General features: G+C 70.9%; 106 protein-coding genes (1 of these 106 only partly in view). 51 read left to right on the top strand and 55 right to left on the bottom strand.

Translation table 11 applies throughout. The features are described from left to right. Together ABKW26_RS08365 and ABKW26_RS08360 are read right to left on the bottom strand one after the other, a co-directional pair. On the bottom strand, positions 1–984 hold part of the coding region annotated (locus tag ABKW26_RS08365) for an HSP90 family protein (protein ID WP_348592622.1) (this coding region is incomplete at its 3' end). The annotated region extends 560 nt beyond the left edge of the window; 984 of 1544 annotated nt are visible. 408 nt (positions 985–1392) lie between these two features. Next, complete coding sequence (locus ABKW26_RS08360; RefSeq protein WP_348592620.1) at positions 1393–1605, bottom strand: MerR family DNA-binding transcriptional regulator; 213 nt, start codon at positions 1603–1605, stop codon at positions 1393–1395. A 51-nt stretch (positions 1606–1656) separates the two neighbouring features. Here ABKW26_RS08360 and ABKW26_RS08355 point away from each other — a divergent pair, with 51 nt between their 5' ends. Continuing rightward, positions 1657–2103, top strand: coding sequence for a VOC family protein (locus tag ABKW26_RS08355; protein WP_348592618.1), 447 nt, complete (start codon positions 1657–1659; stop codon positions 2101–2103). Here ABKW26_RS08355 and ABKW26_RS08350 read toward each other — a convergent pair. After that, positions 2100–2603, bottom strand: coding sequence for a GNAT family N-acetyltransferase (locus tag ABKW26_RS08350; protein ID WP_348592616.1), 504 nt, complete (start codon positions 2601–2603; stop codon positions 2100–2102). The genes ABKW26_RS08355 and ABKW26_RS08350 overlap by 4 nt on opposite strands. A gap of 132 nt (positions 2604–2735) precedes the next feature. Between ABKW26_RS08350 and ABKW26_RS08345 the strand changes: the two genes are divergently transcribed. Beyond that, positions 2736–3335, top strand: coding sequence for a hypothetical protein (locus ABKW26_RS08345; protein WP_348592614.1), 600 nt, complete (start codon positions 2736–2738; stop codon positions 3333–3335). Here the strand turns inward: ABKW26_RS08345 and ABKW26_RS08340 are convergent. Beyond that, positions 3316–4539 (bottom strand): MFS transporter, encoded by a 1224-nt coding sequence (locus ABKW26_RS08340; protein ID WP_348592613.1) that lies wholly within the window; start codon positions 4537–4539, stop codon positions 3316–3318. The genes ABKW26_RS08345 and ABKW26_RS08340 overlap by 20 nt on opposite strands. Before the next feature lie 31 nt (positions 4540–4570). Between ABKW26_RS08340 and ABKW26_RS08335 the strand changes: the two genes are divergently transcribed. Next, a complete protein-coding gene (locus ABKW26_RS08335) occupies positions 4571–5650 on the top strand; it encodes a LacI family DNA-binding transcriptional regulator (protein WP_348592611.1) in 1080 nt (359 codons plus the stop codon). Positions 5651–5657: 7 nt separating this feature from the next. On the opposite strand, the gene ABKW26_RS08330 is transcribed toward ABKW26_RS08335, so the two are convergent. The 6 genes from ABKW26_RS08330 to ABKW26_RS08305 all read right to left on the bottom strand — a co-directional run bounded on the left by ABKW26_RS08330 (position 5658) and on the right by ABKW26_RS08305 (position 11024). Further along, on the bottom strand, positions 5658–7259 hold the full coding sequence (locus ABKW26_RS08330; RefSeq protein ID WP_348592609.1) for a CotH kinase family protein: 1602 nt from the start codon (positions 7257–7259) through the stop codon (positions 5658–5660). 200 nt (positions 7260–7459) lie between these two features. Further along, positions 7460–7918: a MaoC family dehydratase gene (locus ABKW26_RS08325; RefSeq protein ID WP_348592607.1), complete on the bottom strand. Its 459-nt coding sequence runs from the start codon at positions 7916–7918 to the stop codon at positions 7460–7462. Positions 7919–7927: 9 nt separating this feature from the next. Further along, entirely contained in the window at positions 7928–8734 is an 807-nt protein-coding gene (gene fabG / locus ABKW26_RS08320; protein WP_348592605.1) for a 3-oxoacyl-ACP reductase FabG, read from the bottom strand. Continuing rightward, positions 8731–9879 carry an alcohol dehydrogenase catalytic domain-containing protein gene (locus tag ABKW26_RS08315; protein ID WP_348592603.1) on the bottom strand — a complete coding sequence of 383 codons (1149 nt, stop codon included), beginning with the start codon at positions 9877–9879 and terminating at the stop codon, positions 8731–8733. Before ABKW26_RS08315 ends, fabG begins: the two co-directional genes overlap by 4 nt. Before the next feature lie 238 nt (positions 9880–10117). After that, a complete protein-coding gene (locus ABKW26_RS08310; RefSeq protein WP_348592602.1) occupies positions 10118–10315 on the bottom strand; it encodes a hypothetical protein in 198 nt (65 codons plus the stop codon). Positions 10316–10499: 184 nt separating this feature from the next. After that, positions 10500–11024: a M15 family metallopeptidase gene (locus ABKW26_RS08305; RefSeq protein WP_348592601.1), complete on the bottom strand. Its 525-nt coding sequence runs from the start codon at positions 11022–11024 to the stop codon at positions 10500–10502. Between ABKW26_RS08305 and ABKW26_RS08300 the strand changes: the two genes are divergently transcribed. Together ABKW26_RS08300 and ABKW26_RS08295 are read left to right on the top strand one after the other, a co-directional pair. Continuing rightward, positions 10993–11220, top strand: a complete 228-nt coding sequence (locus tag ABKW26_RS08300; protein WP_348592599.1) for a hypothetical protein — start codon at positions 10993–10995, stop codon at positions 11218–11220. The genes ABKW26_RS08305 and ABKW26_RS08300 overlap by 32 nt on opposite strands. Before the next feature lie 141 nt (positions 11221–11361). Further along, positions 11362–12210 carry an SDR family NAD(P)-dependent oxidoreductase gene (locus ABKW26_RS08295; RefSeq protein WP_348592597.1) on the top strand — a complete coding sequence of 283 codons (849 nt, stop codon included), beginning with the start codon at positions 11362–11364 and terminating at the stop codon, positions 12208–12210. Between the two features lie 110 nt (positions 12211–12320). On the opposite strand, the gene ABKW26_RS08290 is transcribed toward ABKW26_RS08295, so the two are convergent. From ABKW26_RS08290 to ABKW26_RS08260, 7 genes are all read right to left on the bottom strand, one after another. Next, positions 12321–12524 carry a cold-shock protein gene (locus tag ABKW26_RS08290; protein WP_066460786.1) on the bottom strand — a complete coding sequence of 68 codons (204 nt, stop codon included), beginning with the start codon at positions 12522–12524 and terminating at the stop codon, positions 12321–12323. Positions 12525–12742: 218 nt separating this feature from the next. Next, on the bottom strand, positions 12743–14287 hold the full coding sequence (locus tag ABKW26_RS08285; RefSeq protein ID WP_348592595.1) for a carboxylesterase/lipase family protein: 1545 nt from the start codon (positions 14285–14287) through the stop codon (positions 12743–12745). A 144-nt stretch (positions 14288–14431) separates the two neighbouring features. Further along, positions 14432–15517 carry an acyl-CoA desaturase gene (locus ABKW26_RS08280; protein ID WP_348592593.1) on the bottom strand — a complete coding sequence of 362 codons (1086 nt, stop codon included), beginning with the start codon at positions 15515–15517 and terminating at the stop codon, positions 14432–14434. A gap of 214 nt (positions 15518–15731) precedes the next feature. Beyond that, entirely contained in the window at positions 15732–15935 is a 204-nt protein-coding gene (locus ABKW26_RS08275) for a cold-shock protein (RefSeq protein WP_098455544.1), read from the bottom strand. A gap of 216 nt (positions 15936–16151) precedes the next feature. Continuing rightward, on the bottom strand, positions 16152–16865 hold the full coding sequence (locus tag ABKW26_RS08270) for a DUF6308 family protein (RefSeq protein WP_348592591.1): 714 nt from the start codon (positions 16863–16865) through the stop codon (positions 16152–16154). A gap of 138 nt (positions 16866–17003) precedes the next feature. Beyond that, entirely contained in the window at positions 17004–20729 is a 3726-nt protein-coding gene (locus ABKW26_RS08265) for a TM0106 family RecB-like putative nuclease (RefSeq protein WP_348592589.1), read from the bottom strand. Positions 20730–20815: 86 nt separating this feature from the next. Next, positions 20816–21481 (bottom strand): GNAT family N-acetyltransferase, encoded by a 666-nt coding sequence (locus tag ABKW26_RS08260; RefSeq protein ID WP_348592587.1) that lies wholly within the window; start codon positions 21479–21481, stop codon positions 20816–20818. A gap of 59 nt (positions 21482–21540) precedes the next feature. Between ABKW26_RS08260 and ABKW26_RS08255 the strand changes: the two genes are divergently transcribed. After that, positions 21541–22383 carry an aldo/keto reductase gene (locus ABKW26_RS08255; protein ID WP_348592585.1) on the top strand — a complete coding sequence of 281 codons (843 nt, stop codon included), beginning with the start codon at positions 21541–21543 and terminating at the stop codon, positions 22381–22383. A gap of 96 nt (positions 22384–22479) precedes the next feature. Beyond that, positions 22480–23040 carry a type 1 glutamine amidotransferase domain-containing protein gene (locus ABKW26_RS08250; RefSeq protein WP_348592583.1) on the top strand — a complete coding sequence of 187 codons (561 nt, stop codon included), beginning with the start codon at positions 22480–22482 and terminating at the stop codon, positions 23038–23040. 63 nt (positions 23041–23103) lie between these two features. Here the strand turns inward: ABKW26_RS08250 and ABKW26_RS08245 are convergent, their stop codons facing one another. After that, positions 23104–23646 carry a hypothetical protein gene (locus ABKW26_RS08245; protein WP_348592581.1) on the bottom strand — a complete coding sequence of 181 codons (543 nt, stop codon included), beginning with the start codon at positions 23644–23646 and terminating at the stop codon, positions 23104–23106. 133 nt (positions 23647–23779) lie between these two features. On the opposite strand from ABKW26_RS08245, the gene ABKW26_RS08240 reads away from it, so the two are divergent. Beyond that, positions 23780–24820 (top strand): ATP-binding cassette domain-containing protein, encoded by a 1041-nt coding sequence (locus tag ABKW26_RS08240; protein ID WP_348592579.1) that lies wholly within the window; start codon positions 23780–23782, stop codon positions 24818–24820. Next, entirely contained in the window at positions 24820–25803 is a 984-nt protein-coding gene (locus ABKW26_RS08235) for an ABC transporter permease subunit (RefSeq protein ID WP_348592577.1), read from the top strand. Before ABKW26_RS08240 ends, ABKW26_RS08235 begins: the two co-directional genes overlap by 1 nt. A gap of 50 nt (positions 25804–25853) precedes the next feature. Here ABKW26_RS08235 and ABKW26_RS08230 read toward each other — a convergent pair whose 3' ends face one another. Together ABKW26_RS08230 and ABKW26_RS08225 are read right to left on the bottom strand one after the other, a co-directional pair. Further along, positions 25854–26609, bottom strand: coding sequence for an alpha/beta hydrolase (locus ABKW26_RS08230; protein ID WP_348592576.1), 756 nt, complete (start codon positions 26607–26609; stop codon positions 25854–25856). Then, positions 26606–27454, bottom strand: coding sequence for an alpha/beta fold hydrolase (locus tag ABKW26_RS08225; protein ID WP_348592574.1), 849 nt, complete (start codon positions 27452–27454; stop codon positions 26606–26608). The genes ABKW26_RS08230 and ABKW26_RS08225 overlap by 4 nt, the downstream gene beginning before the upstream one ends. 262 nt (positions 27455–27716) lie before the next feature. Between ABKW26_RS08225 and ABKW26_RS08220 the strand changes: the two genes are divergently transcribed. The 4 genes from ABKW26_RS08220 (at position 27717) to ABKW26_RS08205 (ending at position 31639) form a co-directional block, all read left to right on the top strand. After that, on the top strand, positions 27717–28247 hold the full coding sequence (locus ABKW26_RS08220; protein ID WP_348592572.1) for a DUF2231 domain-containing protein: 531 nt from the start codon (positions 27717–27719) through the stop codon (positions 28245–28247). 104 nt (positions 28248–28351) lie between these two features. Next, positions 28352–29386 carry an LLM class flavin-dependent oxidoreductase gene (locus tag ABKW26_RS08215; protein ID WP_348592570.1) on the top strand — a complete coding sequence of 345 codons (1035 nt, stop codon included), beginning with the start codon at positions 28352–28354 and terminating at the stop codon, positions 29384–29386. Positions 29387–29404: 18 nt separating this feature from the next. Next, positions 29405–29797 carry a hypothetical protein gene (locus ABKW26_RS08210; protein WP_348592568.1) on the top strand — a complete coding sequence of 131 codons (393 nt, stop codon included), beginning with the start codon at positions 29405–29407 and terminating at the stop codon, positions 29795–29797. 381 nt (positions 29798–30178) lie between these two features. Beyond that, positions 30179–31639, top strand: a complete 1461-nt coding sequence (locus ABKW26_RS08205) for a PH domain-containing protein (protein WP_348592566.1) — start codon at positions 30179–30181, stop codon at positions 31637–31639. Between the two features lie 47 nt (positions 31640–31686). Here ABKW26_RS08205 and ABKW26_RS08200 read toward each other — a convergent pair whose 3' ends face one another. Continuing rightward, a complete protein-coding gene (locus tag ABKW26_RS08200; protein ID WP_348592565.1) occupies positions 31687–32454 on the bottom strand; it encodes a lytic transglycosylase domain-containing protein in 768 nt (255 codons plus the stop codon). Positions 32455–32768: 314 nt separating this feature from the next. On the opposite strand from ABKW26_RS08200, the gene ABKW26_RS08195 reads away from it, so the two are divergent. Both ABKW26_RS08195 and ABKW26_RS08190 read left to right on the top strand, forming a co-directional pair. After that, positions 32769–33638 carry a hypothetical protein gene (locus tag ABKW26_RS08195; protein WP_348592564.1) on the top strand — a complete coding sequence of 290 codons (870 nt, stop codon included), beginning with the start codon at positions 32769–32771 and terminating at the stop codon, positions 33636–33638. After that, positions 33635–34411, top strand: coding sequence for a hypothetical protein (locus ABKW26_RS08190; protein ID WP_348592562.1), 777 nt, complete (start codon positions 33635–33637; stop codon positions 34409–34411). The genes ABKW26_RS08195 and ABKW26_RS08190 overlap by 4 nt, the downstream gene beginning before the upstream one ends. Before the next feature lie 10 nt (positions 34412–34421). Here ABKW26_RS08190 and ABKW26_RS08185 read toward each other — a convergent pair whose 3' ends face one another. Next, positions 34422–35735 (bottom strand): glycoside hydrolase family 27 protein, encoded by a 1314-nt coding sequence (locus ABKW26_RS08185; RefSeq protein ID WP_348592560.1) that lies wholly within the window; start codon positions 35733–35735, stop codon positions 34422–34424. A gap of 142 nt (positions 35736–35877) precedes the next feature. On the opposite strand from ABKW26_RS08185, the gene ABKW26_RS08180 reads away from it, so the two are divergent. The 11 genes from ABKW26_RS08180 to ABKW26_RS08130 all read left to right on the top strand — a co-directional run bounded on the left by ABKW26_RS08180 (position 35878) and on the right by ABKW26_RS08130 (position 48174). Continuing rightward, positions 35878–36864, top strand: coding sequence for a LacI family DNA-binding transcriptional regulator (locus ABKW26_RS08180; protein WP_348592558.1), 987 nt, complete (start codon positions 35878–35880; stop codon positions 36862–36864). Continuing rightward, positions 36861–37886, top strand: coding sequence for a LacI family DNA-binding transcriptional regulator (locus ABKW26_RS08175; RefSeq protein WP_348592556.1), 1026 nt, complete (start codon positions 36861–36863; stop codon positions 37884–37886). The genes ABKW26_RS08180 and ABKW26_RS08175 overlap by 4 nt, the downstream gene beginning before the upstream one ends. Before the next feature lie 103 nt (positions 37887–37989). Continuing rightward, positions 37990–39885, top strand: a complete 1896-nt coding sequence (locus ABKW26_RS08170; RefSeq protein WP_348592554.1) for a beta-L-arabinofuranosidase domain-containing protein — start codon at positions 37990–37992, stop codon at positions 39883–39885. Positions 39886–40039: 154 nt separating this feature from the next. Beyond that, complete coding sequence (locus ABKW26_RS08165; protein ID WP_348592552.1) at positions 40040–41653, top strand: extracellular solute-binding protein; 1614 nt, start codon at positions 40040–40042, stop codon at positions 41651–41653. Positions 41654–41661: 8 nt separating this feature from the next. Then, positions 41662–42639 (top strand): ABC transporter permease subunit, encoded by a 978-nt coding sequence (locus ABKW26_RS08160; RefSeq protein WP_348592550.1) that lies wholly within the window; start codon positions 41662–41664, stop codon positions 42637–42639. An 11-nt stretch (positions 42640–42650) separates the two neighbouring features. Next, the gene (locus ABKW26_RS08155; RefSeq protein ID WP_348592548.1) at positions 42651–43559 is read left to right on the top strand and encodes a carbohydrate ABC transporter permease; all 909 of its coding nucleotides are present in this window, start codon (positions 42651–42653) and stop codon (positions 43557–43559) included. Next, positions 43556–44275, top strand: a complete 720-nt coding sequence (locus ABKW26_RS08150; RefSeq protein WP_348592546.1) for a DUF624 domain-containing protein — start codon at positions 43556–43558, stop codon at positions 44273–44275. The genes ABKW26_RS08155 and ABKW26_RS08150 overlap by 4 nt, the downstream gene beginning before the upstream one ends. Beyond that, positions 44268–46328 carry a TIM-barrel domain-containing protein gene (locus ABKW26_RS08145; RefSeq protein ID WP_348592544.1) on the top strand — a complete coding sequence of 687 codons (2061 nt, stop codon included), beginning with the start codon at positions 44268–44270 and terminating at the stop codon, positions 46326–46328. Before ABKW26_RS08150 ends, ABKW26_RS08145 begins: the two co-directional genes overlap by 8 nt. Positions 46329–46441: 113 nt before the next feature. Continuing rightward, positions 46442–47059: a hypothetical protein gene (locus ABKW26_RS08140; protein WP_348592543.1), complete on the top strand. Its 618-nt coding sequence runs from the start codon at positions 46442–46444 to the stop codon at positions 47057–47059. Further along, complete coding sequence (locus tag ABKW26_RS08135; RefSeq protein WP_348592541.1) at positions 47056–47871, top strand: hypothetical protein; 816 nt, start codon at positions 47056–47058, stop codon at positions 47869–47871. Before ABKW26_RS08140 ends, ABKW26_RS08135 begins: the two co-directional genes overlap by 4 nt. A gap of 96 nt (positions 47872–47967) precedes the next feature. After that, positions 47968–48174, top strand: a complete 207-nt coding sequence (locus ABKW26_RS08130; RefSeq protein ID WP_348592539.1) for a hypothetical protein — start codon at positions 47968–47970, stop codon at positions 48172–48174. An 11-nt stretch (positions 48175–48185) separates the two neighbouring features. Here ABKW26_RS08130 and thpR read toward each other — a convergent pair whose 3' ends face one another. The 3 genes from thpR to ABKW26_RS08115 all read right to left on the bottom strand — a co-directional run bounded on the left by thpR (position 48186) and on the right by ABKW26_RS08115 (position 51832). Then, the gene (gene thpR, locus ABKW26_RS08125; protein WP_348592537.1) at positions 48186–48812 is read right to left on the bottom strand and encodes an RNA 2',3'-cyclic phosphodiesterase; all 627 of its coding nucleotides are present in this window, start codon (positions 48810–48812) and stop codon (positions 48186–48188) included. 10 nt (positions 48813–48822) lie between these two features. Next, positions 48823–51294, bottom strand: a complete 2472-nt coding sequence (uvrA, locus tag ABKW26_RS08120) for an excinuclease ABC subunit UvrA (protein WP_348592535.1) — start codon at positions 51292–51294, stop codon at positions 48823–48825. Between the two features lie 73 nt (positions 51295–51367). Then, positions 51368–51832 carry an Lrp/AsnC family transcriptional regulator gene (locus ABKW26_RS08115; RefSeq protein WP_348592533.1) on the bottom strand — a complete coding sequence of 155 codons (465 nt, stop codon included), beginning with the start codon at positions 51830–51832 and terminating at the stop codon, positions 51368–51370. Between the two features lie 100 nt (positions 51833–51932). Between ABKW26_RS08115 and ABKW26_RS08110 the strand changes: the two genes are divergently transcribed. Beyond that, on the top strand, positions 51933–52571 hold the full coding sequence (locus tag ABKW26_RS08110; protein ID WP_348592531.1) for a YitT family protein: 639 nt from the start codon (positions 51933–51935) through the stop codon (positions 52569–52571). Between the two features lie 3 nt (positions 52572–52574). On the opposite strand, the gene ABKW26_RS08105 is transcribed toward ABKW26_RS08110, so the two are convergent. Both ABKW26_RS08105 and ABKW26_RS08100 read right to left on the bottom strand, forming a co-directional pair. Beyond that, on the bottom strand, positions 52575–53060 hold the full coding sequence (locus ABKW26_RS08105) for an anthrone oxygenase family protein (protein ID WP_348592529.1): 486 nt from the start codon (positions 53058–53060) through the stop codon (positions 52575–52577). Between the two features lie 28 nt (positions 53061–53088). Continuing rightward, entirely contained in the window at positions 53089–54237 is a 1149-nt protein-coding gene (locus ABKW26_RS08100) for a hypothetical protein (protein WP_348592528.1), read from the bottom strand. A gap of 447 nt (positions 54238–54684) precedes the next feature. Here ABKW26_RS08100 and ABKW26_RS08095 point away from each other — a divergent pair, with 447 nt between their 5' ends. After that, on the top strand, positions 54685–55056 hold the full coding sequence (locus ABKW26_RS08095; protein ID WP_348592526.1) for a hypothetical protein: 372 nt from the start codon (positions 54685–54687) through the stop codon (positions 55054–55056). A 14-nt stretch (positions 55057–55070) separates the two neighbouring features. Here the strand turns inward: ABKW26_RS08095 and ABKW26_RS08090 are convergent, their stop codons facing one another. From ABKW26_RS08090 to ABKW26_RS08080, 3 genes are read right to left on the bottom strand one after another with little or no spacing between them, the layout of a single operon-like run. Continuing rightward, positions 55071–55985 carry a WXG100 family type VII secretion target gene (locus tag ABKW26_RS08090; protein WP_348592524.1) on the bottom strand — a complete coding sequence of 305 codons (915 nt, stop codon included), beginning with the start codon at positions 55983–55985 and terminating at the stop codon, positions 55071–55073. Further along, the gene (locus ABKW26_RS08085; RefSeq protein WP_348592522.1) at positions 55982–56341 is read right to left on the bottom strand and encodes a type VII secretion target; all 360 of its coding nucleotides are present in this window, start codon (positions 56339–56341) and stop codon (positions 55982–55984) included. The genes ABKW26_RS08090 and ABKW26_RS08085 overlap by 4 nt, the downstream gene beginning before the upstream one ends. Beyond that, positions 56334–56735, bottom strand: coding sequence for a YbaB/EbfC family nucleoid-associated protein (locus ABKW26_RS08080; protein WP_348592520.1), 402 nt, complete (start codon positions 56733–56735; stop codon positions 56334–56336). Before ABKW26_RS08080 ends, ABKW26_RS08085 begins: the two co-directional genes overlap by 8 nt. A gap of 164 nt (positions 56736–56899) precedes the next feature. Here ABKW26_RS08080 and ABKW26_RS08075 point away from each other — a divergent pair, with 164 nt between their 5' ends. Continuing rightward, positions 56900–57787, top strand: a complete 888-nt coding sequence (locus tag ABKW26_RS08075; RefSeq protein ID WP_348592518.1) for an HNH endonuclease — start codon at positions 56900–56902, stop codon at positions 57785–57787. A gap of 19 nt (positions 57788–57806) precedes the next feature. Here ABKW26_RS08075 and ABKW26_RS08070 read toward each other — a convergent pair whose 3' ends face one another. Further along, a complete protein-coding gene (locus ABKW26_RS08070) occupies positions 57807–58400 on the bottom strand; it encodes a TetR family transcriptional regulator C-terminal domain-containing protein (RefSeq protein WP_348592516.1) in 594 nt (197 codons plus the stop codon). Positions 58401–58486: 86 nt separating this feature from the next. Here ABKW26_RS08070 and ABKW26_RS08065 point away from each other — a divergent pair, with 86 nt between their 5' ends. Further along, on the top strand, positions 58487–59041 hold the full coding sequence (locus ABKW26_RS08065; protein WP_348592514.1) for a hypothetical protein: 555 nt from the start codon (positions 58487–58489) through the stop codon (positions 59039–59041). A gap of 19 nt (positions 59042–59060) precedes the next feature. Here ABKW26_RS08065 and ABKW26_RS08060 read toward each other — a convergent pair whose 3' ends face one another. Further along, the gene (locus ABKW26_RS08060) at positions 59061–59243 is read right to left on the bottom strand and encodes a hypothetical protein (protein WP_348592512.1); all 183 of its coding nucleotides are present in this window, start codon (positions 59241–59243) and stop codon (positions 59061–59063) included. A 79-nt stretch (positions 59244–59322) separates the two neighbouring features. After that, positions 59323–59823 (bottom strand): MarR family transcriptional regulator, encoded by a 501-nt coding sequence (locus tag ABKW26_RS08055; protein ID WP_348592511.1) that lies wholly within the window; start codon positions 59821–59823, stop codon positions 59323–59325. Between the two features lie 127 nt (positions 59824–59950). On the opposite strand from ABKW26_RS08055, the gene ABKW26_RS08050 reads away from it, so the two are divergent. Then, positions 59951–63082: an efflux RND transporter permease subunit gene (locus ABKW26_RS08050; RefSeq protein WP_348592509.1), complete on the top strand. Its 3132-nt coding sequence runs from the start codon at positions 59951–59953 to the stop codon at positions 63080–63082. A gap of 6 nt (positions 63083–63088) precedes the next feature. Here the strand turns inward: ABKW26_RS08050 and ABKW26_RS08045 are convergent, their stop codons facing one another. Further along, entirely contained in the window at positions 63089–64075 is a 987-nt protein-coding gene (locus tag ABKW26_RS08045; protein ID WP_348592628.1) for an aldo/keto reductase, read from the bottom strand. A 198-nt stretch (positions 64076–64273) separates the two neighbouring features. Next, positions 64274–65263 (bottom strand): TIGR03557 family F420-dependent LLM class oxidoreductase, encoded by a 990-nt coding sequence (locus tag ABKW26_RS08040; RefSeq protein WP_348592507.1) that lies wholly within the window; start codon positions 65261–65263, stop codon positions 64274–64276. A 194-nt stretch (positions 65264–65457) separates the two neighbouring features. On the opposite strand from ABKW26_RS08040, the gene ABKW26_RS08035 reads away from it, so the two are divergent. The 3 genes from ABKW26_RS08035 to ABKW26_RS08025 are packed head-to-tail and all read left to right on the top strand — an operon-like array spanning position 65458 to position 68845. Further along, a complete protein-coding gene (locus ABKW26_RS08035) occupies positions 65458–66633 on the top strand; it encodes an acyl-CoA dehydrogenase family protein (protein WP_348592505.1) in 1176 nt (391 codons plus the stop codon). Beyond that, on the top strand, positions 66630–68132 hold the full coding sequence (locus tag ABKW26_RS08030; RefSeq protein WP_348592504.1) for a bifunctional PIG-L family deacetylase/class I SAM-dependent methyltransferase: 1503 nt from the start codon (positions 66630–66632) through the stop codon (positions 68130–68132). The genes ABKW26_RS08035 and ABKW26_RS08030 overlap by 4 nt, the downstream gene beginning before the upstream one ends. Further along, positions 68129–68845: a glycosyltransferase gene (locus tag ABKW26_RS08025; RefSeq protein WP_348592501.1), complete on the top strand. Its 717-nt coding sequence runs from the start codon at positions 68129–68131 to the stop codon at positions 68843–68845. The genes ABKW26_RS08030 and ABKW26_RS08025 overlap by 4 nt, the downstream gene beginning before the upstream one ends. Before the next feature lie 49 nt (positions 68846–68894). Here ABKW26_RS08025 and ABKW26_RS08020 read toward each other — a convergent pair whose 3' ends face one another. From ABKW26_RS08020 to ABKW26_RS08005, 4 genes are all read right to left on the bottom strand, one after another. Next, on the bottom strand, positions 68895–69974 hold the full coding sequence (locus tag ABKW26_RS08020) for an NAD-dependent epimerase/dehydratase family protein (protein ID WP_348592499.1): 1080 nt from the start codon (positions 69972–69974) through the stop codon (positions 68895–68897). Beyond that, positions 69971–71212 (bottom strand): zinc-dependent alcohol dehydrogenase, encoded by a 1242-nt coding sequence (locus ABKW26_RS08015; RefSeq protein WP_348592497.1) that lies wholly within the window; start codon positions 71210–71212, stop codon positions 69971–69973. The genes ABKW26_RS08020 and ABKW26_RS08015 overlap by 4 nt, the downstream gene beginning before the upstream one ends. Positions 71213–71327: 115 nt before the next feature. Continuing rightward, complete coding sequence (locus ABKW26_RS08010; protein ID WP_348592495.1) at positions 71328–71792, bottom strand: DUF6098 family protein; 465 nt, start codon at positions 71790–71792, stop codon at positions 71328–71330. Between the two features lie 105 nt (positions 71793–71897). Next, on the bottom strand, positions 71898–73196 hold the full coding sequence (locus tag ABKW26_RS08005) for an ADP-ribosylglycohydrolase family protein (protein WP_348592493.1): 1299 nt from the start codon (positions 73194–73196) through the stop codon (positions 71898–71900). A gap of 113 nt (positions 73197–73309) precedes the next feature. Between ABKW26_RS08005 and ABKW26_RS08000 the strand changes: the two genes are divergently transcribed. Next, positions 73310–73456 (top strand): hypothetical protein, encoded by a 147-nt coding sequence (locus ABKW26_RS08000; protein WP_348592491.1) that lies wholly within the window; start codon positions 73310–73312, stop codon positions 73454–73456. Between the two features lie 114 nt (positions 73457–73570). Here ABKW26_RS08000 and ppdK read toward each other — a convergent pair whose 3' ends face one another. The 3 genes from ppdK to ABKW26_RS07985 form a co-directional block, all read right to left on the bottom strand. Further along, entirely contained in the window at positions 73571–76279 is a 2709-nt protein-coding gene (gene ppdK / locus ABKW26_RS07995; RefSeq protein WP_348592489.1) for a pyruvate, phosphate dikinase, read from the bottom strand. A 511-nt stretch (positions 76280–76790) separates the two neighbouring features. After that, the gene (locus ABKW26_RS07990) at positions 76791–77339 is read right to left on the bottom strand and encodes a DUF1629 domain-containing protein (protein ID WP_348592487.1); all 549 of its coding nucleotides are present in this window, start codon (positions 77337–77339) and stop codon (positions 76791–76793) included. Between the two features lie 15 nt (positions 77340–77354). Next, positions 77355–77888: a hypothetical protein gene (locus ABKW26_RS07985; RefSeq protein WP_348592485.1), complete on the bottom strand. Its 534-nt coding sequence runs from the start codon at positions 77886–77888 to the stop codon at positions 77355–77357. A 558-nt stretch (positions 77889–78446) separates the two neighbouring features. On the opposite strand from ABKW26_RS07985, the gene ABKW26_RS07980 reads away from it, so the two are divergent. The 4 genes from ABKW26_RS07980 to ABKW26_RS07965 all read left to right on the top strand — a co-directional run bounded on the left by ABKW26_RS07980 (position 78447) and on the right by ABKW26_RS07965 (position 86081). Further along, the gene (locus ABKW26_RS07980; protein ID WP_348592483.1) at positions 78447–80027 is read left to right on the top strand and encodes a DUF3375 domain-containing protein; all 1581 of its coding nucleotides are present in this window, start codon (positions 78447–78449) and stop codon (positions 80025–80027) included. Beyond that, on the top strand, positions 80024–80665 hold the full coding sequence (locus ABKW26_RS07975) for a DUF4194 domain-containing protein (RefSeq protein ID WP_348592481.1): 642 nt from the start codon (positions 80024–80026) through the stop codon (positions 80663–80665). Before ABKW26_RS07980 ends, ABKW26_RS07975 begins: the two co-directional genes overlap by 4 nt. Continuing rightward, positions 80665–84117 carry an ATP-binding protein gene (locus tag ABKW26_RS07970; RefSeq protein WP_348592479.1) on the top strand — a complete coding sequence of 1151 codons (3453 nt, stop codon included), beginning with the start codon at positions 80665–80667 and terminating at the stop codon, positions 84115–84117. Before ABKW26_RS07975 ends, ABKW26_RS07970 begins: the two co-directional genes overlap by 1 nt. 140 nt (positions 84118–84257) lie before the next feature. After that, positions 84258–86081, top strand: coding sequence for an Ig-like domain-containing protein (locus ABKW26_RS07965; RefSeq protein WP_348592477.1), 1824 nt, complete (start codon positions 84258–84260; stop codon positions 86079–86081). Here the strand turns inward: ABKW26_RS07965 and ABKW26_RS07960 are convergent. After that, positions 86069–87526: an MFS transporter gene (locus ABKW26_RS07960; RefSeq protein WP_348592476.1), complete on the bottom strand. Its 1458-nt coding sequence runs from the start codon at positions 87524–87526 to the stop codon at positions 86069–86071. The two genes, ABKW26_RS07965 and ABKW26_RS07960, sit on opposite strands and share 13 nt — an antisense overlap. Before the next feature lie 58 nt (positions 87527–87584). Here ABKW26_RS07960 and ABKW26_RS07955 point away from each other — a divergent pair, with 58 nt between their 5' ends. After that, positions 87585–88163, top strand: coding sequence for a TetR family transcriptional regulator (locus ABKW26_RS07955; protein ID WP_348592474.1), 579 nt, complete (start codon positions 87585–87587; stop codon positions 88161–88163). Here ABKW26_RS07955 and ABKW26_RS07950 read toward each other — a convergent pair. The 6 genes from ABKW26_RS07950 to ABKW26_RS07925 all read right to left on the bottom strand — a co-directional run bounded on the left by ABKW26_RS07950 (position 88045) and on the right by ABKW26_RS07925 (position 94124). Then, complete coding sequence (locus tag ABKW26_RS07950) at positions 88045–89217, bottom strand: bifunctional glycosyltransferase family 2/GtrA family protein (protein ID WP_348592472.1); 1173 nt, start codon at positions 89215–89217, stop codon at positions 88045–88047. The genes ABKW26_RS07955 and ABKW26_RS07950 overlap by 119 nt on opposite strands. A gap of 10 nt (positions 89218–89227) precedes the next feature. Continuing rightward, a complete protein-coding gene (locus tag ABKW26_RS07945) occupies positions 89228–90133 on the bottom strand; it encodes a phosphodiester glycosidase family protein (protein WP_348592627.1) in 906 nt (301 codons plus the stop codon). A gap of 162 nt (positions 90134–90295) precedes the next feature. Then, a complete protein-coding gene (locus ABKW26_RS07940; protein ID WP_348592471.1) occupies positions 90296–90964 on the bottom strand; it encodes a biliverdin-producing heme oxygenase in 669 nt (222 codons plus the stop codon). A gap of 105 nt (positions 90965–91069) precedes the next feature. Then, the gene (locus tag ABKW26_RS07935) at positions 91070–91876 is read right to left on the bottom strand and encodes a heme ABC transporter ATP-binding protein (RefSeq protein ID WP_348592469.1); all 807 of its coding nucleotides are present in this window, start codon (positions 91874–91876) and stop codon (positions 91070–91072) included. Then, the gene (locus ABKW26_RS07930) at positions 91873–93027 is read right to left on the bottom strand and encodes an iron ABC transporter permease (RefSeq protein ID WP_348592467.1); all 1155 of its coding nucleotides are present in this window, start codon (positions 93025–93027) and stop codon (positions 91873–91875) included. The genes ABKW26_RS07935 and ABKW26_RS07930 overlap by 4 nt, the downstream gene beginning before the upstream one ends. Beyond that, a complete protein-coding gene (locus ABKW26_RS07925) occupies positions 93024–94124 on the bottom strand; it encodes an ABC transporter substrate-binding protein (protein ID WP_348592465.1) in 1101 nt (366 codons plus the stop codon). Before ABKW26_RS07925 ends, ABKW26_RS07930 begins: the two co-directional genes overlap by 4 nt. Before the next feature lie 194 nt (positions 94125–94318). Between ABKW26_RS07925 and ABKW26_RS07920 the strand changes: the two genes are divergently transcribed. From ABKW26_RS07920 to ABKW26_RS07900, 5 genes are all read left to right on the top strand, one after another. Continuing rightward, positions 94319–95161, top strand: a complete 843-nt coding sequence (locus ABKW26_RS07920) for a hypothetical protein (RefSeq protein WP_348592463.1) — start codon at positions 94319–94321, stop codon at positions 95159–95161. 150 nt (positions 95162–95311) lie between these two features. Continuing rightward, on the top strand, positions 95312–97846 hold the full coding sequence (locus tag ABKW26_RS07915) for an HtaA domain-containing protein (protein WP_348592462.1): 2535 nt from the start codon (positions 95312–95314) through the stop codon (positions 97844–97846). 378 nt (positions 97847–98224) lie between these two features. Next, complete coding sequence (locus tag ABKW26_RS07910) at positions 98225–100735, top strand: sodium-translocating pyrophosphatase (RefSeq protein WP_348592626.1); 2511 nt, start codon at positions 98225–98227, stop codon at positions 100733–100735. Next, positions 100732–101781: a glycosyltransferase family 1 protein gene (locus tag ABKW26_RS07905; protein ID WP_348592460.1), complete on the top strand. Its 1050-nt coding sequence runs from the start codon at positions 100732–100734 to the stop codon at positions 101779–101781. The genes ABKW26_RS07910 and ABKW26_RS07905 overlap by 4 nt, the downstream gene beginning before the upstream one ends. A 173-nt stretch (positions 101782–101954) precedes the next feature. Beyond that, positions 101955–104162: a transglutaminase-like domain-containing protein gene (locus ABKW26_RS07900; protein WP_348592458.1), complete on the top strand. Its 2208-nt coding sequence runs from the start codon at positions 101955–101957 to the stop codon at positions 104160–104162. A 42-nt stretch (positions 104163–104204) separates the two neighbouring features. Here the strand turns inward: ABKW26_RS07900 and ABKW26_RS07895 are convergent, their stop codons facing one another. From ABKW26_RS07895 to ABKW26_RS07875, 5 genes are read right to left on the bottom strand one after another with little or no spacing between them, the layout of a single operon-like run. Continuing rightward, positions 104205–104699 carry a protease inhibitor I42 family protein gene (locus tag ABKW26_RS07895; RefSeq protein WP_348592456.1) on the bottom strand — a complete coding sequence of 165 codons (495 nt, stop codon included), beginning with the start codon at positions 104697–104699 and terminating at the stop codon, positions 104205–104207. A gap of 9 nt (positions 104700–104708) precedes the next feature. Next, positions 104709–105395, bottom strand: coding sequence for an SIMPL domain-containing protein (locus ABKW26_RS07890; RefSeq protein WP_348592455.1), 687 nt, complete (start codon positions 105393–105395; stop codon positions 104709–104711). A gap of 3 nt (positions 105396–105398) precedes the next feature. Continuing rightward, positions 105399–106148, bottom strand: coding sequence for an AIM24 family protein (locus ABKW26_RS07885; RefSeq protein ID WP_348592453.1), 750 nt, complete (start codon positions 106146–106148; stop codon positions 105399–105401). A gap of 14 nt (positions 106149–106162) precedes the next feature. Then, on the bottom strand, positions 106163–106837 hold the full coding sequence (locus ABKW26_RS07880; RefSeq protein ID WP_348592451.1) for an AIM24 family protein: 675 nt from the start codon (positions 106835–106837) through the stop codon (positions 106163–106165). A 2-nt stretch (positions 106838–106839) separates the two neighbouring features. Continuing rightward, complete coding sequence (locus ABKW26_RS07875; protein ID WP_348592449.1) at positions 106840–107466, bottom strand: AIM24 family protein; 627 nt, start codon at positions 107464–107466, stop codon at positions 106840–106842. Between the two features lie 233 nt (positions 107467–107699). On the opposite strand from ABKW26_RS07875, the gene ABKW26_RS07870 reads away from it, so the two are divergent. From ABKW26_RS07870 to ABKW26_RS07850, 5 genes are all read left to right on the top strand, one after another. Further along, on the top strand, positions 107700–108524 hold the full coding sequence (locus tag ABKW26_RS07870; RefSeq protein WP_348592447.1) for a DUF2510 domain-containing protein: 825 nt from the start codon (positions 107700–107702) through the stop codon (positions 108522–108524). 43 nt (positions 108525–108567) lie between these two features. After that, positions 108568–109251: a DsbA family oxidoreductase gene (locus ABKW26_RS07865; protein ID WP_348592445.1), complete on the top strand. Its 684-nt coding sequence runs from the start codon at positions 108568–108570 to the stop codon at positions 109249–109251. Further along, a complete protein-coding gene (locus tag ABKW26_RS07860; RefSeq protein ID WP_348592443.1) occupies positions 109241–109420 on the top strand; it encodes a hypothetical protein in 180 nt (59 codons plus the stop codon). The genes ABKW26_RS07865 and ABKW26_RS07860 overlap by 11 nt, the downstream gene beginning before the upstream one ends. Before the next feature lie 111 nt (positions 109421–109531). Next, complete coding sequence (locus ABKW26_RS07855) at positions 109532–111289, top strand: alpha/beta-hydrolase family protein (RefSeq protein WP_348592441.1); 1758 nt, start codon at positions 109532–109534, stop codon at positions 111287–111289. Positions 111290–111453: 164 nt separating this feature from the next. After that, positions 111454–112770: an MFS transporter gene (locus ABKW26_RS07850; protein WP_348592439.1), complete on the top strand. Its 1317-nt coding sequence runs from the start codon at positions 111454–111456 to the stop codon at positions 112768–112770. Here the strand turns inward: ABKW26_RS07850 and ABKW26_RS07845 are convergent. Further along, a complete protein-coding gene (locus tag ABKW26_RS07845; protein WP_348592437.1) occupies positions 112712–114001 on the bottom strand; it encodes an APC family permease in 1290 nt (429 codons plus the stop codon). The two genes, ABKW26_RS07850 and ABKW26_RS07845, sit on opposite strands and share 59 nt — an antisense overlap. 144 nt (positions 114002–114145) lie before the next feature. On the opposite strand from ABKW26_RS07845, the gene ABKW26_RS07840 reads away from it, so the two are divergent. Beyond that, on the top strand, positions 114146–114228 hold an 83-nt coding region (locus ABKW26_RS07840), incomplete at its 3' end, for an FAD-binding protein (RefSeq protein WP_348592624.1).

Here is a 114228-nt window from a genome sequence, read left to right as displayed (position 1 = left end):
CGCTCCGAGGGCCGCGCGCGTCTCCTCCAGCGCGTCGTCGTCGACGAGGTCTTCACGGCTCGCGGTGGGGTGCAGCCCGTCGGTGTTGATGACGGCACGGACGAAGAACGCCCAGGACGGCAGCACCTCGGCCCGCTCGCTGAGCAGCATGCGGCCCAGGTACACGCGGTTCGCCTGGGCTGCGCCCGGCGGCGGGGAGTGCGGGAGGACGAAGGCGACGCCACGAGTGCCTGTCGCGGAGCAGGCGATGGGGAACGACGCGAACGGCTGGACGCCGAGGAGCTCGCGGCCGTAGCGGGTGAGCTCGCTCGACTCCGGGTCGAGGAACACAGGCTCCTCGGTGACCAGGAGCGGAGGTCCCACCGTGGTGGCGACCTCGACCCGCAGAGGCAGGAACTGCCCGTACTCGCGCGCCAGCTGCTCGACGGCGCGTGCGCCGACGAACGCCTCGCTGCCGGGGCGGGGATCGAGGGTCACCGACGTGCCGAAGGGCAGGTCCTCGTGGAGCTCCGTGACGGTGAACGTGCCGTCGGAGCGACCGCACCACTCGACGGCCGGCGCGCCGGTCACGCTGCGTGAGCGCACCACGATCGTGTCGGCCACCATGAAGCAGCTGAGGAGACCGATGCCGAACTGACCGAGGTAGTCGTGACGTGGAAGGTCGAGGATGTCGCGCTTGGAGCTGCGGCCCACCGTGGAGAGCAGGTCCGCCACCTCGGTCGCGGTGAGCCCGATCCCGTCGTCCTCGAACACCAGCGATGTGCCGTCGACGCCGGCGGGGGAGATGCGCACTCCCCAGGAGGAGTCGTGGCCGTCCCGGAGGGAGCGAGCCGTGATGGCGTCTCGGCCGTTCTGGAGCAGCTCGCGCAGATAGACGCGCGGGCTCGAGTAGATGTGACGACTGAGGAGGTCGACGACCCCGCGCAGATCGACCTGGAAAGGCTGCGACTCGGCGTGCTCGGCACGGCCACCGGGATCTGACACGCGCAGAGCATAGCGCACGGTCACGGCCCGAGACCTCGGTGATTCGGGTGGCGTTCTCGGGGTGGGACCGGATCGTCATGAGCTCGTCCTGTGACGCGCGGAAGGTGCAAGGGGCGGTCGTGCCGGTGCTCTGGACCCCGCGGCGATCGGACGCAGGATCGTGCCCACGGTGGGGTCGGGGATGATGACACCCGTCATCCCGAGGTCGGCTCCGGAGGAGTCGCGGCCTGGCGTGGCGACGGCTCGACCTGGACGTCAGTCCGTCAGTGAGCCGATGATCTCGTCGAGCACGTCTCTGGCCCGACGGATGTCTCGCTCCGCAGCGTCCAGGCGGTCTCGCTGATCCACCAGGTCGGCGAGGAGCGCGGGGGTCCGGCTGGTCGGAGGCCCCTGGAGGCACGGCAGGAGCTATGCGATCTTCGTGCTGCACAGACCGGCGGCGTAGAGCTCCTGCACGCGGACGACGGTGTCGACCGTGCCCGCGTCGTAGCGGCGGTGGCCCGCCGGGGTGCGGGTGCTGACGATGAGTCCCTGCTGCTCGTAGTAGCGCAACGACCGCGCACTGACCCCGGTCGCGACTGCCAGCTCCCCGATCCGCAGAGCGGGCCTGCCTCTCGTCATCACTCGCCCATCGTTGCACCTGACACCAGTGTCACCACCTACGGTTCTGCGATGACGAACACCGACGAGAACCCCGGGACCGCGACGACTCCGGCTGTGCGGCAGCTCCGACTGGTCGTCGAGGCGACCGACTTCGAGGAGGCCGTGGCCTTCTACCGCGACGTCCTCGGGCTGCCCGAGCAGGCCGCGTTCCAGGGCGAGGGTGACGCCCGGGTCGTGATCCTCGACGCCGGCCGTGCCACCCTGGAGCTCGCCAACCCTGCCCAGGCGCGCATGATCGACGAGGTCGAGGTCGGCCGACGGATCGCCCCGCACCTGAGGGTCGCCTTCGAGGTGGACGACGCCGCGTCGACCAGCCGAGCGCTCGTCGACGCCGGTGCCGAGGAGCTCGCCCCACCCACCACGACGCCGTGGCGCTCGCTCAACGCGCGGCTCAGCGCGCCCGCCGGGCTGCAGATCACCGTGTTCGAGGAGCTGGAGCCTCAGCCGCGGGACTAGAGCTCCTTGACCATCTCCAGCTCGTCCCTCGTGGGGTCGAGGCTGTAGGGGACCGTGTGCCCGGTGAGCACGTACCCGCGTCGCTCGTACGCTCTGCGCGCGCGGGCGTTGTCCTCGTGGACGTGGAGCGTCAGCCGGTCGCCCTCGGTGCGGGCCCAGTCCTCGATCGTCGCCAGCAGGGCATCAGTCACGCCGCGCTCGCTCCCGCGGAAGTCCGGGGCGACGTAGACGCCGATGAGGAGGGGGCCGGTGTCGGGGACGAACCCGCCCATCATCCCGACCCAGCGCCCGGACGCGGTGATCGCGGCGATCATCGTCCTGTGCTCGGCGGTGCCACGCTGTCCGCGCATCCTCCACTCGGTCTCGTCGTGGGCCAGTGCCGCGTCGAGCGTCTCGCCGTAGCCGATCGGCATGTCGCGGATCATCTCGATCCGGAGGTCGCGGATCTCCTGCCAGTCCGCCTCGGTGGTCGAGCGTATCGAGACCTCATGAGTGCTCATCGTCTGGAGGCTATCGCGTCCCGGAACGTCAGCGAAGGGTGGCGTCCGCTCCGTGCCGGTCCCGGCCGTCGTCCGCACCGACCGGTCCGTCCTCACGTTGCTGCTGTTCACCGACGGTGATCTACTCGAACGATGAACACGACACCTCGTACTGTCCTGTCCATCGGTCTTCTCGGCTCCGCGCTGGCCCTCACCGGCTGCTCGTCGGACGCCGACGAGGCCACCCCGTCGCCGACAACCTCCACCGTCGCTGAACCGACCGAGACGCCGTCCGAGACCGCCGACCCGACCGCCACCGAAGAGCCCGACGACGGGTCGCTGCTCGACGGGGAGCAGGAGGTCGAGATCGGCACCTACGCGGGCACCTTCATCGCCCCGTCCGTCGAGGGCGGAGTCATCACGGTCGAGGACCCGGCCGCGTCCGAGGTCCCCGCCCAGTGGGTGATCACCCCGATCGAGGGCAGCGGCGAGACCTACCAGCTGATGACCGTGGCGCTCACGGACGGGGTGGCGTCCTGCCTCTCCCTCCCCCTGGAGGGGGACGTGTCGCTGGCGACGTGCGACGCCGCGGACACGGCCCAGACGTTCCGGGTGACCGCACTCGACAGCCCCGAGATGGTCTCGCTCAGCTCGAGCGCCGGCTTCCTCGGCGTGAACCCGGACGACGGCATGCTCGAGGTGTTCCCCTCCGGCGACCAGCTGAGCAGCACGTTCACGCTCGTCGCGAAGTAGCTGCCGCGTCGTGTCCCCGGGCGACCGGTCGCCCGGTGTAGCCGGACGCCTTGAGCAGCGGTGCGGAGAGCGCGGCCAGCGCTACGCCCAGGGCTGCGACGGCGACCATCGCTCCCCGCATGCCCGTCGCCTGGGACCAGAGACCGACGTACACCGGACCGAGGAGGAAGCCGACGTAGGACACGGTGGTCACGATCGCTGTGGCCCGCCCCCTGTGCGCTTCGTCGATCGTGCGCGAGACGATGCTCAGCATCATCGGATACAGGGCCGCGGTCCCGGCGGCGGCGAGCACGAGACCCAGGACGGCGACCGCGATGCTGGGGGAGGCGGCGATGACGAGTGCGCCTGATGCTGCGGTCATCGACCCCAGGACGATGACGGTCGGCTCGTGCCCGCTTCGGACCGTTCCCAGCGAGAACCGCGTGACGGCCACGACTGCCGCGAAGACCGCCGGTCCGACGGCGCTGAGTCCCGGGCCTGCACCGAGCTCGTCCTCGAGGAAGACGGCCCCCCAGCTCTGGTGGGCGTTCTCGCTCGCGAAGGCCAGCGCTCCCAGCACCCCGATGACGAGGAGCGGCGTGTACCGCAGGAGCGGCTGACGGTCGGCGGCTCTCCGCTCCGCGACGGGTGGCCTGACAGGACCCCCGCGGAGGGATCGGAGCGTGCCGGCGGACGCGACGACGGACAGGGCTGCCACGACGAGGAACGGCGCGAAGACCGGTGCGTCGAGCCGGGAGGAGAGCCCGGTGGTGAGGCTGGACAGCACGACGAAGGTCGAGAACACGCCACCCGCACGGATGATGACCGACGCGCCCGAGAGCTGCTCGGCGCGCCCGGCGACGGAGTTCATGGCGATGTCGCACGCACCGCTCGTGGCGCCCACGACGGTCAGCCCGATGCAGAGCGCGACGAAGCTGTGCGCGGTCAGGGCGACGCCGAGCCCGGCTGCGCCGAGCGTGACGACGGCGGCGACGGCGAAGCGGAAGCCCCACCGGTCGAGGGCGCGACCGGCCAGGAGCATGGCGGGGAGCGCTCCGGCTCCGATGAAGAGCAGGGCGACGCCGAGCTGGCCGTCGTCGACGCCGGCCTGCTCCCGGATGCGGGGGATGCTGGCGCCCCACCCACCCCAGAAGGAGCCGAAGGCCGCGGCCGCGAGATAGGCGGCGGTGACGAGGCTTCGTGCGTCTGAGTGTCCTTCGACCATGTGTGTGACGTTACACAGGTAGGGTCGTGTCATGCAATCGGGATCTCGGCGCACCACGATGACCCAGGTCGCGGCGCGCGCCGGCGTGTCCGTCATGACGGTCTCCTACACGTACAGCCGACCAGCGCGCGTCTCTGCGGACACCCGGGACCGAGTCCTGCAGGCAGCGGCCGAGCTGGGATACGCCGGGCCCGACCCCGCCGCACGCTCCCTCCGCTACGGCAGCACACAGACGGTGGGCGTGATCCTGGGCGAGCACCTCACGTACGCGTTCGACGACCCGCAGGCCAGCGCCTTCCTCGCGGGGATCGCGGACGTCTGCGCGGAGCGTGTCCACGGGATGCTCATCGTCCCCGTCACGGGTGCTCAGGACGATGCCCGACGCGTTGCCGCGTCCGCTGTCGACGCCTTCGTCGTCTGGACCACGTCGGACGACGACCCGGTGCTCGACGCCGTCGCCGGCTCCGGTCGGCCCGCAGTGGTCCACGGTGGGCCGGCTCGTGAGGGCTTCACCCTGGTGAGCATTGACAACCGCGCGGCGGCCTTCGCCATCGGCATGGAGACGTTCGCCGGCGCGCAGCGCCCTGCCGTCCTCAGCTTCCCCCTGGACCGCGAGCGCACGACGGCCCTGGCACCCGGCGTCGATCCTGCGACCGCCCGGTTCCCCGTGACCCGTGAACGCCTGCTCGGGTACCGGGACGCGATCGAGGCGCTCGGGCTCGACTGGGCGGACGTGCTCGTGGGGGTCGCCGCCACCAACGACGACGACGAGGCGTTCTCGCTGGCCGAGCAGATGCTCGCACAGGATCGACCCGTCGACGCGATCGCTGCGATGAGCGACGAGCAGGCGCTCGGTGTCCTCCGGGCTGCAGCGTCGACGCAGGTTCCCGTCCCGGAGCGGCTCACGGTGAGCGGGTGGGACGACTCGAAGGAGGCCGCCGCGCACGGGCTCAGCTCGGTGGCCCAAGACCTGCGCGCGCAAGGCGCGGCGGCTGCGCGGCTCGCGCTCGGCGGCGACGCTCCCTCCCACGGCGACCAGTGGTCTGTCGTCGTCCGGGCGTCGACGACCCGCAGGCTGCGTCCTGGGGCGACGACGATGCCCGGGGCGTGACCCTCGCCTAAGACGCCGACGGCTCCGCAGGCTCCGAGGACTCCGAGGACTCCGAGGACGAGAACCCCGCCCGCACGGCGTCTGCCTCGGTCTCGATCGTCGTCGCGTCGACGAGGTCCCCTGCCTGCTCCGTGAGCACGGTGACCCAGGTGGACAGGATCTCCTGGGCGTCCCCGCTCGTGTAGAGGGACGCGGTGAGGTCGGTGGTGGCCTTCTCGTAGAGGGCGGTGAAGTCCGCGTTCTCGAGGAAGCGGGTCGAGAGGACGTTGCTGCCGCCCATCGGACCTCCTGCGCCGCCCGGGCCTCCCGCGCCGCTCGGGCCTCCCGCGCCGCTCGGGAGCTCGCCGGTCGGGGGCTCCATGCCCTCGGGCATCTCGCCGTCGGGGAACCCTTCGCCGGGCACGAACCCCTCGGGCAGCTCGACGCCTTCGGGCAGCTCCACGCCCTCTGGCAGCTCGGCTCCGTCGGGCGGGACGAAGCCCTCGCCGCCCGCGCCATCGGGTCGGCCTCCGCCCATGCCTCCGCCCATGCCGCCCATGGGTGACTGGCCGAAGGCGAGGTTGAGGTCCCAGCTGACGACCGTGAACGCGCCGGTCTCGGTGTCGTACCGCAGGTAGGAGTTGTTGCCGGGGCCGTCGATGTCGTCGAAGTTCCCGACGAGGTCCTGCATCGCGAGGTAGGTCGCGAACGCGTCGACGTCGAGGTGGTCGGAGAGCTCGGCGGCGAAGGTCTCGTCGTCGGAGGAGTCGAGGAACTCCAGGAGCTCGATCAGTGGTTCGAGGGTGTCGTCGTCGCCGGTCTCCTGGTCGAAGATGTCGGTATAGGACTCGGGGTCGTCGCCGCGATAGCTGTAGTCGCCCTCGGCCTTCGCCTTGTAGAGGATCCCTTCGGTGTCGAACTCTGCGGCGTCCCACGCGTCGTCCGGGTTCTCGATCGTCAGGCGGAGCGTCTCGGTGCTGCCGTTGACCGAGAACCGCGTCGCGATCGCCTCCTGCGTGGCGAGTCCGGCCTGGTCGAAGAGCTCGAGGGCGACGGCCTCGTTGAGCGAGGTCTGCATGCTGGACGAGCGCACGACGAAGCCGGTCGAGCCGTCGAGCTCCTGGCCGTCGACGAACTTGTCGAGCCGGATGAGCCAGGGCAGGTCCTGCGGCTCCGTGTCTGTCGTGCTCACGGACCGCAGCGACGAGTTGCCCTTGAGGCGCATGCCCACGTCCGTGAACGTCTGCCCGTCGATGACGACGGTCGCGCTGATCCACTCCTTCTCGTCGTTGTCGACGAAGGCCCCGAGCATGGCCGCGTACTCGTCCTCGTCGAGCTCGACGGAGATGCTGTGCACCGACGAGGAGTCCCAGACGGTGCCCTCCGAGTCGCTCGCCGAGCGGACGGAGGAGTCGCCCCACGTCCCGGTGGAGGTCGTCCCCGATCCTGAGCCGCCCGCCGTCTCGAGCGAGCACGCCGCGAGCGATCCGAGGGTCAGCGTCACACCCAGCACGACGGCCGTGACGCGTGACCGGCGCGGGCGGTGGCCAGGTCCGCTCACGGATCGGCCGGTGACGGGTGGACCTGGGGTGCTCACGCCGGGCGCTGCGGGGAGCTGCTGGGGAGTCATGGAGATCCTTCGTGGGTCGACGACGGGCAGTCTCCAGGACACCCTCTGCGCCTTGAGGGACGGTGTTACCCCGCTGTGGATGTGCTGTGCCTGCTCGGTCTCGCGGCTCAGGCGCCGTCGCGTGCCGGGGCCGGCCACCATCGCGCGGGACCACGGCGATCGTCGCCTCGTCGACCACCCCGAATCCCGAGCGGCTCGGGTCAGACCGCGGGCACGAACACCGCGATCGTCTCTGCGACGAGCGCCGGCTTGCCCGTTCCCTCGATCTCGACGGTGACGGCCATCCCGACGCGGATGCCCATGGTGACGGTCTCGGCGCTCGTGATCTGCCCGTGGGCCCGCACCCGCGACCCCACGCGCACGGGCTGGAGGAACCGCACCCGGTCGAGCCCGTAGTTCACGGCCATGGCGATGCCGTCGACCGTGAAGAGCTTCCCGGTGAGCGCGGGCAGCAACGAGAGCGTGAGGTATCCGTGGGCGATCGTCCCGCCGAAGGGTCCGGCCGCTGCACGCTCGGGGTCGACGTGGATCCACTGCTCGTCGTCGGTCGCGGCAGCGAAGGCGTCGACCCGGTCCTGCTCGATCGCGAGCCAGTCGCTCGGCCCGTGCTCGCTGCCGACCGCGTCGAGCAGCTCGGTGGGGTGCGCGTAGTGCGTCATGGTGTTCCCCTATGCCTTCGGTCCGCCGGCGGCGTAGATGACCTGGCCGGACACGAACCCGGCCTCGTCCGAGCAGAGGAAGGACGCCAGCGCCGCGATGTCCTCCGGCTGCCCCACACGACCGACGGGGATCTCCTTGGCAGCACCCTCGAGGAGCTGGTCGAACGTGATCTTCATGCGCTCGGCCGTCGTCCGGAGCATGTCCGTGGCGATGAAGCCGGGAGCGATCGCGTTGGCCGTCACACCGAACGGACCGAGCTCGATGGCGAGCGTCTTCGTGAACCCCTGCATCCCGGCCTTCGCGGCCGCGTAGTTCGCCTGACCCCGGTTGCCGAGGGCGGAGGTGCTCGAGAGGTTGACCACGCGACCGTAGCGAGCCTCGACCTGGTGCTTCTGCACTGCACGCGCCATGAGGAAGGCACCACGCAGGTGGACGCCGATGACCGTGTCCCAGTCGTCGTCGGACATCTTGAACAGGAGGTTGTCCCGCAGCACGCCTGCGTTGTTCACGAGGACGGTTGGTGCGCCGAGCTCGTTCGCGGTCCGGTCGACGGCGCGCTGGACGTCGTCGGCCGAGGCGACGTCGGCCCCGATACCGAGCGCCCTGCCGCCCGCGGCGGTGATCGCGGCGACCGTCTCGGCGGTGCCGTCCTCGGTGAGGTCGACCACCGCGACGGCGAACCCGTCCGAGGCGAGGCGTCTCGCGACCGCGGCGCCGATGCCGCGGGCCGCGCCGGTGACGATCGCCGTCCGCTGCGGTGAGTCGTCGGAAGCAGGCGCATCTTGGGGTGCGGGCTGTGCGGGTTGTGTGGTCATGGGATGGGTTCTCCTTCGGTCGGGTGCCCGACGGCATCGTCGCCGTCGAAGATGATGAGCTGTCGCAGTGCCCGGCCCTCGGCGAGCGCGTCCATGGCGTCGTTGATCTCCGGGAGCGCGATGCGGTCCGAGATGAGCCGCTCGACCGGGAGCCGGCCCTCGCGCCAGAGGTCGGCGTACCGCGGGATGTCGCGCGCCGGGACGGCAGACCCGAGATAGCTGCCGACGATGGTGCGCGCCTCGGCGGTGAGCAGGAGCGGAGAGACCTCCGCCAGGGCACCCGGTGCGGGCAGGCCGACGGTCACCGTCCGGCCGCCTGGCGCGGTCGCCCGCACCGCGGTCTCGAAGGCGCGCGCGTGCCCGGCAGCCTCGATGACGACGGGAGCGGTGATCGTCTGTGCGAGCAGCTCCTCGGGCGTCCACGCCTCGTGCACGCCGGAGGCACGGGCGCTGTCGAGCTTCGCGGGTACGCTGTCCACGCCGATGACGTGGTGCCCGAGCGAGAGCGCGACGAGGGCGGCGGCCATGCCGACTCCGCCGAGCCCGACGACGATGACCGTGTCCCCCGGCCGGGCGTCGGACGCGTTGATCATGGCGCCACCGCCGGTGAGGACGGCGCAGCCGAGGAGCGCGGCGACGTCGGGTGGCACGTCGGCGTCCACGCGGACGACAGAGGTGCGGTGCACGACGGCGTGCGACGCGAAGGCGGAGACGCCGAGGTGGTGGGCGACGGGCTCCCCGTCGCGGTGGAGCCGTGCGCCACCGCCGAGGAGCGTGCCGGCGGTGTTCGCCGCGCTGCCGGGGACGCACGGCAGCCGACCGTCTGTCGCGCAGCCGCTGCACGCGCCGCACCGCGGGAGGAAGGTCATGACGACGCGGTCGCCCAGGGCAAGGTCCGGTACTCCCGGTGCGAGCAGCTCGACGATCCCCGCGGCCTCGTGGCCGAGCAGCATGGGTGTGGGGCGCGCGCGGTTCCCGTCGACGACGGAGAGGTCGGAGTGGCAGATGCCGGCGGCCTCGATGCGCACGAGGATCTCCCCGTCGCCGGGTGGGTCGAGCTCGAGCGGGCCGACGCTCAGCGGGTGGGAGGAGGCATAGGGCGGCGGGGCACCGACGGTCTCGAGCACTGCGCCGAGGATCTGCACGTGTCGCCTCCAGCTCCCGAGTCCAAACCGACTAGGCGGTATGTGATTCGGATCCTACACCACGCCCGCGCGAGGCGGATGTGCGTGGAGAGGTCGTGGTGCTGGCGACGACCGTGCTCGCGACGCCGGTGTGCGCGAGGGGCCGTGCGAGGCAGGCGGCTGACCGCCTGCGAGTGGCCTGACGAGAGACGTCAGGTCTGGGTGGAGCGAAGGAGTGAGACGAGTAGGGGGCGGACCGTCAGGCGATCGGGGCGGGCTCGCGGGCCGGGGTGCCAGAACGGCGGCCACGGACGGAGCGCGGAGTGAGCGGCGTCGACGGTGCGAGAGGGTGCTCGACGATGAGGTTGGCCATCGCCAGCCCGGCGAACCCGACGCGCCGGAGCGAGACGAGCGTGAGGGGAGCTGCTGCTGCGGTATCGAGCTTCGGACTGATCACCCTGAGGACACTAGGGTCCATGGGGGCGACACTCAAGGCCAGGCGGGGTGAACCGTATGGGGAGAAGTACCCATGGATGAATCCGCGGTATTTCAACGGTGAGAGCGTGCTCACGATACTTTCGCGGTGAAACCGTTGTCATCCTACCTGCGTCCAGTGACCACCGGTCGTTGAACCGTCACGATCAGCCCTGGAACGTCCAGTGCCACGGCTCGCGGGGCACGTCCTCGACGAACCCGTGGGCCGCACCGTTCGCCCGCATCCATGCCAGCGCCGGGCCGTCGAGCTTGAGGTCGACGCTCAGGCCCCACCCGTGGTCGCTCGTCCCGGGCTTCGCTGCGAGACCGCCCTCGGAGTACAGGCCCTTGCGCGCGACCAGGTCCACCTGGCTCTCGTAGGTGCGGTACGAGTCCGTGATGCCGATGTCGATGCCGTCAGCCTTGGCCGCCGCGAGCAGGCCCTCGAACCCGGCGCTCGCCGGCGCCCAGAGCCGGTGGCCCGTGCTGCCGATCGGGGCGAGAGCGTCGCGCGGGATCTTGCCGTTGCCGTAGGCCGCGAGGTCGGTCGGGATGCCGTCGGCGTTGAGCGTGGACCTCGCGCTGCCGCTCGCGGCGACGGTGGACGAGCTGGTCGTCAGTGCCTGGGCCTGGGCGAGGACCGTGTCGAAGGACGTGGAGGTGGACGCGCTCGATGCGGCCGATGTGTTCACCGAGGCCGCCATCGGGGCAGGGCGCATCGAGATCGACGCGATCGTCGTCTGGATCTCCATGATGCGTGAAGAGATTGCCTCGATACCCACTGAGCTGTTCCTGACCTTCGGTGCGGCCGTCCTCATGGCCTGGGCGTCGGCCCCGTCCATGGGTCCTGTCTCGACCCGCTCATCGGCCCGGATGTCTCGCTCATGAGGAGTTCGGCGCGACGCGCGCACGTCCCCGAAACTATCGGCCAGCACGTGCGCCAGGCGTCACAGCGCAGCAACGCTGCACCACGCACCCCTGCGGCACGCCTCCCCGGTGGGGCCGGCTGACGGGGTGGATAGTTCTCCCATGACCTCGCACACGACCGTCTTCATCACCGGCGCTGCCCGCGGCATCGGCCGCGCCACCGCCGAGACCTTCCTCCGGCACGGGTGGACCGTCGGGGTGAGCGACCTCGACGAGGAAGCGCTGGCTGCCGGCTGGGAGCACGTGACGGACAGCCGCACCGGCCGCCCACGGCGCCCCGTCCTCACCACGCGGCTCGACGTCACCGACCGGGCGGACTGGGACCGTGCGCTCGACGAGTTCGTCGCCGTCGCCGGGAGCCTCACGGTGCTCGTCAACAATGCCGGGATCATCGTCTCCGGACCGTTCGAAGAGCTCTCCTGGGCGAGCCAGTCGCGCCTCGTCGACATCAACATCAAGGGCGTCCTCGCCGGGTCGCAGGCCGCGTTCGCCCATCTCCGGGTCTCAGGTGCCCGCGGCGCAGGCGAGCCGGGCGCCGAGCGCGAGCCCGCGCGCATCGTCACGATGTGCTCCGCCTCGGCGTTCTACGGGCAGGCCGGCATCGTCACCTACGCGGCGACCAAGTCTGCAGTGCAGTCCATCACCGAGGGGCTCGACCTCGAGTGGCTCCGGCACGGCATCCGCGCCTTCTGCGTCTCGCCGCTGTGGGTGCGGACCGGCCTCGTCGAGGACGCCCGCGCGGCCGGGACCGTCGGGACCCTCGGGGTCCGGCTCAGCCCCGACACGATCGCTGCGGCCGTCTACCGGCAGGCGACCCAGTCGTCGCGGATCCTCGGGGTGCCTCGCGGCGTCAACCGGATCGTCGGCGCGCAGACCCGCGCGCTCTACCACTCCGGCAAGGTCGCACCGCAGATCCTCGCCCGCGCCGTCGCGAGCTACCTCGGGCGGTGAGCTCCGCCGGTCCGACCGCTGGACCGACGGCCGGAGGCACTCCGGGAACGCCAAAGGCCCCGGTCTCCCGACCGGGGCCTTCGCGACATCAGATCGACGCAGGAGCGAGATCAGATCGGGCGGATGTTCTCCGCCTGCGGGCCCTTGGGGCCCTGCGTGATGTCGAACTCGACCTTCTGGTTCTCGTCGAGCGAACGGTAGCCGGAGCTCTGGATCGCAGAGTAGTGGGCGAACACGTCAGCGCTGCCGTCCTCGGGGGCGATGAAGCCGAAGCCCTTCTCTGCGTTGAACCACTTCACGGTACCAACTGCCATCTTCATACTCCTTCAAGAGTGTGTAGGACGACCTCCCCTGTGGAGGCCGCTCGTCACGGCGCGCGTCGTCCACTCCTGAAGACCAAGAACTACCCCGACTCGCGTCGGTGCAGGTAAGACGTGCGATGCACTGCAACTTCAGCGCTTACTCTAGCCACACCCCGGGCGATGTCGCTAGAGATCCTGCGAAAGTCGCGGACGACCGAGATCGACCGGTTTCAGCGGTAGCTCGCAACCCCGTCCCAGGCGCGCCGACGCTCGCGGCCCGGGTCGCTGATGACCCTGTCGCGAGCGGCGAAGATCATCGTGGGGCGGTCGTCGTCGTCGTAGGCGGGCCACCCCGGGACGGGGGCACCGGTGCGGACGAAGGACAGCCAGCTCTCCTGCATCCGGTCGCTCACGGCAGCGAGCTCCTCGCGCCCCCCGAGCCACGTCATGGCTCGCGCGCGCGGCGAGTCGAGCATCCCGAAGACGGGCACGAGGTCGGTCCCGTGTCCGCCACCGTGCCCGGACAGGTTGAGGGAGGGGGTCGTGAAGTCGTAGCGGTAGACGAACGTGGGCGAGTGCACCGCGTGCGCCTGTGCGGCCTGGACGGCCGGCACCCAGAACGTGGCGTCGCCGCCGAGCTGCGCACGGGCGCGCATGCTCGGGTACCCCGGGTAGGCGGAGAGCACCTTGAGCTGGGCGCCGGGGTCGGTGATCTCGAACATGAGGTTGATCGCCTCGGGCGTGGTCGGGACGTCCGACGTCCCGGGGCCGGCGAAGACGATGCCCTCGTGCTTCGTCGACCCGATGAGGAGCGGCACCTGTGCCGAGCGGCCGGCGGCGAAGGCGTCGAGGGGGTGCTCGGGCAGGAAGTCGCCGTCGACGACGGGGCTCATGCACAGCGCACCCGGCGTCTCGACCGGGACGAGGGCGGCCAGCCGGGCACCGGCGTCGACGAGCTCTTTCGGTGCGGCGCTGAGCAGCGCGTCGGCCGCGAGGCTCTCCGTGGTGCGCAACCAGTTGATGAAGTCGCGCGCCCAGCCCGCCGCTCGCTCGGGGCCGTAGGCGGCGGAGACGGTGGGGCTCTGCGCGATCGCCCGGTGGAAGAGGCCGTGCGCGGCCGGCACGCACAGGAGCGTCGTCACGGCTGCGGCGCCGGAGGACTGGCCGGCGATCGTCACCTGTGACGGGTCGCCGCCGAACGCGGCGATGTTGTCGCGGACCCACTCGAGCGCGGCGACCTGGTCGCGGAGGCCGAGGTTCGACTCGAACGTCCGTCGGGGGGTCGAGTACTGCGAGAAGTCGAGGAAGCCGAGGGCGCCCAGGCGGTAGTTCACGGTGACGACCACGACGTCTCCGCGGGAGACGAGCGCGTCGGCGGCATAGGCGGGGGCTGAGCCGGCGCCGCGGCTGAAGGCGCCGCCGTGGAACCAGACGAGGACGGGGCGAGGGGTGTCGTCGGGTCCGGGCTGCGGGGCGAGGACGCTCAGCGTGAGGCAGTCCTCGGACTGCTCCGTCTCCGGACCGGCGGCGGAGAACGCCTGCGTGACGCGTTGCGGTGCGACGGGCCCGTGGTGCATGGCGTTGCGGGTCCCGGTCCAGCTCGTCGGGGCCGCAGGGGCACGGAAGCGCAGGTTCCCCACGGGCGGGGCTGCGTACGGGATGCCGCGGAAGGCGCGCAGCCCGCTCGTGGTCGTGGTCCCACGGAGCCGACCCTGGGCGACGTCCACCTGGGTGCTCACGGTGCGGGCGGGCGTGGGGTTGTCCGTGCTGGTCACTGTGCGGCTCCTTGCGCCGCTGGTTGCGGCCTCGCGGTTGCGTCCTCGCTCTGAGGCTAGCCCGTCCGGCCCGTCACCACGCACCGGCGGAGCGGAGAAGCGGTGAGGGTCGGTGGGAGGTCCGGCGCAGCAGGCGCGGACGACTCAGCGGTGGCTCTGGACGAGCGGGCACGTGAAGGTGTCGCGCGCGCCGAGCCCGACCTCGTTGAGGTACCGGATGACGATGCCGTAGGACTCGAAGAGCCCAGTCTGCGTGTACTTGACGTCCTTCTCGGCGCAGAACGCCGCGATGATCGGCTGGGCGTGGCGCAGGCTGACGCGCGGCATGCTCGGGAAGAGGTGGTGCTCGATCTGGTAGTTGAGCCCGCCGAGCGCCACGTCGACGAACCGGCCGCCGGTGACGTTGCGGCTCATGAGCACCTGGCGGCGCAGGAAGTCGACCTTGAGGTCCTTCGGCACGATGGGCATGCCCTTGTGGTTCGGAGCGAACGAGCCGCCCATGTACAGGCCGAAGAGCGCGAGGTGCAGCGCGACGAACACGACGGCCTTGACCGGGGAGAGCACGGCGAAGACGAGGACGACGTAGCCGACGAGGCGGGTGCCGAGGAAGAGGATCTCGATGCCACGGCGGGCGATGGGCTCGCGGCCGACGACGCGCTTGAGGCCCTGGTAGTGCAGGTCGAGCCCTTCGAGGAGCAGCAGCGGGAAGAAGAACCAGCCCTGGTGCGCGGCGAACCAGCGTGTGAAGGGGTTGCGGCGTGAGGCGGCCTGCGTGGCGGTGAACGCGAGGACCGGCAGGTCGATGTCCGGGTCCACGCCCTCCTTGTTCGGGTTGCCGTGGTGCTTCGTGTGCTTGTGCTGCCACCAGCCGTAGCTGAGGCCGACGAAGAGGTTCGCGACGACGAGCGATGTCCACTCGTTCCACTTCCCGGAGACGAACATCTGCCGGTGCGCGGCGTCGTGGCCGAGGAAGGCGGTCTGCGTCATGACGACGGCGGCGACGACGGCTGTCGTGAGCTGCCACCACGAGTCGCCGATGACGACGAACACGGTGATGAGGGCTGCCCAGACGAGCACCATGCCGACGAGCTTGGCCCAGTAGTAGGCGTAGCGGCGGCGCATGAGGCCGGCGTCCTGGATCCTGCGGGAGATCTCCGCGAAGTCGGTGACCGCGCGGACGCGGGGCGAGGCGGGCACAGCAGGGCCGGGCGAGGTGAGCGTTGCGCTCATAGAGGCTCCGTGGGGAGTGGGTGAGCGCAAGAGGTCGTTCGGGGAGACGCCGACCGGTGAGTTCCGCTCGAGCTCGGGCGTGGTCGGCGACACGGCTGTCCCAGCCGGTCTGGATACACGAATGCCCCGGGCACGAGGCCCGGGGCATTCGTAGAGATCTTGGTTGCTGTCCTGGCGTCCGAATACTCAGACTGCCCAGGTCAGGGCACCAGAATCAGAGGGGGCGAATGTTCTCCGCCTGCGGGCCCTTCGGGCCCTGCGTGACGTCGAACTCGACCTTCTGGTTCTCGTCGAGGCTGCGGTATCCGCTGGACGAGATCGCGGAGTAGTGCGCGAACACGTCGGCCGAGCCGTCCTCAGGTGCGATGAAGCCGAAGCCCTTTTCGGCGTTGAACCACTTCACGGTTCCAACAGTCATTTGATACTCCTTCAAGAGTGATCACAACGGCTCCGCGTGTCGGAGGCGTTCGTCACGGTGTTCCGTCGTCAACTCTTGAAGAACAAGATCCGCGGGCATTGGCCCTGCGCGGCAAAGACATGAGATTCACTGCAACTTCTGTCCAGAGACTACACACGTCTGGGCGTCGTGGCTAGTGGCCGGTCCTCGCGGGTCTGTCGAGGGCCGGCCGGACGGTCATGCCACGCCGTGGTCCGCGAGCTCCGGCGTCTCGACCGTGAGGGCGCCGAGGGCCGAGCCGACGATGTGCATGGCGCGCAGCGTGCTGATCTGCGGACCGTCGAGCGGGACGAGCGTGGTGAACTCGGACCAGGCGTCGAGCTGGCTGTCGAGGTCGCGCTGGACGGCACGGAGCCACAGCTGGGCGAACGCGGCGTAGGAGCGCTTGTCGTCACGCGTGAGGGGCGCTCCCTCGATGTCGAGGTAGCAGCGCGCGATCCGCTTGTCGAAGAGGGGGACGAGGCGTGGGCGCTTGCGGTGCAGGAGCGACGAGAACGTCGTGAGGCTCACACCGGGCATCGGGTGCGTGTCGAGGAACGCGTAGAGGTCGAGCACGGCGCTGATGTCGTCGTAGGTGGCGCCGGCGAGGGACGTCTCCATCGGGATGGCGCGCAGGACCGCGTTGACGGCGGGCAGGTTGTCGACGAGGGCGTCGTACGTGGCGACGCTCTCGAGGGGGGCTCCGACGAGCCAGGGCGCGAGGAGGTCGGCGGGGGAGAGGAACTCCGACGGTCCGCCCTCGTAGGCGTCGTACGCCGGGTAGGACCCGTGCTCTCCGGGACTGTTGAGATGGCGTCGGACGTGGTCGCGCGCTGTGTCGAAGTCGACGCGCGCTCCACCCACTCTGACGTCCGGGCGGGCAGCGGTGACCTCCGAGCTCGATGTTGTCATGTGTGCACTATCGGACGGATCGCCTCCCGAGACGAGAGCGTGCGGGGGACGACATCGCTTTTCATCCGTACTTCACCCGTCGATGTGCATCACGGGTGGCCCACAGCGTCAGCTGGGTCAGCCGTGCGCCGTCGTGCGTCAGTCCCGCGCCGTCCCCAGGCCGATGAAGGCGCCGAGCTCGCACAGGCCCTCCGGCGTCGCGGGCAGGTAGTCGGTGAGCCACGGTGAGCGGACGACGACCGCGAGCCACTGGCCGCGCGAGACCGCCACGTTGACGCGGTTGCGGGACAGGAGGAAGCCCATGCCGCGGGGGACGTCGTCGGCGGAGGACGCGGCCATCGTCATGATGACGACGGGGGCCTGCTGCCCCTGGAACTTGTCGACCGTACCGACGCGCGTGCCGCCGAAGCCGGCGGAGCGCAGGGACCGCTCGACGAGGGCACGCTGAGCGTTGTACGCCGCGACCACGAGGATGTCCGTGTCCGCGAGCGGGCGGTACACGCGCCCGGCGTCGGGCGCAGTACCCGCTTCCGTGCCCGCTGAGGTACCCGCTCCTGCGTCCGGTTCGCCGTCGCTGTCCGGTGCGGGAGTGCCGTCCGACCACGGTGTCCCGACGAGCGCGGCGACCTGCCGCACGACCTCGTCGGCCTCCTCGGTCGACAGGACGGCGTTGCCGCGGTGCTCGACGAGGACGGTCCGGACGCCGGGCTCGACGCCCTCGAGGTCGCGAGCCGTCGTCGTGGCCTCCTCGGAGACGAGGCGCCCCTCGTAGGCGAGGCGGGACACGGGTGCGCAGAGGGCGGGGTGCATGCGCCAGGTGCGCTCGAGGAAGTACCCGCGGTCGGCCGGGAGCGCGTCGTGGCCCTCGGCCACCCAGGAGAGAGCGGACTGGTCGACGGGTTCGGGGTGCGTGCCCTGCGTGACCTGGGGGAGTTGCTGCGGGTCGCCGAGGAGCAGGAGGTTCTGGGCAGCGACGGAGACGGCGAGCGTGTTCGCGAGGGAGAACTGGCCGGCCTCGTCGACGACGAGGAGGTCGAGCTCACCGCGACCGACCTTGGCGGTGTTCGTGAAGTCCCAGGCGGTCCCGCCGACGACGTAACCGTGGTCGCGGTGCTCGGCGAGGAACTTCGCCTGCTTCTTCTCGGGGATCGCGGTCCAGGTGCGCTCGACGCTGGGGTCCTGGGGCGTCTTGCCGACCCGGTAGCCGGGGACGCCTGCCTCGACGACCGTGTCGAGGAGGTTCTCCACGACCGCGTGGGACGGTGCGACGACGCCGACGTGCCACCCGCTGCGCACGAGGCGTTCGATGACGCGGGCGCCGACGAAGGTCTTGCCCGTCCCCGGAGGGCCTTGGACGGCGACGTACGAGCGGTCGAGGGCGCGGACGGCGTCGGCGATCGCGCTGATGTACGCGCCCTTGCCGGTGCGGGGCACGGGCAGGACGCCCGCGCCGGTGCTGCCGGGGGCGCCGCCGTCGCGCAGCTGGGGCGGGAGGCGGCGGAGGATGTCGAGGCCGGCCTGGGCGGGGAACGAGTGGCCGGGGAGGTAGATCGACCGGCGGACGCTGCTCGCGACCTCGCGGATCGCGTTCTCCAGCGGGGTGGTGCGGACAGGGCTGCCGGGTCCGACGGCCATGGGCAGCTCGTCGTACGGCTCGAGGCCCTTCTTGAGGACCTCCTCGACGACGAGGACGTCGTGCCCGGCGGCGTCCGACGTGACGCGCAGGACCGTGGCGGTGCCGGTGACCTGGCGGACGGCGCCCTGCGGGGCGACGAGGCCGGGCGGCAGCGGTGCTGAGTAGATGCACCAGACGCTCGACCCGGCGCCGAGCGTGCTGCCGGTCGCGAGCTCGCCCACGAGCGTGATCTCGCGGCGCAGCGAGCGCTGGTTGCCCTCCTTGAACCAGTCCCGGGTGACGCTCACGGTCTCGGCGACGAGGACGTCACGCGTCTGCGCCCACTCGTCCGGCGGCACGGTGAGGCGGTCGAAGTGCTCCCACCAGAAGGGCTTGTTCTCCCGGCGGTGGTACCCGAGCGCGGCGGAGAGCATCGCGAGGCCCTGCTCGTCGTGCGTGCGCTCGTCCCGCGGGGCATCGCCCGCGGCGTGGAGGAGCTCGAGGGCCTCGGCGGCGATGGCCTCTTCGCGGTTCTCGTCGTCCGCGGAGCCGCTCGGTCCTGCCTCGGCCAGGACCGCCGGCGCGGCGGTCGGCGTCACGCCCGCCTCGGCGGCACGCTCGAGCAACCAGTCGCGCAGGCGCAGCGTCGAGACGCAGTCGTAGCGGTTGTAGCCGGCGATGAGGTCGAGGGCGGCCTCGTGCTCGGCGGTGCGCCCGGCGTCGCGGAGCTCGCACGCGAGCGCGTACTGGGCGATCGAGTCGGCGGCGTTGTCGAGGGCGTCGCTGCGCAGGTCGTCGCCCATGTAGAGCGGCTCGAGCTTCTTGATCGAGTAGGAGGGCTGGGAGACCCGGATGCTCTGGCGCACCGTGGCGTAGAGGTCGACGAGGACACCGGCCCGGAGCAGCTCGTCGAGCTGCGCCTCGCCGACGCCGTGCCGCCCGACGAGGCGGCCGAGCGCCGTCTTCTCGTAGGGCGCGTAGTGGTAGACGTGCATCGCGGGGTGCTCGGCGCGGCGGGCCGTGACGTAGTCGAGGAAGTCGGCGAGCGCCTGCTTCTCCTCGGCGCGCGAGTGTGCCCAGAAGGGGCGGAACGTCTCGGGCTCGGCGCCGACACCGCCGTCGCCCGTCTCGACGACGCCGAAGAGGTACTCCAGCCCCCAGTCGCCCGAGCCGCGCTCGGCCCACAGGGGGTCGCCCTCGAAGTCGAAGAAGAGGTCGCCCGGGTCGGCGGGCGGCAGCGCGGCGAGGGCGTCCGTCGCGACGACGACGGCGTGCACGTCCGGCTGTCCGTTCGCCAGCGGCGGGCGGAGCTCCTGGGCAACCTGCATCGCGGCCTGCTCCCGCAGCGCGGTGAGCGTGCGCTCGGCGATCCCCGGCACCGGACCGGTGCTCGTCGCGAGCTCGTCGATGGACCGGATGCCGGCCGCCGCGAGGCGTGCCCGCTGGGTGGTGCGCATGCCCGCGACGAGCAGGACGTCCCGGTGCTCGGTTACGTGCACGGCGCACACGTCGCACCGGCCGCACGCGAGGTACCGCTCGTCGCCCCACCGGACGGGTCCGTCCTCGCCGTGGTGCTCGTCGAGGATCGCCTCGAGCCGGGCGCGGCGCTCGCGGTACACGGGCACGATGTCCGCGACCGCGTGGCTCGACGAGCTCCCGTCGCCCAGGACGAGGCGCACCTGTGGGGCGACCTCGATGCCTGCTGCCGCGAGCTGGTCCGCGTAGGCCGCGACCTGCAGGAGCGCGGTCACCTTCGCGTGCCGTGCCAGCTTCGTGTCGACGACCGCGTACGACACGTGCGTCGACGACGTCCGGGGGCCGGAGCCCGCGTCGTCCTCGCGGACGAGGAAGTCCGGGCGGCCGAGGAAGCGACCGTCGAACACCGTGCCCTGGTAGACGACGTCGACGCCGCTGCGCAGCAGGGCGACCGTGCGCTCGTGCGCCGCCCGGAGGTCGTCGGCCGTGTCCCACCGCTCTGCGCCGAGCACCGCGACGCCGCGGTCCGGGTGGAGCGAGCCGGACGCCGGGTCGTGCGGCCCGAAGCGCTCGAGGTAGTCCTGCAGCACCCGCTTCTCGTGCGCGAGGCCCAGCTGAGCCGTCCGCTTGAGCATCGCGTCACCCGCCACCGCGCCCCGGGACGTGGTGCGACCCAGACGGAGGTCGAGGGCGCTGAGGAGCGCCAGCTCGCACGTCGCCGAGAGAGCGATGTCGGTCGCGCTGCACACCAGCACGTCATCAAGAACAAGCACGGTGACCCCTCACACGGATGGGGCGATCGCCCGGGGCTCAACCTACCGGGCAGCGACCACGCACGGGCACGGTCCTCGGTCCCGGTTCAGAGGCGCAGGCCGAGGTGGACACCGTTCTCGTCGGCCCCGAGCGTCGTGAAGCCGAGGTGCGCGTAGAACCCGCCGGCCCGGACGTTCGTCGCCGCCATCCCCAGGTGCACACCGGGCACGCCCAGGGCACGCAGCGCCGCGAAGAGCGTCTCGAGGAGCACCCGGCCGTTGCCGCCACCCTGCGCCTCCGGCAGCACGTCGACGTGCAGGTGCGCCGGGTACTGGTCCAGGAACGCCGGGTCCGGACCGTGGTGGTCGTGGAGGATCTCGATGAACGTCGCGTCGACCGTCCCCGGCGGGAGCGACCCGTCGCGCGCCTGCTCGAGCGGGTAGCGCTCGCGGAGAGCGGGCAGCCAGTCCCGGACCACGAGCTCGTCGAAGGCCGCGCTGTCCCGGACACCGAGCACGTAGCCGGCGACGGCCTCCGGCCCCGTTCGCGCCCCGTCGACGAGGACGAACGCCAGCTCCGGCTCGAACGCGAGGTACGGGCCGAGGTAGAGGTCGCCGATGAGGCGCGGGTGCACCGAGCGGTCCGTCGCGTCACCACCGGCGTCGCCCGTCCGCAAGCAGATGTCGTAGAGCCGGTCGACCTCGGCGGCGTCGGTCGTGTCGGCGGGCCGGACGGACCAGCGAGGGGGTGTGAGATGTGCGTCGTCGGACATAGGAGGCAATCTAGCGGTGCCCGGGAGCGGCACCGGGAGGGCTGGGGTATGAAGGAAGCATGACTTCCCCCATCCCCACCGTGACCCTCAACAACGGCGTCCAGATCCCGCAGGTCGGGTTCGGCACGTTCCAGATCCCCGAGGACGACACGCAGCGTGCGGTCGAGTCCGCCATCGACGCGGGCTACCGCCACATCGACACGGCCGCCGGGTACTACAACGAGGCCGGCGTCGGCGCAGCGGTCCGGGCGAGCAGCCTGACCCGCGAGGAGCTCTTCGTCACGACGAAGCTCCGGAACGGCGACCAGGGCTACGAGAGCACCCTCAAGGCGTTCGAGGCGAGCCGCTCCGAGCTCGGTCTCGACTACGTCGACCTCTACCTCATCCACTGGCCCTACCCGAGCGAGGGCCTCTACGTGGAGACGTGGCGCGCGTTCGAGAAGCTCCACGCCGATGGCGTGATCAAGTCCATCGGCGTCTCGAACTTCCTGCCCGAGCACCTCGAGAAGCTCCTCGCGGCGACCGAGATCGTCCCCGCCGTCAACCAGATCGAGGTGCACCCCACGTTCCAGCAGGCGTCTCTCGCCGCGACCTCCCGCGCCGCGGGCATCGCCGTCGAGGCCTACAGCCCGCTCGGTCGCGGCGCCGACCTCGAGGCGGAGCAGGTCGTCTCGATCGCCCGCGAGCACGACGTCACGCCCGCACAGGTGGTGCTGCGCTGGCACGTGCAGAGCGGCAACGTCATCATCCCGAAGTCGACGAACCCCGAGCGCATCGCGTCCAACCTCGACCTCTTCGGCTTCGAGCTGAGCGACGAGCAGATGGCTGCGGTCACCGCCCTCGAGTCCGGGCAGCGCACCGGCGCAGACCCCGCGACGGCGGCGTTCACACAGTTCCGCTGAGCCCCTCTCTGCGGGTGCGGATCAGCCTCTGCCGTGCCTACCGTGGTGGACACCCGGCACCCTCGGGTGTCCACCCGTCCCCAGGAGGCACCACCCATGTCTGATGCAGATCTCTCCGGCCGCCGCGTCCTCGCCATCGTCACGAACTACGGCGTCGAGCAGGACGAGCTCGTCGTCCCCGTCGACCACCTCCGCGAGGCCGGCGCGACGGTCGACGTGGCTGCGGTCGAGGACGCACCCGTCGAGACGCTCGTCGGCGACAAGGACCCGGGGCGCCCGGTCCAGCCGACCACCACGCTCGGCTCGGTCGACGCCGACGGGTACGACCTGCTCCTCGTCCCCGGCGGCACGCTCAACGCCGACACGCTGCGCCTGCAGGACGACGCGGTGAACCTCGTCAAGGCGTTCGCGTCGTCGGGCCGACCTGTCGCCGCCATCTGCCACGGTCCGTGGCTCCTCGTCGAGGCGGGCCTCGCCGACGGCAAGCGCCTCACCTCCTACCCCTCGCTGACCACGGACGTCCGCAACGCGGGCGGCACCTGGGTCGACGAGGAGGTCGTCGCCGACGACGCCCGAGGCTTCCGGCTCATCACGTCCCGCACCCCCGACGACCTCGCGGCGTTCCTCGGCGAGATCGACGCGACGCTGACCGCCTGAGGCCAGAGCACGACCGGCGCAGCACCGGGTCGGCGTTCACGCAGCAGCGTCTGACGTCCGCGTTCAGGACCAGTGCGCCGGGTGGTGGCCGTCCCGCTGAGCCGGGTGGTGGGCCCGGCGCGCGGCGGTCGTGGCGGGCCCGTGCCAGACGAAGAGCGCCAGGAGTGCGACCCACCCCAGGGCCGCTGCGACCGCGAACACGGTCGTCAGCGAGTACGTGGCGTCGAGCACTGGTCGCGAGCCCCCGGCGAGCGCGCTGAACACCGACCGCTCGCTGCCCGGCGCGTCCGTCCCGTCGACGAGGAAGAAGCCCGTCCCTGCGAGACCGGCCCACGCGACGAGCTGGGCGGTCGCCTGCGGGACGGACAGCGACGTCGATCCTGGACGCCCGGCCTCGGTGCGCCACACGGACCGGGGGTACCGGCGCCGGGCCATGACGGTCGTGACGACGAGCGCCGCGAGGAGCCAGGGGCCGACCGTGAAGGGGAAGAGGAGCAACAACCACCCCGGCGTGCCGACGAGGAGGCGCCCGCCCCAGACCCACAGCAGGAGGATCACGTTGTTCGCGATCATGTGGCGGGTCGAGATCCGCGCGAGAGTGTCCACGCGGGCATCGTAGGCGCCGCACCGGGTGGGTCCGGGCAAAGATCCCCCCAGAGGAGGACAGACGAGGCCCACCTGCATCGATACGCTCCCTGGAGACCGCCTGCGCTCGCAGGCACCGTTCAGGGGAGCACCGATGACCGGCACCGCCGCACCACCCGACGTCGACCCGGCCACCCTCGCGGTGAGCACGCGCGGGCTGCGCAAGACGTACCGGACCCGGCACGGTCGCCAGGTCGCCGTGCAGGGACTCGACCTCGACGTACCGATCGGTGGCGTCCACGGCTTCCTCGGACCCAACGGCTCCGGCAAGACGACCTCGATCCGCATGCTCCTCGGCCTCATCCGCGCCGACTCGGGCACGATGTCGATCTTCGGTCACGAGGTGCCCGAGCAGCTGCCGACGGTGATCGACCGGATCGGTGCGATCGTCGAGCAGCCCAAGTTCTTCCCGAACTTCAGCGCCCGCAAGAACCTCGACCTCCTCGCCGGTGGCATCGGTGCGCCGTCGACCGCCGTCGGGAAGGTGCTCGACGACGTCGGGCTCTCCGACCGCGCGAAGGACCGGTACCGCACGTACTCCCTCGGGATGAAGCAGCGCCTCGCGATCGCGGCGACCCTGCTCAAGGACCCTGACCTGCTCATCTTCGACGAGCCGACCAACGGCCTCGACCCGGCGGGCATCCGGGAGATCCGCACGACGATGCGTGGTCTCGCCGAACGCGGCAAGACCGTCCTCGTGAGCAGCCACATCCTCGCCGAGGTCGAGCAGGTGGCGGATACCGTGTCGATCATCGGCCACGGGAGGCTCCTCGCGAGCGGGTCGGTCGCCGAGATCATCGGTGGCGGCGCGCACGCCGCGACGACCGTGCGGGTCGGCGTCGCCGACCTCGCGACCGCGACGCGCGTCCTCACGGAGGCAGGGCTGAGCGTGCGGGCCGACGGGGAGATCCTCGTCGTCGACGGCGCGGCCGACCCGGCGGACATCACGCGACGCCTCGCGCACCACGAGCTCTACGTCAACGAGCTCGTGCCCGTGCGCGCCGGCCTGGAGTCCGTGTTCCTCAGCCTCACCGCTGGAGAAGGGCCAGGGACTCACCTTCCGCTCGGCGAGAGTCCCGGCAGCCCGAAGCAGGGCAGCCCCAAGCACGGCGGCCCCGAGGCAGGTGCGCTGTGATGCGGCTCCTGCGGGTCGAGGTCGACCGCTTCACCTCACGCCGCCTCGCCCGCTTCGCCGTCCTCGGTGCTCTCGCGATCGTCGCCATCGCGATCCTCGGGATGTGGCAGACGGCCAAGCCGCTGCCCGAGAGCCAGGTCGCGATGATGCGCGCGGACTTCGAGATCGCCGTCCAGGAGTGGGAGGAGAACGGCGACGAGATCATCGCCACGTGTGAGGCCGACGAGGCCGTGGCGCAGAAGGACGACCCGAGCATCGACTTCGGGTGCGAGATGCAGGAGCCGGTCTGGGAGAACTGGACGTGGGAGGAGCCGACCTTCGCCGAGGAGTCCCCGAACATCCTGCCGGTGCTCGCCGTCCCGCTGGCGTTCGTCAGCTTCCTCGTCGGCGTGAGCTTCCTCGCGGCCGAGTTCACCACCGGCTCGATGGGCAACTGGCTGACGTTCGAGCCGCGCCGGACCCGCGTGTACTTCAGCAAGGTCGCGGCGGCGGCGGTCGCGACCGTGCCCGTCGCGCTCGTGGTCCTCGCGGTCGCCATCGGTGGGGCATGGGTTGCGTACACGGCCAACGACCACGTCGGGACCATGACGACGGACCGGTGGGGGGAGGTCGCCGTCAGCGGGGTGCGGGTGCTCCTGCTCATGGTCGGCTTCGCAGCCCTCGGTGCCGCGCTCGGCGCGCTCGTGCGCCACACCGCCGCCGTCATGGGGATCGTCCTGGGCTACGCCGTCGTCGTCGAAGGGATGCTCGGGTCCTTGGTCGAGGCGTTGCAGCCGTACCTGCTGCGGCTGAACATGATGGCGGTCGCGTCCGGCGAGGCCACGTACGGCACCGAGGAGTGTCGCATGGTCGACGGCGCGCAGGTGTGCGAGTGGGTCCAGCAGTCCGTCTCGCTCACCCACGGTGCCGTGACGATGGGCGCGGTGCTCGTCGTCGGCGTGGTGCTCGGGTGGGTCACGTTCCGGCGGAGAGACGTCGTCTGAGCTCTCGGGCCAGACCACGCCATCTGGGGCTCCGGGGCAGACGCTCCGGCTCAGTCCGGCGGTGCGGCGGACGTTCGTCGTACCGCCTCGACGACCGTGTCGACGAGGAGCGGGTGTGCGAGCGGGCGGAAGTGCCCGGCGAGCGGGAGCTCGATGTTCGTCGCTCCGGCGAGGACGCTCTGCTCGGGGATGTGCGGGTCGAACTCCGCGTAGACCGAGGTGATGCGCTCGTTCGCGTCGGCCTGTGCGCTGAGGTCGAGCAGGTCGACGTTGCCGGGCGCGAACGCGCGCAGGGTCCGGCCCACGAGGTAGGAGGCGTAACGGGAGCCGCCGAAGGGTGTGTTGACGGCGACGAGGCCGCGGATCCGGCGCGGCTCGGCTTCCTGCACCATCATCCGTTTGCCGATGAGGCCGCCCTTGCTGTGCGCGACGAGCACCACGTCGGTGAGGTCGCGCTCCGCGAGGACGTCGAGCGCGAGACGAGCGGAGTCGGCGACGGGCAGGCGGTTGAGGCCGAGCGCGGGGACGGTCCAGACCGGGTGGCCGAGCGCGTTGAGCCGGCGGGCGACGGGCAGGAGGAACGTCCACGTCTCGTAGACGCCGGGCAGCAGGAGGACCGGCGGGCCGTCGCCGGTTGCGAGGAGGGTCGGGTCGGGTCGCCGACGCAGTGCCCCGCCGAACACCGAACGGGCCTGCAAGCCCGCGACGTACGCGTAGTCGAGCGCCCACGAGAGCAGGCGCGGGGTGCGGCGGGCGCTCGGGGCCGGCGGCGTCGCGCCCGGTGGCGTCGCTGCGGCGGGGCTCATGAGCGCGCGCGAACCCGTTCGAGGATGATGTCGGCGACGATCTCGGGGTAGGACATCATGACGACGTGCGGGCCTGGCATCTCGAGGAACGTCCCGTGGGGTGCGAGGTCGGCGAGGCGGTGGACCCACTCGCGCGGTGCGACCGGGTCGCGGTCGCCGCGCACGACGAGGAGGTCGGCGGTCACCGCGGCGACGGTCGCCTCCATGTCGTGCTCGAGCAGGTGCCGCAGCTGACGACGGTAGTAGCCCGCGCCGCAGCGGAAGACGGTGTCCGTCATGGTGCTGACGATCGATGCGGGTGTCTCGTGGAGCTGGTCGCGCAGGAGCCTGGCCGCCTGCCGCTTGGCGGTGGCGCCCGTCGGCTCGACCGTCGGGCCGAGGAGGACGGCGCTGTCGGTGATGTCCGGGTCGCGTGCGAGGAGCTCTGCGACGAACTGCGACCCCATCGAGTGGCCGACGAGGAGCGGCCGGTCGATGCCGTGGGTGCGGATGTAGCGGCCGATCGCGTCGGCGTGGTCCGCGATGTCGAGGTCACGCGTCGGGTCTGGTGCGGAGCCGAAGCCCGGCAGGTCGAGGGCGTGGACCGTCCCGTGCGCGGCGAGCAGCCGCGCGAGCGGCCGGAAGTACCGGGACGACGCACCCAGGCCGTGGACGAGGACGAACGCGGGCCGCTCCTGTGCGCTGGGTGTGCCTGTCCCGGTGGCCGGTGCGTCGGCGGCCGACGGTGCACCGGGTGCGGCGTCCGCGTCGTCCCAGACCCACGCGTCGATCGTCACGTCCCCGACGGGCGTGGTCGTGCGGCGTGGAGGCATCGCCACCTGGGGTGGGTCGACGGTGGCGCTCACGGGCACGGGGCTCCTCGGGGTGGGGGTGGTGGATGAGTGTTCGGGACCGGTGCCCGCCTGCTGGGTCGGCCGTCGCCGGATCATGACGCCGTCGGATCATGACGTCGCCTCATCATGACGCGGGGCGAGCCGTCCGGCGACCGCGCGGGGGTGCTGTGGCGGGGTCGGGGAGTCGCTGGGATGCTCGGAGCAGGGTCGAGAGCGCGGCCCGTCGACGCAACCGGCGCGCCCCGGTGGGGCCGCCCGATCGATCGGAGCACTCATGGCTGACCACTCGCACGACACAGCGTCACCTCTCGCGCAGGCAGCGATCGCCCTCGAGGACGCGGAGGCGCTCGACGGTGCCGCCGACCTCGTGCGTCCCTGGGCGCAGTTCCTCACCGCGCAACCGGTGCGGAGGGCGCTGCTCCAGGGTGCGTGGCTGGGGCACAAGCTGCACCCGGTGCTGTCCGACCTCCCGGTGGGGTTCTGGACGTCGGCGACGGTGCTCGACGTGCTGCAGGGGGAGGAGGCGGCGAAGTCTGCCGACACGCTCGTCGGGCTGGGCGTGCTGTCGGCTGTGCCCACGGCGCTCAGCGGGTGGGCGGACTGGGGTTCTGCTCCGCGCCGGACGCAGCGGGTCGGGGTGGTGCACGCTGCCGCCAACGGGGCGGCTGCCGGGCTCTACGCGTGGTCGTTCGTGCAGCGCAAGCGTGGGAAGCGGGCCTCGGGGATCGCGCTCGGTCTCGTCGCGAGCACGGCGCTCGGAGCGGGCGGGTTCCTCGGTGGGCACATGGCCAAGGCAGGGGAGTAGCGCCGGGCGACGCGCCGCCGAGCCGTCGAGAAGACATTGGTTGAACTCTCAACTATCGTGAGGGTGGTCGGCACGTCAACGGCACTTTCGATCAGGAGACGGACATGAGCAGCGCACTCGAATTCGGCATCGACACCTTCGGCGACGTCACCCCGGGACCAGACGGGGAGCTGCTGAGCCACGCCCAGGTGCTCCGCAACGTCGTCGAGGAGGGTGTGCTCGCTGACCAGGTGGGACTCGACTTCATCGGGATCGGTGAGCACCACCGTGCTGACTACTCCGTCTCCGCGCCGGACATCGTCCTCACGGCGATCGCCGCGAAGACGGAGCGCATCCGCGTCGGTTCCGCCGTGACGGTCCTGTCGAGCGACGACCCCATCCGGGTGTTCCAGCGCTTTGCGACGATCGACGCGATCTCCGGCGGTCGCGCCGAGGTGATCCTCGGGCGCGGATCCTTCATCGAGTCCTTCCCGCTGTTCGGGTACGACCTCGCGCAGTACAACGAGCTCTTCGAGGAGAAGCTCGAGCTCTTCATGAACGTGCGCGAGCAGCAACCGGTGACGTGGAACGGGACGGTGCGGGCACCGCTCGAGGGTCTTGACGTCTTCCCTCACGTCGAGAGCGGGCTCCTTAAGACGTGGATCGCGGTGGGCGGCAGCCCCGAGAGCGTCATCCGTGCTGCCGGGTACGGCCTGCCGTTGATGCTCGCGATCATCGGCGGGGACCCCGTGGCGTTCAAGCAGTTCACGGACCTCTACCGCCGGGCGCTGGGCGAGTTCGGCAAGGAGTCGCAGCCTGTTGGTGTTCACGCTCCTGGGTATATCGCCGAGACGGACGAGCAGGCCATGGAGGACTCGTGGCCGCTCATCGGCAAGTACTTCTCGAAGATCGCGCTCGAGCGCGGCGGGCGGGCCATGGGTGAGGGGCAGTTCCGGGCGCAGGTCGGGCCCGAGGGCGCGTACTTCATCGGGTCGCCGGAGACGGTGGCGAAGAAGATCGTGCGCGTTGTGAAGGCGCTGGAGCTCGACCGCTTCGACTTCAAGTACGCCAACGGGCCCATGGAGCACTCCAAGCTGCTCAACAGCCTCGAGCTGTACGGGACGAAGGTTGTGCCGTTGGTGCGGGAGATGTTGGCGTGATCTGAGAGAGTCTCGGCCGTGCATCCCAGCGATATCCACGCAGCAGCGCTCGTGTGCGTCGATGGAAGGGAATCGCTGCCCGAAGAGCTGTGCGAGCGGTTCACGCAGGGCCAGTGCGACGCATTCTCGGACGCTGTGCATGCCGCGACGGGATGGCCCGTCGTCGTTGTCGGTGACGGCGACGGCGGGCGAGTGGGTTGGGTGCACGCCGGCGTGCTGGCGCCTACCGGGATGATCGTCGATGCTCTGGGTCACCACGACCCGGCGGACTGGCTCAACGAGTGGGCGCCGATCGTCGATGCGTACGGGGAAAGCGATCCTGCCTACTCGCCCGAGGACGTTGATATCGACCGGGCGGAGATTTACGGGTGGTGCGGATCGTGGCCGCATCTCCCCATGACAGTCCAATGAAGCTGACGCTAAAAGGCGAGCATCTCGATTGGCACCGGGCCGAGGATAGAGAGCCCGATCGTCGGCAAGTCGGATTGACGGGGCTCGGTGCGGGGTCACGACCCCAGCCGCTCTACATGGCCCTGGGGCTGCGACCGATGGAGGCAGCAGACAACCCTCCCACCCCGCACCAAGAGCTTGCGAGGAGCTCCCACGCACCATGTCCCGATGTCTCGGATCTCAGGTCACGCCTGCTTGGCTCGCGTTCCTGTCCTAAGAATAGAGACATTGGGACACCGGTGATCTACGCAAGTCCAGCCCTCGGCCTTGACGTCGCTTGAGTCCTCGACAGATGCGATACGACCTGTCCGACCACGTGCGCCTTCCATGTCGGTGGGGCGGGTGGCGCAGACCGTCCAGCAGCGCCTCGCTTGCGCCGCCGTCGTCTGGGAGATGCTCGACGATCTCGGCAACCAGCACGGGCTGCCCGACCGCACGCTCGACCTGATGTTCTCTGCCGTCGTCGGCTTTCGGCTTCGGCGCACCTCGTACGTGCGTGCGGCCGCGGTCGACGAACGGACAGCCACTCGCGACTTCAAGCGCCTCGCCGACGTGGGGCTGTTGCGTCCCGTGGGGGAGACGAAAGGGCGGTACTACGTGGCGGGCGAGGGGCTGTCCGCCGTTGTCGCTGTCATGCGTGACGGTGACGAGCTCACCGAGCCTACGAGGGCTTCCGGGGCGCGTTGTACGCGTAGCCCTGGCTCGTTCTACGGCAGTATGTGGCGCGTGCACAGTGACGACGGGTGGGGCCGGGGCGCTTCGGCTGATGGGCCGCCACCGTTGATGATCTGGCGCGTCGGTCGCCCGGGGCTGATCCTCAGCCGGATCGGGATCGCCGTGAGTGCAGTGACGATCCTTGCGCTCTTGGCATGGTTGCCCCTGACGCCCGATGCGGACCGGGTCCAGGCCGGCGGCGTCATAGTGCTCTGCCTCACGGTCGGACTCGGTTTGTGGAGAACGGGGATCCGTCCGTCCGTCGCGGCGACCGAGACCGGCCTGACCATCACGAATCCTCTTCGGTCGGTGACCGTCGACTGGGTCGACATCGTGAGGGTGTCGGCAGACTTCGACGGCATTACGGTTCATCGCCTGAGCGCGCCTCCGGCGGTGATCTGGGCCGTGCAGAAGTCGAAGCTCAGTGAGTGGCTGCTCGAACGCAGCCGGGCGGACGACGTGGTGGACCGGATCCAGCAGCTCGCGACGGAACGTGGAGCCACGCTCGGGACAGGAGGGGAACTCGGCCGAGAAGCGCTCGAGCCGTGGGACGCGTACCGGGAGCCGCTGCCGTTCCCGTGGCGGATGACGTGGTTCGAGGCGGGCTTCATGAACGGACTGCGCCACTCCCCGTCGCCGTTCGTCGTTGCTGCCTGGGCGCTGTTCTGCGGCGGGGCCGGCGTGCTGAACTTGGGAATCGTCATGGATGACGCGTGGGACGACCATGTGCTGCGGGACCGTGGGGTCGTCGTCGAAGGAACGGTCGTGGATTCAACCCGGTTGATCGAAGTCACCTGGCCAGCCATCGCCCCCCGGACGGTGGGACTGCTCCGCGGAGGTCTCGAGCCGGACGAGTACGCGGTAGGGGCCGTCGTGGACGTGCTGTCCGATCCGCACCATCCCGCGCGGGCGCGTCTCGTCGGCGTCGACCCCCTCGATTCGCGGGGTGGGGAGACCGTCGGGCACGTTGCTACTAGCGCGCTTATGTTGCTCATGGCGGACGTCCAGGCCAAGTGGGCCCGCTGGCTCTTCGTTCACCGCCACGACCCGCCGTCGCGCGGGCGTCACCGGGCTGATCCGTCAGCGTAGGCGCGCCGGGTCGGGTCGCGATGGAGCGACCGTCGAGGATCGAGCCCTCAGTACCAGTTCTTCTCCTGCGAGTGCGCCCACGCGTTGCACGCCGTGCCGTACCGGCCGTCGATGTAGGAGACGCCCCAGCGGACCTGCGTCTGGGGGTTGGTCTCCCAGTCGGCTCCGGCGGACGCCATCTTCTTGCCAGGCAGAGCTTGGGGGATGCCGTAGGCGCTCGATGTCGGGTTGTCGGCGGTGTAGTTCCAGCCTGATTCCTTCTGCCACAGTGCGTCGAGGCAGGCGAACTCGTCGCCTCCGCCCACGAGGTCGGATGCGTACGCCTTGATCGATCCGGTCTCGGGTGGTGCGCTCTGGCGCGGCTTGGTCGGCTTGGGTCGTGCAGCTTCCTCAGCGTCGGCCTTGGCCTTCGCCTCGGCGTCGATGATCGCCTGAGCGGCGGCGGCCTGTGCCTCCTCCTCGGCGATACGGGCTGCCTCGGCGGCAGCGATCGCCTCAAGGACAGCGCGCTCGGCCGCCTCGCGCTCGGCGCGGGAGACGACGGTGATGACGCCCTCTTGCGCGGCGGTGTCCCACGCGCCGTCGGGCGCAGCCGTCACCGGAGCGGTCCCCGGCAGAGGGGAGCGTTCCGTCGACCGTGAAGCCACGAACCCCGGACCGCGGTCGCCGGCCTCGACTGCCGGTGCCGACGTCGCGTCCGCGCTCGTCGTGCCAGAGGCCCACACGAGAGAGACCGCCAGGGCGGCGAGCACGCCTGCACGAGCGGCCGCCCGCGGGCGGTCGTGAGTCACGAGGGCATGTGCGCCGGTCGTCATGCGGTGTGTCCCTTCGACAGGTGTGGTCATCCCCTCATCGGCACGTTGCAAGCGACGCGCTCCTCAACGTGCGGGTGAAAACACGCGCCGGCCCGTCCATCGGGCTGTGTTGCCAGACGTCGCGCTCCGGCTCCCAGGTCACGCGGTAGGGTGTAAGTATTAGGCGTCAGGAGTGTTTAATGCTTACAACTCAGATCTGGCTCGCGCTCGCCGAGCATGCATTCGGCGTCACACCCCTGTCCGACGCGAAGTCGACCGCCGACGTCCAGCTGAAGCGTGACGGCGGCGAGCCAGTGCAGTACGAGGTCACGGTCGTGGACGGACCTCTCCGGCCAGCACGGCTCAGCGCAGAGAGCGCGAAGGAGCGTGCCCACCCACTGTTGCTCCTGGTCGCGGCGGCCTCGCCCAGGACGCTCGCTGAAGCCGAGAGGATGGGGATCTCCGTGCTCGCCGCCCCGCAGCGAGCGAACGAGGACATCTACGGTGTCGTCGTTCATCCCGGCACGGGTTCCGCCGTTCACATCGGACCGAGGCTCGCGGTCCCTGCTCGGCCCAAGCGACCGGGGAGGGCACCGTGGTCGACCTCGGCCTTGGTGATCCGACTTCTCGACAACCCTGCGCACACCCAACAGGAACTGGCGGACGCCCTTGGTGTCTCGCGAGTCCGTGTCACCCAGATCCTCGACAAGCTTGACGGCTTGGTCGCGCGTGGGAGCGCCGGTTGGGCGCTCCGTTCTCCTGCGGCCGCAGCCGACTGGCTGGCGGGGGAGTATCAGCCCGCCTCTCTCGTCGAAGAGACATGGCTGACTCTCGACCCGGTGGTCGAGGTCGCCGGTGAGGTGTCCCGCGGACTCGCCCACCAGGAAGTTCGCTGTGCCATCTCGGGAGACGTCGCTGCCGACGTCATCGCACCCTGGGCGAACCCCACGCAGCTCATCGTCTACTGCGACCGAATCGTCGATCTCGAACCCTATGGACTGACGCCCTCGCCCGAATCGAGTGCGAACGTGATCGTGCGGGTCCCGAAAGACCCCTACATCCTGCGAGATTCCAGACGTGCCCGTGGTCTTCCGATCGTTCATCCGTGGCGCGTCTGGATCGACCTGGCAGGGCGTGAGTTTCCCGACGCCGCAGAAGCCCTGCGCCGTTCGCTGCTGTCCCACAGCGAGAAGGTCGCGCCATGAGCACCCCGTCCCTCGCACTCCGGTCCGGGTCCAACGCGTCTGACGCTGCCTGGCTCGCCGTCCGGGACGTGGCCCGGATCGCAGCGGAGCTCGACGTCGAGTACCGGCTCGTCGGTGGCAACAGCGTCACGCTCCTGGCGCACCTCCACGGCGCTTCGCACCTGGCGCCGGAGCGCGAGACGTCGGATGCCGACATGGGTGTCCCCTACGAGGTGTGTGCAGACCCACGGCTGCTGCCCCAGCTCCTCGGTCTCGGATACGAGCGTGAAGACGGCAATCGCTTCGTCCGTGGCGACGGCGACCGGACGCTCGTCATCGATGTCCTTGCGCCGTCGTACACGAGCGCGTTCTTGACCAACCAAGCGCACGGGGACCTCGTCGTGGATGAGGTTCCCGGGATCCGCTCGGCTTTGAACCTTCCCGCGACGGCTCTGCGAGTCGAAGTGACCCTGACTGACGGCGAGGTCGTCCCCCTTGAGATATCCCTGCCGCACGTTCATGCAGCGTTGATCATCAAGGCGTTCGCCTATCCCGACCGCCTCGCGAGCAAGGATGCCGTGGACATCTGGCGCTTGCTCGAGGCTGCCAACGCAGGCCGACTGACTGCTGAGGACTGGCCGATGAAGATCGAGGCGCGTGAAGGCGCTGCGCTTCTTCACCAGCACTTCGGGGGCAGGTCGTCACGAGGCCCCTCGCGGGCATCGACAGATGCGGCCTTGCAGGCTCGTATCCGGCTTCTGGTGGCCCGCGTCGTGGCGAAACCGGCCAGCTAGGGCGGGAAACCTAGCTCCAGCGCAGCAACCGCGCCCCGTGCGCCTCGATCGTCACCCGGATGGCGACGCTGCCCGGAGCGACACCGCGGGCGTCGTCGCTCTGCACCGTCACCGGTCGCGTCTCGACGTCCGTGCCGGTCCACAGCTCGCGCACCGTCCCCGCGAATCCGGCGGGTACGCCGACGTTGCCGGCGTCGAGCGCCACCGTCAGCGGCTCCGACCCGAGGTTGAACGCCGCCACCCACCCGCTGCTCGCGTCGGGCCCGTCCGCCGTCCACAGCACGAGGTCACCCTCGCGGAACACCTCACGCGACCCCCGCGACCCGAGCACCGCCAGCACCTCGGGGTTGGTGAACAGCGCGATGGTCTCCGGGCTCGACGACGGCAGGTCGCCGCCGATCATGAGCGGCGACCGCGCGACGATCCACAGCGTCATGAGCGTGACCCGCTCGGCAGGAGTGAGCCGGGAGTCTCGCGGCTCGCCCCGCTCGGCGCGGATGCCGATGCGGCCGAGGGGGAGCATGTCGCCGTCGGGCCAGCCGTGCTCGCTCGCGACCGGGGCCCAGCGGGCGAAGCGCGCGAAGTTCGCCTCGACGTCCTCCCACGTGTCCCAGAGGTCGTCGCAGATGCGCCACATCGTCGCGTGCTCGCGCAGGTGCTCCAGCCGCGTGAGCGAGAGGTCACGCCCGGGGGACAGGGACAGCTCCATCGGGCGGCCCGAGCGCTCGATAGCGAGCGAGAACGCCTCGATGTCCGCCGCCTGGTAGGGCCAGAGCATGTCGTCGGCCTTGATGAAGTCGACGCCCCACGACGCGTAGAGCGCGACGACCGAGTCGTAGTACGCCTGCGCCGCAGGGTGCTCGTGGTGGAGCCCGTCCATGTGCGGGTTCCACTCGCAGCGGTTGGAGGTGTCCGCCACCTCGTCGGCCGTGTGACCCGTCCCGGCCACGGGCGTCCGCGTGAACCTGGCCAGCCGCGGGATCCCCCGCATGACGTGGATGCCGAACTTCAGCCCCAGCGCGTGGACCTTCGCCGCGAGCGGCGCGAAGCCGGCCCCGCCGGCGGAGCTCGGGAAACGCTCCGGGTCGGGGACGAGCCGGCCCTCGGCGTCCAGCCGCAGCGGCGCACCGTCGTTGTAGCCGTGCGATCGCGCGGTGGGGTCCGACCAGTCGATGTCGACCACGACGGTGTCCCAGCCGAACGGCAGCAGGTGCTCGGCCATGAACTCGGCGTTGGCCAGCACCTCGTCCTCGGTGACGGTGGTGCCGAAGCAGTCCCAGCTGTTCCAGCCGAGGGGTGGTCGGGGTGACGGCGTCTTTGCCATGCGGGGCTCCTCACGTATGCCTCCTGTGAACGTTAACAACCCGACCCGGATGTGTCATGCACCCCGGCGCGCCCGCTCGCCCCGCGTCCCGCCGAACCTGACCGCCGAACCCGGCCCCCGCCCCGGCCCTACGATGGTCCCCATGGCAGCCACGATGCGGGATGTTGCCGCGCTGGCCGGGGTGTCGATCAAGACGGTCTCCCGCGTGGTCAACCTCGAGCCGCACACCCGACCCGAGGTCGTCCGGCGTGTGCGGTCCGCCATCGCCGAGCTCGAGTGGGTCCCCAACGGCGCCGCCCGCACCCTGCGCACCGGCCGCACCGGCGTCATCGCCGTCGGCGTCCCCCAGCTGCGCCGACCGTACCTCTCCATGCTCACCGAGGCAGTCGTCTCCGAGGTCTACCGCCGCGGCCTCCAGGCCGCCGTCGAACCCACCCATCACCGCGACGAGCGCCTCACCACCCTGCTCGACGCCCGCGGTCGCGTCTTCGACGGGATCATCCTCATCGGCGCCGTCCCACCCGACCTCGTCGCCACCCTCCGGCCCACCGATGCCGTCGTGCTCCTCCACCACCAGTCGACCGACCGTGTCGACTCCGTGGACGCCGACGCCGTCGAGGCGGCCTCCCTCGTCGCGCGCCACCTCGTCGTCATGGGCCGCTCCCGCCCCGCACTCATCGGCGTCGACCGGACCACCGACGGCCCGCGAGCCGTGGCCGAGGCGCTCGCGGCGGCCGGCATCGTAGGCGATGCCCCGCGCGTCGACCACGTCGCCGGTCGCGCCGAGGGCGCGCGCGCAGCACGCGAGCTGCTCGACCGCGCACCGGGCACCGACGCGCTGCTCTGCGGCAGCGACGAGCTCGCCCTCGGCGCGCTCGCCGAGCTGGCCCGCTCCGGCGTGGCCGTGCCCGACCAGGTCGCGATCGTCGGCTTCGACAACCTCGACGACGCCTCGTTCTCCACCCCGTCCCTGACGACCGTCGACCCCGGCGCGGCCCGCCTCGCACGGTCCGCCGTCGACCTCCTCGTCGACCGCCTCGCCGGCACCGGGGGCGACGCGGCGCGCCGGATCATCTCGCCCGTGGAGCTCGTGCGCCGCGAGTCCACGCTCGGTCCGGGGCTCCGATGAGGCGTCCCACCCTCGCCGACGTCGCGGCGGTCGCGGGCGTCTCGGCGAAGAGCGTCTCGAACGTGCTGCTCGAGCGACCGGGTGTGTCTGCGGCCACGCGGGAGCGGGTCCAGGCGGCGGTCGCCCAGGTCGGGTACGTGCCCAACCCCGCAGGGCGCGGGCTCGTCTCAGGGCGCACCGGCCGGATCGCCATCGTGGTCCCGATGCTCTACCAGCCGTACTTCTCCGAGATGGCCGAGCGGATGATCCTCGCCCTCGAGGCGGAAGGGCTGACCACCACCCTGCGGATCGCGCCCGACGCGACCGCCGAGCGCAACGCGGTGCTCGGCGTGACGACGCCCGACGTCGACGGCGTGATCATCTGCCCGCACGACTTCGTCTCCTCGATGATCGAGGGCGTCGAGCTCACGCGGCCCGTCGTCCTGCTCGGCGGCGCCCCGGTCGAGCAGCTCGACTGCGTGATCATGGGGGAGTACGAGGGCGCGTATGCGGCAGCCCGGCACCTCCTCGAGTCCGGCCGGCGGCGTATCGCGCTCCTGTGGAACTCGCCGGACGGCGTCGAGCCGTCGGGCGACCGGTACGACGGGTATCGGCAGGCCATCAGCGAGTTCGGCATCGACCTGGACCCGTCCCTCTTCGCGTCCGGCTCGGACTGGGACCGGCGGGTGTCGGGCTACGAGGCGATGGTCAGCCTGCTGCGGTCGGGAGCACGCTTCGACGCGGCGCTGTGCGTCAACGACGCCATCGCCGTCGGCGCGCTGCGTGCTCTGCGCAGCCACGCGCGCAACGTCCCGGAGGACGTCGCGGTGACGGGCTTCGACGCGACCGACGAGGGCGAGTTCACCACCCCGGCGCTCACGTCGGTGAGCCCGCGCAAGCCGGAGATGGTCGAGCGCGCCGTGGCGATGCTCGTCGAGCGGCTCGCCGGGTACGACGGGCCGGGCCGGCACGTGCGGACCGGGGCGGACCTCGTCGTCCGTGCGTCCTCCGCGCCCCGGCATGGTCGCGCTCTCACCCGATAACGCTCTCGGAACGCCCGCCGATTCTCTTCTTGTCCTGCTGTTGACAACGCTGAACCAATGGGTCCAGACTCCACTCAGCCACTTCAACGACGAAGGACACGACGTGACAGCTCTCGAGACCCGCAGCGTGCTTGCGACCCCCGCACACCCCGTCGGCGACGTCGCCGCGCACCGCCCCCTCGACCTGCGCGCGGTCCGCCTCACCACCGGCGCGCTGGCCGACTGGCAGACGCTCAACGCCTCCGCGACCATCCCGCACTGCATCACGAACCTCGAGACCTCCGGCGTCATCGACAACCTCCGACGCGTCATCGGCGAGTCCGGTGCCGCGTACCGCGGCTTCGTCTTCGCCGACTCCGACCTCTACAAGGTCGTCGAGGCCGTCGCCTGGGAGATCGCCCGCACCGGCACCACCGAGCACGACGCCTGGCTCGACGACGTCATCGGCCTCGTCGCCCGCGTCCAGGAGCCCAGCGGCTACGTCATGAGCTGGATCCAGGGGGTCCACCCCGAGAAGAAGTTCGCCGAGCTCGAGTGGACGCACGAGATGTACGTCCTCGGGCACATGGTCCAGGCCGCCGTCGCCCTCGACCGGGCCAACGGCCGCACCGACCTGCTCGACATCGCCCGCGCGTTCGTCGACCTCGTCGACCGTCGCTTCGGTCCCGGCCGCGACGCCGGGATCTGCGGCCACCCCGAGATCGAGACTGCCCTCGTCGAGCTCTACCGCCACACCGGCGAGCGCCGGTACCTCACGCTCGCCGAGCGGATGATCGACCTGCGCGGCGCCGGGCTCCTCCCCGTCGGCGGCCTCGGCGCCCGGTACTTCCAGGACCAGGCGCCGGTGCGCGAGTCCCGCGACGCCGTCGGGCACGCCGTGCGCCAGCTCTACCTCAACGCCGGCGTCACCGACGCCTACCTCGAGAACAGCGACCCGACGCTCCTGTCCGCGATGGACAGCCAGTGGGCCAGCGTCCACGAGCGCAAGATGTACCTCTCCGGCGCCTTCGGCTCGCGGCACCGTGACGAGGCCTTCGGCGACGACTACGAGCTGCCGAGCGAGCGCGCCTACGCCGAGACGTGCGCGACGATCGCCGACCTCCACTGGACCTGGCGGATGCTCCTCGCCGGCGGCACCGCCGGTGCGGCTCGCTACGCCGAGACCATCGAGCGCGAGGTCCACAACGCCCTCGCCGCCTCGATCGACGCGACGGGTACGAGGTTCTTCTACTCCAACCCGCTCCAGCAGCGCCCGGACCGCTACTCCGAGGAGAACGCCCCGCGCGAGCGCACCCCCTGGTACGCGTGCGCCTGCTGCCCGCCGAACATCGCCCGGACCGTCGCGCAGATGTCCGCGTACGTGGCGACGAGCACCACCGACACGCTCTGGCTCCACCAGTTCGCGGCCGCCGAGATCGACCTCCCGGCCCACCTCGGCGAGGGTGTGCTGCGGGTCGCGACCGCCTACCCGGCTGAGGGTGCCGTCGAGATCACGGTGCACGGACGCGTCGCCGCCGGCGCACGGCTCGCGGTCCGCGTGCCGAGCTGGTCGCCGGCGAGCACGGTGGCGGCGGCAGACGGCGCGGCCCCCGAGAGCGCGGGGGACGACGGCTATGCCCACGTCGACCTCGTCGCCGGTGCGACCTACCGCCTCGACCTCGACCTCACGCCCCGCTGGACCCGCGGTCACCACCGCGTCGACGCGGTGCGCGGATGCCTCGCTCTCGAGCGAGGTCCGGTCGTCTTCTGCATCGAGCAGGCGAGCCTGCCCGACGGCGCCGTCGTCGACGACCTCATGCTCGTCGCCGGTGCGCCCGTGGAGGTGAGCCCCCGCGAGCTGAGCGTGACGGTGACGAGCACGAGCTCCGACGACCTCTACGCGGCCTCGACCAGGCCCGCCGGCGAGGCCACGACCTTCACCGTCCCCGCCATCCCGTTCTCCACCTGGGGGAACGCCGGCCCCGGCGCCATGCGGGTTTGGCTCCCCACCCGCACCTGAGCGGTCACCGACCGCCCCGAGAATCCCGACCCAGCACTCCCTGTCCCAGCACAGCTCTGCCCAGATCGGCCTGCCCAGCCCTGTCCAGCCCTGCCCAACCCTGTCCAGCACTGCCCGGTTCTGCGCCCAGGCGCACGTCTCAAGGAGGAGACCCATGACCCAGCACACCCGAAGCGGTCGTCCGAGAAAGGCCGCCGGAGTGGTGGCGTTCGCCCTGTCGACGTCCCTGGTGCTCACAGCCTGCGGCGGCGGGAGCGACGCCGGCTCCGGCGACGGCAGAGAGGTGTCGATCCTCGTCGTCAAGCATCCGCTGACGAAGAAGATGACCGACATGGCGTGGGTCGCGGAGCTCGAGAAGAGCGCCGACGTGACGATCACGTGGGAAGAGGTCTCCGCCGACTGGGACCAGAAGAAGAACCCCATGCTCGCGGCCGGTGACGTCCCTGACCTCATCATCGGTGCCAACGGGATCACGGACTCGGACCTGGCGACGTTCGGAAGCCTCTTCGAGGACCTCAGCGACGACATGGACGCCCTGCCGAACGTGCAGGAGATGTTCGACGAGGTCGACGGCGCCGAGCTCATGGCCACGTCCCTCGACGGTCAGGTCTACTCGATCCCGTCGTACAAGAAGTTCTGGCCGCAGGCGATCACCCACCAGTACATCAACCAGCAGTGGCTCGACACGCTGGGTCTCGCCCAGCCGACGACGTGGGACGAGCTCTACGACGTCCTCGTCGCGTTCAAGGACGGTGACCCCAACGGCAACGGGCAGGCAGACGAGATCCCGCTCGACTTCGCCCCCGTGGGCACCACCGGCTTCGGGTACTTCCAGCCGACCGCGCTGCTCGGCAGCACGGGCCTGACCATCTCCGGCGGCGGTGGCGCGGGCATCGTCGTCGACGACGGCACGGTGGAGAACCTCTTCACGGACGAGCGCTACAAGGACATGGTCGCGTTCCTCCACCGCTGCTGGGAGGCCGGGCTCATCAGCGAGGAGGCCTTCACGCAGGACTACTCCACATACCAGTCGGTCGCCCGCGGCACGGGTGACGAGGCCCGCGTCGGCTTCTCGTGGGGATGGTCCGGCTCGGACCGCTTCGGTCCCGGCGTCTACGAGCAGTACTCCGCGACGGCACCGCTCCTCGCGGAGGCCGGCCAGAGCGACGACCCGTCGTGGTCCTACGACTACGAGAACCTCACGCGCAACCACATCACCATGTCCGCGAACGCGGAGAACAAGGACGCCACGCTCCGGGTCATCAACGAGTTCTACGGCACGGACACCTCGATGCAGGTGCTCTTCGGCGACATCCCCACGAACGTCGAGAAGGTCAGCGACACCGAGTTCACGGTCCTCCCGCCGGCGGACGCGAACCTCGACCCGTCGACGTGGAAGTGGACGTCGTCCCTCGCGGACAACGGTCCGATCTTCATCCGTGAGGACCTCACCGTCGAGCTCCCGAGCGACCTCGCCGAGGCGGTCGAGGACGCGATCCCGCTCCAGCCGGCCTTCGACGCCCTCGACGTCGACGCGAACGTGTGGCCCGGACCGTTCATCAAGATGTCCTCCGAGGACCTCAGCACCGTCGCGCTGAACAACACGGCCATCCTCGGTGTGGCCATGCCGAAGTTCGCGCAGTGGATCACCGCGGGCGGCGTCGAGGACGAGTGGGACGAGTACGTCGGCCAGCTCGAGTCCCTCGGCGTCACGCAGAACGACGAGATCCACCAGAAGTACTACGACACGTACATCGAGTCGAAGTAGGCCGCGCCATGGTCGTGGCACTCGAGATTCCCCCACCCAAGGCCAGCTCGACCACGCAGGCGGGCCGGCCGACGAAGGCCGGCCCGCGGCTCAAGCGGCACTTCTCCCGGCAGTGGCAGCTCTGGGTCATGCTGCTGCCCGCCATCGCGTTCACGGCGCTGTTCGCCTACGGACCGATGTACGGGATCCAGCTCGCGTTCCGCGAGTTCGACTTCGCGAAAGGGCTCACCGGCGGCGAATGGGTCGGGCTGAAGTACTTCGTCCAGTTCTTCGAGTCTCCGCAGTTCTGGACGCTCATGGGCAACACCCTGACGATCAGCCTCGCCACGCTCGTGTTCGGGTTCATCGCCCCGATCGGGCTCGCGATCCTCATCAACCAGGTGCTCCACACCCGGCGCAAGAGGTTCACGCAGACGGCCACATACCTGCCGCACTTCATCTCGATCGTCGTCATCGTCGGGATGCTGCAGGTGTTCCTCTCGCCGAGCACCGGGCTCATCACACGGTTCCTCGAGAACTTCGGGATCACCGGGGTCAACTTCCTCGGTGACACGGACACCTTCGTTCCGGTCTATGTCATCTCCGAGGTGTGGCAGCACTGCGGGTGGAACAGCATCATCTATCTCGCGGCCTTGGCGAGCGTCGACACCCAGCTCTACGAGGCGGCGAAGATCGACGGCGCGAGCCGCTTCCAGGTCATCCGCCACATCGACTTCCCGGCGCTCGTGCCGACCATGATGATCCTGCTCATCCTCAACATGGGCGGTGTGCTCAACACCGGGTTCGAGAAGGTGTTCCTCATGCAGAACACGCTCAACCTGCCGGTCTCCGAGGTCATCTCGACCTACGTCTACAAGATCGGCATCGTCGGCTCGCAGTTCAGCTACTCGACCGCGATCGGACTGTTCAACACCGCCATCAACTTCACGTTCCTCGTGATCACCAACGCGGTGGCCAAACGCGTGTCCAACACGAGCCTGTGGTGAGGGGAGCTCCCATGAAGATGTTCAGAAAGCTCAGGCACGCCACGCCGAGCGACGTCGCGTTCACCGCCGTCGTCTCGATCTCGCTCGCCGTCATCGTGTTCGTGACGCTCTATCCCATCTACTTCGTCATGATCGCGTCCATCAGCTCGCCCGCGCTCGTCCAGTCCGGAGCGGTGTCGTTCCTGCCGCAGGGGATCAACTGGTTCGGGTACGAGCAGATCCTCGCCGACGACCGCATCTGGAACGGCTACAAGAACACGATCGTCTACACGGTCCTCGGCACGGCCGTGAACATGGTCGTCACCATCCCGGCCGCGTATGCGCTCTCGCGTCGTGACTTCGCGGCGCGGCGCCCGCTCATGCTGTTCTTCGCCTTCACGATGTTCTTCAGCGGCGGGCTCATCCCCACCTACATGCTGTACCGGGACATCGGGCTGCTCAACAACATGTGGGTGTTCATCCTCCCGGGCGCCCTCAACGTGTACAACCTCATCATCGCGAGGGCGTTCTACGAGCACTCGCTGCCCCAGGAGCTCCACGAGGCGGCGACGCTCGACGGCGCGAACGACTTCCAGTTCTTCTTCAAGATGGCGATCCCGCTCTCGAAGGCCATCTTGTCCGTGATCATGCTGTACTACATCGTCCAGCACTGGAACGACTTCTTCACCGGTCTCATCTTCATCCGGGACTACGACAAGCAGCCGCTACAGATCGTGCTGCGCGACATCCTCATCTCGAACACCGCCTTCGCCGGTGGTGCGGGCGGCGCGGGTGGTACCGGCGGTGGCTATGGTCAGCAGTTCGCCGACCAGATCAAGTACGGCGTCATCGTCGTCTCCACGCTGCCGGTGATCATCTTGTACCCCTTCCTCCAGAAGTACTTCGAGAAGGGCGTCATGATCGGGTCGGTGAAGGGATGAACCGCGTCCTCGGGTGGCACACCCGCATCGGCGACGCAGGTTTCCGGCTGGCTCACCTCCAGCTCCTGTGGATCGCTCACACCCTCATGGGCGGCGTCGTCCTCGGCGCGTACCCCGCCACCGCGGCCGTGCTCTCGGTGCTGCGGCGCGACCACATGGAGGAGGCCGGGTGGGAGGGCGCGCGCGACCGCCCGTCGCTCTGGCGCGAGTTCCACGACGTGTGGCGTGCCGAGCTCGTCGGCGCCAACGTCATCGGCCTCGTCCTCACGGCCGGGTGGGCGGTGGTCCTCTACGACCACCGCCTGCTGCGGGCCGCCGGCTCCGGTGCGGTGGACCTCGCAGCTGCTCCCGTCCTCCAGTGGCTCTTGTGGATCCTCACGCTCGTGCTCCTCGTCGTGACCGCGACCGTGTTCGTGCTGCGCGCGCACTTCGCCGAGGGGCCGGTGGGAATCCTGCGGCGTAGCGTCGTCCTGACGATCGCCCGGCCGGTGCTCGCCCTCGTGTGCGCCGGGACCCTCGGCGTCACGCTCGGCCTCTACTACGTCCTTCCCGGGCTCGCGGTCGTCTTCGGCGTCGTGGCCCCGGCCTTCGCGGTCATGGCGTACGTCTGGCAGACCGGGGTGCTGCCCCGGCCGGCGGCGCCCGCGTCGGCCTCGTCGTCCGCCTCCGTGTCCTCGCCCGCACCCCAGCCCTCCAAGGAGCCCGCCCGTGCCTGACGCCTTTCTTCTCGACGACCACCGACTCGTCTGGCGGGGCAGCGGTGAGACCCTCGTCGTCGAACCGTGGGGCGCTGACTCGGTGCGCGTGCGCGCCGTGCTCGGCGGCCCGATCCTCGACTCCGACTGGGCTCTGCTCCCCCCGGACCCGGAAGCGGTCGGGGCCGCGCGGGCGGTGCTCGAGCCCCGGGCCGGGTCCGGGTCCGCGGAGGTCGCCTCGCTGACGAACGGCGCCCTCCGTGTCGTCGCCACCGCGGAGGAGTTCTACGACCACCAGGCCGGGTACTCCCGCTCACGCTGCCGGCTCGAGTTCTTCGACGCCGACGGCACGCTGCTGCTCGCGGAGGAGGAGCACGGCGGGGCGCTCAAGCTGCGTGCCCGCGACTACGACGCGCTGCCCGGTGGTACCTACCGCGCCCGGGCGTCGTTCGTCGCGGACCGCGCGGAGAAGCTCTACGGGATGGGCCAGTACCAGCAGGACATCCTCGACCTCAAGGGCTCGACGGTCGAGCTCGCGCACCGCAACTCGCAGGTGACCATCCCGTTCGTCCTGTCGAGCGCGGGCTACGGGTTCCTCTGGCACAACCCGGCGATCGGTCGGGCGACCTTCGCGACGAACCGCACGGAGTGGTTCGCCGAGTCGACCGCGCAGATCGACTACTGGATCACGGCCGGGGCGACGCCCGCGGACATCGCGCGGAACTACGCGCAGGCGACCGGTCACGCCCCGATGATGCCCGAGTACGGGCTCGGCTTCTGGCAGTGCAAGCTGCGCTACACGTCGCAGGAGGAGCTGCTCCAGGTGGCGCGTGAGCACACGCGTCGCGGGCTGCCGATGGACGTCATCGTCGCGGACTTCTTCCACTGGCCGCTCATGGGCGACTTCCGCTTCGAAGAGGAGTTCTGGCCGGACCCGGAGGCGATGGTCGCGGAGCTCACGAGCCTCGGGATCGAGCTCATGGTCTCGGTGTGGCCGCAGGTGTCGCTCGCGTCGGAGAACTTCGCCGAGCTCGATCGTCTGGGCTACCTCGTGCGGTCGAACCGGGGTGTGGACATCCAGATGTCCTTCGAGGGGCCGAGCCGCTTCCTCGACGTGACGAACCCGGCCGCCCGCGAGTGGCTGTGGGCCAAGCTCCGCGCGAACTACCCCGGCGTCAAGCTCTTCTGGCTCGACGAGGCCGAGCCGGAGTACTCCTTCTTCGAGTTCGGTGCGTACAGCTACTACGCGGGCCAGGCGCTCGAGGTCGGCAACGTCTATCCACAGATGTTCTCCCGGGCTGTGTACGACGGTCAGGTCGCGGACGGTCAGAGCGACCCGGTGAACCTCGTGCGCTGCGCCTGGGCCGGGTCGCAGCGGTACGGGGCGCTCGTGTGGTCGGGGGACATCCACTCGTCCTTCGCGTCCATGCGCCGCCAGGTGACCGCCGGCATCCACATGGGTGTGGCCGGCATCCCGTGGTTCACCACGGACATCGGAGGGTTCGGCGGCGGACGGGTGGACGACCCGGCGTTCCACGAGCTGCTCGTGCGCTGGTTCCAGATGGGGACCTTCATGCCGGTCATGCGCCTGCACGGCGACCGCGGCCCGCAGCACGAGGTCCGCGCGGTCGACGGGTCCCGGCGCTGTCCGTCCGGTGCAGGCAACGAGCTGTGGAGCTACGGCGACGAGGTCTACGAGGTGCTCTCGAGCTACGTCCACGTGCGGGAGGCGTTGCGGGAGTACACGCGCGGGCTGATGGCCTCGGCCCACACGGACGGCCAGCCGATCATGCGTGGGCTGTTCCACGACTTCCCCGAGGACGCGGCGGCGTGGGACGTGGCCGACCAGTTCTTGTACGGGCCGTCGCTGCTCGTCGCTCCGGTGCTGGAGGCGGGCGTGCGCTCGCGGCGGGTCTACCTCCCGGCCGGGTCGACGTGGACGTCGCTGGCCGACGGATCCGTGCACGACGGCGGTGCGTGGATCGAGGCCGACGCCCCGCTCGGGGTCATCCCGGTGTTCGCGCGGGACGGCGCGCTGCCTGACATTGTCGGGGCGCTCGGGAGTGCCCTCTGAGTCCATCAGTATCTACAAATAGACGCAATGCTATTCACGCCGATAGCATTGCGTCTATGCCCATGCTCTCTGTCGTAGAAGCCGCAGCCGCGATGCGCGTCAGCGTGACTCGCGTGCGCCAGATGATTGCGGCCGGGGATCTCGACGCGCAGCAGGTCGCTGGTCGGTGGGTCGTCGACTCAGGGTCGCTGCGTCGCAGCGCACCACGCGCAGGTCGACCGATGAGCGCACGGATCGCCTGGGGGCTCCTGGTCGGCCCCGATCGTCAGTCCGCCGAGTGGTTGCGGTCCGACGAGGCCTATCGGATCCGGAGGCGTGTGGATCAGCTCCGCAGTGCACCCGATGCGCTCGCGGTGCTGCGGTCGTGGTTGCCCAGCAGATCTGAGGTCCGTCACCTGCAGGCGCAGGATGTCCCAGGTCTCCTCGCGGACGAGCGAGCGGTCGTCTCCGGTGTGTCCGACCCGCGCTCAGGAGTGTCGGCAGCATCTTTCGCCGAGGTGTACGTCCACGCAGACGACGCAGAAGAGATCGTGCTCGACCACCTCTTGGTGCCGGTGGCACGAGCTCGCGCAAACGTCCGCCTTCATGTCGCCCCCATCGTTCCTCCGAGCCCTGTGCCTGAGCTTCTGGTGATCGCCGATCTGGCTGACGCAGACGGTCCGCGAGAAGAGAGCCGCGCCCGCGAGCTGTTGCGAGACTGGCTCGTGGAGCACCAGGGTCACGTCTCGTGACCGTCGCCATGCCTGCCATGACGACTGCGCAGACTGTCGGTTGGCACGCCCTGCTCGACCTGTACGACCGCAAGCCGACTGGGTGGACCCTCGTGGGCGGGCAGATGGTGCACCTGCACTGTGCGGAACGAGGAGCCAGCCCGACCAGACCTACTGATGACATCGACGCAGTGCTCGACGTTCGTGCTGAGCCACAGGTCCTGTGGAACGTCACCCAGGCGCTCGCCGGCCTCGGGTTCACGTCTGCGGGCGAGAGCTGGCAAGGTCACCAGCAGCGATGGGTGTGCGGAGACGCGGTGATCGACATTCTTATCCCGCGCCATCTCGGCGAGCGCGCGAGCTCGCGCCGTGGGGTCGGCGGTGGCACGACGCTCGAGACGCGAGCCGCCCAACAAGCGCTGGACCGGACCGACGACGTGGTGGTGGAGGTGGCGGGTCGCACGGGCACGGTGCGTCGCCCTTCCCTGCTGGGCAGCCTCGTGGCGAAGTCCGCAGCATTCACGATCCCACTCGACGCCGGCAGAGATCGCCACCTGGCGGACCTGGCCGTTCTCCTCACGCTCGTCACGCCCGCCGACCGCCTCCAGGAGGCAACGGCGCGGGACCTACGTTACCTCGACACGGCGCTCAGCACGCTAGCCCTGACCCCCAGAATCCTCGGATCGGTGCCAGGAGCAGACGACGGCCTCGCGCGTGCTCGACTAGCTCTGTCGCGAGCGAGCGGGCGCCCGTCGGGCGACCGGCCGACTCTGTCTGCGCAGTCACTGGGCGCCTTCGGTCGGCCTCCTGGTCAGAGCAGAGACGACCGTTAGCCCTCCCTCTGCGCAGATCGCGTGGCCAGGCGAGGATGGAAGGATCGAGGCGCACGTACTCACCCACGCATCAACGACGATGAGAGCGAGACGACCATGACCACCAGTGGAGGCTTCGGCCCCGGAGCAGTGTTCAACCCCAACCTCGTCCCGGCCGCCGATGACGATGTCGTCGGAGAGCCCGTGACCGAGCCAGAGGATGCCTCGGACGACGACGTTGCCGAGCAGGGCGCCGTCGCGGCTCAGATGGACGAGCCCGAGGTGGCAGAGGCGATCGAACGCCTGAAGCCGACGAACGACTGAACCAGCCCGCTTCACCGGTGGTCGCGGCCGGCACTTCCGAGAGGGACGGTCGCGACCACCGTGTGTACCGGGTGTCCCTGCTCGCCCGCGCCGAGCTCGGACTCGACGAGCTCGAGGGTGTCGACCGTCCACTCCGGCCCGCGGTAGACCGACAGAGCGTGCGCGACCGATGCGGCGTCGATCGCCGGTGATCGCGAGACCGTCAGGTGCGCGCGGTTCCGCTCACGGCGGTCGTCGAGCGTCGTGATCTCGCTGCGGACCTCGGCGAGCGCGTGCATCGACTCCGTGAGGGGCGCGGTCTCGCCGCCGACACCCACCCACAGCACCGTGCCGCGGAAGGTGCCGGCGCCCGAGAGGTGCACGGTGAACGGCTCGACGTCCGCCACGGCTGCCGCGACCTGGAGCTCGACGTCCGGTAGCGCGCCGTCGGGCACCGAACCGAAGAACGCGACCGTCAGGTGCCACGTCGAGCGTGGCGTCCACGGGGAACGGTGAGCGGCACGCGTCGCACGGGTGCCGCGAGAGCGTCGCCGGTCGTCACGCTCCGGTGCTGCAGGGATGTCGCCCAGCATGGTGAGCGCGTTCTCGAGGTGGTCGAGCACCGACTCGGGTGGTGTGATCGCGGCGAAGAGTCGCATGCTCGCATCATCACACGCGAGCGGCCAGCCGCGCGGCCAGATACGGCGCCGTCACGCTGTCTGCCGCACGCGCGACCTCCTCCGGCGTGCCCGTGGCGACCACGTGACCGCCCTGGTCGCCACCGCCAGGGCCGAGGTCGATGACCCAGTCGGCGCTCGCGATCGTGTCGAGGTCGTGCTCGACGAGCACCACCGTGTTCCCGGCGTCGACCAGTCGGTGCAGCTGGCGGAGCAGCAGGGCGATGTCCGCGGGGTGAAGCCCGGCGGTCGGCTCGTCGAGCAGGTAGAGGGCGTGCCCGCGGTGGGCGCGCTGCAGCTCGGTGGCGAGCTTGATCCGCTGCGCCTCTCCGCCGCTGAGCTCGGTGGCGGGCTGGCCGAGGCGCAGGTATCCGAGGCCGACCTCGCGCAGCGTCGTGAGGCTGCGCACAGCGGCCGGGACGTCAGCGAGGAAGTCGGCGGCCTCGTCGACCGAGAGGCCGAGCACGTCGGCGATGCTCTTGCCGCGGTACGTGATCTCGAGGGTCGCGGCGTCGTAGCGCGCCCCGTGGCACGTCGGGCACGGGGCGTACGTGCCGGGCATGAAGAGGAGCTCGACCGAGACGGATCCCTCGCCCTGGCACGTGTCGCACCGGCCCTCGGCCACGTTGAAGGAGAAGCGGCCGGCGCCGTAGCCGCGCTCGCGGGCCTTGGGCGTCGCGGCGTACACCTTGCGCACCGCGTCGAACAGGCCCGTGTAGGTGGCGAGGTTCGAGCGGGGCGTGCGACCGATCGGGCGCTGGTCGACGCGCACGAGGCGGTCGAAGACCTCCAGGCCGGAGGCGTCGTCGACGTCGATCTCGAGCTCGTCGTCCTCCGCGTCGTCCGCGGCCTGGCCGAGGTGGCGGCGCACGAGCTCGGCGAGCACCTGGGTGACGAGCGTCGACTTCCCCGAGCCCGACACACCGGTGACGGCCGTGAGCACGCACAGCGGCACCTCGACCGAGAGGTCCGTGAGGTTGTGCCGGCTGACCCCGTGCAGGTGCAACCACCCGTGGGGCGTGCGCTGGGATCGCTGCTGCTGCTCCGCGCGACCGAAGAGGTACTTCCCGGTGACCGATGCCTCGACGGTCTCGAGCCCCGCGACCGGCCCGGAGTAGAGCACCTGACCCCCGTGCTCCCCGGCGCCGGGGCCCACGTCGACGACCCAGTCGGCTCGACGCACGATGTCGAGGTCGTGCTCCACGACGAACAGGGAGTTGCCCGCGTCCTTGAGCGCGTCGAGGACGTCGAGCAGGGGTTTCGCGTCGGCCGGGTGCAGCCCCGCGGACGGTTCGTCGAGGACGTAGACGACCCCGAAGAGCCCCGAGCGCAGCTGGGTCGCGATGCGCAGGCGCTGCGCCTCGCCGGGGGAGAGCGTCGTCGAGCTGCGACCGAGCGAGAGGTAGCCGAGGCCGAGGTCGAGCAGCACCTGGATCCTCGCGACGAGGTCGGCACAGATGCGCACGGCCACCTCGGTCGCCTCGCCGGAGTCGGCCGAGGACGTCGCTGCTCCCGCCTCGGTGAGCTCCGCCACCGGACGCAGCAGCGGGACGAGCTCGGTGAACGACAGGGCGTTGGTCTGCGCGATGCTCAGGCCACGGAAGGTGACGGCGAGCGAGTCCGGCTGGAGACCGGTGCCGTGGCAGACGGAGCACGCGACGCTGCGGACGTAGCGCATCGCCTTGTCGCGCATCATCTGGCTCTTGGAGGTGGCCAGGACGTGGTGGACGTGCGCGCGGGCGCTCCAGAAGAGGCCGTAGTACCCGTGGTCGATGCGGTCGCGCTCAGGTTTGATGAGGACCTTGGGCTGCTCCTCGGTGAAGAGGAGCCAGTCGCGGTCCTTCTTCGGGAGCGAGCTCCAGGGGGTGGTGACGTCGATCCCCAGGCCGGACACGATGCTGCGCAGGTTCGCGCCCTGCCAGGCGCCCGGCCACGCGGCGATCGCGCCCTCGCGGATGCTCAGCGAGGTGTCGGGGACGAGCAGATCTTCGCTGACGTCGTGCTCCTCGCCGAGCCCCTGGCAGCGCGGGCACGCGCCCGCCGTCGTGTTCGGGGAGAACGCCTCCGCCCCGAGGCACGACGCACCGGCAGGGTACGTGCCGGCACGCGAGTAGAGCATCCGCACGAGGTTCGACAGCGTCGTCAGCGTGCCCACGCTCGAGCGCGAGCTCGGGGCGCCGCGTCGCTGCTGCAGCGCCACCGCGGGCGGCAGTCCCGTGATCTCCTCGACGTGCGGAGCGCCCACCTGGTGCAGGAGCCGGCGCGCGTACGGTGCGACCGACTCGAAGTACCGGCGCTGCGCCTCGGCGTAGAGCGTGCCGAAGGCCAACGAGGACTTTCCGGAGCCTGAGACACCGGTGAAGGCGACGAGCGCGTCACGCGGCAGGTCGACGTCGATGTTCTTGAGGTTGTGCTCGCTGGCTCCGCGGACATGGACGAAGGAGTCGTTCGGATCGTGGGGCACGCTCCAGTGTCAGCCGTGCGGCTCCGGCCCGCACCTCCGCGCCCGTACCGCGCGCGACTGAGTGAAGAGGGTCTCAGCCGAGCGAGCGCAGGAGCGGCCCCATGCGGGAGGGCAGCTCCTCGGCGAGGACGATCGTCGTGCTCGACCGCGCGATGCCGTCGATCGTGAGCATCGCGCTCGTCACCTCGTAGAGGTGGTGCGTGTCGCGCGCGACGACCCGGGCGATGAGGTCACCCTCGCCCGAGATCGCGTGCATCTCGACGATCTCGGGGATGCGGGAGAGTCCCTCGACCGCTTCCTCGCGGGACGCCTGGCTGATCGACAGGGTGACGAACGCGAGCAGCTCGTAGCCGAGCGCCCGGGGGTCGAGGCGCCGGCTCGGCGCACGCAGCGCACCGGACTCCTCCAGCCGCCGGAGCCGGGCGTGCACGGTGTTGCGGGCGACGCCGAGATCGCGCGCGAGGCCGAGGGTGGTGGCGTCCGGGTCCTCGTCGAGGGCCAGGAGGATCCGCGCGTCGAGCGCGTCGAGCGGCGTCATGCTGTGCACACTACGCCTCTGGGCTCTCGAGGCTGAGCATCCTGCGCACTCGACAGCCTCTCTGTTGCGCATGCAGGACGTGCGGCCGCACGCTACGACGGTGACTGCCACCCGCCCCGTCGCCCGCCCGGTACCGCCGGTCGCCCCTGCGCGACCGCACCGTCCGGCCGAGGACGCGGTGGCCCTCCTCGTCGGCGCGCTCGCCCTGTCGTTCGGGCTTCTCCTCCTCAAGGACGTCGGCGGCGTCTCCGGCGGGCTCGCCGGGATCGCGTTCCTCGTCACCTACTCGACGGGCTGGAGCTTCAGCGTCGTCTTCTTCCTCATCAACCTGCCCTTCTACGTGCTCGCCGTCGTGCGGATGGGATGGGCCTTCACGCTGAAGACGTTCACGGTCGTCGGCCTCATCTCCGTGTTCACCGAGCTGCATGCTGCGAACATCACCATCAGCTTCATCACGCCCTTCTACGCGTGCGCGCTCGGCGGGATGTTCATGGGACTCGCCTTCATCGTGCTCTTCCGCCACCGCGCGAGCGCCGGCGGCCTGGGGATCTTCGTCCTCTACGTCCAGGAGCGGTTCGGCCTCAGCGCCGGGCTCGTCCAGCTGTGCTTCGACGCCGTCATCGTGCTCGCCGCGCTCCTCGTCGTCGACCCGCTCGTGGTCCTCGCGTCCGTGTCCGGCGTCGTGGTCCTCAACGTCATCCTCGCGATGAACCACCGGCCGGGGCGGTATCTCGCCTGAGCCTCAGGACACCTCGAGCAACGCTCCGGCCAGGCAGCCGAGCGCCGCGGTCGTGAGCACGGTCCGGGCGGTGTTCCAGCGGTTCCACGGGCGTTCGAAGGCACGTCGCGCGTCGGTCGCCGTGACGTCCGGGCTCGCTGCGTGCGCATCGATCTGGTTGTTCAGCGGGACGTTCCGCACCCCGGTGATGACGAGCGCCGCGACGTAGAGGACGAGGCCGGCCACGACCCACGGGACCGTGGGCGAGCCTGCGGCGACACCAGCGACGAGCGCACCGCCCGTGAAGATCAGCGCGCCGACGAACGCCACCGCGAAGACGACGTTCTGGATCGCTGCGTTGATCGCCGTCATCGTCGCGACGAAGACAACATCCTCCGCGCGCCGCAGCCCCGGCATGACTGCGCACGTGAAGGCGTAGAAGAGCCCGGCCACGAGACCGGTCGTCACGGTCGACGCGACGAGCAGCGGGACGAGGAGCGAGTCGCTCATGAGGGTCCTCTCGAGTGGCTGGCGGGGATCAGCAGAAGTCTGCACCCGTCGCCTGCAGGTGCTCCAGCAGTGCGGCCTCGACGGCGCTGCTGGAGGGTGTGGACGGGGCTGCGCACGTCTGCGCGGAGAGGTCGGCGATGAAGGTGTCTCCTTCCTGGATCGACAACCGTGCGTCGTCCGCGGCGGCGACGAGCTCGGCGTAGCGCGTGGCGTCGGCCCAGTGCGGACCGTCGACGAACGGCGCGCCCGTGGGCGCTGTGCCGTCCGGGCCGGGCGCGTCCGGGAGCGTCACGTGGAGGATCGTGCTGGGTGAAGCCGTCGCGTCGCTCCACAGCCACAGCTCCGGCGTGGGCGATGCGCTCGACGCGATGGTCGCGGCACCGCGCCACAGCTCGAGCGCCTCGGGCCCGGGACGCGCGCCGAGCGTGTCGACCGAGTCTTGCCGTGCCTCGTCCTCCGACCGGCTCGACGTGCGTACCGACCACGCCCAACCGCCCGCGGGAGGTGCAGCAGAGGCAGCCGTCTCGATCCGGTCGGCCAGTTCCGTGGCTGTCGCCGTCGTCCCGTTCGAGGGTGGCAGCTTGGCTTCGAGCCAGCTCTCGGTCTCGCCGTCGAAGGTCATGACCAGCACGGTGACCTCCGGACCGAGGGCCGTGCGGAGCATGGACCAGTACTCGACCTGCCGCGCGGTCTCCTCCTCGGGGAGGTCCCAGCTGCTGAATGCGAGCGTCGCCTCGTCCCCGACGGTGAGGGCGACGCTCGTCGCGACGGCCTCGTCCCCGAGGGGCGAGTCCCGCCACCGCCGCTGCACATCGGCGAGCGCCTCCGCGACCGGCGTAGCGTCCGCCTCCGGGTCGAGATCGAGCGCCACGACGAAGTTCCGCTCGCTCGAGAACGGGCGGTACGAGTACGAGACGTCGGCGTCGGCCACGCCCGGGACGTCGCCGAGGGTCGCGTCGATGTCCTGTGCCGTCAGCAGCCGGCGGCCCTCCGTGACGACGATCCCCGCGACGACCACGGCCAGCACCACCGCGACCACGCCCAGCACGCTGAGCGCCACCACCCACCGGCGCTTCATGCGTGGCCGGCGCCCCGGGCCGCGCTCCACCGGGGCGGAGGTCGCCGGGGACGCAGGGGGCGCGAGAGACGTCGCACTGCTCGTCGTGAGCACGGCCATACCTGTTCACCTCGCGTCCTGGTGCGCGCCCGCGCACGCCCCGATCCTATGACTTCGAGTCGGCAGGAGACGGACGATGCTGCGCCGGCTCGCGCTCGCGCCCGAGAGGAGAGGGGCTGCCCTCAGCCTGGACCGGCTGATGCGCCGACACCATGAGGAGAGACGTCCCTGTGGGTGTGCCCCTGTGGATGGGCCCGGCGTGCGCGGACAGGCGACTACGGTAGGGCGCGTGCACGTGACAGACCGCACCGCTGAACCGTGCAGAGAGAAGGAACGATGAGTCAGCCGACCAGCGGGGAGCCCGCCTCCTACGGAGTCGTGCCGTCGTCCCAGCAGCCTCAGGGAGCGGCGCCTGGGGCCTCCGAGCCGTACGGCGTGCCTTCTGTGTACGGCTCACCCGATCCGTATGGGGCAGCGCCAGCGCAGGCAACCTACGGGGTGCCCGCGGTGCCGCCCGATCACTACGGTGCACCACCCTACGGCCTGCCTGCTCCGGACGCGGCACGCGAGGAGCCGCACCGCCGCGCCGGACGATCCAGCTTTCGCAGCCAGCTGGCGGACGACCTGCGCCAGGCCCCGCGGACGATGTGGGTCGACTTCCAGGCTGCCCTGCTGGACCTGTTGGCCAACGTTGCCGTCGCGGCCGTGGTCGTCGGAGTCTTCTCGCTCGTCGGGTACGCCATCGGTGGCTCGACGGGGGCGCTTCTTGCCGGTCTCGTGGGCGTCGGTGTGTTCTTCGTCCTGAGGCTCGTGGTCTACGCCGGGCTCTTCGTGTGGGGTCTCGGCTGGATGGTCAAGAGGGCGCGGCGCCCGCGCTGACCTGCTGCCCCCGGTCAGCCCCCGAACGGGTTCGCCAGCAGGGCGCGGTCGACGTCTTCGAGCACGTCCAGGGCCGGATCGAGGTAGTCGAGGACCGGGTCGGCGAACTCCGCCGCAGGTCCGACGAAGCCGTCGATCAGGTCGCGCGTCGGAGTCTGCAGGTCCGTGGCACCCGAGCGCTGGTCGTCGAGCTCGTCAGCCACGATGTCGCGTACACCGGTGGCGAGGTCGTCGAGGGCCTGGAACGGGTTGCCTGTCAGTCCGGTGACGGTCTTCACGACCGGCGTGATCGTCATCATCTTGGCCAACGTGTGCCAGGAGATGAGCTTCGCCGCTCGGAGCACCTTCGCTGCCCGCGCCAGCGCGGTGAGTGCCTGTGCGACCTTCGTGACGATGGCGGTGATCCGCGAGGCGGCGATCGCTCCTTCGGCATAGGCGGCGGCTGCGCCGGCCAGGCTGGACGCCCCCCAGGTCACGAGAGCGAGCGCGGCGCTGACAGCCAGGGAGATCAGTGCCCACTCGATGAGCTCGCGGATGATGGTGGCGACCATCTCCTCCGCAACCTCGATCTCCATCGCGGCATCGTCGAGGAAGTCCCCGGTCTGCCGGCTCGCCTCAGCGATCTCGCGGACCTGGTCCTGCAGGTCTCGCATGGCGGTGGCGAACGCGTCGTGCGCAGGACCGTCCCAGCCCTGCGCGAGCGGCAGCAGCACGTCCTGCTGGTAGTCGACCAGGGCATCGATCGTGCGCGCCAGATCGGCCCAGCGCTGAGCCGTCGAGCGCACAGCGTCGGAGTCACCGGTCACCCAGTCGAACATGTCTGCGAGAGGGGCCACGATCGGGCGCAGGAGCGCATCGACGAGGCCATCGAGCGGCCCCATCCAGCTGTTGATCTTGTCCCATACGGACAGCGCCGCAGTCACGCTCACAGCGGCACCCTCGTGAACGGCGCGGGCGACGCGGAGTCGAGGGCCCCGAGGCCCAGCTCCATCATCGAGGCGACGGACGTGTCTGTCGCCTCGTACCTGTCGACCGTGGCCGTCAGGCGGTCCCGCACCGACTCGAAGATCTCGGACAGCTTCGTGAGCGCGTCACCGACTGCTACGTACTGCGCGTCGAACGTCGCCTGCAGCTCGTCAGCGGCGGGGAGCTTTCCGAGAGACCCGGAGGGGAGGTCGGCCGATCGTCGCGCCCTGTCGGCGGTGTCGGTGCGGGTCGCGAGCGTCAGGTGCTCCCGCGCGGCGAGCTGCACCGCGGCGTAGTCGACCTCGACCTGGTCAGCCACGGGTCGCTCCCTGCTGAGCGCGTCGTTCTGTCAGCTCGTCTGCCAGGCGTGACCGGGTGCCCTCAGGAACCTCGCCACGGAGGAAGCTGCCGATCGTCTCTGCGTCGGGCATCGACCGGGTGAGCTCGGCGATCGCCTCGGACGCCTTGGACTGAGCGGCGCGCAGGGCCTCGAGCGCAGACGCCCGGAGCTGGTCGGCATCGGTTCCGTCGAGATCAGAGAACGAGAGGTCGACGATCACGCCTGACGCGCCAACCGTCATGGTCACGTGGCGGTCACGGCTCGTCGCGGTCGCTCGCGTCGTGCTCAGGGCGTCCTGGAGCGTCTTGGCGGTCTCCAGGCGTTCGAGAGCCTGCTCTTGGAGTCGTTGGATCCAGGCGTCGTCGGTGGACATATGTCATCCCATCACTGCATGTCGGTCCTGGTCAGGACCGATCGAGCGACAGCATCCCGCGTTCTCGGCGGTGCCACGATGGGCAGAACTCCCCGGCCCGGTGCCCCGGTACCCGAGCGGCCCGGACCATTGCGCTCGGGCGGCTTCGGTGATGAGCTTCGCCCATGGACACCCTGGTCGAGACCGCTCTCCGGCTGCGCATCATCGACTGGGTCCAGCGACGAGCCGAGGTCAACGGCGGGTTCTTGTACCGTCACGAGCTCCTCGCGCACCGGATCGACGGCGTCGACCTGCCGGTCATCGACTACTCGCGCGGCATCCGCAACCCGCAGGAGTTCTCGTCGACCCTGTCGATCATGGTGACGGCGAACGGTCCCTACGACGACGCGGAGTCCGAGGACGGGCTCTTGCACTACGCGTACCGCAAGGGGGACCCGTGGGGTGGCGACAACCGCAAGATGCGCAACGCCATCGAGACCGGGCAGCCGCTCATCCTCTTCCGCAAAGAGGTGAAGAACATCCTCACGCCGATCGCGCCCGTGTACGTGGTCGACGACATCCCTGAGGAGCGGGCGTTCCTCATCGCGCTCGACGAGTCGTTCACGTTCGTGCCCGACCCCCGCCACCTGACCGTCCCGCAGCGGGCGTACGCGGTGCGCCTGGCCCGTCAGCGCCTGCACCAGCCGGCGTTCCGGACCCGCGTCCTCGTCGCCTACGAGGTGAGCTGCGCGGTCTGTCAGCTCAAGCACGGCTCGCTGCTCGACGCGGCCCACATCGTGTCGGACTCCGAGGAGAAGGGCGTGCCCACCGTGAACAACGGGCTGGCCCTGTGCAAGATCCATCACGCGGCCTACGACCAGAACATGCTGGGCATCACGCCCGACTACGTCGTCGAGATCGACACCGAGCTCCTCGCCGAGATCGACGGTCCGATGCTCAAGCACGGCCTCCAGGAGATGCACGGACGTCTGATCTCGACGCCGCAACGCGCTGCGGACCGTCCGGACCGCGAGCTGCTCGCGTGGCGCTACGAGAAGATGGCCCGGCGCTAGGGTCTGCTGTCCGCGCCGCTCAGCCCGTGCGGAGCGAGTCGAGGTGCGCGTCGAGGACGTCGCGAGCCCAGCTGGTGGACCCGCCGGGAGGTTGCCGCACGAGGTGGAGGGCGAGGCCGTCGACGAGGGCGTGCGTCCGCCGGGCTTCCATCGCCAGGTCGGGTGCCGCATAGCCTTCGCCCGACCCCACGAGCGCCCGGAGGGTGCTCTCGCAGAGGTGGGCGAGTCCCGCGTGGGCGTCGTCGTAGGCGGGGCGCAGGCCCGGGTCGGTGAGTGCGAGGGTGCCGATGGCGAGGAAGACCTCCATCTCGACGCGTCTGTCGTCGTCCAGCGGGAGGATCTGCTCGAGGTAGGTGCGGACCGTCGCGCGGACGGTGTCCTGCTCGGTGAGTGCTTCGAGGCGACGCCGGACGCGACGGCTGACGAGCTCGAGCGCGAACACGCGCAGGGCGTCCTGGGTGGGGAAGGAGCGGCGCAGCGAGCCGGTGGCGAGGCCGGCCTCGGCGGCGACGTTGCGGACGGAGAGGCGCGTGGGTCCGTCGCGGACGAGGACGCGCCAGGCTGCCTCGGCGACCTCGACCTCGCGAGCGCTGTGGTCGATGAGCTTGGGCACCCTCTGAGTGTACACAGTCGTGCTAACATCGCCGTTTGTGAGCACGACCGTGCGCACAAGGGTTCTCGATCGCAAGGTGGTCAGGCGTGCTCATCGGCATCATCGTGGCGTGCGAGGTCGGCTTCTGGGTCGCTGTCCTCGCCGGCCTCTCGGCGCGCTACCTCGTCCGCGCTCCACGGGTGGGCGTCGCACTCCTCGCCCTCGCACCGCTCATCGACCTCGTCCTGCTCGTCGCGACGGCCGTCCACCTGCGTTCCGGCGCGGACGCGACCGCAGCCCACGGCCTCGCGGCCGCGTACATCGGCTTCTCGGTCGCGTACGGGCACCGGATGATCGTGTGGGCCGACCGCCGGTTCGCGCACCGCTTCGCGGACGGCCCCGCTCCGGTCCGGCTGGACGGCTGGCCGTACGCCCGCGCCTGCTGGGCCGACGTCGCGCGCACCCTGCTCGCGGCAGGCATCGCCGCCGCGATCCTCTGGACCCTCGTCTGGTGGGTCGACGAGCCTGCCCGCACCGCAGCCCTCGACCAGTGGTTCGCGATCCTCGGGATCGTCGTGGCCATCGACCTGCTCTGGGCCGTGAGCTACACGATCTGGCCGCGGGCGGCGAAGGCGTCGTCGTCGGCCGTGGCTCGACGCTAGGCCCACACCGGCTCGAGGCTCAGTGGTGCGCCTTCGCCCCGCGCTTCGCCGTGAGCGAGTCGAGCGTCTGCGACAGGCTCGTGGGCTTGCCGTGGTTGTTCTTGACCGACTGGCTGGAGATGCGTCGGCCGATGAACCGGGCGATGCCGGCGACGACTGTCACGACGATGATCGAGCGGAGCTTGGAGAAGAGGAACTTCACGGTGTCACGTCCTTCGTGCGAGGGCAGGTGGGCTCCTCCCAGTCTGGAGTGAAACCGGCAGGCTCGCGCGTCGGGGCGGTCAGGGTGTCGCGTCGTCCTGGGGGATCTCGGGGGAGACGGATCGGATCGCGCGCACGAGGGCGTTGACTCCTTGGTTGAGGGCGCGGAGGTCGTCGATCGCCAGCAGGGCGAGCGGTGCGTCGTGGATCTGCGGCTGGGCGGCGAGCAGGCGACGGACCATGTTCTTGCCCGCGGGTGTCGCGACGATGCGCCGCACACGGTGGTCCACCGGGTCCTCGTGGCGGGTCGCCATGCCGTGCATGGTGAGCCGGTCGAGGATGCCCGACATGGTCGCCAGGGAGACGCCGAGCGACGACGCGAGGCCCTGCACGGTGTTGTCGTCGGTCTCGGTGCCGAGGATCGCGAGGACCTTGAGCTGCTGCATCGTCAGCGGGATGGTCATGAGCTCTTCCGCCATGCGCGGCATGACGGTCGTCTCGAGCGCGCGCTGCGCCTCGAAGAGCTGCTCGACGAGGGTTGCGCGTTCGTCGTCGCGGGCGGCGTTGTCCACGGGTGTCATACGTCTGGTCTTCCGGCTCGGGTGTGCCTGACGGCGGTTCGTCGTTGACAGGGTACTTAGCCTCACACTAACGTTCGCGTGACGCTAAGTACTCACGCTAGCAGCCCCTACCCCTCTGGTGGTCCCGATGTTTCGCCTCACCCGTCTGAGCCTGGCCAACAGGGCGCTCGTCGCCCTGGTCACCCTCATGATCGCCGGGCTCGGTCTCTACTCGATGACGAGCCTCAAGCAGGAGCTCATCCCGTCGATCGAGCTCCCGCAGACGACGGTGATCACCACCCTCCCCGGCGCGAGCCCCGAGGTGGTCGACGAGCAGATCAGCGCGCCGCTCTCCCAGGCGATCACCACCGTCCCGGACGTCGAGCAGGTCGTCGCCAGCTCCTCCGGTTCCGTCTCGATGATCGCCGTCACCTACGCGTTCGGCACCGACGCGGTCGAGTTCAAGCGGGCCCTCGAGACCGCCCTCGAGTCCGTCGCGGCGCTCCCTGCGGACGCCACCCCGGAGATCCTTGCGGGCAGCATCTCCGACTTCCCCATCATGTTCATCACCGCGTCCTCGGGCGGCTCGACGACCGAGCTCTCCGACCGCCTCGCCGAGGTGGCGGTCCCGCAGCTCGAGGCCGTCGACGGCGTCCGCGCCGCCACCGTCTCCGGTGCGCAGACTGAGCGCATCACCATCACGCCCCGCATGGCTGAGCTCGCCGCGGCCGGGGTCTCCGTCATGGACATCAGCGCCGCGCTCGAGGCCAACGGCCTCACGCTCCCCGTCGGGAGCATCGCCGAGAACGGCGAAGAGCTCTCCGTCCAGGCCGGCTCGCCGCTGACGACCCTCGACGACCTCGCCGGCCTCCCGCTCGCCTCCACCACCGCGCCCGGCACCGTGGTCACCCTCGCCGACGTCGCCGACGTCGCCCTCGTCCCTGAGGACGTCACCTCCATCACGCGCACCAACGGCGTCGAGAGCCTCTCGCTCTCGATCACCGCCACCTCGGACGCCGACCTCGTGACCGTCTCGCACGACGTCGACGACGTCCTCGCCTCCCTCGCGACCGAGCTCGACGACGTCGAGCTCAACGTCCTCTTCAGCCAGGCGCCCTTCATCGAGGAGTCCATCGAGCACCTCGCCATCGAGGGCCTGCTCGGCCTCGTGTTCGCGGTCGTCGTCATCCTCGTGTTCCTCATGTCGGTGCGCTCGACGCTCGTGACCGCGATCTCCATCCCGCTGTCCGTGCTCGTGACCTTCGTCGGCCTCTACGTCGGCGGCTACACGCTCAACATGCTCACGCTCGGCGCGCTGACCATCGCCATCGGCCGCGTCGTCGACGACTCCATCGTCGTCATCGAGAACATCAAGCGACACCTCAGCTACGGCGAGCCCAAGACGCGCTCGATCCTCACCGGCGTCCGCGAGGTCGCCGGCGCCATCACCGCCTCCACACTCACGACCATCGCCGTGTTCCTGCCCATCGCCCTCGTCAGCGGCACCGTCGGCGAGCTCTTCCGGCCCTTCGCGATCACCGTCGCGATCGCCATGCTCTCCTCGCTCGTCGTCGCCCTGACGATCGTCCCCGTCCTCTCGTACTGGTTCCTCGGGACCAAGGCCAACGCCACCGCCGCATCGGCCGCAGACCCCGAGGCCGCCGCCCGTGCGGAGAAGGTCCGCGCCGAGGCCGAGGAGAAAGAGCACAACGGCCCGCTCCAGCGCGCCTACAAGCCCGTGCTCCGCTCCACCCAGCGCCACCCCGTCATCACCCTCGTCGCCTCCGTGCTCCTGCTCGTCGTCACGGTCTCGCTCGTGCCGCTCCTCAAGGTCGACTTCCTCGGCAGCACCGGCCAGAACATGCTCATGGTCACCCAGGAGTTCGAGCCCGGCACCGACCTCGACGCCGTGAGCGAGGGCGCCACGAAGGTCGAGGACACCCTCGCCGACATCGACGGGATCGACGCCGTCATGATGACCGCCGGCTCCGGCGGGGACGGCCTCGGCGCGATGCTCGGCGGCAGCGGCGGGACCGCGTCGTACATCATCACGACCGACGAGGACGCCGACCAGGTGCTCCTCAAGGACACCGTGCGCGACGCCCTCGCCGGCATCACCGACGCCGGCACCATCACGCTGCCCGACACCGGCGGAGGCTTCTCCTCGACCGTCGACATCATCGTCGAGGCCGGGGACGAGACCGCGCTGGCCGACGCCGCCGACCAGGTGCTCGCCGCCGTCCAGGACGTCGACGACGCCACCGAGGTCGGCTCCGACCGCGCCGCCGAGCAGCCCACGCTGCAGATCGTCGTCGACCGGACCGCAGCCCTCGAGCGGGGCCTGACCGAGATGCAGGTCGTCGGGATCGTCGCCGGGACCCTCACGCCGCAGAGCGTCGGGGACCTGCGGATCGAGAACACGGAGTACAAGATCTTCGTCGACACCGGCGCGACGCCCGCCACGACGGCCGAGATCGAGCAGATGCTCCTGCCCAGCGCCGCAGGGATGCTGCCGCTCTCCGACGTCGCCTCCGTCGAGCGCGTCGAGGTCCCCACGACCATCGCCCGCCAGGACGGCGAGCTCGTCGCGACCATCTCCCTGACACCCGTCGAGGGCGAGCTCGGAGCGCTCACCTCCGACGTCCAGGAGCGCGTCGACGCCCTCGACCTGCCCGACGGCGCGACCGCCAGCCTCGGCGGCGTCGCCGAGCTCCAGGGCGACTCCTTCGAGCAGCTCGGCCTCGCGATGCTCATCGCCATCGCGATCGTCTACCTGCTCATGGTCGCGACCTTCCGGTCGCTCGTGCAGCCGCTCATCCTGCTCGTGTCCATCCCGTTCGCGGCCACCGGAGCGATCCTGCTCCTCCTGGTCTCCGGCACGCCGCTCGGCGTCTCGGCGCTCATCGGGATGCTCATGCTCATCGGCATCGTCGTGACGAACGCGATCGTGCTCATCGACCTCGTCAACCAGTACCGGGCGCAGGGTCAGAGCGTCGAGGACGCCGTGTTCAACGGCGCCCGGCAGCGCCTGCGACCCATCGTCATGACGGCGCTGGCCACGATCTTCGCGCTCGTCCCCATGGCGCTCGGGATCATGGGCTCGGCCGGGTTCATCTCCCAGGACCTCGCGATCGTCGTCATCGGCGGGCTCGTCTCGTCGACCGCGCTGACCCTCGTGCTCGTGCCGGTGCTCTACCGGCTCGTCGAGGGGCGCCGCGCGCAGCGCACCCCCGACGAGCTCGACGACCCGACGCCGGCCCGCGAGCCGGTCCTGGTCTGATCCCGGTCAGTCGTCGATCGACGTCATGTCGCCGTAGCGGGCTCCCGCTACGGCGTCGCGGGGGACCGCCGACTCCAGCGCGAGGAGGTCCTCGGCCGTGAGCGTGACGGCCGCCGCCGCGGCGTTCTCCTCGACGTAGCGGACCCGTCGCGTCCCAGGGATCGGCACGACGTCCTCCCCCTGCGCGAGGACCCACGCGAGCGCGAGCTGCCCGGGCGTGATGTCCTTGCCGTCGGCGATCTCGGTGATCTTCGCGACGAGCGCCATGTTCGCCTCGTACGCCGCGCCCTCGAAGCGGGGGAAGCGACCCGAGCGGCGGGAGTCGTCCGGGTCGAGCGACTCTGGCGTGAGGGCCCCGGTCAGGAGGCCGCGGCCGAGCGGCGAGTACGGCACGAGGCCGATGCCGAGCTCGCGGAGCGTCGGGAGGATCTCGTCCTCGATGTCGCGCGTGAAGAGCGAGTACTCCGTCTGGAGCGCCGTGATCGTGTGGACGGCGTGCGCGCGGCGGATCGTGCCCGCCGACGCCTCCGACAGGCCGAGGTGTCGCACCTTGCCCGCCGCGACGAGCTCGGCCATCGCGCCGACCGTCTCCTCGATCGGGACCGTCTTGTCCACGCGGTGCTGGTAGTACAGGTCGATGTGGTCGACGCCGAGGCGCTCGAGCGACGCGTCGCACGCCGCACGCACGTACTCCGGGCGGCCGTTGATGCCGAGCCGGGTGCCGTCGGCGAGGCGCTCGTTGCCGAACTTCGTCGCCAGCTGGACCTCGTCGCGCCGCCCGTCGATCGCGCGGCCGACGAGCTTCTCGTTGGTGAACGGCCCGTACATGTCCGCGGTGTCGATGAACGTCACGCCGAGGTCGAGCGCGCGGTGGATCGTGTCGATCGCGCCGGCCTCGTCGCTCGTGCCGTAGAACTCCGACATGCCCATGCAGCCGAGGCCGAGGGTCGAGACGGTCAGGGGCGCGGCGGTGCCGAGGGTGCGTGTTCCGATGCTCTGGTTCGTCATGTCACCAGTGAACACCCGCCGGCGCGGACCCGCGCTGACAGAGGTCCTCCGCCCGGGAGGTCGCTCCGCACCACGTCGCGCCCGGGCGGGGCGTGCTCTTGCGGGCGGGGCGTGCTGTGGAGTGCACGTTCTGCCCTCAAGAGCACGCCCCCGTGGGGAGCCCGACGCAGGCTCCCCGGCCGATCAGTCCTTCGGGGCCGCCGCGCGGAGCTTCTCCAGGAGCGGGCCGGCGGCCGTGTCGAGGAACTCCTGCTGCTTCTCGTCGCCGACCTGGACGAGCGCGATGTCGGTGAAACCGGCCTCCCAGTACACCGAGACCGCCTCGACGATCGCGTCGAGGTCCGGGCCGCACGTGACGGACCCGGCGACGTCCTCCGGGCGGACGAACGAGCTCGCGCTCGCGAACGCCTCGGTGGTCGGGAGGTTGGCGTTGACCGGCCAGCCGAGGCCGGACCACCGGAACTGGTCGTGCGCACGGGCGATCGCCGCATCCTCGTCGGTGTCCCACGAGATGGGGATCTGCCCGATCTTGCGCGACGCCGGCAGCGACGAGTCCGCCCGCGTGTCGTCCCACAGGCGCAGGAGGTCGGCCGACGGCTCGGTGGTGATGAGGTGGTCGGCGACCGGCGCGTAGTGCGCGATCGACTGCGGCCCGGAGATGGCGACACCGATCTCGACCGGGGTCTCCGGCAGGTCCCACACCCGAGCGGAGTCGACGCGGAAGTGCGACCCCTCGTAGGTGAGGAGCTCGCCGGTGAAGAGCTCGGTGATGATCTGGATGGCCTCGTCGAGCATCTCGTGGCGTTCGTCGACCGCGGGCCACCGCTGACCCACGACGTGCTCGTTGAGGTTCTCGCCCGCACCGAGGCCGAGGAGGAAGCGGCCGTCGGAGAGCAGCCCCAGCGTCGCGGCCTTCTGCGCGACGATCGCGGGGTGATACCGGATCGTCGGGCACGTCACGTACGTCATGAGGTCGACGCGCTCGGTCGCCTGCGCGACCGCCCCGAGGACGGCCCACGCGTACGACGAGTGGCCCTGCGTGTCGAGCCACGGGAAGTAGTGGTCGCTGGACACCTCGAAGTCGAAGCCGAGCCGCTCGGCGGCGACCGCGTAGTCGACGAGGGCCTTGGGGCCCGACTGCTCGGTCATGAGGGTGTACCCGAATCGCGTCATGCTTCATCGTCACCCGCGCCTGGTCGGGGTGCATCTGCAGCGCGTCCGGACAGCAGCGCGTCCTCGCCCACGGGGCAGGAGCAGCACCGTGACTGCGCGCACTGCTCGCACAGCGCGCGCGGCGAGGCGCTCTCTCATAGTCTCGCCCAAGGTTCGGAGACAGCAGGTTCGACGACGGTGCACGAGGGGAACACATGACGCAGGAGACTCCAGGTTCGGACGGTGCTGGTGCACCCGTCCGGCTGCGGCAGCCCGACGGCCCGGCAGACGCGAGCAAGCTCGTCCGCGCTGACAGGAGCACGGACGACAGCACGGACGAGACCGTGGCGCTCGTCGCCCAGGTCCTGGGGTTCGACGGACGCGTCGCACCTGCGCTCGAGTGGGCGGCCACGGTGGGGCGGGTCGCACCCCTCCCGGGAGGCGGTGACACGGCTCGCCTCTGGGAGCTGCTCGCATCGACGGCCGCAGCGGACGTGGGCGTCGCTCGCATCCTCGAGCCGCACCTCGACGCGCTCGCGATCCTCGCGGCGGCCGGTGGCGTCGACCTCGAGCAGGTCGACGCCGGCTCGACGAGCACCTGGGGCGTCTACGCAGCCGAAGGCCCGGGTGTGCGCGTCACGGCCACGCAGCACGCCGGCGGCTGGACGCTCGACGGCGTCAAGCCCTGGTGCTCCCTCGCCCGCGACCTCTCCCACGCCCTCGTCACCGCGTGGACCGACGACGGTCGCCGGCTCTTCGCCGTCGACCTCCGGAGCACCGCAGTCGCCGCGGACGCGGGCCCGTGGGTCGCCCGCGGGCTGGCGCAGGTCGTCAGCGCGCCCGTCCGGTTCGACAGCGCCCCGGCTGTGCCCGTCGGTGACACCGGCTGGTACCTGTCCAGGCCCGGTTTCGCGTGGGGCGGCATCGGCGTCGCCGCGTGCTGGTGGGGCGGAGCAGTCGGCGTCGCACGCGACGTCTTCGCTGCGTGCACCCGGCGCGAGCCCGACCAGCTCGCCCTGGCGCACCTCGGTGCGATCGACACCGCGCTCGCCGGGGCGCGGGCGGTCCTGCTCGACGCGGGCGGCGTCGTCGACGGCCGCGTGCGCGACGAGTCGCCCCTCGAGCCGACGACGCCAGGCCGATCGTCGCCCGAGGAGTCCGCCGTCCCGCCGGGCGTCCTCGCGCGGCGCACCCGCAACGTCGTCGCCCGCGCGGTCGAGGAGACGCTCGCGCGCGCCGCGCACGCGCTCGGTCCCGCCCCGCTGGCCCACGACGAGAGGCACGCCCGACGCGTCGCGGACCTCGCGCTCTACGTCCGCCAGCACCACGCCGAGCGGGACGACGCCGCGCTCGGCCGCGACCTCGTCGCGCACGGGACCCTCCCGTGGTGAGCGTCGGCGACGCCGGACGCGAGGTCGGACCGGACGCACGCCGAACCGCTGGGCACGTCGCGTTCGACCACCGCGACCCCGGGACGAGCGAGAGCGAGTGGGCGACCGCCCTGGGGGAGCGGGACCTCACACCCCTCGACCTCGACGGCGTGGGTCACCTCGTCGTCCTCGCCGCGCACCCGGACGACGAGACCCTCGGCGCTGCCGGGCTCGTAGGCCGGGTCGCCGCATCGGGCGTGCCGGTCACGGTCGTCGTCGCGACGGACGGCGACGCGTCGCACCCCGCCTCGCCCACGTGGACCCGTGACGACCTCGTCCGGGTGCGCCGCGCCGAGCTCGTCGCTGCGCTCGCGGCCGTCGCCCCGCGGGCCGCCGTGCACCTCCTCGGCCTGCCCGACGGTGGGCTGCGCGAAGCCCCCGATCAGCTGCACCGGGCACTCGACGCCGTGCTCGACGCCGTGCTCGACGGCGTCCTCGCGGCCGACGCCCGAGCCGTCCCAGAGAGTGGCGTCGGGGCTGCTCTCGGTGCGTCGACCCGAGACTCCGTCGTCCTCTGTGCACCGTGGGCCGGCGACGGCCACCGTGACCACCGGGTCGCCGGTGAGGTGGCGCGAGCGGTCGCGACGGGCCGCGACCTCGACCTCCTCGAGTACCCCGTGTGGATGTGGCACTGGGCGGCGCCCTCGGACCACGCCGTCCCGTGGGATCGCATGGAGCGCCTCGACCTCACGCCGGAAGAGCAGGCCGCGAAGGCTGCTGCGCTCGCCGCCCACCGCTCGCAGACTGCTCCGCTCTCCGCCGAGCCGGGCGACGAGGCGACGCTCGGGCAGGAGATGGTCCGCCACTTCGAGCGCCAGACCGAGGTCTTCGTCGTCACGCGCGCAGCACGCGCCAGCGACGCAGCCACCCTCCCGCAGAGCTTCTTCGACGACTTCTACTCGGGCCGGTCCGACCCGTGGGGCTTCGAGACGCGCTGGTACGAGGAGCGCAAGCGCGCCGTCACGCTCGCGTCCCTGCCGAGGCAGCGCTTCACCTCGGGCCTGGAGATCGGGTGCTCGACCGGGGTGCTGACGGCCGAGCTCGTCGGACGCTGCGACGCGCTCGTGGCCGTCGACATCGCGGCCGCACCTCTCGAGGCCGCGCGCGACCGGGTGGGAGATCGGGCGACCTTCCTCCAGCTCGCGACGCCGCACGAGTGGCCCGCGGGCCGCTTCGACCTCGTGGTGCTGTCCGAGGTCGGCTACTACTACGGGTCGGACGACCTCGACGCGCTGCTCGACCGCGTCGTCGGATCGCTCACCGCCGACGGGGTCGTCGTCGCGTGCCACTGGCGCCACCCGGTGGCCGAGTACCCGTCCAGCGGCGACGCCGTGCACGCCGCGATCGCCGCGCGCAGCGACCTCGCGCGCCTCGCCCGGCACGACGAGGCGGACTTCCTCCTCGACGTCCTCGTGCGCCCGCCGGCCGTGTCCGTCGCCGCACGGGCAGGCCTCGCATGACCGCGCCGCTCGACGAGGTCGACGCGGTGGCCGTCGTCGTCCCGGTGCACGACGAGGAGCGCCTTCTCGAGGCCTGTCTCCATGCGCTCGAGGCGGCCGTCGACGCGGCGTCGGGTGTCGTCGACGTCGCGGTGGTCGTGGTGCTCGACGGGTGCACGGACCGTTCGGCCGAGATCGCCGGACGGTTCCCGTTCACGCTGGTGCACCTCGCCGAGCGCACCGTCGGTGCCGCGCGTGCGGCGGGGGTCGACGTCGCGCTCGCCGAGCTGGCAGCGCGTCGTCCGGGCACGAGACGGGCCGCCGTGTGGGTCGCCAGCACCGACGCGGACTCGCAGGTCCCGGCGCACTGGATCACGGAGCACCTGGCCGTCGCGCGCTCCGGGACCGACCTCCTCGTCGGGACCGTGCGCCCCGACTTCCGCGATCTCACGCCCGAGCAGCGCGCGGCCTGGTCGGCGACGCACGTCCCCGGCGTCGCGAACGGGCACGTGCACGGCGCCAACCTCGGGATCCGCGCGTCGGTGTACCGAGCCGCTGGCGGCTACCCGGCGCTCGACGAGCACGAGGACGTCGAGCTCGTCGCGGCCGCCCGACGGGCCGGCGCCCGCGAGGCAGCGACCGACCGGTGCTGGGTCCTCACCTCCGGACGGACGGTCGGCCGCACCCCGGGCGGCTACGCCCGCCACCTGCGCGAGTCTCTGCTCCCCGGCTAGCCCGATGCGCGGTCCAGGCCGCGACCTCCGGACCAGCCGGCAGCGCGGATCAGACGACCGCGTCCCGCGGCGCGACCGGGGTGTCGCCGTCCCGGAGCGGGACGCTGCCGCGCTGACCTCGGCCGTCGGCGATCCCGTCGAGCATGTGCTCGAGAGTGATCTCCGAGCTGTGCCTCGGCGACCAGCCGAGGACGGTGCGGGCACGCGTCGTGGACATGAGCGGGGCGCCCATGCCCATGTCGAGCCACCCGGGGTCGGTGGGGACGAGGTGCGCCTGCCACGCGAGGGACAGGAGGGGCCTGATGACTCTCGGGGAGATCTCGAGGAGCCTCCCGTGGTCGACGAGCTGGGCGAGGTCGTCCGCGTAGAGCACGGGGTCGCCTGCGATGTTGAACGCGCCGCCGGCCCGGTGGGTCACCGCGAGGACGTAGGCGCGGGCGACGTCCTCGGCGTGGACCACCTGGAGTCGCAGCCCGGTCGGGAGCGGGATGATCGGCAGGCGACCGGGACGCAGGAGCCCCTGCGGCACCCACGAGCCAATGAAGTACCGCACGATCTCGGCACCCGCGTCGCGCTGGAAGATGAGCGCGGGCCGCAACCGGGTGACGACCACCTCGGGGTGCGCCACCTCGAACCAGTCGAGGACGCGCTCCTGCGCCACCTTGTCGACGCTGTAGTGCGACGTCTCGACACCGCCGCGGTGCCACGACTCGTCGCGCGGTTCGTCGTCCTGCACGGGGGAGTAGGCCCCGACCGACGACGCCGCGACGAGGTGCCCGACCCCGGCGCGGGCGCACGCCCGGGCGACACGCGTGGTGCCGTCGACGTTCGTGCGCCGCAGGAACGTGCGGTCGTGGTTGGGCTGGAGGATCCACGCGAGGTGGATGACGGCGTCGGCTCCCTCGAAGAGGTCCGCCAGCTCGTCGACGACCTCCTCCTCGCCTGCGTCGATGACCTCCTCGCGGCCGATGTCGAAGCGTGCCCACTCCGCGGAGGAGTAGGGCTCGACATGCTGGTCGGGGAGGCGACGGGCGATCCCGAGCACGGACGTCACCGAGGGCTCGGCGTCGAGCGCCCGGAGCACGGCCGTGCCGGAGCTGCCTGTCGCCCCCACGACCACGACCCTCATGCCGTCGGGGCTCCTGCCGACGCCTCAGCGGCTGGCTGCGAGGCCGGCATCGTGGGGTCGAGGACCACCTTGATGCACCCGTCCTCTTTCTTCTGGAAGGTCGAGTACGCGGCGGGCGCGTCCTCGAGCGAGACGCGGTGGGTGCGCAGGTCGAGCACGCCGAGCGGGTCGAGCACGTCGGCGGCGAGCGGCAGGACGTCGTCGATCCACCGCTTGACGTTGGCCTGGCCCATCCGCAGGGTGAGCTGCTTGTCGAACATCTGCATCATGGGCATGGGGTCGACCGCGCCACCGTAGACGCCCGAGATCGAGACCGTGCCACCGCGTCGCACCACCTCCATCGCGGTGTGCAGGGCGGCGAGGCGGTCGATGCCCAACTTCTTGATCATGGGCTTGGCGAGCGCGTCGGGCAGGAAGCTCGCGCCGAGCTGGACGCCCTTCGCGAGAGGCGACCCGTGCGCCTCCATGCCGACGGCGTCGATGACGGCGTCCGTCCCGCGGCCTGCCGTGAGCTCGCGGACGGCCTCGGCGACATCCTTCGTGGTGCGCAGGTCGATGGTGTCGATGCCGTGCCGGCGCGCCATCTCGAGGCGTTCAGGGACCCGGTCGACCGCGATGACCTGCTCGGCCCCGAGGTGCCGGGCGATGCGTGCGCTCATCTGGCCGATGGGCCCGAGGCCGAGGACGGTCACCGACCCGCCGGGCGGGATGTCGGCGTACTTCACGGCCTGCCACGCGGTCGGCAGCACGTCGGAGAGGTAGAGGTAGCGCTCGTCGGGCGACCCGTCGTCGGGCACCTGGACGGGACCGTAGTGCGCCTGCGGGACGCGCAGGTACTCCGCCTGCCCGCCGGCGACCTGGCCGTAGAGCTTCGTGTAGCCGAGGAGGGAGGCCCCGGTCCCCTGGTCGCGCACCTGGGTGGTCTCGCACTGGCTCTGCAGCCCGCGGCTGCACATCCAGCACGACCCGCACGAGACGTTGAAGGGGACGACGACACGGTCGCCCGGGCGGATGTGCGTCACCCCGGACCCGACCTCCTCGACGATGCCCATGGGCTCGTGGCCCAGCACGTCGCCGGCGTCGATGAACGCGCCGAGCACCGTGTAGAGGTGGAGGTCCGAGCCGCAGATCGCGGTCGACGTGATGCGGACGATCGCGTCCGTCGGCTCCTGGATGGTCGGGTCGGGGACGTCGACGACCTGGACGTCCTCCTTGCCCTGCCATGTCAGCGCGCGCATCAGGCGACGCCGGACGAGACGCGGGCGGACGTACGGAGGGGCGTGCTCAAGGGATCGTGCTCAGTCATGCATGCACCTGCTTCGTGTGTCGAGACCCGTTCCGGTAGCGGTCACGTCAGAGGTGACCGGGGTGGAAGGCCTGTTCGTAGACGGACGCCGCTTGCTCGACGCACTCCTGGGTCACCAGCGCGACGGGCTGCGGGTCCGCGATCAACGGTTCGGAGTCGCACCCCCGCCCGACGACGTCCCCCGTGAGCAGCCATCCCGCGTTGCGCGGACGGACCCACAGGTGGGTGTACTGGCACAGCTGTCGTGCGATCCACTGGTCCTCGGGCCGGTCCCACCAGGGCTCCGGCGTGAGAGGGTTCGCGGCAAGACCGGGCAGGTCGCAGCCGCTCTCCTTGTCGTGGCTCCCCGTGCGGGCGTCGATGACCGGCCCGGGGCTGTACCGCAGGTAGAGCGGACCGATCTCGCGCTGGAGAGCGGCGATCTGGTCCAGGTCGATCATCCGGGGCACGTCCTCGAGCCCTGGTGGTACGTCGATGGTGCCGGCGCTCCCGGCCTTCAGCGTGTCGCTCATGATGTCCTCCCGAGAACCGCACCGAGAGAACCACCGTGCCCCCTCGACGCCGAACGCGCATCTCGAGGAGCGGACACGCCGGCGAGCCGCCGACCGGGTGAGGCCTCAGCCCTGGGCGCTGACCCCGAGAGCCTGCACGACGGTCCCGCCCATGTGCGCCTCGCCCGCGGCGAAGACGTCACTCCCGATGAGGACGCGACCCTCGCGGGTCACCTGCTCGGCGGCGCGACCGTCGTCGTACTGGGCGGTGAAGCCACCGGAGAAGCTCACGTTGTACAGGGAGACCGGGACGCCGTCCGCGTCGGTCACCCAGGCGGCGCACCACGTGCACACACGCTCGGGGTAGCGCGCACTCGGGACGGTGAGCGTCCCGCAGACGGGGCAGGCAGCCGTGCCCGCAGGCGTGCCCAGGCCGCGCTGGGCGGTGAGCCGACCGAGCCGCGAGAGGTCGATGCCCCGCATGCCCGGCCAGCCGTGCACCGCGAGCGACCACTCGCGCGGGATGAAGCGCGTGCCGTGCCGTGCGCCGAGGAGCGCTCCGGCGATGGCCGCGACCGTGTCGGTGTCCCCGCCGATGCGCACCGCCCGGTGCAGGGCGTCCGGCAGGTGCGAGACCGTCGCGTCGTACTCGGTGAACTCGCCGGCCGAGAAGAACGGCGAGCGACGGATCGCGTGCCACGCCGCCTGGAACGCCGTGACGGTGAAGCCGTTCGTCCGCAGGTCGGCAACGGGCCGCGCGAGCTCAGCGTCCGCGATCCACGCCTCCCACTGCCCCCGGCGGTCCGCCGGGATCAGGTCCAGGCCCGCACGGACGTCGAGCCGCGACTGGGTCACCGCGACCCGGATCGCCTCCGACCACAGCACGCAGGACTCCGCCGCCAGCGGGTCCGTGTGCGTCAGCTCCGCGACGGCGCGCGCCGCACGAGCGGTGCGCTCGCGGTCGTCGAGGGCGACGAGCCCGACGACGCCCGTGCGCATGAGCGCCCCGTTGCCCGCAGTCTTCTGGGTCTTCTCGTGGAGGACGGCGGACGCCGTCGTGAGCCGCTCGGCGGCCGTGCCCGGGAGGGTCGCTGCCGTGCGCAGGACGCTGGCCGTCTGCGTGCCGACGTCGCTCGCGCCGTCGGCGAGCCACGCCTCGAAGGCTGCCGCGATCTCGTCGAGCTCGCCGGCGCTCACGAGGCCGGCACCGCGCTCGCTCACGCGCGCGATGCACACGGCCATCTGCGTGTCGTCGCTCCACTCGCCCGGGGCGTAGGGGCCGAGGCCGCCACCGGTCATCTGCGCCTCGCCCTCGGGCGGCCACGCGAACTCGTACGGGACACCGAGCGCGTCGCCGCACGCCTGACCCAGGAGCACGCCGGACGCGCGGTCCAGCACCTGCTGGTCGAGGGGGTCGGTGGCCATGACTGAAGATTACTCGTGCGACCTGCCGGAACCGTGTGGGATCTGCGGGTGACCGGTGGGGGATCTCGTGATCCGCGACTCATGTTCGGCCCCCTCGTGCCGATGGATGGGGCATGCAGCACGACGTCGACACCCCGGTGAGCGTGATCCGTCGCGCACCCCGCAGGATCCGCCCGTGGACCGCGGTCCTCTTCGCCCTCGAGGTGGCGGTCGTCGTCGCGCTCGTGGTCTTCTCGTGGGTCAGCGGTTCCTGGACCTGAGCGGTACCTGACCAGCGCGGCTGGTTGACCCCCGAGCTCGGGCACTCGTCTCGAGATCGGGCGATCGAGCGCCCGACCTGGAGACAAGTGCCCGAGGTCGACGGACCCGACCGCTCAGCGCGTACCGCTCTCCGTCGCCGCGACCGCAGCGCGTCCTGCCTCCAGGCGGGCCACCGGCACGCGGAACGGTGAGCACGAGACGTAGTCCAGGCCCACCCCGTGGAAGAACGCGATCGACTCCGGGTCGCCGCCGTGCTCCCCGCACACTCCCATCGTCATGTCCGGGCGGACGGCGCGCGCCTTCTCCACGGCGATGCGCACGAGCTCCCCGACCCCGCTCGCGTCGATCGTCTCGAACGGCGACACCGTGAGGACACCGTTGGCCGAGTACGTGGGGAAGAACGCCGCCTCGACGTCGTCGCGCGAGAAGCCCCACGTGGTCTGTGTGAGGTCGTTCGTGCCGAAGGAGAAGAAGTCCGCCGCGGTGGCGATGCGTCCCGCGGTGAGTGCCGCACGCGGCAGCTCGATCATCGCGCCGACCGGTATGTGCAGCTCGACGCCCTCGGACCGGGCGACCTCGGCGACGATCGCCTCGGCCTGGTCGCGCACGAGGTGCAGCTCCATGACCGACGCGACGAGCGGGACCATGATCTCGGCGTGCGGGTCGCCGCCGGCCTTGATCCGGTCGGCCACCGCGTGCGCGATCGCCCGGATCTGCAGCCCGAAGAGACCAGGCAGGAGCAGACCGAGACGCACGCCGCGCAGCCCGAGCATCGGGTTGGCCTCCCGCATTCGCCCCACGGCCGCGAGCAGGGACACGTCGTGCGCGTCCGGCTCGCCCGCCGCCTGGGCGAGCGCGACCTTGACGGCGAGCTCGGTGTAGTCCGGGAGGAACTCGTGCAGCGGCGGGTCGATGAGCCGGATCGTGCACGGGAGCCCGTCCATCTCGGCGAGCAGCGCCGTGAAGTCCTCACGCTGGAGAGGCACGAGCGCGTCCATCGCCGCGCTGCGCGCGTCGTCGTCCTCGGCGAGGACGATGCGCTCGACGAGCACGCGGCGCTCGCCGAGGAACATGTGCTCGGTACGGCACAGGCCGATGCCCTGCGCGCCGAGGGAGCGGGCCCGCTGGGCGTCGTCGGCGTTGTCCGCGTTGGCGTGGACGTGCAGCCGGCGCACGTCGTCGGCGTGCGTGAGGAGGCGGTCCACGGCGCGGACGAGGTCGGTGACGTCCTCGTCGTCCGCGGCGGCCTCGAGCGTCGCGTCCAGCCCGTCGTGGAGGTAGCGCACCACGGGCGAGGCGACCACGGGCACGTCGCCGAGGAACACCCGGCCGGTGCCGCCGTCGATCGCGATGAGCTCGCCCTCCTTCACGGTGCGCCCGTGCACCGTGAAGGCGCGCGCCACCGGGTCGACGTCCAGCTCCTCCGCCCCGACGACGCACGTGAGGCCCATGCCGCGCGCCACGACGGCGGCGTGCGACGTCTTGCCGCCGCGTGACGTGAGGACCCCGACGGACGCGATCATGCCTCCGAGGTCGTCGGGGTTCGTCTCGCGCCGCACGAGGATGACGTCCGTGCCCTCGGCCGCGCGCGCCTGCGCGGTCGCCGAGTCGAAGACGGCCTCCCCGACGGACGCTCCCGGGGAGGCGGCCATCCCGGTGGTCAGGAGCTCGTTGTCGTGCGCCCCGAACTGCGGGAAGAGGAGCTTGTCGAGCTGTGCGCCGCTGACGCGCGCGAGAGCCTCGTCCAGGGTGATGAGGTGCTCGTCGACGAGCTGGGTCGCGATGCGGAACGCGGCCGCCGCCGTGCGCTTGCCCACGCGGGTCTGGAGCATCCACAGCTTGCCGCGCTCGACCGTGAACTCGATGTCGCACAGGTCCCGGTAGTGCGTCTCCAGGCGGCGCATGGCCAGCTGGAGCTCGCCGTGCGCGGCCGGGTCGAGAGTCGCGAAGTCCTCCAGCGACAGGGTGTTGCGGATACCCGAGACCACGTCCTCGCCCTGCGCGTTGACGAGGTAGTCGCCGTACGTGCCGACCACGCCGGTGGACGGGTCACGCGTGAAGCACACGCCGGTGCCCGACGTGTCGCCGAGATTCCCGAACACCATGGACATGACGGTGACGGCCGTGCCGAGGTCGTCCGGGATGCGCTCGCGGCGGCGGTACAGGCGGGCGCGGTCGGTGTTCCAGGACGTGAAGATCGCCGCGATCGTCAGGTCGAGCTGCTCGCGCGGGTGCTGGGGGAACTCGCGGCCGGCGTGCTCACGGACGATCTCCTTGAACGTCCCGACGAGCGCTTCGAGGTCCTCGGCGGTGAGGCCGACGTCGGAGGAGACCCCGCGCGCGGCCTTCGCGGCGTCGAGCGCGTGCGCGAAGAGGTCCCCGTCGATGCCGAGGACGGTCTTACCGAACATCTGCACGAGGCGCCGGTAGGAGTCCCACGCGAAGCGCTCGTCGCCGGAGAACTCGGCGAGGCCCTGCACGGACGCGTCGTTGAGCCCGATGTTGAGGACCGTCTCCATCATCCCGGGCATGGAGAACTTCGCCCCCGAGCGCACCGAGACGAGGAGCGGTTCGTGGAAGTCGCCGAGCGCGCGGCCGAGGGTGTCCTCGAGCCGGCGGACCGCCATCGTCACCTCGACGCGCAGCTCCGGTGGCAGCAGACCCGTCGCGAGATACGACCGGCACGCCTGCGTCGTGATGGTGAAACCCGGCGGGACGGGGAGGCCGAGGCGGGTCATCTCGGCGAGGTTCGCCCCCTTGCCGCCGAGCAGGTCCTTGAGATCCTTGTGACCCTCGCTGAAGTCGTACACGTACGTACCCACGGCCAGCCTCCCGTTCGCGGGCGGTCACCACGGTGTGACCGCTCCTCCACCCACTCTGGCCCGGGCGGACCGGACAGTCCAGGACGAACGTCACTGTTCTCCAGGCACGAACGGACGCACGTCGCTCAATGAACGGGCTGCGTGGACGGCCTCATGCTGAGCAAGGACCTCAGCACGAGGGAGGGGGTCCACCTAGCCGCGGACGCGCTGCTCGCGAGGCCCACCGCGACGGCTGTGCGGCTACGCCGGGGGGCTCCAACGCCGACTCGACCCTGTTCCTGCGCGAGTGGCGCGCTGAGCGCGCCGAGAAGGCCGCGGTCGACTCCGACGTGCTGGCGATGCCCGACAGCGTCGAGCAGCTCGTGCAGCGCAACGCTGCGCCGCCGGCTCCCGGCAAGACTCTCACGGCCGCGTCGCTTCGACCGTGTAACGCCCGGGCCCCGCTCGGCGCCGGAGGCACACCCGTGCACGTCGAGGCCGTGCGCCGCGGGGACGCGCGTCGCCCTCCGGGTCAGTCGACGAGGCGGACGGGGTCGATGTCGAGGCCGGTGAGTTTGGCGTCGAGGAGTGCGGTGCGCAGGGTGGCGCTGATGATGACGTTGCGGCCGTAGTCGTGGGAGGGGAAGAAGTGTCGGCCGGTGATCTTGCGGGCGGACAGGACCCAGCGGATGGGTTGGCCGTTGGGTCCGAAGGTGGAGGCGTCGGGGTCGAGGACGTCGGGGCGTTCGGTGAAGTGGGCGATGCGGTAGTCGCCGCGGTGCCCGTCGGTGCTGGTGACGACCGCGGGTATCCACTGCACGGCGTCGAGCTCGCCCAGGTGGGCTTGGACGATGTCCGCCATGCGCACGCTGAACAGGCGCACCATCATCGCCACCGCTGGCCAATCAGGGGCGGGCCCGGGCCGACGCCAGTTCCACTCCGTCACGGGTGGGTCGACGAAGATCCCGTCTTTGTCGAGGCGCTCCACAAAAACGCGCCCAGCGGCGGTGGCCGCGGTGAACGCGCTGTAGGAACCGTCGGTGGGGTGGAAGAACGCTGAGGCGGTGTAGTAGCTGGTCATCGGTAGCACTTCCAGTCAGCTGACGAGGCGGACGGGGTCGATGTCGAGGCCGGTGAGTTTGGCGTCGAGGAGTGCGGTGCGCAGGGTGGCGCTGATGATGACGTTGCGGCCGTAGTCGTGGGAGGGGAAGAAGTGTCGGCCGGTGATCTTGCGGGCGGACAGGACCCAGCGGATGGGTTGGCCGTTGGGTCCGAAGGTGGAGGCGTCGGGGTCGAGGACGTCGGGGCGTTCGGTGAAGTGGGCGATGCGGTAGTCGCCGCGGTGTCCGTCGGTGCTGGTGAAGACGGCCGGTATCCATTGCACGGCGTCGAGCTCGCCCAGGTGGGCTTGGACGATGTCCGCCATGCGCACGCTGAACAGGCGCACCGTTGTCGCGGGCCAGTCGGGGGCGGGTCCGGACCGGTCCCAGGTCCATTCAGTGAGGGGCGGGTCGACGAAGATGCCGTCTTTGTGGAGGCGCTCCATGAAGACGCGCCCGCCCGCAGTGCGCGTGAAGTAAGAGCCGTCGGTGGGGTGGAAGAACGCTGAGGTGGTGTAGTAGCTGGTCATCGGTAGCACTTCCAGTAGGAGACTCGCACGATCGTCGGGTCGGCCTTCACAGTGTCGACGACCCACGCGGTGAACAGGTCCAGGAACGCATGCTTTGACGAAATCGACAGCGATAGCCGACGACTTGAGCCCTACCCGCACATCGCCCGTGTCTGCGCTGTCTGAACGGTGCTCGACACGCAGTCGTAGTGCACCAGTAGGGCGGTGGTCGCGGACTCCCTCAGCGCGGCGATCGCCGATCTCGGAGCCAGGTTGGACGGCCGTGCACGTGACCTGACTGTGTACACCGTCACGTCGAGCACGGGCTTTGCGACGTTGGAAAGCGTGCTGGGCAGCTTCATCTCGGCGCCCCCGATGGCGAGCGGCATGACGGCAACGTGTACGACGAGGACGGGGTGACGCCGCTCGGATGGTGGGAGAATCCGATCGCTGACGGACATGCTGGAGCGGCTCCCGTCCGCCATGCCTCTCGACCAGCGACTTCGAACCGCCCACCCCGAGCGCGTACCCTGAGGTCGCCACCGGGACCGGTCGGTGGAGCACGGACGGAAGAGAGCGATGAACCACGACGACGTCGAGGCCCTGCGCCGCGACAGCGCCGCCTGGCGGCTCCTGCGGGCGGACAACGCCGCACTCGTGCTGACGTTCCTCGGACGGGTCTTCATCGAGCAGAACGTCCGCTCCATCGGGGAGACCGAGCTCGTCTCGCTCCTCGACGACGAGCTCTACGCCCTCAACGCCGAGACCGACCCCGCGCCCTACCCACGCCACCCCAAGGCGTACCTCGACGCGTGGGCGCACCGCGACGCCGGTTGGCTGCGCAAGTACTACCGCCCCGGCACGGACGAGCCGCACTACGACGCGACGCCCGCCGTCGAGAAGGCCGTCGGCTGGGTCGCGTCGCTCGCCGGGCGGTCCTTCGTCGGCACCGAGTCCCGCCTCAACACCGTCTTCGAGCTCTTGCGCCAGCTCGCCCGTGGCACCGAGTCCGACCCCGCCGTCCGGCTCGCCGAGCTCGAGTCCCGCCGAGCCCAGATCGACGCCGAGATCGCCCAGGTCCGCGAGGGCCGTGTCACCGTCCTCGACCCCGCCGCCCAGCGCGACCGCTACCAGCAGTTCGCCGCCATGGCCGCCGAGCTCCTCTCCGACTTCCGCGAGGTCGAGGCCAACTTCCGCGCCCTCGACCGTGACATGCGCGAGCGCATCACCGGCTGGGACGGCTCCAAGGGCGAGCTGCTCGAGCAGGTCGTCGGCTCCCGCAACTCCATCGCCGAGTCCGACCAGGGCCGCAGCTTCCACGCCTTCTACGACTTCCTCCTCTCGCGCGAGCGCCAGGAGGAGTTCACCGAGCTCGTCACCAAGGTCCAGTCGCTCGACGCGATCAGCGCCGTCGCCAGCCCCGGGGCCTCGGGCGCCGCGGGCGGACCCGACCGCCGGCTGCGGCGCATCCACTACGACTGGCTCGACGCCGGTGAGCAGACCCAGGCCACCGTCCGCGTCCTCTCGGAGCACCTGCGCCGCTTCCTCGACGACCAGGTGTGGGCCGAGAACCGCCGCGTCATGGACATCCTGCGGAGCATCGAGTCCCGCGCGCTCGCGGTCCGCGACCACGTGCCGCCGCCCGGCACCGACGTCGACGCCGCCCTCGCCACGGAGATCGACGGCGTGGACCTCGACATCGTCCTCCCCATGGAGCGACCGCTCTTCCGCCCGCACACGACGGTCCGCATCGACTCCGAGCACGTGGAGCCGGGCGCGGTCGACTTCGACACGAGCCTGCTGTTCGAGCAGGTCCACGTCGACCCCGAGCGCCTCGCCCTCGGCGTGCGGGAGATGCTCCAGCACCAGGGACAGGTGTCGCTGAGCGACGTCGTCGAGGGCCGACCGCTCGAGCAAGGGTTGGCCGAGCTCGTCACGTACCTCTCGCTCGAGGACCCGCGCTTCGACGTGGTGCTCGACGCGGAGCGCACCGACGAGGTGCGGTGGACCACCGACGACACGGAGCGGGTCGCGACGGTCCCGCGGATCACCTTTGCGCGCACGGGCGCGGCGCCGCCGCCGCAGCCCGCGGCCGCACCCGCACCCGCCCGACCAGCAGCAGCCCCGCCGACCGACAGCGCACCGCAGGAGAACCCATGAGCGAGCAGACGGTCCGCGCCGAGCCGGAGCTGTCGCACGTCGTCACCGCGCTCATGAAGGGCGTCGTCTACCGCGACACGCACGAGCGGCTGTGGCGCGACCTCCTGCACCTGCAGAGCCAGGCGCGGGACTACGTCGCGACCATCGGCCTCACTGTGGTCATCGACGAGACCGAGGGCTACGGCTACCTCCAGGCGCTGCCCGAGGACGACGAGGACCGGGAGGGCACGCTGCGCCTCGTCGCGCGGCGGAGCCTGCCGTTCGAGGTGAGCCTGCTGCTCGCGCTGCTGCGCAAGCGGCTCGCCCAGTTCGACTCCGAGGGCGGTGACACCCGCCTGGTCCTCGAGCGCGAGGAGATCGTCGAGATGCTCCGGGTGTTCCTGCCGTCCACGTCGAACGAGGCGCGCCTCGTCGACAAGGTCGACGTCCACGTGCGGCGCGCGGTCCAGCTCGGCTTCCTCCGCGAGGTCGAGGGCGGGGCGTTCGAGGTGCGCCGCATCCTCAAGGCCTTCGTCGACGCCCAGTGGCTCTCCGATCTCGACGCGCGGCTCGGGGAGTACCTCGAGCACGCCGCGGGCGGCACGCCATCCTCAGGCACCACCACCGCAGGACCACGCGACGCAGGGACGGACGACTGATGCAGGGACTCTTCAGCGCGGTCGAGCTGCACGACGCGGACGCCGACGTCGAGCGTCGCGCCGGCTTCCGGCTCGAGCGCCTCGAGGTGCTCAACTGGGGCACGTTCGACCGGCACACGTGGGGCTTCGACCTCGAGGGGCGCAACGCCCTGCTCACCGGCGACATCGGCTCGGGCAAGTCGACGATCGTCGACGCGATCACGACGCTCCTCCTGCCGGCGAACCGCATCAGCTACAACAAGGCGGCGGGCGCGGAGGCGCGCGAGCGCACCCTGCGCTCCTACGTGGCCGGCTACTACAAGTCGGAGCGCAACGAGGCGACCGGCACGTCGCGCCCCGTGGGGCTCCGTGAGGGCAGCACGTACTCCGTCATCCTCGGGGAGTTCGCCAACCGTGGCTACGACGGCCTCGGCGTGCTCGCGCAGGTGTTCTGGCTCAAGGACGGTGAGCAGGGCCAGCCCAACCGCTTCTACGTCACGGCGACGTCGCGCATGACGATCGCCGAGCACTTCGCCAACTTCGACGGGGACATCAACCTGCTGCGCCGCCGCCTGCGGGAGTCGGGCGCCCAGGTGCGGGACACGTTCGCCGACTACGGCAAGGACTTCCGCCGCATCCTCGGCATCGAGTCCGACCAGGCGATGGACCTCTTCCACCAGACGGTCTCCATGAAGTCGGTCGGCGACCTCAACGAGTTCGTCCGCCACCACATGCTCGAGCCCTTCGACGCCGGACGCTGGACGGACCAGCTCGTCGGGCACTTCGACGACCTCACCCGTGCCCACGACGCGGTCGCGAAGGCGCGCGCCCAGATCCTCCACCTCACGCCGATCGTCGCCGACTGCGACACCCACGCCGACCTCCGGGAGCGGATCGCCGCAGCCACCGCCCAGCGTGACGCGCTGCGCTTCTACACCGCGCACCGCAAGGACGAGCTGCTCACCGCCCGGATCTCCGAGCTGGAGACGGCCGTCGCTGCACGCGAGTCGCGGCTGACGATCCTCGGCGCCGAGGTGAGCTCGCTCGAGTGGGAGCGTCGCCGGCTCGAGCTCGAGCGGGCCGGCCAGGGCGGTGACCGCCTCGCCCAGATCGAGACGGAGATCGCGCGCCTCGACCACCTGCGCGCCGACCGCGAGCGCCGTGCCGGCGAGCACGCCGGCTACCTCACGACCGCCCGCCTCGAGTCGGTGGCCGGTGCCCACGAGTTCGACGCCCGCCGCGAAGAGGCGCACGCGGCGCTCGGCGCGGCCCGCGCCGAGCTCGCCGAGGTCGAGTCCGCCATCGGCGACCTCGACTTCACACTCCGCGACGTCAAGCTCGACAGCCGCGAGCTCAGCGACGAGATCTCGAGCCTGCGCGGCCGCACGACGAGCCTGCCGCAGGGCAGCCTGTCCGTCCGCGCCCGGCTGTGCGCGGACCTCAAGCTCTCGGAGGACGAGCTGCCGTTCGCAGGCGAGCTCATCGCCGTCCGCCCGGAGCACGAGGCGTGGGAGGGTGCCGCCGAGCGGGTCCTGCGCGGCTTCGCGCTCTCGCTGCTCGTCCCGGCCGAGCACTACCCGGCCGTGTCCACGTGGATCAACGACAACCACGTGGGCCAGCGCCTCGTCTACCACCGCGTGCCCGCGCACGTCAGCGGTCGGATCGAGCGGACCGAGCGCGACCGGTGGCCGATGCTCGTCGAGATGCTCGAGATCAAGCAGTCGCCGTTCTACCCGTGGCTCGAGCGCGAGCTCGCCCGCCGCGCGTCCTTCGACTGCGTCGAGACGATGGCCGACTTCCACCTCGCGACGCGTGCGATCACTCCCCAGGGGCAGATCAAGCACTCCTCCACGCACCACGAGAAGAACGACCGCGACCGCATCGACGACCGCAGCCGGTTCGTCCTCGGCTGGTCGAACAGCGCGAAGGTCGACGCCCTCCTCGGGCAGGCCGCCGCGGTGAGTGCTCGCCTCGCCGACCTCGGCGGGCGACGGGACGTGCTCATCGCCCGCAAGGACGAGCTCGTCGACCGCACCCACGCGCTGGGCCGTCTCGAGATGTTCCGCGACTGGACCGAGCTCGACTGGCAGGGAGTCGTCAACGACATCGCCGAGCTCACGGCCGAGAAGCACCGCGTCGAGAACGACTCCGTCGAGCTCGGTGAGATCGCGAAGACGCTCGACGAGGTGGCGCGCCGGGTCGCCGCCCTGGGCGACGAGCGTGACGAGCTCATGGTCCGCAACGGCGGCGAGAAGCATGCGCTCGACGCGGCCCGCAGCCAGCGCGCCGCCGCGCAGTCCGTCCTCGCCGAGGCCCGCCACGGCGTGGTGCAGACGCACTTCACCGCGATCGGCGAGGCGTTCGACACGGTCTTCGCAGCATCCCGTGCAGCAGGTCGCCCCGACGACCACGACGCCGCCGAGCACAAGGTCCGCGAGACGCTCACCGCGACGATCGACACGCTGCACGGCGAGCAGTCGAGGCTCGCGACGAGCATCGCCCGCCAGATGACGGGCTTCAGCAACCAGTTCCCCGTCGAGACGTCCGAGATGGACAACGACGTGCGCGCCGCGGACGAGTACCGGGACCTCCTGCGACGCCTCGACCGCGACGACCTGCCGCGCTTCGAGGAGAAGTTCAAGGACTACCTCAACACGAACACGATCCGCGACATCGCGCAGTTCAGCGCGGAGCTGCAGAAGCAGTCCGAGCTCATCCGCGACCGCATCGACGTCATCAACGACTCCTTGCGCGCGATCGACTACAACCCCGGGCGCTACATCCGCCTCGAGATGCAGGCCACCCCGAACACGGAGGTCCGCGACTTCCGCAGCCAGCTCCGCGACTGCACGGGCGACACCCTCGACGCCGAGGACGGCGAGCAGTACTCCGAGCAGCGCTTCCTGCGCGTCAAGGAGATCATCGAGCGCTTCCGCGGGCGTGAGGGCCAGTCAGAGGCCGACCAGGCGTGGACGCGTCGGGTCACCGACGTGCGCAACTGGTTCGTCCTCTCGGCCTCCGAGCGTGACCGGATCGACGACCACGAGCACGAGCACTACTCCGACTCCGGCGGCAAGTCCGGTGGCCAGAAGGAGAAGCTCGCGTACACGATCCTCGCCGCGTCGCTGGCCTACCAGTTCAAGCTCGACTGGGGCGCGGTGCGTTCCAAGGCGTTCCGCTTCGTCGTCATCGACGAGGCGTTCGGCCGCGGGTCCGACGAGTCGACGCGCTTCGCCCTCCAGCTCTTCCGCAACCTCGGGCTCCAGCTCCTCATCGTCACGCCGCTGCAGAAGATCCACGTCATCGAGCCGTTCATCTCTGCGGTCGGGTACGTCGACAACCCGACCGGGCGCAGCTCGCGGCTGCAGACGCTGACGATCCACCAGTACCGGGCCAAGCGCGCGGAGCACCTCGTCGGGGCGCTCGGGGGAACGGCGCCCGACGCCGCGGTGACCACGACCGGGAGCCTGTGACCAAAGCCCTGTGAAGAGGGGCCGGGTGGCCGTGCTGGTGACTGGGCGAGGAGGTCGTGCTCGGGCGTACTCTGCAGTGAATCGCCCGTTTCGTCACGATCGGGAACGGTGGCGACCTCATCGACACGAGGAGCGGCACTGTGCGCACCACGACCATCGTCACGAGGGTGTCGCTCGCCGCGATCCTCGGTCTCGCTCCGATCGTCGCTCTCGCCGGACCGGCTTCCGCTGCGGTCGCCGTCGACGATGCGTACCTCGTCGACGAGGATGCACCGCTCACCGGTGACGTCCTGAGCAACGACGTCAACGAGGGGTTTCCCGTCACCGCCGCGCTGCTCGCGCCCCCGTCCGACGGCACGCTCACGTTGAGCCCCGACGGGACCTTCACCTATCAGCCCGACGCGAACTTCAACGGCACCGACACCTTCACCTACCAGGCTCTCGACGGGCTCCTGCCGGTCACCGCCGCGACGGTGACCATCACGGTCGCACCGGTCGTCGATCCGGTCGTGGGTGACGCGGACTCCTACTCGACGCCAGGCGGCACACAGCTCACGGTGGGCGCGCCGGGCCTCCTGGCGAACGACGTCAGCCCCGACGGGCGACCGCTCACGGTCGGCACGTCCACCGCGGCCGCGGACGGCACCGTGGCTGTCAGCCCCGACGGATCGTTCACGTACGTGCCGGACGCAGGGTTCCGGGGCGTCGACACGTTCACCTACGTCGTCGACGACGTCCTGACGACGTCAGCCCCGGTGGCCGTGACGATCACCGTCGCCAACGCCGCCCCTGTCGCGACCCCTGAGACCTACGTCCTCGACGAGGACACGACGCTCACCGCCACGACCGTGCTCGCGAACGACTCCGACCCGAACGGCGACCCCTTGAGCGCTGTGCTCGTCGCCGGTCCGAGCAACGGTGTCCTGGACCTGCGGACCGACGGCACGTTCGACTACACGCCGGCCGGGAACTTCAACGGCGTCGACACGTTCACCTATCAGGCCAGCGACGGGACGGACCTCAGCGCCGTCACGACGGTCACCCTGACGGTCGGTCCGGTGGCCGACGCGCCGTTCTTCGCCGCCCCGGTCGTCGCGGCGACCCTCGTCGAGGACACCCAGCTCGTCGGGCAGGCGACGGCGACCAGCCCCGACGGGCTCGCGCTGACCTACGGGATCAGCGCGACGGGAGCCGCAGTGATCGACCCTGCGACGGGCGCCTATGCGTTCACGCCCGCAGCAGACTTCGTCGGTCTCGCGTCGGTCGAGATCACCGCGTGCGACTCGTCAGGCCGGTGCGCACAGCAGGTCGTCAACGTCACCGTGAGCGCGGTAGCCGACGCGCCGGTCGCTGCCGACGCGTCCTACACGCTCTTTCCGGGGGCAGTGGTGGGCTCAACCCTCTACGTGGTGGATGCCGACAACGCCGTCCTCACCTTCAGGGTGGTCGTCGCCCCGCAGCGTGGGGTGGTCACGATCGACGCGAGCACGCGACGGTTCCTGTACACGCCGTCGCCCGGGCCGAGGGACGACGACTCCTTCGTCTACGAGGTGTGCGACCCCGGTGGCCTCTGCGACACGGCCACCGTGTCGATCTCTCCCTACCGGGGTGGGATCCCGCTCAGGCTGTCGATCCTCCATCTGGCGTGCATCGCCTCCGCACCGGACGCCGCCGCCGAGGAGGCGTGTCGCGTCGCCCTCCAGTGCCTGACGTTCCAGCAGACTCCTGCCGAGAACATGGCCTGCTACCAGGCGGCCTTCGACGCCCTGGCCGGTCGGGGGGCTCAGACGGGTGCCGGTGCCCAGGCAGGTTCCGGCGTCGCCGCCGCAGGGTCCGTGGGTGACGAGCTCGCGCTCACCGGCGGTGACGTCGGTTCGCTCGCGCTCGGTGCCGTTGCCTTCGTCGGGCTCGGCGGCCTGCTCGTCACCCACGGGTGTCGTCCACGGGGGCGTCAGCCCATGTGAACGACACCCTCGCCGGACGGCATGAGCTCGTCCTTGGTCCCGCGGATGCAGACGATCGCGACGACCATGCCGACGACGAGCGCGACCGCCGTGGCGATGAACGCGGCGGAGTAGCCGTCGACGAGGGCGTCGAGGCCCATACCGCCGGTGCTGGCGGACGCGTAGACGGACGTGAAGATGGCGAGCCCGATGGATCCGCCGATCTGCATCGCTGCGTTCGTCGCGGCGCTGGCGACACCGGCGTCGTGCGGCTCGACGCCGACGAGCGCGAGGTTCTGCATGGGGACGAACATCATCGCCATGCCGACGCCGAGGAGGGCGAGCGCCGGGAACACCTGCACCCAGTAGCTGCCGTCGACCGTGAGGCGGCTGAGGTAGACCATCGCGACGGCGCCGACGACGGGGCCGATGATCATGATGACGCGCGGGCCGGTGCGGGGGAGCAGCTTCGCGAGGATCGGCGCGACGATGCCGATGACCACGGTGAGGGGGAGTGACGCGAGGCCTGCCTCGAGCGGGCTGAACGCGAGGACGATCTGGAGGTGGAGCGTGAGGTAGAGCATCGCGCCGATCATGACGGTCCCGGCGATCGCCTGGAGCAGGAGAGCGCCGGCGCGGACGCGGTGCTTGACGACGCGCAGCGGCAGGAGCGGGTGTGCCACCTTCGTCTGGCTGTAGACGAAGAGCGCGAGGAGGACGACTCCGCCGCTGATGAAGCCGATGACGTCGGCGTGACCCCAGCCGTGCTCGGCGCGCGTGAAGCCGTAGACGAGCGCACCCAGGCCGAGGATGACGAGGACGGCACCGATCCAGTCGTACGTCTTGTCACCGTCGGCTCGCGACTCGGTGAGGAGGAACGCACCGGCGATGACGGCGATGATGACGACGGGAACGTTGACGAGGAGGCACCAGCGCCAGCTGGCGAACTCGGTGAGGACACCGCCGAGGACGAGTCCGACGCCGGCGCCCGCGCCGGCGATGCTGCCGAAGACGGCGAACGCGGTGATGCGGTCCTTGCCGCCCGGGAACGTCGTCGTGAGGATGGCGAGCGCGGCCGGTGCCATGAGGGCTGCGAAGACGCCCTGGAGCCCGCGGGCGATGATGAGCTCGGTGCCGCTGTGGATGAGGCCGCCGTACCCGGAGGCGATGCCGAAGCCGATCATGCCGACGATGAAGGTGCGCTTGCGGCCCCAGTAGTCGGCGATGCGTCCGCCGAGCAGGAGGAGGGCGCCGAAGGACAGGGCGTACGCCGTGACGACCCACTGGCGCTCGAGGTCCGAGAGGCCGATCGACTCCTGGGCCGCCGGCAGGGCGATGTTGACGATGGTCCCGTCGAGGACGACGACGAGCTGGGTGAGCGCGACGATGACGAGGATCCACCAGCGGTTCTTGGTGGTGGGCTCGTCGTGGGCGTGCGGGGGGTGCTGGGAGAGGGTGGCGGTCACTGAGGGGTCCTTTTCCGGGGCAAGCAAGTATTTGCTTTAGAGACGGTACCCTAAGGGCATGCGAGATGACGGGGTCCAGACACGAGCCAACATCCGTGACGCTGCGCACATCGAGTTCGCTGCGCACGGCCTCGCAGGGGCCCGTGTGGACCGCATCGCGAAGACCGCCGGAGCCAACGTCCAGCGCATCTACGCCTACTACACGGACAAGCTCACGCTCTTCAAGGCCTGCGTGCTCGAGGCCGTCGTGAGCCTCGACGAGGCGATCGGTGACGTCGACGACGTCGTCACGCTCGCGGGTCGGATGTTCGACCACGTTGCCGAGGATCCCGACAACGTCCGGCTCATCACCTGGGCACGCCTGGAGATCGAGGACGACCTCCGGGTGCTCCTCGACGGGACGGACGGCGACCCGCTCCGGCGGGTGCGCGCCCTCTCCGCCGCCGGGCGCATCGACCCGCGGTGGTCGCCCGACGACGTGTTCGTCGGGCTCGTGAGCTTCTGCGAGGCCTGGCGCATCACCTCCGCGCCGACGGGACCGACCGACGGGTCGGTGCTCCACCGTCGCGAGCTCGTCCTTCATCTCGCAGCCCAGCTGCTGCCCGTCGACGAGCAGGCGCCCGCGTCCCCGGCCTGAAGACGAACCGGCGCTGCGCCTGGAAGCTCACCACGAAGAGGACCGCCTCGGTGACGACCTTCGCGAGCAGCAGGCTCGTCCCGGCGTGCGTGAGCGCCGAGATGAGCAAGGCGTTGGCCGCCAGGAGCACGACGACGAGCGCCCAGTAGTGCGCCGCAGCGGGTCCGAGCCGCGTCTGGTGCTCCCGGTCGAACACGAGCCGACGGTTGGCGAGGAAGTTCGCGCCCGAGCTCACCACCCTCGCGCCGACGACCGACCCGACGAGAGACCCCGTCACCGTGTGCAGCACCAGCAGCGCGACCGTGTCGAGCGCGAACGCACCGAGCGACGACAGCGAGAACCGCAGCAGCGGTGCGTAGATCCGCACCGAGTCGGCCACGGGCCGGAAGTGGGACGACGCGTTCTCCTCGAGATAGATCGTCGCGATCTCCACCTCCTCGATGCCGTAGCCGGCTCCCCGGGCGTGCAGGAGGAGGTTGAGCTCGTACTCGAAGCGGTCTCCGGGGACCGACCGCAGCCAGGGCAGCATCGACGCCGGGTATCCCCGCAGGCCCGTCTGGGTGTCCTGGACCGAGACACGGGTGATCGCGCGGAAGAGCGCTCGGGTCGTCGCGTTGCCGACCCGGCTCCGCGTCGGTACCTGTCCCGTGAAGCGACGGGCACCGAGGACCATCGCCGGCCTCGGTGCGCCGTCGGTGTGCGTGCCTCGATCCGTCGAGCCGGAGGGCCGGGTCCGGCCGATCCTCCCGGCGACCCGGAGGATGTCGACGACGCTGTGCTGGCCGTCGCAGTCGGCGCACACGACGTCCTCGCCCGGGTAGACGAGGTCGGCGTGGGCGAAGCCCGCCTTGAGGGCGTAGCCCTTCCCGCGGTTGACCGGCAGGTCGAGGACGAGGCCGCCGAGGCCGCGCACCGCGTCGAAGACCCGCTCGTAGCCCGGACCGCTGCCGTCGTCGACGACGAGGACGCGGAGCTCGGGCGCGGCCGAGCGGACGGAGGCGACGAGGTCGACGAGGCGGTGGTCGGGCTCGTAGGCCGGGACGAGGACGATCATGGCAGCCGCCTCAGCCCGTGACGTAGAGGATGTCGGAGGTGCCGCGCTCCTGGCCCTTGCCGAGCGGGTCGTTCACCAGCTCGCCGTCGAAGTACATGGTCGAGGAGCCGCCGCCGTCGAGGTTGTACGCGGTCGTCGCGCCGAGGCCCTGCATGATCTCGGCGAGCTCCGTCATCGTCACGCCCTCGCTGTACCCGGCGCTGCGCCCGTCGACGACGACGAAGACCAGGTGGTTGGTGTCGATGACGCCGACCGCGGTGCGGGGCTGGTCGCCCTGGATCGAGTGGTTGCCGACGTTCGTGTCGATCTCGACGTCCTCGATGCCGTCGACGATCTCCCCGTCGGCGACGATCGCCGGACCGAAGGAGAGGGTGTTCCACACGCCGTCCGCGACGAGCTCGTCGGCCGTCGTGGTCGTCTCGTCGTAGATCTCGACGGTGCCGTCGGCGTAGAGGGCGAGGCCCTCGCGGGCGCCCTCGTCGCGGTACGCGACGCCGTTGCGCACGACGATGCCCGTGTCTCGGAAGCCGTAGTAGTCGCCGTTGACGGCGAAGACCGCCCCGTTGTCCTCGGCGATCTCGGACGTGGTCTCGGTGATGTTCTCGCCGAACGCGTTCTCCGCGAAGGCCGAGCGCAGCGAGGTGGCGTCGTCGAGGACGACGTCGGCGACGTAGTACGTGACCGTGCTGTCGCCGCTGCCCGTCGTGACGGTCGAGATGGTGATCCCGGCGGCGTCCGACGTGTACGACGTGTCGGTGACGACGGCCTCGGCTGCCGCCGCCGCGTCGTCGGGGGAGGCTGCCGTGCCGGCGGTCTGCCCGGTGACGGCCGCCTCGTAGGCGGCGACGTCCGCGATCTCGACGTGCTCGATGACGTACCGGTCGAGCGCCCAGCCGGTGGTCCCGGTGACGACCATCGCGGCCGCGAGGACCGCGACGAGGGCCTTGCGACGACGGGTGACCGGCCTCTCGGCCGCCGCCGGTGGGGTCTCAGGTAGGGGTGTGGTGTCCATGCCCCTTGTCTACGGAGCGCACGTGAGCCTGGACCCAGGTGACCCTGTGGGCCCGCTGAGAGGTGGTCAGCGGTGGATCGCGCCCAGCTCGCCGAAGACCGCGGTGTTGAGGTCGAACGCGACGCGCGCCTCCTCGGCGACGCGGTCGCGCTCGGCCGCGTCGAACGGCAGGGCGTCGAGACGGGCGCGGTACTCGTCCTTGAAGAGCTTCGGCTTGGGGATCGCGGGGAAGGTGTAGAAGTTCACGGCGTCGTCCGCGACACCGTAGGACCGCTGGAGGATCGCCTTGACGGCGAGTCCTCCGGAGAGGTCGCCGAGATAGCGGGTGTAGGCGTGGGCCACGTATCCGCCGACCCCGGTCCCCGCGACCGACCGCAGGCGCTCGGCATACCGGAGGGTCGCCGGGAGGACGCGGACCTCGTCCCTCCATCCAGGGCCGACGAGGACCGTGAGGTCGGCCTCGAGAGCGGCGACGCGGGGGAGCTCGTCGAACACGATCGTGGCGCCGGCGGGGTCCGCCCGGACGAACAGCTCGGCTTCCTCGAGCGCGGTGTAGATGGTGTGGTGCTGCGTGGCCAGGTCCGCGTAGGCGGCGACGTCGAGCTCCCCGGCCATGAGTCGACCGATGAAGGACGTGCCCTCGGCCTGCTCGTGCTGGGTGCGTGTCGCGGTGCGCAGGTGGACGGAGAGCGGTTCGCTCGCGAGGGCGCTCGGGTCCAGTGTCGGTGCGGTCATGGGTGCTCCTCGGAAGCGGGTCGGACGATCTCGGGGGTGGTCGGGCATCTGGGCGTCACGGTATCTGACGGTCTGTGAGAAAACTAGGAGGTGGCTGCGATGTGGTCATCGGACCGGCACGATCATCGGGGCACCGGTGCGCGGATGGTCGAACACGTCGACAGGACATCCGTAGACCTCGCTGAGCAGCTCCGCGGTGAGGACGTCGCGCGGAGCGCCCGCCGCGGCGACCCCGCCACGCGAGAGCACCGCGACCCGGTGCGCCCACGCAGCCGCGAGGCTGAGGTCGTGGAGGACGACCACCACGCCGCGGCCCGCGTCGGCGAGACGCCGTGCCTCGCGCAGCACGAGCTCCTGGTGCCGCAGGTCGAGGGCGGCCGTCGGCTCGTCGAGCAGGACGACCGGGGTGTCCTGGGCAAGGACCCGGGCGAGCGCGACCCGTGCGCGCTCGCCGCCGGACAGCGTGGTGAACCGGCGGTCGGCGAGGTGCGAGACGTCGCACGCCTCCATCGCCGCGCGCACCACGTCCTCGTCGCGGTCCGCTGCGTCCGTGCCTGCCCACGGCGACCGACCCATGGCGACGACCTGTGCGGCGAGGAAGGGGAACGAGAGCGTCACCTGCTGGAGGAGGACCGAGCGCCGCCGGGCGAGCGTCGGCGCAGTCCACGAGGCCAGCGGGTTCCCGTCGACGAGCACGGTGCCCGCCTCCGGCCGGACGTCGCCCGCGAGCGCGGCGAGCAGGGTCGACTTGCCGGCCCCGTTGGGTCCGAGAAGCGCGAGCAGCTCGCCCGGGCGGACCTCCAGGTCGACGTCGTGCAGCACCCGGGCGCCGCCGAGGCGCACGGTGACCCCGCGCGCCTCCATGAGTGCAGGCACGGTGCGGGTGGCGAGGGTGTCCACCGGCGCGCTCATGCCCAGCCGCCCTGGCTCGCGCGGGCGCGGCGGAGCAGCCAGAAGAAGAACGGCCCGCCGACGAGCGCCGTGAGCATCCCGAGGGGAAGGTCCGCGCCGTCGACCGCCGTCCGGGCGACGAGGTCGGCGACGACGAGGACGAGCGCCCCACCGAGAGCCGACGCCGGGAGCAGCGTGCGGTGACCCGGCCCCGCGACCATGCGCACGAGGTGCGGGACCACGAGCCCGACGAACGCGACGATGCCGGTGAACGCGACGCTGGCGGCCGTGAGCAGCCCGACGAGGACGATCGCCACCTGGCGCAGGCGCTCGACGTCGACACCGAGGTGGTGCGCCGCACGCTCACCGAGAGCGAGGAGGTCGAGCCTGCGCGCCAGGAGCACCGAGCCGAGGATGCCGAGGATCGCGAAGGGCAGCACGATCCGGACCGCTGCCCAGGTGGCCCCGTTGAGGGAGCCGAGCTGCCAGAAGACGATCTGCTCGCGCGCGCCGGTGTCCGCGACGAAGGTGAACAGGGCGATGAGACCGCCGGCGAACGCGTTGATCGCGACACCCGTGAGCACGAGCGTGACCACCTCGGTGCGACCGTCGGAGCGAGCGAGCACGTAGACGATGGCCGTCGTGGCCAGCCCGCACGCGAACGCGGCAGCGGCGACGGCCCAGCCGCCGGCCGCGGCCCCGCCGAGGACGATGACCCCGCTCGCGCCCACCGCAGCACCTGCCGAGACGCCGATGACGCCGGGCTCGGCGAGAGGGTTGCCGAACACGCCCTGCATGAGCGCGCCCGCGCAGCCGAGGCTCGCGCCGACGAGGACCGCGAGCACCACCCGTGGCATCCGCACGAACCACAGGACGCTCTCGCCCTGCGGGTGCGCCGGGAGCGGACCGAGATCGAGCCCCGCGCGGTGGAGGATCGAGCCGACCACCTCGGCCGGGCTGATCGCGACCTGGCCCACGCCCACCGCGACGATGCTCGCGACGACGAGCGTGGCGGCGAGCCCGCCGACGAGGAGGTCGCCGCGCCCGAGGTGCGGGTCGCGCCGGCCGGGCGCGGTCGCCGTGGCAGGACAGGACACCCCAGCCGGCGAGCGCTCCGCGGCGGCGGCGGCGGAGCCCGAGCCCGAGCCCCGCCCGGCGGTCCGGGCCGTCATGCGCCGGCCGTCCGGGCATCGGCCTCGTGGACGGCGTCGGCGAGGGCGCGCAGGGTCGCGCCGGTCCGGGGCCCGAAGGTGAGGAGGTTCGTGTCGGCGGCGGTGACGACCGCCCGGTTCTCGCCGGCGGGGGTCTGCGCGATGCCCGGCACGGCGAGCAGCCCGTCGACGCCGTCGACCGACGCGAGACCGCCCTCGAGCAGGAGCAGCACGTCCGGTGCGGCGCTGACGAGCGCCTCCGAGGTGATCTGCGTGAAGGGCCGCTCGAGGCCCGCCTCGGTGCCGGCGTCGATGCCGCCGACTGCGGCGACGAGCTCGTCGGCACCCGAGCCGGGACCGCCGAGCAGGGCGACGGCGCTCCCGCGCAGGTAGAGGAACGCGACCCGTGGCGCGGCGTCCGCGCTGGTGGGGACGGCTGTCGCGCGGGACGTCGCCGCGTCGATGTCGGCCGTCGTCCGTGCTGCGAGTGCGCGACCGGCAGCGGGGACGCCGAGAGCTGCGGCGACCGCCTCGATCTGGTCGCCGATCCCGTCGAGGGTGCGGGTGGGGTCGAAGAACACGACGGGGATGCCGGCGTCGCGCAGCTGTGCGAGGACCTCGGGCGGGCCGATCGTCGTGTCGGTGAGGACGACGGTCGGGTCGAGGTCGAGGACCGCCTCGGCGGAGAGGCTGTGGCCGCCCACGGTGACGAGCGGGAGTGCTGCCGCCTCGGGGAAGCCTGTCGAGGTGTCGCGGCCGACGACGTTCGCGCCCAGGCCGAGCGAGAAGACCGTCTCGGCGAGGGTGCCGTAGAGGTCGACCGCCAGGATGCGGCTCGCGTCGTCGATCGTCACGTCGACCCCGTCGACGGACCGCACGGTGACGGGCAGGTCGGGGACGGGCGTCGGCGAGAGGGGGTCGATCGGGATGTCGGACGCTACGTGCACCACGCCTGTGGTGGCCCCGGACATGTCTGCTCCGTCGACGGCGGTGGGAGTTCCGCAGGCCGCGAGGAGCGCGACGAGGACGCCGGCGAGGAGCGGGGCGCTCGACCGGCGTGGTCGTGCTGCGTCGGTTCGGCCGGAGGTCGCCCGGGGCGTCGTGTGGTGCAGGTGCATGGGTGTCCAGGTGTGTGCGGGAGATGACGTAGTGCGGGTCGGCGCGCCTGGCGGGGCGTGACGAGGTGCGTCAGTGCTGGTGACGAGGATGCGGGCGCGGCTCGATCGATCTGACGGTCGGCCAGACGACCATTCAAGAGTAAGGATAGCCTTAGATTAGACAGGCGAACCTAACTTGGCTACCGTGCCTCCTGATGAACACTCAGAAGAGGCCACGGCGCTCGCCGAGCCGCCGCGCCGCCGGCGTCCTGGCCACGCTCGTGACGACAGCAGGGCTCACCGTCCTGCCGCTCGCGTCCGCCTCGGCGACGACCTCCGCCGAGCCGGACGCGACGATCGGTGACATCGCCGTCACACCCACCTCTGGTCTGCCCGAGGAGGGCGCCGTCGTCACGGTCACCGGTACGGGCTTCGACACGACAGCCGGCATCTACGTCGCCGTCTGCGTGGACAACGGACCGGGCGTCAAGCCCTCGCCCTGCATCGGGGGCGTCGACACCACGGGGGCCGGCGGAGCGACCTGGATCTCTGACACCCCACCGTCGTACGCCGAAGGGCTCACGCAGCCGTACGGACCCGGTGGCTCCTTCGCGCTCGACCTGCCCGTACCGATGGTGGACCCCGTCACCGGGACCGACTGCCGGGTCGTCACCTGCGCCGTCACGACCCGCTACGACCACCTGCGCGGCGAGGACCGCGGAGCCGACAACCTCGTCCCGCTGACCTTCGGCGGCGAGAGCGGCACGACGGTGCCCGACGAGACGGCGCCCGCGACCACGCCCGCCGAGGCACCCGACCCGACCGGCGCGACGACCGACACCACCGTCGACCCGGCCGCGACCACCGTCGACGACCCGACCGGTGCCGACGGTGGGTCCGCCGCCGAGCCGAGCGACGGTGGCACGGTGACGCCGCTCGCGGTCGCCGCCGGCACGGTGGTCGTCCTCCTCGCAGCCACGCTCCTCGTCACCAGTCGTCGACGGGCAGCCGCACGGTCGCTCGCGGCCGAGCGACCCTCGGCCCACGACGACTCCTGAGCTCGCCGAAGACCACTCCTCCCGCACCTCCCTGCACGGCTGACGCTCCCTCCTGACGTCAGCCGCCGCCCTCCCCTGCCGTCAGCCAGCTCACCACCGGCCTCTCGCCGCCCGTCATCGGCCCGCCCCCGGGCCAGCAAGGAGTCACCCGTGCTCACTCGTCATCGCGAACCAGGGCTCGCCCTCGGTCGTGCCGCACCTCGCGCCCTGCGCGCCCTCGTCGTCGGTGTGGTCGGTGCGCTCCTCGCGCTCGGCAGCGTCGTCGTCCCCACGCAGACCGCTCTGGCCGAGCCCGCAGGGCCGGTGCTCACCGTCTCCGGCGGGCAGGGCCTCGACCCGGCGGTCGCGAGCACCGTCACCGTCAGCGGCACCGGCTTCGCCGGCGCGCTCTCCTCCGAGGGCCTCTACCTCGTGATCGGGACCGCCGACGCCTGGCCGGCGGGCACGGCACCCAGCGCAGGGGGCTTCCCCGTGCAGTCCTGGCTGCGGCCCACCTCGATCACGCCGGAAGGCTCGTTCACGACGACGCTCACCATCCCCGCCGGGACGTTCACGGACGGCACCCACCTCGTCGGAGCCTTCTGCGCGCACGCCTGCTCGATGACCGACAGGTCGCTCGACGCACGGTCCGAGGGGATCACCTTCGTCACGCCGGCACCCACGCCGGACCCCACACCCGAGCCGACGCCCGATCCCGAGCCGACGCCCGACCCGGAACCGACCCCTGACCCCGAGCCCACGCCGGAACCCACCCCGACCCCGGAACCGACCCCGGTCTACACCCCTGCGGTCACGGTCTTCGAGGCCGACGGGACCACGCCTGCGGGCGCCGTCGTCGAGGGTGACGAGATCGTCGTGCGCGGCTCCGGGTTCGACCCGGCGAGCAACGTCGGCACGCGCCCGCCGGCGCCGGGCGTCCCCGCCGGCGTCTACGTGGTGTTCGGCAGCTTCTCCCCGACGTGGCAGCCCTCGCAGGGCGCGGCGAGCGCCGCGCGCAAGGTCGGTGACCAGCGGTGGGCGATGACGGACGCATCCTTCACGTCCAGCGCGGTCGCCCCGTACCAGTCGTCGATCGCCCCCGCCCGCGTCGTCCTCGGCACGGACGGCGCCTTCACCGCTCGCCTGACCGTCACCTCCCCGGCCGTCCTCGCGGCGGACGGTGTCTACGGCGTCTACGTCTATCCCGCCGGCGGCCCCGTGAACGCGGCCCAGGAGCTCTCCGCGCCACTGACCTACCAGGCGGCACCGACTCCCGACCCGGACCCGACCCCGACTCCCGACCCGACCGCTCCGACGCTCACGGTCGCACCGGCGACCAACCTCGACCCCGCGGTCGCGAACACCGTCACGGTCTCCGGGACCGGCTTCGCCGAGGCTCTCGCCCCCTCTCACCAGGGTCTCTACGTGAACGTCGGCCCCGTCGGGTTCTGGCCGGCGGGTTCCGCCCCGGCCGCGTCCGGGTGGCTGGTGAGCGCCTACCTGCCCAAGGCGTCGATCGCAGCCGACGGCTCGTTCAGCACCTCCCTGACGATCCCCGCCGGCGCAGCCACCGCAGGGACCGGCTACGAGGCGACGGCCTTCTGCGCCCACGCCTGCTCGGGGAGCGTCCGCGCGCTCGACGCCCGGTCCGCACCGATCACCTTCGCGACGGTCGGCACCGAGCCCGGCGGCACGCCGGGTGTGCCCGGTGCCCCCGGCACCCCGGGCTCCCCGGTCCCCACGACGGGCGCGGCCGAGCTCGACGGGATCCTCGCGAGCGGGAGCGTCGTCCCCGGCCAGCAGGTCACGATCGTCGGGCGGGGCTTCGCTCCGAACGAGCAGGACATCGTCCTCGAGCTCCACTCCGACCCGGTCACCCTCGCGACGGGCCTCACGGCCGACGCGCTCGGCGTCGTGCGGTACACGGTGACGATCCCGGCGGGCACGCCTGCGGGCCGGCACACGCTCTTCCTCATCGGTGCGACCCACACCGTCTCGGTGCCTGTCCTCGTGGCGGAGCCGGTCCCGGTCTGCGTCGCCCGCACGGTCTCGGGGGCGAGCCTCACGTGGGGTGTCAAGGAGGCGTTCCGCTCCTACGTCACCGGGTCCATCGCCAACGGGTCGATCAGCTCCTCGGGCGTCACCGGCACCGGGCCGTTCACCTGGTCCGGTGGCACGGGAACATACAACACGGAGGACACCGTGGGCCGGGCCTCGTTCTCGGGATCGGTGACGTTCTCCGGGCACGGGGGAGTGCTCGACGTCCAGGTGTCGAACCTCAGGGTGCAGGTGAGCAGCGCATCGTCGGGCACGCTCGTCGGTGACATCCGGACCGGTGACACGACCCGTGCCGGTATCGCGATCGCCTCGCTGAACCTGGCCGCCGGGGCGTCCGACGCGTCGTCGGGCCGGGTGTCCTGGTCGGGCGTCCCCGCGACCCTGACCGCGACGGCCGCCGCCGCGTTCGAGGGCTTCTACGCCGCGGGCGAGGCGATGGACCCCGTGTCCTTCGTGCTGCCGCTCGGCGCGACGACCGACTGCACGGCGGCCTCCGGTGCGAACATCGCGAAGTACCAGGGCGGGGCTCCCGGTCTGGCGACCACGGGCGCGGACGTCGGCACCCTCGTGGGCGGAGCGTCGCTCATGCTCCTCCTCGGTGCCGCCCTCGTGGCACGGTCCCGCCGGAAGGCAGCCGTGCCCGCCTGAACCATCCGACCTCATCCGGCCACGGGCGGGCAGGACACCTCGCGCGCCGAGGAGTTCTGCCCGTCCGTGCGCGTGGGCCCGGACCGCGGCCGGCTCGTGCTGAGGGATCCACGGGTCACATGAGTCAAAGGTCATGGGTCACCCTGACGAGGCCGGTCTAGCGTGGAATTGTCCTAGCAATGTTGCTGAACAGTCAGATCAGAGGCGATCGTGAGCGCTGTCCATCCCGAGGCACGCACCGTGACAGGTGCGTCCGTCCGTTCGTCCGACCTGCGCCAGGCCAGCGCACCGGGAGGTGACCGCAGCGCCTCGCCCGGCTCGGCCCCGCACCGGACTCGTGCCACGCTCCGCGCCGCCACCCTCCTGGGTGTGGCCGCACTGACCCTCACAGGGTGCGCGTCGTCGTCGACCTCGGAGGGCGCGGCCCACTCGGGCGGCGAGGCGAACCTCGTGCTCCCGGACCTCAGCACCGTCACGATCATGGGCGGCGGGTCCGGCCGGACCCTCCTGCTCGTCGGGCTGCTCGTGTGCGCGCTCGGCATCGGCTTCGGCTTCGTCGGCTACCAGCAGCTCCGCCGCCTCCCCGTGCACCAGACGATGCGCGAGATCTCCGAGCTCATCTACTCCACCTGCAAGACCTACCTGGTCCAGCAGGGCAAGTTCCTGCTGATGCTCTGGGTGTTCATCGCGGCGATCATCGTCGTGTACTACGGGTTCCTCGTCGAGCTCGAGTGGGGTCGGGTCGCGATCGTCATCGCGTTCAGCCTCGTGGGCATGGGTGGCTCGTACGCGGTCGCGTGGTACGGGATCCGCGTCAACACCTTCGCGAACTCGAGGGTGGCGTTCGCGTCGCTGGACGGCAAGCCTCTCGCGATGCACCGCATCCCGATGAAGTCCGGCATGTCGATCGGCATGGTCCTCATCAGCGTCGAGCTCTTCATGATGCTCGTCATCCTGCTCTTCCTGCCCGCCGACCTCGCGGGTGCCTGCTTCATCGGCTTCGCGATCGGCGAGTCGCTCGGGGCGTCCGTGCTGCGTATCGCCGGCGGCATCTTCACCAAGATCGCCGACATCGGTGCCGACCTCATGAAGATCGCCTTCGGGATCAAGGAGGACGACGCACGCAACCCCGGAGTCATCGCCGACTGCACCGGGGACAACGCGGGTGACTCCGTCGGCCCGAGCGCCGACGGCTTCGAGACCTACGGCGTCACGGGCGTCGCGCTCGTCACGTTCGTCCTGCTCGCGGTGGACGACCCGGCCGTCCAGGCCAGCCTCCTCGTCTGGCTCTTCGCGGTCCGCGTGGGCATGGTCATCGCCGCCGCGCTCTCCTACCTCGCGAACGACGCCTGGGCCAAGGCGCACTACGCCAAGGCCGAGCGCATCAACTTCGAGACCCCGCTCAGCTCGCTCGTGTGGGTCACGTCAGCCGTGTGCGTCGCGGCCACCTACCTCATCTCCTACGTGGTGCTCGGTGAGACCCTCGCCGCGAACGGCATGTGGTGGAAGCTCGCGACGATCATCTCCTTCGGCACGGTCGCCGGAGCGGTGATCCCCGAGCTCGTCAAGGTGTTCACCTCGACGCACAGCAAGCACGTGCGTGAGGTCGTCAAGAGCTCGCGTCAGGGTGGTGCCTCGCTCAACATCCTGTCCGGCCTGGTCGCCGGAAACTTCTCCGCGTACTGGCTCGGGATGGCCATCGTCGGCCTCATGGGCGGAGCGTTCGTCATGAGCGAGCAGGGCCTCGACGCGCTCATGATCGCGCCGGCCGTGTTCGCCTTCGGTCTCGTCGCCTTCGGGTTCCTGTGCATGGGCCCGGTGACGATCGCGGTCGACTCCTACGGTCCGGTCACCGACAACGCGCAGAGCGTGTACGAGCTCTCCCTCATCGAGGACGTCGACGGCATCGAGGAGGAGCTCGAGCGCGACCACGGCATCGACGTCCAGTGGGACAAGGCCAAGCAGATGCTCGAGGAGAACGACGGCGCCGGGAACACCTTCAAGGCGACCGCCAAGCCCGTGCTCATCGGCACGGCCGTCGTCGGCGCGACCACGATGATCTTCTCGATCATCATCAGCCTCACCGACGGCCTGACGACCGGCATGTCCAACCTCTCCCTGCTGCACGCACCCCTGCTGCTCGGGCTCATCACCGGTGGCGCTGTCATCTACTGGTTCACCGGAGCATCGATCCAGGCCGTCACCACGGGCGCCTACCGAGCCGTCGAGTTCATCAAGAACACGATCAAGCTCGACGCCGGGGCGACGAGGGCCAGCGAGGCCGACTCCCGCAAGGTCGTGGAGATCTGCACCCAGTACGCCCAGCACGGCATGCTCAACATGTTCCTCGGCGTCTTCTTCGCCACCCTCGCGTTCGCCTTCGTCGAGCCGTACTTCTTCATCGGGTACCTCATCTCGATCGCCGTCTTCGGCCTCTACCAGGCGGTGTTCATGGCGAACGCAGGTGGCGCGTGGGACAACGCCAAGAAGATCGTGGAGGTCGACCTGCACGCGAAGGGGACGGCGCTGCACGAGGCGTCGATCGTCGGCGACACCGTCGGCGACCCGTACAAGGACACCTCCTCCGTCGCGCTCAACCCGGTCATCAAGTTCACGACGCTGTTCGGCCTGCTCGCCGTGGAGCTCGCAGTCAGCATGGTCGACCAGGGCATGCAGACGCTCGTGACGGTCCTCGCCGCGGTGTTCTTCGTGACCTCCGCGTACTTCGTCCACCGGTCGTTCTACGGCATGCGCATCCAGACCTCGCTCGATGACGACGGCATGGACTCGGAGGAGCACAAGCTCCCGACCGGCGACGGCACGGCGGCGACGCCCGACGACCGTCCGGCGACCGACCTGGCACCCGCGGGAGCCGGCGAGTCCAGATGAGGATCGCGATCCAGTACCGTGACGTCCTGGTCACCGCCGACGGGCACGTGTCCGGCTTCGACGCCGGCGCGACGCTCGTGCGACGCCTGCTGCGTCTGTTCCCGGGCTCGTTGCTCATCGGGCCCGGGCCGCGGCGCTGCGCAGGCTTCGACATGATCCCGCTCGAGTTCGTCGACGGCGACGACACCGTCGTCATCTCGATGGACGTCATCGACTCGGTGAGCATCTGGCGTGCGCTCAAGGTCGGCTGCGCCGAGCCCAAGGTGATGAACTTCGTCTGGTGGAACACGTCGCAGTTCACGCACCCGGTCGAGCGAGCGGGGCTCGCTCTGTCCTGCGGGCTGTTCCCGACGTTCGCGAACTCCGAGCGCACGGCGAACGAGGTCCGCGAGATCGTCACGAAGCTGACAGTCCCGCCGATCGCCGAGCAGGCCCGGATCGGCTGGGTCAACCTCGGTATCCGGCTCGAGCACGTGCAGCCGCACGCTGACCCCACGACCCCCGTGGTGCTCTACCCCGCGATCTACCTCTCCGAGCGGAAGCAGCCGCAGCTGTTCGTCGATGTGGTCGAGCGGGTCGTCAAGCGCACGCCGATCAAGGTCGAGGCACGGCTGCACGAGTCGCACCTCACCTCCGAGCTCGCCATGCGCCTGTCCCGCCGCAGCTGGGCCTGGGTCGGGCCGCTGACCGCGACCCGAGAGGACTACTGGGAGGCGCTCGCACGCACCACGGCGTTCCTGGCGACCGCGAACGAGGAGTCGTACGGCCTCGAGTACATCGAGGCCCTCGTGGCCGGTGCGGTCGGGGTGTTCCCCGACCGGGCCTGGGTGCGGGCGATCCTTCCGGCCGGCTACCCGTTCGTCTATCACAGTGCCGCCGAGGCGGAGGAGATGCTCTACCGTGCCGTCACGGACACGCCGCAGTGCCGGCGTGAGCTGGACGAGGCTGCCGACGGCGACTTCGCACGGTGGTTGCGGGCTCGTCACGACGACGACAACTTCGAGAAGGCGTTCGCCGATCGCGTCGCGGAGTGGTTCGAGCCCTGACGCTCGGGGAGGCTCTGCGCGTCGCTGCTCGGACCGCCGGCCTTCGGGGGTCTTCTTCGATGGGGAGAGCTCCCCATCGAAGGAGAGGGGTTCCGCGGCAGGCCGCCACGACGGGCTCGGACGGCCGCACGGAGCGCTCCGGGCGCTGCTTCTCGACCCGTACGATTCCGGTCGTGACGACCTCCAGCACGCCGCCCCCGCCCCCGTCCTCCTCCGGGGAGCCACCGTGGCCCGTCGCCCCGACGAAGAAGCGACGGTCGCGCGGACGGACCGCCCTCGTCGTGTCGGCCGTCGTCGGGGCTCTCGCGCTCGGCTACGGGTTCGTCGCGTTCTTCGGCGACGACCGGCCCGAGCCCACGAGCGGTCCCACCGGGCCGGCGGACGTCGGTGAGCTGCAGTTCGCGTCGGTCCAGACGCAGGTCGGGAAGAGCCAGCCCTTCAGGTTCTCGCGGAGCTTCGACCTCGCGACGCTGCAGGTCGACGGCCGGCCGGCGGTCGTGACCGACCTCGTCGGGGTGTACCTCGATCCCCTCCTGACCATGCCGGCCCCCGACGTCTACATGGAGACGTTCCGTGGTCCGATCACCGTCACGCCACGAGACACGGCCCTCTTCGGGAACGACGAGGTCACGGGGACGCGCATCCCGCTGAACGTCGGTGGCCAGTGGGGGTTCTCCGACACCTACTACATCGCCGAGCGCCGCGACCTGGCGACAGGGGCGCCGCTCCCCGAGCCCAAGGTCACGGCGTTCTCCGTCCCCACGGTCGCGCCCAAGACGAGCGTGGCGTTCGAGGTCGACAGCCAAGGAGTCGGGCACTTCTCGTGGGACGCCATCCCAGGAGCCGAGGAGTACTACGTCGTGGCCGTCGAGAAGATGGCGCAGCTGACGCTCTTCGAGGAGGGCGCCACGGTGTCCATCATCGGTGAGACGGCCGACACGACCTGGTCGACGATCGAGCAGGACGAACGCGTCCAGGAGGGTCTCACCGGTGCTGGGGTCACCGAGTTCTCGAACGGCGTCGTCAGCACGAACTACCCGTTCAGGACCTACCGGATGGGCGAGGACTGGGCGCACGACCCGGCCGCGCCGCTCCTGGTCGAGACCCACACGACGCTGATGTTCGGCATCGTCGCGAAGACGCCCGACGGGCTCTCGCCCATCTCGCTCCTCGGTGAGGACATCGACGGCACGCTCCCGATCTCGATCGCCTTCACCGCCGCGAAGGCCATGGGGACGAACGGCAACGACGTCCACACGGTGGCGCAGCTCCCGACGCGGATGCCCGTGACGATGTCCGACGGGCGCACCGTTCTGCGACCGATGCGCTACGACGTGGACGCGATGGTCGCCACCGAGTCGATCCTGGGGACGCAGGATGCCACGGGCGCGTTCACGCAGACGGGGACCGACGAGCGGTACCGCGTCGGCTACACGGTCGACGGCACTCTCCTCGTCGGCTCCTACACCCTGGACGAACCCGACCTGGCCACCGCTCAGGCGGGCGTCCGGACGGTCGTCGCGCGGGTTCAGGCCGAGACCGTGAAGAACGGCGCGGGAGAGTCCTACTCGTATCAGACGGACTCGAACGCGTTCGACCCGCACGACGTCTCGTCGACGGCGCCCGACGTGGGGTACCCGGTGAGCGGGACGAACCCGCTGACCACGTACCTCGCTGCGAACCTCGTCGCGGGCGAGGAGTACATCGACCTCAGCGCGTACCTGCCCGGCGGGTCGATGATGACGACCTCGGGCATCTCGTACATGGATGCCTTCAGGGAGGCGCTGCTGCAGAACCCGTTCATCCTCGGCAAGGTCTCGATGGAGTACGACGAGCCCTCCCAGATCATGGGTGTGAAGTACGAGGACTACGACTCGCCGGAGGAGCGGGCCGCCGCACAGGCGCGCCTGGCCGAGGAGGTCGAGGCGGTGACGGCGCGGATCATCACCGACGGGATGAGCGACGAGGACAAGGTGCGTGCGATCAACGGCTACCTCACCTCGAGCGCGGAGTACGACTACGCCGCCCTGGACGAGGGGCTGCTCGGTCCGGACAGGTACCCGAACGCCTGGACGGCCACCGGCGTCCTCTTCGACAAGAAGGGCGTGTGCGCCTCGTATGCCGCGGCCTTCACCGTGCTGGCCCGAGCCGCGGGTCTCGAGACGATGACCGTCTCCGGCGTCACCCTGGACTCGGGTGGCCGCCACGCGTGGAACAAGGTCCTCGTCGACGGTGCGTGGCGTGTCGTGGACGCCACGTGGAACGACTCGCCAGCACCCGACCAGTACCTCCTGCTGACGGACGCTCAGACGAACGAGAGCCGGACCCAGGACTCCGACTGGGTGCTCGACTCACGCGTCGCCGACTACGCCGCGCTCTGACGGCCGGTACTCCCGGCTGAGCATGGCTGGGCCGAGCGCAGATCAGGGGTCGGTGACGGTCACGGTGATCGACACGGGCTCCGGTCCGTGGCCGAAGTCGGGCGCTCCGCCGCGGAACCGGTACTCGAGCTCGAGGGTCGTCTCACCGTCGCCGACCGCCTCGAACTCGTAGGCGAGGGTGTTGCGACCCCCGTCCTCCCCGTCCTCGCCGAGGTACTCCGAGAACCGCTCGCCCTCGCGGAGCACCTCACCGTCCGGCTCGTCGGTGATCAGCCAGTCGTCGCCGACCGAGGAGTTCATCTCGCCGAGGTCGACGACGAGGGTCTGCCCCACGACGAGCTCCGCCGAGCTGGCCGTGGCATCGACGACGACCTCGTCGGGCACCGTCGGGGTCGTCCCTCCGAGCTCGTCGCCGATGTCCCAGTCGACGTCGTCGAACGTCGTGCAGGCGCTCGCGCCGAGGCTGGTCGCGAGCGCCAGGCTCCCGACCAGGGCGGCCCTGCGCAGGCCGGCCCTGGTGCTCTTCGCCCCTCTCACCGTGCGCCCTCAGACCGTGCGGTAGTCGGCGGTGACGGTGGCGCCGACGGTGATGTCCGCCGGGCGCAGCTCGACCGACGGACCGTCACCCACACCGGCGCTGCCACGGCTGGCGGCCATCATGACCCCGGCCCCTGGGGAGGCGTGCGGCCGCAGCCCCTCCTCGTACATGGCGACGAGCTCGACCCCGGAGAACCCGGCCGCTGCGGCGTAGGCCTCAGCACGGGACCGTGCGTCCCGCACGGCACCCGTCCGGGTCGTGAGGAGGAGCGCCGACCGGGTGTCGTCGGTCAAGTCCCAGTCCACGCCGGAGATGGAGCAGCCGTCGACCGAACCCCTCCGCACCGCCCACTCGCCGAGCGCCGCGAAGTCCTGGAAGCGCACGGTGACCGAGACTGCGGCGACGTGATAGCGGACGAGCTGATGCTTCTCCTGCGTCGAGGTGTCGTCGCTCGTCCACTTCTCGGCGCTCCACACCGCGATCTGCTCGGACGACCACCGGGTGGCGGCACCCGAGTCCACGAAGCCCTGGGCCTCGCGGACGACCTCGTCGTGAAGCGTCCTCACGAGGGCGACGGCGCGCTCCCGGTCCGAGGACTCGAAGCTCACGGCCAGCTGCAGACTGCCCCGCTCCGGGTGGTGGTGCAGGCTGTCGTGGCCGGTGACGGCGATCGTCGCTGATCCGGGGAGAGACATCGATCAGGTGTTCTGGTTGATGCGTGCGCCGAGGCTCCGGTGGAGCTGCTGCAGACCGGCCTGGCTCAGAGCGAGCGACTCGGACTCGATGTGCCGGACGAGCTGGCCGTCGTCGACGACCTTCTCGCTCGACTGGATGAGCACCGTGCCGGCCCCCGTGAAGTCGAACTGGCGCTCCTCGCCCGAGGACATGCCGAGGAACCCGGCTGCCGCGCTGAGGAAGTTGTGCATCCAGTCTGCGTCGAAGTGGTGCGACGGCGACGGGCAGTCGGCCCAGCCGACGAGCGCCTGCGGGTCGATGCGCAGAGGCGGTTCGGCGAACATGACCGGCCCGTTCGACGAGGCGAGGAACTTGCCCGTGCCGATGAGCGTGACGAACCCGGGGACGATCGACTGCTTGAGGCTCACGCCCGGCTCGAACGCGAGGAGGTTCGACGCCCGGATCGTGAGGTTGCCGTCGTCGAGGTCGAACGAGTTGATGTTGTAGCCGCGGTCGCCGAGGATCAGCTTGCCCTGGCCCTGCGCGACGACCCAGTCGTTCGCGTACAGCGGCGAGGAGAACTGGGTGGCGACGAGGCCGGTCATGCTCGTGGCGCCGAGCGGCTCGAAGCGCACGTTGCCGTAGTACGCGATCATCGCGCCCTTCGACGTGAACCAGGGTGCGCCGGCGAGCTCGACCACGAACGCGTAGTCGTTCCCGGGGATGTTGTCGTTGACCGGCAGGGTGGCCGGGCTGTGGATCTCGATGCTCATGGTTCTTCCCGCCCCTAGAACTTCTGCTCGGACGCCTGGACCCAGGCGGTGCCCTGCCCGGTGAGCTTGAGCTGCGTGGCCTCGCCGGACCCGCGCCCGACGACGTCCCGGAACCCGACGCTCGCGGCGAGCTCGATGGTGATCTGGCCGAGGTGGCCGACGTACGCCTGCGGGTCGATGACGACCTCGCCGCCGTAGCCGCCGACCGTCAGCGGGATGACCCCGCCGTGGGAGAGGATCGCCACCGTGCCCTGACCGGTCATCTGCGTGGTGAACATGCCCTGGCCCGTCACCGCGCCGCGCACGGCGCCGCGCATGCCGCCCTGCTGGGTGAGGGGCACGATCGACGTCTGGAGGTATCCCTCGTACGCGAGCAGCCGGCTCGCCTCAACGGTCAGGACCTGCGTGCCGTCCATCTGGACGATCTCGACGCGCAGTCCTTCGCGACCGTAGAAGACCTCACCCTGGCCCTGGGCAGCCATGAGGGCCACGTGCTCGCCCTGCATCATGCGGCCGGCCATGCCGGCCATCGCCCCGGCACCGGGGAAGCCACCGCCGCCGCCCATGCTGTGGGGCGTGAAGCGCACGTCGCCCGTGTAGTAGAGCATCGAGCCCTTCCGCGCGAGGATCTGCTGACCCTGCTGGACGGGGACGCGCACGACCTTGTCGTTGACGAGCTCCATCGTCATCTCTATCGCTCCTCAGGCTGGATGTATACGACGCCCTGGCCGTCGAACCGCAGGGAGAACGCCTCGCCGTTGCCGCCGCTGAGAGCGGAGCGCCACGACACGTCGGTGACGAAGCTCTGGTTGAGCTGCCCGCGGTATGCGACGAACGCGTCCGGGTCGGCGACGAGCGGGTACTGCGGGGTGACCTCGAGCGCGATGATCGGTCCGCCGGCAGACAGGAGCGCGATCGTGCCGGAGCCGGTGACCGTCGTGGTGAACAGGCCCTGGCCGCCCGACGTCGCGCCGCGCAGCCCGGAGAACTTCACGTCCGTGCGGAGGTCGCCGACGAGGGCGAGGAGCTGGGACGCCTCGACGTGGAGGACGTCGTTGCTCAGCTCGACGATGGTGATGTCCTGGGCGTCGACCGCGAAGTACACGGTGCCGCTGCCGGTGACGTCCATGAGGGAGATCGACTCGCCGGTCACCTTGCGCTTGAGAGCGGCCTTGAAGCCGTCGCCCCCGCCCATGCCGGCGTTCTTGAAGGTGACCTTGCCCTCGTACGCCACCATCGAGCCGGTGATGGCTCGGATGGAGTCACCCGCGAGCTCCGCCACCAGTATCCGGTGGCCCTGCATTCTCAGTTGCGCCACGAAATCCCCATCGTCGTCCTCGGTCATCCTTGCCGGTCGTGATCCTGCCAGACGCGGCTGCTCACGTCGCGGAGAGTTCTCCCCATGGGCGAAATCCACTGCCTGTCCGCGGGTGAAGGCACGGCTGGAGGTTTGCGCGCGAGGGCTCCGATGGCCCAGGATTCAGAGCACATGGGCCGATGTGCCAGGTGAGAACCGGAGCGTCGACCCCAGGACGTCACAGGAGCACACCCATGAGCGCCCCCGCAGGCTGGTACGCAGACCCTCAGGACCCCCAGCTGTTGCGCTACTTCGACGGTGCCAGCTGGACGACACAGACGCAGCCGGCACCTGGCGCGCAGGCGTCTTCAGCCCCGGGTGCGGCCCCTCACGGTCCGGGCCAGCAGCCGTCGTGGACGCCGCAGGCCCAGCAGCCGGGCCAGTTCGGCCAGCCGGGCCAGCTCGGCCAGCAGCAGGGCGGCGCCCAGTACGGCCAGGCCCAGGGCCACCAGCCCCAGGGGCAGCAGTGGCAGTCCCAGCAGGGCCAGCCGGGACAGTACGGCCAGCAGCCGGGCCAGCAGGGATGGCAGTCGGGACCGAGCCCCCTCGCGAGCCAGTTCACCGCCCAGCCGCGCCAGTCCGGACGAGGCATCGACCCGTCCGTCGAGGGAGCGCCGTCCGGGACCCCGACAGCGGTCAAGCTGTGGATCGCCGGCGCGCTCGTCGCGATCGTCGCGTTCGTCGGCATCGGGTTGGCCGTCGACGGCAACCGTGAGCCGGCCGAGGACGAGTTCTCGGACGCGCTCGCGGCCGTGGTGGACGACGACTTCGACTGCGAGGCGCTCGGTGAGCAGGCCGTCCTGCTGAGCGAGACGGACGCGGACCCGCTCCTCTCGACGAGCGGCCTCACGCCGACGAAGGACCGGCGCAGCACGGTCGAGGTCCCGGAGACCGGCGAGACGGTCGCGCTCGCGTGCCGAGGGGACGGGGAGTGGAGCGACGGGTCGGTGGAGACGATCGACCTCGAGCTGCGGCTCGACTCCGAGGGCGAGGCGTGGGTCTACTACTCGGCTCGCTGACCTCCACGGGAATGCGCCGGCGTACCGCGTCGTTGCCGAGAGCGTGACTGCACAGCTGAAGATCGACATCTGGTCCGACATCGCCTGCCCCTGGTGCTACATCGGCAAGCGCCGACTCGAGGAGGCGCTCCGGCGGCTCGACGCCGCGGGCTCGGGCATCACCGCCGAGATCGAGTACCACTCCTTCGAGCTCGCGCCGGACACCCCGGTCGACTTCGAGGGGTCGGTCGTCGACTTCCTCGCCGACTCGAAGGGCATGCCGAAGGCACAGGTGGCGCAGATGGTCGCGCAGGTCTCGGAGATCGCGGCGGGCGAGGGGCTCGACTTCCACCAGGACACGGCTCAGCACACGAAGACGCTCAAGGCGCACGAGCTGCTCCACCACGCGAAGTCGCACGGCCTCCAGTCCGAGATGAAGGAGCGTCTGCTCGCGGCGTACTTCGTCGAGAGCGAGCACGTCGGCCACGTGGACGACCTCGTGCGGTTCGCGGCCGAGATCGGCCTCGACGCCGACGAGGTGCGCACGGCGCTCGACGAAGGCCGGTACGCGTCCGCCGTCGCCGCCGACATCGCGCAGGCTCGCGCCTACGGCATCCAGGGTGTGCCGTTCTTCGTCGTCGACGAGAAGTACGGCGTGAGCGGGGCGCAGGACGCCGCCGTGCTCGTGGACGTTCTCCAGAAGGCTGCAGCCGACCAGCTGGCAGGAGCGGGCGTCGATGCCGGCTGAGCCCGTGGCGGCCTCGAACGGTCCGAGCCCGACGGCGCCGCAGCCGTTCGTCATGCTGGGCGACTCCGGCGCGCTCTGCGTGGACGGCGTCTGTGCGGTCCCGACGGGTCCGCCCGGCGCGTCTGCCCCTGCAGGCGCCACGCACCTCACCGACCGGCGGTCGGTCTGACCCCACGGGCGGACCGGACAGCTCACCGGGCGTGTCGTGAGGATCGGGGTGTGCCCAGGCGCACCCGACCCCTAGTCTCGGGTGATGGACCCGGGACACGGTGGCGCCGGTGTGACTGAGGACGAGAGGGTGGACGAGGCGCGGGTCGCGCCTCCGCCCAAGGAGCTCGGTGCGCGCGCACGCCACGAGTGGTCCCGGCTCGTCGAGCACGTGCGTGACCCGGCCCTGCCACCCGCTCCGCAGAAGCGGGCGTGGTGGGCGCTGCACGGGATAGGCATGCTGTTCGCCGTCCTGTTCTACACGTGGTCCATGACCCCGTCCCTGCTCCCTCGTCCGTGGTACCTGCAAGGCGTCGCGACAGGTATCTGCGTCGCCCTCGGCTACGGGGTGGGCGTGCTCGTGGCGAGCGTCGTCCGTCGTCTCGGGTTCTCCCCCCAGTGGTCCGAGAGGACCCGGCTGTGGGGGTGGGTGTCGCTCGCGGCCCTCGCGGCGATCGAGCTCCCGCTCTTCATGGTCCTCGGCGCCCGGTGGCAGGAGACCACGCGCGAGCTCGTGGGCGTGCAGGAGGAGAGCGGCTGGTTCACGGTCCTCCTCCTGCCGATCGCCGCAGGTCTCGCTCTCGTGCTCGTCGCGCTCGGCCGGCTCTTCCTGCGGACCGGGTACCGCATCGCTCGGTTCGTCTCGCGTCTCGTCCCCGTGGTCGTCGCCCGGCTCGTCGGGCTCGTGGCCGCCCTCGTCATCACCGTGGTGCTCCTTCAGGACGGTGTGGTGGCCGGCATCCTCGCGCTCGGCGGCCGGGCGGCGGCGACGCGCGACCTCGAGGACCCACCGGGCGTCGTCCGGCCGCAGGTGGAGGAACGGTCCGGCTCCGGTGCGTCGCCGGTCGAGTGGGAGGACCTCGGCCGGGAGGGGCGGGCGTTCGTCTCCGGCGGGCCGAGCGCAGCGGAGATCGAGGCGTTCAGCGGCGAGCCGGCGCTCACGCCGATCCGCGTCTACGCGGGGCTCGGCTCCGCCCCGACGATCGACGAGATCGCGGCGACGGTCGTCGACGAGCTCGAACGGACCGGCGGCTTCGACCGCGAGGTCCTCGCGGTCGCGACCACGACGGGCACCGGATGGATCGACGAGTCCATGGCGCGACCGCTCGAGTACCTCCACGGCGGCGACACGGCGATCGCCGGAATGCAGTACTCCTACCTGCCGAGCGGCTTCGCGTTCCTCGCCGACCGGAACACGCCGCGGACGGCCGGGCAGGCGCTCTTCACGGCCGTCTACGCCCGGTGGAGCACGCTGCCCGAGGCTGAGCGACCACTGCTCGTCGTCATGGGCGAGAGCCTCGGCTCCTACGGAGGCGGTTCCGCGTTCAGCGGCGTCCAGGACATGGTGGCGCGCACCGACGGCGCGCTGTGGGTCGGGACGCCGAACTTCGCCGAGCCGTGGGCTGACATCACGGCCAGCCGTGACCCGGGCTCGCCCGAGCGGCTGCCCGTCGTCGACGGTGGCGAGCACGCCCGGTTCGCGGACTCCCCGGACGACCTCGTGCCCGACGCAGGGTGGGGCTTCCCACGCATCGTCTACCTGCAGCACGCCACCGACCCGGTCGTGTGGTGGTCGAGCGACCTCCTGCTCCGTCAGCCCGACTGGCTCCGGGAGCCGCGCGCCGAGACCGTCAACCCCGCGATGTCCTGGTACCCGTTCGTCACCTTCTGGCAGGTGACCGTCGACCTCGCGTTCTCCGTCGACGTCCCCGACGGGTACGGGCACCGGTACGAGCTCGGGAACGCCGACGCATGGGCCGCGATCGTCCCGCCGGACGGCTGGACCGCACAGGACACCGCCGACCTGCGGGACCACCTCGCGACCGAGTAGCGCGTCAGAGGCTGCCGCCCGGGACCACCGTCCAGGGCTGCCGGGCGTCGATGAGGGAGAATGGAGGTCATGCGCCTGCGACCCGTCACCATCATGTGGATCTCGGCGGGCTTCGCGGTGGTGCTCCTCGTCTCGCTCGTGACGTTCCTCGTCATCGAGGGTGTGTGACGACCACCGCCGACCGTGCCCCGGCACCGCTCGGCCGAGCCCTCCTCGTCTGGGGGACGGCGATCGTCGCGTACATCGTGGCGATCCTGCACCGCACGTCGCTCGGGGTCGCCGGCATCGACGCGGTCGACCGTTTCGGCGCCACCGCCGCCGTCCTCTCGCTCTTCGTCGTCGTCCAGCTCGTCGTCTACGCCTCGAGCCAGATCCCCGTCGGGGTGGTGCTCGACAAGCTCGGGCCGCGACGCCTCATCGCCACCGGTGCCGCGCTCATGGCTGTCGGGCAGCTCGGGATGGCGCTCGCGGAGAGCATCCCGCTCGCGATCGGGGCGCGCGTGCTCATCGGCGCCGGGGACGCGATGACGTTCGTGTCCTTGCTGCGCCTCGTGCCGTCGTGGTTCGCGCCGCGTCGTGTCCCGCTGTTCACGCAGCTCACGGGCATCCTCGGGCAGCTCGGTCAGGTGATCTCGGCTGTCCCGTTCGTCTTCCTGCTCCACGAGGGCGGGTGGACGACGGCCTTCTCGACGGTCGCGGTCGTCGGTGCGGTCGCCGCCGTCCTCGTCGTCGGGGTGGTGCGTGACCGGCCCGCGCACCCGCTGCCCCACGCCGAGGCGCCGCACGCCGCCCCGCCCGGTTCCGTCCTCGTCGACGGTGTCCTGCCCGACTTCTCCTTGCGTGCCGTGGTCCGGACCCCCGGCACGTGGCTCGGGTTCTGGGTGCACCTGCTCACCGCTTTCAGCCTCACGGCGTTCGTGCTGCTGTGGGGCTACCCGTTCCTCGTGCTCGGCCAGGGCCTCACGCCGCGGGAGGCCGGTGCGCTGCTCACGCTCAACGTGATCATGGCGATCGTCGCGGGCCCGCTGCTCGGGGAGTTCACCGCCCGGCGGCCGGCGCGGCGCTCGACGATGGTCCTCGGCATCGCGGTGCTCATGGTGGTGGCCTGGGCGGGCGTCCTCCTGCCGTCCACGCCGCGGCCGATGTGGCAGCTCGTCCTCTTCATCGTGCTCCTGTCGCTCGGCGGCCCGGCGTCGATGATGGGCTTCGACTTCGTCCGGACGTCGAACCCGCCCGGGCGCCTCGGTGCTGCGACCGGCCTGGCGAACATGGGCGGCTTCCTCGGGGCGCTCGTGACGATCTTCGCGATCGGGCTGGTGCTCGACGTGGTGCGTCCGGACGGTCTGTACGAGCTCGACGACTTCCGGGTGGCACTCTCGGTCAACGCGGTGCCGTTCGCGCTCGGCTTCGTCGGCGTCCTCGTCAGCCGGCGGGCGGTCCGTCGGGAGATCCGGGACCGGCCGCCCGCGCCCGACGCGTGAGGACGCGGTACCCCGCACCCGCCGCGAGCACGACCACCCCGCCGACGACCGCCTCCCCCGGGAGCGTCGCGCACAGGCCGAGGCAGCCGATGGCCCCGACCACCGCGACGGGGCGGGGGAACCGGCGCTCGGACGGCGGTTGCGTCCAGGCCGCCACGTTCGCGACGAGGTAGTAGAGCAGCACGCCGAACGACGAGAAGCCGATCGCCCCGCGCACGTCCGCGACGAGGACGAGCAGGACGGCGGCGACGATGACGGCGACCTCGGCCCGGTGGGGGACGCCGGTCGTCGGGTGGACGGCCGCGAGACCGGCGGGCAGGTCACGCTCGCGTGCCATCGCCAGGGTGGTCCGGCCGACCCCGGCCTGGAGCGCGAGGAGCGCACCGAGCGACGCCGCTGCCGCCCCGACGACGACGAGCGGGGCGGCCCACGCCCAGCCGGCGGCCCGGACCACGTCGACGAGCGGCACGTCCGACGCTGCGAGCCCGTCGGTGCCGAGGGCGTGCTCGGCGGACGCTGCGACGAGCACGTAGACGACGAGCGTCGCGCCGAGCGCGCCGAGCACGGCTCGCGGGATCGTCCGTGCGGGGTCGCGGACCTCCTCGCCGAGGGTCGCGACGCGTGCGTAGCCGGCGAACGCGAAGAAGAGGAGCCCGGCAGCCTGGGCGACGCCGTACCAGTCGACGGGCTCGTGCACCGGCATGACGGGCACCACGCCTCCGGTGCCCGTCGCAGGCGGGTCCGAGCCCAGTCCTGCCGCCACGACGACGACCAGCGCGACCAGCACGACGACGAGGATGACTCGGGCCGCACGCGCGGTCCGTGTGATGCCGCGGAGGTTGACGAGCCCGAGGGCGACGACGGCGAGTGCCGCGACGGGCTTCTCCCAGCCGGCGGGGGCGGCGTACGCGGCGAAGGTGAGCGCCATCGCGGCGCAGCTCGCGGTCTTGCCGACGACGAAGGACCACCCGGCCACGAAGCCCCACCAGGGTCCGAGGCGCGCCCGCCCGTACGCGTAGGCGCCGCCGGAGGTGGGGTAGCGGGCGGCGAGCTGTGCTGTCGAGGACGCGTTGCACGCCGCGACGACCGCAGCGAGGGCGAGGGCGCCGAGCAGAGCCCCGCCGGCAGCCTGGGCGGCGGGGGCGAGGACGGCGAAGACGCCGGCGCCGAGCATCGAGGCGAGCCCGATGACGATCGCGTCGCCGGTGCCGAGGGATCGTCGGAGGGTCACGCGTCCATGATGACGCAGGTCGGGGCGTCGTCGGGCGGGATCGCGGTGCGGTCGGCACGACGTCCTGATCGTTCACCTGACGTTTGCTTGCTCGACTGGATCGACGCATGTCAACATAGACCCAGGTCGATACAGGGAGAGAACATGTTGCACGAGGTCATCATCATCGGTTCGGGTCCTGCGGGGTATACGGCTGCGGTGTATGCGGCGCGGGCGGGGTTGGCGCC

Source organism: Sanguibacter sp. 25GB23B1 (assembly GCF_040012415.1).
Taxonomy (GTDB): Bacteria; Actinomycetota; Actinomycetes; order Actinomycetales; family Cellulomonadaceae; genus Sanguibacter.
The sequence above is the reverse complement of the archived record's forward strand: the minus strand, read 5'-3'. Positions and strand labels throughout refer to the sequence as shown.

Coding starts and splice junctions, on each gene's coding strand:
- ABKW26_RS08160 (WP_348592550.1), top strand. CDS start 41,662: ATGGTCGTGGCACTCGAGATTCCCCCACCCAAGGCCAGCTCGACCACG.
- thpR (WP_348592537.1), bottom strand. CDS start 48,812: ATGCGACTCTTCGCCGCGATCACACCACCCGAGTCGGTGCTCGACCAC.
- ABKW26_RS07955 (WP_348592474.1), top strand. CDS start 87,585: ATGCGAGATGACGGGGTCCAGACACGAGCCAACATCCGTGACGCTGCG.
- ABKW26_RS07860 (WP_348592443.1), top strand. CDS start 109,241: ATGCCGGCTGAGCCCGTGGCGGCCTCGAACGGTCCGAGCCCGACGGCG.
- ABKW26_RS08235 (WP_348592577.1), top strand. CDS start 24,820: ATGCGGCTCCTGCGGGTCGAGGTCGACCGCTTCACCTCACGCCGCCTC.
- ABKW26_RS08050 (WP_348592509.1), top strand. CDS start 59,951: ATGTTTCGCCTCACCCGTCTGAGCCTGGCCAACAGGGCGCTCGTCGCC.
- ABKW26_RS07885 (WP_348592453.1), bottom strand. CDS start 106,148: ATGAGCATCGAGATCCACAGCCCGGCCACCCTGCCGGTCAACGACAAC.
- ABKW26_RS07880 (WP_348592451.1), bottom strand. CDS start 106,837: ATGACGATGGAGCTCGTCAACGACAAGGTCGTGCGCGTCCCCGTCCAG.
- ABKW26_RS08325 (WP_348592607.1), bottom strand. CDS start 7,918: ATGACGCACTACGCGCACCCCACCGAGCTGCTCGACGCGGTCGGCAGC.
- ABKW26_RS08260 (WP_348592587.1), bottom strand. CDS start 21,481: ATGTCCGACGACGCACATCTCACACCCCCTCGCTGGTCCGTCCGGCCC.
- ABKW26_RS08255 (WP_348592585.1), top strand. CDS start 21,541: ATGACTTCCCCCATCCCCACCGTGACCCTCAACAACGGCGTCCAGATC.
- ABKW26_RS07890 (WP_348592455.1), bottom strand. CDS start 105,395: ATGTCTCTCCCCGGATCAGCGACGATCGCCGTCACCGGCCACGACAGC.
- ABKW26_RS08180 (WP_348592558.1), top strand. CDS start 35,878: ATGGCAGCCACGATGCGGGATGTTGCCGCGCTGGCCGGGGTGTCGATC.
- ABKW26_RS08230 (WP_348592576.1), bottom strand. CDS start 26,609: ATGAGCCCCGCCGCAGCGACGCCACCGGGCGCGACGCCGCCGGCCCCG.
- ABKW26_RS07925 (WP_348592465.1), bottom strand. CDS start 94,124: ATGCACCTGCACCACACGACGCCCCGGGCGACCTCCGGCCGAACCGAC.
- ABKW26_RS08115 (WP_348592533.1), bottom strand. CDS start 51,832: ATGACGCCGCTCGACGCGCTCGACGCGCGGATCCTCCTGGCCCTCGAC.
- ABKW26_RS07990 (WP_348592487.1), bottom strand. CDS start 77,339: ATGACCAGCTACTACACCGCCTCAGCGTTCTTCCACCCCACCGACGGT.
- ABKW26_RS08165 (WP_348592552.1), top strand. CDS start 40,040: ATGACCCAGCACACCCGAAGCGGTCGTCCGAGAAAGGCCGCCGGAGTG.
- ABKW26_RS08360 (WP_348592620.1), bottom strand. CDS start 1,605: ATGACGAGAGGCAGGCCCGCTCTGCGGATCGGGGAGCTGGCAGTCGCG.
- ABKW26_RS08335 (WP_348592611.1), top strand. CDS start 4,571: ATGCAATCGGGATCTCGGCGCACCACGATGACCCAGGTCGCGGCGCGC.
- ABKW26_RS08055 (WP_348592511.1), bottom strand. CDS start 59,823: ATGACACCCGTGGACAACGCCGCCCGCGACGACGAACGCGCAACCCTC.
- ABKW26_RS08040 (WP_348592507.1), bottom strand. CDS start 65,263: ATGACGCGATTCGGGTACACCCTCATGACCGAGCAGTCGGGCCCCAAG.
- ABKW26_RS08280 (WP_348592593.1), bottom strand. CDS start 15,517: ATGAGCGCAACGCTCACCTCGCCCGGCCCTGCTGTGCCCGCCTCGCCC.
- ABKW26_RS07920 (WP_348592463.1), top strand. CDS start 94,319: ATGAACACTCAGAAGAGGCCACGGCGCTCGCCGAGCCGCCGCGCCGCC.
- ABKW26_RS08270 (WP_348592591.1), bottom strand. CDS start 16,865: ATGACAACATCGAGCTCGGAGGTCACCGCTGCCCGCCCGGACGTCAGA.
- ABKW26_RS07970 (WP_348592479.1), top strand. CDS start 80,665: ATGCAGGGACTCTTCAGCGCGGTCGAGCTGCACGACGCGGACGCCGAC.
- ABKW26_RS08005 (WP_348592493.1), bottom strand. CDS start 73,196: ATGGCCACCGACCCCCTCGACCAGCAGGTGCTGGACCGCGCGTCCGGC.
- ABKW26_RS08105 (WP_348592529.1), bottom strand. CDS start 53,060: ATGAGCGACTCGCTCCTCGTCCCGCTGCTCGTCGCGTCGACCGTGACG.
- ABKW26_RS07980 (WP_348592483.1), top strand. CDS start 78,447: ATGAACCACGACGACGTCGAGGCCCTGCGCCGCGACAGCGCCGCCTGG.
- ABKW26_RS08190 (WP_348592562.1), top strand. CDS start 33,635: ATGAGCACCCCGTCCCTCGCACTCCGGTCCGGGTCCAACGCGTCTGAC.
- ABKW26_RS07950 (WP_348592472.1), bottom strand. CDS start 89,217: ATGATCGTCCTCGTCCCGGCCTACGAGCCCGACCACCGCCTCGTCGAC.
- ABKW26_RS08025 (WP_348592501.1), top strand. CDS start 68,129: ATGACCGCGCCGCTCGACGAGGTCGACGCGGTGGCCGTCGTCGTCCCG.
- ABKW26_RS07930 (WP_348592467.1), bottom strand. CDS start 93,027: ATGACGGCCCGGACCGCCGGGCGGGGCTCGGGCTCGGGCTCCGCCGCC.
- ABKW26_RS08330 (WP_348592609.1), bottom strand. CDS start 7,259: ATGACTCCCCAGCAGCTCCCCGCAGCGCCCGGCGTGAGCACCCCAGGT.
- ABKW26_RS08080 (WP_348592520.1), bottom strand. CDS start 56,735: ATGTCCACCGACGACGCCTGGATCCAACGACTCCAAGAGCAGGCTCTC.
- ABKW26_RS07975 (WP_348592481.1), top strand. CDS start 80,024: ATGAGCGAGCAGACGGTCCGCGCCGAGCCGGAGCTGTCGCACGTCGTC.
- ABKW26_RS08200 (WP_348592565.1), bottom strand. CDS start 32,454: ATGACGACCGGCGCACATGCCCTCGTGACTCACGACCGCCCGCGGGCG.
- ABKW26_RS07985 (WP_348592485.1), bottom strand. CDS start 77,888: ATGACCAGCTACTACACCACCTCAGCGTTCTTCCACCCCACCGACGGC.
- fabG (WP_348592605.1), bottom strand. CDS start 8,734: ATGACCACACAACCCGCACAGCCCGCACCCCAAGATGCGCCTGCTTCC.
- ABKW26_RS08275 (WP_098455544.1), bottom strand. CDS start 15,935: ATGACTGTTGGAACCGTGAAGTGGTTCAACGCCGAAAAGGGCTTCGGC.
- ABKW26_RS08175 (WP_348592556.1), top strand. CDS start 36,861: ATGAGGCGTCCCACCCTCGCCGACGTCGCGGCGGTCGCGGGCGTCTCG.
- ABKW26_RS08185 (WP_348592560.1), bottom strand. CDS start 35,735: ATGGCAAAGACGCCGTCACCCCGACCACCCCTCGGCTGGAACAGCTGG.
- ABKW26_RS08015 (WP_348592497.1), bottom strand. CDS start 71,212: ATGCGCGCGCTGACATGGCAGGGCAAGGAGGACGTCCAGGTCGTCGAC.
- ABKW26_RS08020 (WP_348592499.1), bottom strand. CDS start 69,974: ATGAGGGTCGTGGTCGTGGGGGCGACAGGCAGCTCCGGCACGGCCGTG.
- ABKW26_RS07945 (WP_348592627.1), bottom strand. CDS start 90,133: ATGGTCGTCACCGGGACCACCGGCTGGGCGCTCGACCGGTACGTCATC.
- ABKW26_RS07905 (WP_348592460.1), top strand. CDS start 100,732: ATGAGGATCGCGATCCAGTACCGTGACGTCCTGGTCACCGCCGACGGG.
- ABKW26_RS08340 (WP_348592613.1), bottom strand. CDS start 4,539: ATGGTCGAAGGACACTCAGACGCACGAAGCCTCGTCACCGCCGCCTAT.
- ABKW26_RS07935 (WP_348592469.1), bottom strand. CDS start 91,876: ATGAGCGCGCCGGTGGACACCCTCGCCACCCGCACCGTGCCTGCACTC.
- ABKW26_RS08150 (WP_348592546.1), top strand. CDS start 43,556: ATGAACCGCGTCCTCGGGTGGCACACCCGCATCGGCGACGCAGGTTTC.
- ABKW26_RS08350 (WP_348592616.1), bottom strand. CDS start 2,603: ATGAGCACTCATGAGGTCTCGATACGCTCGACCACCGAGGCGGACTGG.
- ABKW26_RS08100 (WP_348592528.1), bottom strand. CDS start 54,237: ATGGCCGTGCTCACGACGAGCAGTGCGACGTCTCTCGCGCCCCCTGCG.
- ABKW26_RS07940 (WP_348592471.1), bottom strand. CDS start 90,964: ATGACCGCACCGACACTGGACCCGAGCGCCCTCGCGAGCGAACCGCTC.
- ABKW26_RS08240 (WP_348592579.1), top strand. CDS start 23,780: ATGACCGGCACCGCCGCACCACCCGACGTCGACCCGGCCACCCTCGCG.
- ABKW26_RS08355 (WP_348592618.1), top strand. CDS start 1,657: ATGACGAACACCGACGAGAACCCCGGGACCGCGACGACTCCGGCTGTG.
- ABKW26_RS08010 (WP_348592495.1), bottom strand. CDS start 71,792: ATGAGCGACACGCTGAAGGCCGGGAGCGCCGGCACCATCGACGTACCA.
- ABKW26_RS08290 (WP_066460786.1), bottom strand. CDS start 12,524: ATGGCAGTTGGTACCGTGAAGTGGTTCAACGCAGAGAAGGGCTTCGGC.
- ABKW26_RS08250 (WP_348592583.1), top strand. CDS start 22,480: ATGTCTGATGCAGATCTCTCCGGCCGCCGCGTCCTCGCCATCGTCACG.
- ABKW26_RS08155 (WP_348592548.1), top strand. CDS start 42,651: ATGAAGATGTTCAGAAAGCTCAGGCACGCCACGCCGAGCGACGTCGCG.
- ABKW26_RS08130 (WP_348592539.1), top strand. CDS start 47,968: ATGACCACCAGTGGAGGCTTCGGCCCCGGAGCAGTGTTCAACCCCAAC.
- ABKW26_RS08220 (WP_348592572.1), top strand. CDS start 27,717: ATGGCTGACCACTCGCACGACACAGCGTCACCTCTCGCGCAGGCAGCG.
- ABKW26_RS08215 (WP_348592570.1), top strand. CDS start 28,352: ATGAGCAGCGCACTCGAATTCGGCATCGACACCTTCGGCGACGTCACC.
- ABKW26_RS07870 (WP_348592447.1), top strand. CDS start 107,700: ATGAGCGCCCCCGCAGGCTGGTACGCAGACCCTCAGGACCCCCAGCTG.
- ABKW26_RS08295 (WP_348592597.1), top strand. CDS start 11,362: ATGACCTCGCACACGACCGTCTTCATCACCGGCGCTGCCCGCGGCATC.
- ABKW26_RS08345 (WP_348592614.1), top strand. CDS start 2,736: ATGAACACGACACCTCGTACTGTCCTGTCCATCGGTCTTCTCGGCTCC.
- ABKW26_RS08035 (WP_348592505.1), top strand. CDS start 65,458: ATGACGCAGGAGACTCCAGGTTCGGACGGTGCTGGTGCACCCGTCCGG.
- ABKW26_RS08000 (WP_348592491.1), top strand. CDS start 73,310: ATGCAGCACGACGTCGACACCCCGGTGAGCGTGATCCGTCGCGCACCC.
- ABKW26_RS08075 (WP_348592518.1), top strand. CDS start 56,900: ATGGACACCCTGGTCGAGACCGCTCTCCGGCTGCGCATCATCGACTGG.